The sequence below is a fragment of the Cupriavidus sp. HPC(L) genome (assembly GCF_000307735.3).
Taxonomy (GTDB): domain Bacteria; phylum Pseudomonadota; class Gammaproteobacteria; order Burkholderiales; family Burkholderiaceae; genus Cupriavidus.
Genome location: NZ_AMPR02000422.1, coordinates 1 through 88830, shown reverse-complemented (window position 1 = coordinate 88830; position 88830 = coordinate 1). Strand labels below are relative to the sequence as shown.

Genomic DNA, 88830 nt, shown 5'->3' with positions numbered 1-88830 from the left:
GGCACCGCATGCGCCGGCCAGCGCAGCGTCGCGGCCTGGTCGCGGTGCACGCCAGTGGCAACCCGGCTGGCGGCGCCCGCATCGAGCAACAGCAGCTTGCCGTCGAGGCCCAGCACTACGTGGTCCGCGATCGCCCCGTATGGCGTCACGGGGCAGACCACGCCGCCATCGGCTTCGCGCATGCCGGCCTGGGCCAGCGTGATCATTCCGTTCGGGACCCCCAGCCCGGCCCGGCGCAGCAGCGCCCGTGCGGCCACCGACTGCGCCAGCGGCACGGGCAGCGGATGGCGTCCCATGGCGATCAGCACCGGTGCGAGTTCGGACAGCGTCAAGCCCGCACCGCTGCTCTGCTCGGGCACGAGCAGTTCCAGAAAGCCGGCATCCTCGATCGTGGCCCACAGCCCCCTCGGGTCGGCGCCGCCCTCGACGGCGCGGACCGCCGCAGGCGTGCAGGCATCCTGCAGGATCGATTCGATCGCTTCGACGAACATGGTGCTCTCCCCTTGCACTTCCCTCCTCCTGCCTAGCGCAGTCCCAGGCTGCGGGCGATCATGCCACGCAGGATTTCACGCGTGCCGCCGCGCAACGAGAAAGTCGGCGAGATCTGGCTCAGATAGCTGACGGTGCGATACAGGTCGGCATCGGCAACGGTGCGCGGATTGCCTGCGATGACGGCCTCCAGCGCGGCCGGGATCTGCTGCTCCAGCGTCGTGCCCAGGTCCTTGACCAACGCCGCCTCGGCTACCGGGCTCTCCCCCGCCGCCAGGCTCGCGGTCACCGCGATCGACATCTGCCGCAGCGTGGCCAGTTGCGAGCAGAATCGGCCCAACAGCGCCTGCTGTTCCGGCGTGGCGCCATCGCGGCGCAGGCGCGCAGCCCACAGATCCAGCAGCACCACGCTCGAATAGATCCGTTCCGGTCCGCTGCGCTCGAAGGCCAGTTCGGCATTGACCTGTTCCCAGCCGCTGCCTTCGTTGCCGATCAGCGCATCGCCGTCCAGCCGCACGTCGTCGAACACAACCTCGGCAAAATGCGCGTCGCCGGTCAGATCCTCGATCGGCCGCACGGTGACTCCCGGCAACGACAGGTCGACGATGAACTGCGACAGCCCCTTCTGCTTGTCCTCCGGCACGCCCGAGGTTCGCACCAGCGCGATCATGTACCGGCAGTGCGGGGCATTGGTGGTCCAGATCTTCCGGCCGTTCAACACCCATCCATCGCCCGTGCGGCTCGAGCGGCTTCGCACGCTCGCCAGGTCCGAGCCCGAGTTGGGCTCGCTCATGCCGATGCAGAAGAAGCTCTCGCCCCGGCAGATGGCTGGCAGGTAGCGGCGTTTCTGCGCCTCGGTGCCGTAGCGCAGGATCAATGGCCCGCTCTGGCGATCAGCGATCCAATGCGCGGCGACCGGCGCGCCGGCGGCCAATAGTTCCTCCACCAGCACGAAGCGGCGAAACGGATCGAGCCCGGCGCCACCGTATTCCGGCGGCAGCGTGATGCCGACCCAGCCGCGCGCCGCCAGCCGGCGGCTGAAGTCCGCGTCGAAGCCCATCCAGGAGCGCGCGCGGCGATCGGCGGGCGCGTTGGGCGCGTCGGGCAGTTGCGCGGCAAGAAAGCGCTTGACTTCGGCACGGAAGGCCTCGGCCTCGGGCGGCAGTTCCGCAAGGACGAAGTTATCGAGAAGACTGGACACTGCGATCGGCTCCGATGCGGTCGATGGTCGGTCTGTTCATGGTCGTTTCCGCGGCTCGCACGTGGAATAGCGTCAATACCGCATCTGCATCAGCCAGGTCGCCACCATCGCCGGCCGGTCGGCGCCCTCGACCTGCAGCTCGACCTGCCAGAAGCAGCGCACCTCGCCCGGCCGCACGTCTTCGACCCGCTGCAGCGCGAAGCTGCCGCGTAGCCGCGAGCCCGCCGGCACCGCTCCGGTGAAACGGACGCGGTCGAAGCCGTAGTTCAGCGACAACTTGCGATTGGGAAAGCGATAGCACTGCCCGAAGGCCGCGGTGACCATCGACAGCGTCAACAGCCCATGGGCGATCGTGCAACCGTACGGCGATTCGGCGGCCGCACGCACCGGATCGACATGGATCCACTGCCGGTCGTGCGTCAGGTCGGCGAACGTATCGATGATGCGCTGATCCAGCGTGAAATAGCCGCTGACTGCAGCTGGCGCGCCAACCGCCGCGCGCAACTCCTCCAGCGAGGCGATGGTCTGCATGGGCGGCTCCATTCCGTGCGTGGTGCGCAGGCCAGCGATCCGGCGTCAAATCACGCCCTTGGCGCGCAATGCATCGAGCCGTGCCTTGTCGAAGCCGAGCTTGTCGCGCAGCACCGTCTCGGTATGCTCGCCCAGCGTCGGTGCGGCGCGCTCGTACTGGATCGGCGTGGCCGACAGCCGGATCGGATTGGCAAGTCCCGGCGCCTGCACGCCCGCCCCATGCGGCAGCGACAGCTGCATGCCGCGATGGCGCACCTGCTCGTCCTCGAAGACCTGCTCCATGTCGTAGATGGGCCCGCACGGCACGTTGGCCGCTTCCATGCGCTCGACCCACTCGGTCATCGTGCGCGCCAGCATCGCTTCGGCGATCTGCGGGATCAGCGCTTCGCGGTTGCGGTTGCGTTGGCCGGCGGAGGTGAAGCGCGGGTCGGCCGCCAGCTCCGGGCGGCCGATCACCTCGCACAGCGCGGCGTATTGCGCGTCGTTGCCCACCGCGACGATGACGTCCCCTTCGCGGCAGCGGAACACCTGGTAGGGCACCATGTTCGAGTGCGCATTGCCCATCCGCTGCGGGACCTTGCCGGACAGGAAGTAGTTGATCGCCTGGTAGGAGTTGATGGTCACCACGCAGTCGAGCAGCGCCATGTCGATGTACTGCCCTTCGCCGCTGACATTGCGATGCTCGAGCGCTGCCAGGATCGCGGTGCTCGCGTACATGCCCGTCAGCAGGTCCGTGATCGCGATGCCCGACTTGATCGGCCCGCCGCCGGGCTCGTCATCAGGTAGTCCGGTGATGCTCATCAATCCGCCCATGCCCTGGAACACGAAGTCGTAGCCCGGCAGCGCGGCATAGGGACCGGATTGGCCGAAGCCCGTGATCGAGCAGTAGACCAGCCGCGGATTGAGCGCGCGCAGATCGTCGTAGCCGAGGCCGTAGCGCGCCAGCGTGCCGACCTTGTAGTTCTCGACCACCACATCGGCCTCGCGCGCCAGCTCGCGGATGATCTGCTGGCCCTCCGGCGCGGCCAGATCGACGGTGATGGACTTCTTGCCGCGATTGGCGCTGAGGAAGTAGGAGGAATCGGCGGTTTCGCGGCCCTGCGCGTCCTTCAGGAACGGCGGGCCCCAGGCTCGGGTATCGTCGCCGACGCGCGGACGTTCGACCTTGATGACTTCGGCGCCCATGTCGGCCAGATTCTGCGTTGCCCACGGGCCGGCCAGAATGCGGGTCAAGTCGAGAACCTTGATATGTGCCAGTGCGCCTTTCACCGGTGGTCTCCTGGGGCTGCGAATGGGGCAAGCGTAGTGAAGGCGTACGCAGGGCGTCCAATATCCAATCGGCATCGATCGATACACGGCGCTTATCGCTCTCGCCTGCATCCCCTTCCGTCGTCCCCGCGAATGCGGGGACCCAGTGGCTTTCCGCTTCTTTCGAACATCAAAGTCGCTGGGTCCGCCTGCGCGGGGACGACCACCGGCATTCGGCGATAAGTTTTGTATATCGCCACACGCCGAATTCATATTGGACAGGCTGCCAACGCCGCTCTTAGCCTTGCGCACAAGCCTCGCGCGATGACGGGGCGCCGACTGGAGAGAGACATGCTGATGACCCGCCCGGGCCGGCTGCTGGCCGCCACCTTCTGCGTCGCCGCGCTTTCCCTGAGCCTTGCCGCGCCGGCGCGAGCCGACTATCCGAACAAGCCGATCCGCCTCGTCGTGTCGTTTCCGCCCGGCAGCGGCACCGATTCCACCGCTCGCTACGTGGCGCGCAAGCTCGAGGAAAAGACGGGCCAGTCGGTGGTGGTCGAGAACCGGCCCGGCGGCAACAGCTTCATCGCCGTGCAGACCGTCACCCGCGCCGAGCCCGACGGTTACACGCTGCTGCTGGCGAGCAATTCCCCGGTGGCGACCAATGTCGCGATGTTTCGCCAGCTGCCCTACGATCCGGTCGGCGAATTGGCGCCGATCGCGCGGCTCGGCGTGGGCGCGATGGCGTTGGTCGTCAACCCGGCCTCGCCATTCCATACGGTGGCGGAACTGGTCGCGCATGCCCGCCAGCAGCCGGGCAAGCTGAATTACGGCGCCGGCAGCGCGTCCTATCAGATCGCGACAGAACTGTTCCTGACGCAGGGGCAAATCAAGGCGAACCACGTCCCTTACAAGGGCGCCGCGCCGGCGCTGACCGATGTTGCCGCGGGCCAGATCGATTTCGCCTTCGCCGACTATGGCGCGGTGCTGCCACTGCTGCAGGGCGGCAAGCTGCGGCTGCTGGCGGTGACCAGCGAGAAACGGCTGGCGACGCAGCCGAATACGCCTACGCTGCAGGAGAGCGGGTTTCCCGGCTACTTCATGGTCAACTGGACCGCGGCCTTCGCGCCCGCGAAGACGCCGCGCCCGGTGGTTGAAAAACTGGAGAAGCTGCTGCTGGAAATCAATGCCGCGCCGGAGACCGCCGAGTTCTTCGCCCGCACCAACTGGGATGTCTTTACCGGCAATGCCGCCGAGCTGCGGCGCTTCCAGCTGGCGGAGATCCGCAAATGGTCGGATGCGGCGACGCGCGCCGGCATTCCGAAGCAATAGCCACGCGAACAACCACCGCGGCAGACAAGCAACCGAACGAGGACCACCATGAGCCAGTTCCTGGATTACGCGCAGCAAGGTCATATCGTGACCCTTACCTTGAACGAGCCGGCACGCCGCAATCCGCTGACCGGCAACTCCGCGGTGGCCGAGCTGGTGCAAGCGGCCGAACGGATCGACGGCGACGACTCGGTGCGTGCGGTGATCCTGACCGGCGCGGGTCCGGTGTTCTCGACCGGCGGCGACATCCGCGACATGGAGCGGCAAGCCTCTGGAACGGTGCCCGGCATGGAGATCCGGCGCGACTACCGCCGCGGCATCCAGCGGCTGCCGCTGGCGCTGTTCAATCTGGAGGTGCCGGTGATCGCCGCGGTCAACGGGCCGGCGATGGGCGCGGGCCTGGACCTCGCCTGCATGTGCGATCTGCGCATTGCGTCCGAGAGCGCGCAGTTCGCCGAGAGCTTCGTGCGGCTGGGCATCATTCCGGGCGACGGCGGCGCCTGGCTGCTGCCGCGCGTCATCGGCCTGTCGCGTGCCGCCGAGATGATCTTCACCGGCCTGCCGATCGATGCCGCGCGGGCGCTGGAATGGAACCTGGTGTCCCAGGTGGTGCCCGCCGATCAGCTGCTGCCGACGGCGATGCGGTTGGCCGAGGCGATCGCCGCCAATCCGCCGCAAGCCGTGCGGCTCGCCAAACGGCTGTTGCGCGAGGGCATGCATACGCGGCTCGACACGCTGCTCGAGATGTCGGCGACCTTCCAGGCGATGTGCCACCAGACCGAAGACCATCGGCGCGCGGTAACGGCCTTTCTCGAGAAACGGAAACCGGCCTCGCGAAGCTGACCGGCGGGGCACGGCGTCGGCCATCGGTAAGATGTGGGCTTCGCCACTGCCCGCGCGCCGCCCTGCCCCATGGATTTCCGACGTATCCGGCATTTTGTCGTTCTCGCGGAAACGCTGAACTTTCGCCGCGCCGCCGAACGGCTGCATATCGCACAGCCCGCGCTGACCGTTTCGATCCAGAAACTGGAACAGGAACTGGAAACGCAGTTGTTCGTGCGCGAGACGCGCGGTGTCACGCTGACGCCGAGCGGCCACGCGGCGCTGGCCGAGGCGCGGCGCATCCTGTTTCATGCCGGCCATTTCCGCGAGGCCGCGCACGCCGCGGCCAGCGGCACGGGTGGAACGCTGCGGATCGGTTTCGTGGGTTCCACGACCTATCACCTGCTGCCGCAACTGGTGTCGCGCTTTCGCGCCGAGTATCCCGCGGTGGAGCTGACGCTGAAGGAGGCCACCTCGGCCTCGATCGTCAAGCAGCTCGAAGACGAGGCGCTGGACGTGGGCCTCGTGCGCATCCCGCTGCTGCAGGCGGGCAGGATCACGCTCGCTGCGCTGGAGCACGACCGCTTCGTCGCGGCGCTGCCGCGCCATCATCCGCTCGCCGGGCACCGGTCGCTGTCGCTGTCCGAGCTCGCCGGCGAGCGCTTCGTGATGTACGCCCGCGAGGAGGCCTCGGGACTGCACGCGGCGGCGATGGCGGCCTGCCAACTGGGCGGCTTCCAGCCCCGCATCACGCAGATCGCCACGCAGATCCAGACGGTGATGGCGCTGGTGGAAAGCGGGCTCGGCATCGCGCTGGTGCCGTCGATCATGCACCGCTTCGCCAACGAGCGGCTGGCGTGCATTCCGGTCGACGACATGCCGGGTGCCGCGTCGATCGGCTTGGCGCTGGCCTATTGCGCCGAGACCGAGCGTCCCGCCGGGCGGCATTTCCGGCAGGTCGCGCAGTCGGCCTTTCCCGTCGAGCCATCGGCCAACGCCCAGCCGCTACGCTGACGCCAGTCCGGTGCGGTACGCCGCGGCACGGCGCTTACCGCGTGCTACATTGCCCTCGTAATCCGACCCGCCCACACGCACCGATGAAAACGCTGCTGATCGTCTACCACACGATGACCGGAGGCACGCAGCAGATGGCCGAGGCCGCCGCCGACTCGGCGAGGAGCCAGCCGGACATCGAGGTCCGCCTGCTGCGGGCCACCGAGACCCGGCCCGACGATGTGCTGAACGCCGACGGCTATCTGTTCGCCACGCCGGAGAACCTCGCCGCGATGTCCGGGCTGATGAAGGACTTCTTCGACCGCTGCTATTACCCGGTGCTCGACCGCATCAATGGCCGCCCCTATGCCGCGATGATCTGCGCCGGCAGCGACGGCCAGAACGCGCTGCGCCAGATCGACCGGATCGCCACCGGCTGGCGCCTGCGCTCCGTGGCGCCCGGGCTGATCGTGTGCACGCATGCGCAAACGCCGGAGCGCATCCTGGCACCGAAGCAGATCGGCCCCGAAGATCTGGCGCGCTGCGCGGAACTTGGGGAAGGCTTGGCAAGCGGGCTGGCGCTGGGCGTGTTCTAGGACTTACGCTTCTTTCCAGCTTTCGGTGAGGCGGTCCTCCAAAAACAGGGCGTCCCCTTTAGGGACAACAAGCAACTTCAGCCCCAGACCATCGAGTACCTTCATCAGGCCGTCGAGCCCGACCGATCTGCCGTTCTCCAGACGAGAAAGCAAGTCCTTGGAGACATTGAGCAAATCGGCCGCATCGTCGATCCGCAATTGACAACGTCCTCGTTGGCTGCGAATCAAAGCCCCTAACGACTGCAGATCGTGAGCGACCGGGCTCAGGGAGATATCCGGCAACGGCAGTTTTCTGACCATGTTTTGACCTCGTCATCCACCTTGGTCGGCCCATTAGTTCCCAATATTCCGGAACTATCGGCCTATTGGCCGCCACGGAGGCAATAATTCCTCAATCTCCGGAACAATAACGACTTGGATGGCGCGCCGCGCGCCGGCTGGCGAGTGCAATCACGTCGTGTCGAACGCTTGCTCCAGGACTTGCCGCACCGTCGCCGCCACCCGATGCGGATTGCCACGCCGCCAGACCAGATGTAGCTCGACATCCAGCCCGACCTGATCGTCGATCGGCCGGAAGCGCACCCCGGCGTAGCCGAGGCGCCAGGCCGACTGCGGCACCAGCGCGACGCCCATGCCTGCATCGACCAGCGACAGGATCGAGTGGGTATGGCTCAGCGTCTGCACGGTGTCGGGCGCCACGCCTTCGGCGCGCAGGCGCCCGGCGACGATCTCGTACAGATAGCGCGATTCGGAGCGGCAGAACTCGATGAAGGGCTGGCCTTCGAGCGCGGACAGCGGCAGGCGTTCGGCCTGCAGCAGCGGATGACCGGCCGGCGCGGCCAGCACGAAAGGCTCGCGCAGCAGCGGCGCCGATTCGACGAAGCTGCGCGGCGCGAACGGGCGCACCAGGCCCAGTTCGATGCGGTCGGCGGCGATCGCCTCGAGTTGCGCGTCGGTCTGCATCTCGCGCAGCGACACATGGACCTCGGGCAGGCTGCTACGGATCGCGCCCAGCAGTTGCGGCAGCAGCGCAAAGCTCGCCGCCGGAATGAATCCCATCGACACGCTGCCGGCGTCGGCGCGCATGGCGCGGCGCGCGGCAAGCTTGGCGGCCTGGCTGCGGCGCAGGATGTCCTCTGCCTCGCGCAGGAAGATCGCGCCCGCCGGTGTCAGGCGGACCGCGCCACCCGAGCGGTCCAGCAACTGCACGCCCACCTCATGTTCGAGCAGCTGGATATGCCGAGTCAGCGGGGGCTGCGTCATGTTCAGCAAGGCAGCGGCCCGGCCGAAATGCAATTCGGTCGCGACGGCCACGAAGCTGCGCAGATGGGATAGCTGGAACACGATTCAAATCTTGAATTGGGTAATCGCCAGTTTGGATTGGACGGCGGCACCGGCGCCTTTCTACAGTAGCGCCTCTCATGTCCATTCCATCAGGAGTTCAAGTGGCGACTTTCGAAGGTTCCGCGCTGCGCGAGGCGCTCAATGGCATTTCCGGAATCCTGGTCACGCCGTTCGACGCGAATGATACCGTCTCGCCCGGTCCGCTCTCGACCGTGGTCGATCGAGCCGTGAACGCCGGCGTGCATGTACTGGTCGCCAACGGCAATACCAGCGAGTTCTACGGCCTGCGCGAGCAGGAGGCGGTGCGCATGGTCCATGCCGCCGCGGAATGCGTGGCCGGCCGGGTGCCGCTGCTGGCCGGCGTCGGCCGCAGCGTCCATGAAGCCTGCGCCCTCGCCCGTGCCTCTCGCGAAGCCGGCGCCGATGCGCTGATGGTCCATCAGCCGCCCGATCCCTTCGTCGCGCCGCGCGGCGTGGTCGCCTATGTGCAGAAGATTGCCGAGGCCGGCCAGGGCCTGCCGCTGGTGCTCTATCTGCGCAACGACAACATCGGCCTGGGCGCGATCGAAGCGCTGTGCCGGATTCCCGAGGTAGTCGGCGTCAAGTGGGCCTCGCCTACGCCGATGATGCTGGCCGAAGCAATCCGCCGCACCGCGGACCGCGGGCTGGCCTGGGTCGGCGGGCTGGCCGAAGTCTGGGCGCCGCCCTTCTATGCCGTCGGCGCGCGCGGCTTCACCTCCGGCCTGATCAACGTGATGCCCGAGCGTTCGGTCGCGATCCATCGCGCGCTGGAAGACGGCGACCATGCGCTGGCGATGCGCCTGATCGGCGAGATGCTGCCCTTCGAGGATCTGCGCGCCCAGGAAAACAACGGCACCAACGTCACGGTCGTCAAGGCCGCGCTGCAGCTGATGGGCAACGACTGCGGCGCCGCACGGCCGCCGTCGGCGTGGCCGCTGACCGAAGCCCAGCAGCAGCGCCTGCACGAGCTGATGTCCGGCTGGGGGCTCGCACGCTGATTTCATCGCGGGCGGGAGCCCGCTCCGCACGCCCGGGACGTGCCACGTCCCACTACAACAACGTTCATTGGAGACTATCGATGCCATTTCGTCGCACCCTGCTTGCCTTCTGCGCCTTTGCCTCGTTGACCGGCAGCGCGCTCGCGGAAACCTATCCTGCCCGTCCCATCACCATCGTGATCGGCTCCAGCCCCGGCAGCGCCACCGACGGCCTGGCCCGCGCGCTCGGCAATGAAGTGACCCGGCTGACCGGGCAGGCCGTCGTGATCGAGAACCGCGCCGGCGCGATGGGCGGCATCGCGGCCCAGACCGTGGCTCGGGCCAAGCCGGACGGCTACACGCTGTTCATCACGACCAACACCACGCAGGCGGCCAATCCGCATCTGCTGAAGAAGCTGCCCTACGACCCGATCAAGGACTTCACGCCGGTCTCGATGCTGACCAAGGGCTACCAGCTGCTGGTCGTCAATCAGAACGTCAAGGCCAACAGCGTCGCCGAACTGATCGCCCTGGCGAAGAAGGAGCCGGGCAAGCTGACGTACGGCTCGGGCAGCTCGTCGGCGCGCGTCGCCGCCGAACTGTTCCAGCAGATGAGCGGCACCGAGATGACCCATGTCCCCTACAAGGCGAACCCGCCGGCGGTGGTGGACCTGGTTGCCGGCCAGACGGACCTGATGATCGTCGACCTGCCCGCGAGCCTGCCGCAGGTACGTTCCGGCAAGCTGCGCGTGCTCGGTTTCAGCGGTCCCAAGCGCTCGGCCCTGGTGCCCAACGTGCCGACCATCGCCGACACGCTTCCCGGTTACGAGGCTGGCTACTGGAACGCGCTGTACGCGCCCGCCAATACGCCGCAGCCGGTGGTGCAGCGCCTGAGCGAGCTGGTCCATCGCGCTCTGGCCACGCCGAGCGTGCGGCAGGTCGTCGAGCAGAGCGGCCAGGAAATCGCGCTGTCGAGCGCCGAGGAGCTCGGCCGCTTCCAGCTGGCCGAGCTGGACCGCTGGGGCCGCATCATCCGCACCGCCGGTATCGAGAAGGAGTAATCCCCGTCGTCGTTCCCGCGCAGGCGGGGGCGACATGGACGCCGCAGCGTCGGCCTGTTGAACAAGGAAGCCACCGTGAAATCGCACTACGTCGCCGGTGAATGGGTCGCCGGCACCGACAGCAGCGCCAACGTCAATCCGTCCGACTTGTCGGACATCATCGACCACTACGCGCAGGGGGATGCCGCGCTCGTCGACCACGCGGTCGACGCCGCGCGGCAAGCCTTCGGCAAGTGGTCGCTGTCGACGCCGCAGCAGCGCTTCGATGTGCTCGATTTCGTCGGCAACGAGCTGCTGCAGCGCCGCGCCGAGCTGGGCGACCTGCTGGCGCGCGAGGAAGGCAAGACGCTGCCGGAGGCGACCGGCGAGGTCGTGCGCGCCGCGCAGATCTTCAAGTTCTTCGCCGGCGAGGCGCTGCGTACCGCCGGCGAGCTGCTGCCCTCGGTGCGCCCCGGCATCGGCGTCGAGATCACGCGCGAACCGATCGGCGTGGTCGCGCTGATCGCGCCTTGGAATTTTCCGATCGCGATTCCCGCCTGGAAGATCGCTCCAGCGCTGGCCTATGGCAATTGCGTGGTGTTCAAGCCGGCGGAGCTGGTGCCGGGCTCGAGCTGGGCGCTGGCGGAAATCCTGAGCCGTTCGGGCCTGCCGGCCGGCGCCTTCAATCTGGTGCTCGGCCGCGGACGCGATGTCGGCCAGCGGATGGTCGAACATCCGCAGGTCGACGCGATCAGCTTCACCGGCTCGGTGGCCACCGGCCGCAGCATCGCCGCGCAGGCCTGTCAGCGCATGGCGAAGTTGCAGCTGGAGATGGGCGGCAAGAATCCGCTGGTCGTCACCGACGATGCCGATCTGGAGCTTGCGGTCCAGGTCGCGCTGCAGGGCTCGTTCTATTCGACCGGCCAGCGCTGCACCGCGTCGAGCCGCATCATCGTCACGCAGGGTATCCACGACCGCTTCGTCGCCCGGCTCGCCGAGCGCACCGCGGCACTGGTGGTCGGCGATGCCCGCGATGCGCGCACGCAGATCGGCCCGGTGGTCGACGCGCGCCAGTTGGAGCAGGACGAGCGCTATATCGCCATCGGCAAGGCGGAAGGCGCGCGGCTGGTGTGCGGCGGCGAACGGCTTTCGCTCGGCAAGGAAGGCTTCTATCTGCGCCCCGCGCTGTTCGTCGACTGCAGCAACGACATGCGGATCGCTCGGGAGGAAATCTTCGGGCCGGTGGCCGCGGTGATTGCGGCACGGGACTACGAGGAAGCGCTGGCGCTCGCCAACGATACCGAGTTCGGCCTGTCCGCCGGCATCTGCACCACCTCGCTGAAGCTGGCGACGCATTTCAAGCGCCACGCGCAGGCCGGCATGGTGATGGTCAACGCGCCGACCGCCGGCGTCGATTTCCACGTGCCGTTCGGCGGACGCAAGGGGTCGAGCTACGGTCCGCGCGAACAGGGCCGCTATGCGCAGGAGTTCTATACGACGGTGAAGACGGCCTATACCGCGGCTTGATCCCGGCTTGATCGCGGCTTGACGCTCCGGTCGCCCCGCTTAGAATGCTGCCATTCCACCATCAAGCGGGGCATGGCGAATGGAATCTGTCATCGGGGTCGTGGCGCGCTTCGCGATGTATGTGCTGTTCCAGTTCGTCCTCTATTGGCCCGGCTGGCTGGTACTGAAGATCGTGACGCTGGGCCGGTATCCGGCTTCGCCGATGCGGCGCGACGCGTGGTACGAGTTCGAACTGGTCGCGGTCGTCGGCATGCTGGCGATCGTCGGCATCGGGATCACCGTCGCGGCGCTCACGTAGCGGGGTACGCCCGCAGTCCGCCCTCGTCACTGCGCTACAGCCCCTTCGGCAATAACGTCCCCACTGCCTCCCGCATCAGCCTTGCGATCAACTGCTGACGATCGCGGGGCATCCGCGCCAGCGTGGTGGCGACGCTGATACCGGCCACCGGTTCGCCGTCGCGGTTGTGCACCGCCATGCCGACCGCGAGCGCGCCGCGGGTCGCGTGATTGCCGATCACCGACCATCCGCGCTCCCGCGTCGCCCGAATCAGGATGCGCATCCGCTCCGGCGTCATGCCGCCGTATTGAGCCAGGGTGTCGGCATTGCCATCGATGATTTCCCCCACCGCCTCATCCGGCAACGCGGACAGCAGCGCCAGCCCGGCCGCGCCAACGCCGAGCGGCTGGCGCGTACCGACCTGGATCACCAGCACCTGCACCGGATGCGTGCCCACATGGCGCGCGATGCAGCGCGACAGCGAGCCATCGCGGACGATCGCGAAGGCCGCATCCCCGCACGCCCCGCTGACCCGCGCCAGCACCGGCCGCAGCTTCTCCGCCAACTCGGTCGAGCCGTCGCGCTGCGGCATCGCGGCGAGCCGCGGCCCGCTGACATAGCGAAAGCGGCCGCGCTGCGCGACATAGCCGCATTCGATCAACGTGGCCAGCAGCCGATAGACGGTCGGGCGCTCCAGCCCCGCCGCCCTGCATAGATCGACCACGCGCAAGCCGTCCCTGCCGCCCGCGAGAATCGCGTCGAGCAGCGTCAGGCCGCGCCGCAGCGCTCGCGCGCCCTCCTCCGGAGCGGTGGTTGATACGTCCGCCTGCCGGACGTTCCGATTCGCAAGGCGAGAGGTCATCGGGAAGAATTTCCTTGCCGGGATACCAGTGCGCAGTATGCCCCAACACCACAAGAGGGCCGCCCCGGCGAGGCTATCGACCCAGGAGACGACCATCATGAACGTACGCAACGCGCCGCGCCGGCGCCTGTTCGGCTGTGCCCTTGCCCTTTCGCTTGCCGCGCTGGCAGGCGGAACTTCCCTTTCTGTCCATGCCCAGCAGCCTTGGCCCAGCAAGCCACTGCGGCTCGTCGTCGGCTATGCCGCGGGCGGCGCGACCGACGTGCTGGCGCGCCTGGTCGCGCTCAAGGTCGGCGAAGAACTCGGCAAGCCCTTGGTCGTCGAGAACCGTGCCGGGGCCAACAGCAACGTTGGCGCCGAGGTGGTCGCCAAGGCCGAGCCCGATGGCTACACGCTGTACGTCTATACGATCGCCAACACGATCAATGCCTCGCTCTACGACAAGCTCGGCTACGACCCAGCCAGGGACTTCGAGCCGGTCGGCATGATCGCGAAGATTCCAAACGTGCTGGTCGTCAATCCGAGCCTGCCGGTCAAGAACGTGGCCGACTACCTGCGCTTTGCGAAGGAATCTTCGTCGGGCATCACGTTCGCCTCCTCGGGCAGCGGCTCGTCGATCCATCTGTCCGGCGAGATCTTCCGGATGCGCAGCGGCATCAATATGCTGCACGTCCCCTATCGCGGCAGCGCGCCGGCGGTCACCGACCTGCTCGGCGGGCAGGTGCAATCGATGTTCGACAACACGCCGTCCGCGATGCCGCACGTCAAGGCCGGCCGCCTGCGCGCCATCGCGGTGACCAGCCCGCAGCGTCTTCCGTTGCTGCCCGATGTGCCGACCGTCGCCGAGTCGGGCTACCCCGGCTTCGACGTGCAGTCGTGGTTCGCGATCGCGGCGCCGGCCGGTACGCCCAGGCCCGTGGTGGACCGGCTCAACGCTGCGCTGAACAAGGCGCTGGCGGCGCCCGACGTGCGGCAGCGGATGCAGGACCTCGCCGCCAATCCGCAACCCGGCACGCCGGAGCAGATGCGCGCCTTCATGATGTCCGAAATCAAACGCTGGCACGACGTCGTCAAGCAATCCGGCGCCCGTGTGAATTGAGGAGTCCCATGTTTCCGATCGATCTGTTCTGGCGGGCCGCGGACCGCTGGCCCGACCACCTCGCCATCGACGCGCCGGACGGCTGCGTCACCTATCGCGAGCTGGCGGCGCGCGTCGCCGCGGTGGCGGCCGGCCTGATGGCGCTCGATGCCGCGCCGCAGAGCCGCGTCGGCATCTGCGCCGGCAATTCCGCCACGCATCTGGTCGCGCTGCTGGCGGTGCTGGCCAGCGGCAAGGTCTGGGTACCGCTGAATCCGAAGAGCACACGGCCCGAGCTGCGCCGCATCGTCGATGCGACCGAGCCAAGCATTCTGGTGCTGGATAGCGGCTGCACGGCACTGCTCGACGGCGCGCCGGGCGCCCGCATCTTCACGGATGTGGCGGACGACGGCTGCGACGCGTTGCCGGCGATCATCGCGCGCCATGCCGGCGCGGCACGGCCCCGTCTCGATCTATATCCCGATCTCGATCGCGATGCGACGCAGGCCATCAAGTTCACCGGCGGCACCACCGGCGCGCCCAAGGGCGTGATGCAGCCCTACCGCGCGTGGATGGCCAATATCGTCAACCAGATCCATGCGTGGGGCTTCGATGCCGACGACCGCTACGTGATGGCGGCCCCGATCACGCACGGCACCTCGACCTATGTGCTGCCGATCCTCGCGCAAGGCGGCTGCCACGTGATCCTGGACGGCAGCGGTGCCGAGGCGGTCCGCGCCGCGTTTCGCGACCGGCGCGGCACGGTGTCCTTCATGCCCCCGACGCTGATCTACATGCTGATGGCGCTGCCGGACGCCTCGCGCGACGACTATCCGGCGCTGCGCCGGCTGATCTACGGCGGCGCGCCGATGCCGGTGGAGAAGATCCGCCAGGCGCGCGCGTTCTTCGGCCCGGTGGTCGGCACGACCTACGGGCAGACCGAGGCGCCGCAACTGCTGACCGTGCTGCGCTCCGAGGATTTCGAGGACGAGCGCAATCTGGCCTCGGTCGGACGAACCACCTGGTTCAGCGACGTCGCCATCATGGCGCCGGACGGCACGCTGTTGCCAGCGGGACAGATCGGCGAGGTCGTCGCGCGCGGCGATCTGGTGATGACCGGCTACTGGCGGCGCCCGGACCTGACCGCCGCGACGATCGCCGACGGCTGGCTGCATACCGGCGATCGGGGTCTGATCGACGAGCGCGGCTATCTGTATCTGAAGGATCGGCTGCGCGAGGTCGTGATCACCGGCGGCTTCAACGTCTATCCGATCGATGTCGAGAACGCGCTGGGACAGCATCCCGCGGTCCACGAGTGCGCGGTGTTCGGTGTGCCCGACGAAAAATGGGGCGAGGCGGTGCACGCCGCCGTTCAGCTGCGCGACGGGGCAGTCATCCCATCCGAGGCCGAACTGATCGCCTTCGTGCGCGAGCGGCTGGGCCCGGTGGCCACGCCCAAGCGAATCCATTTCCACGACGACCTGCCGCGCTCCAGCGTCGGCAAGGTGCTGAAAAACGCCGTACGCGACCGGGCGCTCGCCCACGCTACGAACACCGCTTCCGCAAACCGGGGAGACCAGCGATGACCGCCACCACCAAGCCCGTGACCCGCCTCTGCACGCATACGCTGACGAGCCTGCACTACCGCGAAGCCGATCTCGTCAACGACCTGATGGGCAAGAAGACCTTCACCGAAGTCATGCTGATGCAGATTCTCGGCCGCACGCCGCGGCCGGTCGATATGCGAATCACCGATGTCGTGCTGATCGTGCTGATGGAACACGGGCTGACGCCGAGCGCGATCGCGACGCGGCTCATCTATATGAGCGCGCCGGAGAATTTGCAGGGCGCCGTTTCCGCCGGACTGCTGGCGGTCGGCAGCTCCTTCGTCGGCACCATGGAGAATTGCTCGCAGCTGCTCGATCGGCTGCTTGCTGCCGGCGACCCGCAGGCGGAAGCGCGCGCCATCGCGCGCCACTACAAGCAAACGAAAAGCCCGGTTCCCGGCTTCGGGCACCATCTGCACAAGCCGGTCGATCCGCGTGCGTACAAGCTGCTTGAGCTGGCCGAAGCGGAGCCGGAACTGAGCGGCGATCGGATTCGCGCGTTGAAGCAATTGTCCGCCGCCGTCGACGAAGCGGCCGGCCGGCCGATCACGATCAATGCCACCGGCGCGGTGGCGGCGCTGCTCGGCGAGATCGGCGTGCCGACCGCGGTGATGCGCGGCTTTGCCGTGATCTCGCGCGCGGCCGGACTGGTCGCGCATATCGTCGAGGAACAACAAAGTCCTTCCGGCCGCTATATCTGGGACACCGTCGAGCACGCGATTCCCTATGCCGGCAACGCACCGACGGGAGACGCATCGTGACGGGCGTGCATGCCCTTCCCCTGAGCCTCGCCGACCGGACCGTGTTCGTCGCCGGCGCCGGTTCGGCCGGTCCCGGCTGGAGCATCGGCCGCGCCGCCAGCCTGACCTATGCGCGGCTCGGCGCCCGCGTCTGCGTCGTCGATCGCGATGCAGCGTCCGCCGAGGAGACCACCGCGCTGATCCGGGCGGAAGGCGGCACAGCGGAGACGTTCATCGGGGACGTCGCCATCGAGCCGGAGGTCGAGCGTCTGTTCGCCCAGGCACGCGATCGCCTTGGTCCGATCGATGTGCTGCACCACAACGTCGGCATCGGCAAGCCCGGCGGCCCGCTCGACACCGCACTGGCAGACTTCGACCAGGCGCACAACGTCAACGTCCGCAGCCTGCTGCTCGCGTCGCAACAGGTATTGCCCGAGATGGTCGCCCGCGGCCGCGGCGCCATCGTGACCATTTCATCGGTCGCGGGGCTGCGCTATCTCGGCTATCCGCACCTGTCGTACTGCGTCACCAAGGCGGCGGTAATCCAGTTCACGCGCATGCTGGCACAGCAATACGCCTCGCACGGCATCCGCGCCAACACGGTGGTCCCCGGCTTGATCGATACGCCCCGGATCGCGCATACCGTGGCGAAGATGTTCTCCGACAACGACCTCGACGAAGCGCGCGCGGCGCGGGCAAGGCAGGTACCAGTGCAGCGGATGGGAACGGCCTGGGACGTGGCTTACGCCTGCGCGTTTTTGGCTTCGGACGCGGCGGCGTATGTCACGGGGACGGAGATGGTGGTGGATGGCGGGCTGACGGGGAAGTACGCATAGGCTCGCATTGTCCGTCAGTTCGCCTACCTCATGTCCTGGCCGCGACCGAACTTGAAATCCGCGGGTAGTCGTCCGCGGAATGTTCGCAGGCGCTCCAACAACGCATCAGCGTCCCGACTCCTGCGCCTTGGCGAACTGCCCGAATTGTCGACAACAATTTCGACGTGGTCCCCCTCGCGCAATTTCAGCAGCTCCACGATGCTGTTCGGAAGGCGGATGGCCAAACTGGTTCCCCACTTCTCTATGCGCATTGGCGTTCTCCGTGGCTAAGGACCGTAGATGTTCGCTGAAACAAAACGCGACGGCCAGGTTTCTACCCGCCACCAGGCCGGCAACAACTCCCGCACCGACGGCTGCGCGAAGCGGTCGTCGATCAGATACACCACGCCGCGGTCCTCGCTGGTTCGGATCACCCTGCCCGCTGCCTGAACGACCTTGCGCAGGCCCGGATACAGGTACGCGTACGCATAGCCGTCGCCAAACGCGTCCTCCAGCCGGCTGCGCAGCTGCTCGTTGACCGGATTGAACTGGGGCAGTCCGAGCGTGGCGACGAAGGCGCCGATCAGCCGATCGCCGGGAAGGTCGACGCCCTCGGCGAAGGGTCCGCCCAATACCGCAAAGCCCACGCCGCGGCCGCCGGGGCGGAAGGCGGCCAGGAAATCGGCCTGCTCGCCCTCGCCCATGCCGCGTGCCTGCGACCAGCTCGGGATATCGGCGTGCCGCTGCGTGAACAGCGCCAGCGCATCGCCGAGGTAGTCGTGGCTGCTGAAGAAGGCGAGATAGTTGCCCGGGCTGTCGCGATACTGCGCGGCGATCAGCTCGACGATATCGGGCAGGGAGCGCTGGCGATGTGCGAAGCGGGTCGAGATATGCGAGGCCACGCGAACGCGCAGCTGTTCCGGCTCGAATGGCGACGGCACCTCGTGCCACACCCATCGCTCGGGCAGGCCCAGCATATCGGCGTAGTACGAGGCCGGCGCCAGCGTGGCCGAGAACAGCGAGACGGAATGCGCCGCCGCCAGCCGCGGCCGCAGGAAATGCGCTGGCACGAGGTTGCGTACGCCGAGACGGACATTGGCGTGCGCGCCGCGCGCCGGCATCCGCGTCATGTCGAACACGGAATGCGGACCGATCTGTTCGGCCAGCCGGCAGAATTGCAGCACATCGAAATAGAAGCGCTGCAGCGCCGGGTCCTGTTCGGTGGGCCGCTCTGTAAACCGTTCCAGCAACGCTGCGCACAGCCCTTCGAAGGCATCGAGCAACGGCGCGGGGACCTTCGCCTCGGCCCGATAGTCGCTGGCCAGCGTCTTCCCGGCGGCATTCCATTGGCGGCCGACGCGATCGAACGCGCGGCGCAGATCCGCTGGCGCCTGCCGCCGCAGCGCGCGGAAGTCGGCCTGATCGAGCGTGGCGCTGTACATGTCCCGAGCCCGTTCCGGCAACTGATGGGCCTCGTCGACCAGCACGCTGACGCGCCAACCGTCGTGCAGCGCGAAGGCATGCAGCAACGCCGTGCGGTCGAAGTAGTAGTTGTAGTCCGCCACCACTACATCGCTCCAGCGCGCCATTTCCTGGCTCAGGTAGTACGGGCAGACGTCGTTTGCCCGGGCGATCTCGCGAATCTGAGCGCGGTCCAGCATCGTCCGTCCGGCCGCCTGCGCGCGCGCCGCCGGCAGGCGGTCATGGAAGCCGCGTGCCAGCGGACAGGCTTCGCCGTGACAGGCGCGGCCCGGATATTCACAGGCCTTGTCGCGCGCCACCATCTCGAGCACGCGCAGCGGCATCGCATCCCGCTGCGCGGCCAGTCCGCGCGTGGCCTCCAACGCCAGCGCCCGGCCGGTCGAACGGGCCGATAACACGAACAGCTTGTCGATCTTCTGCTTCGGCATTGCCTTCAGCGCGGGAAAGATCGTGCCGACGGTCTTGCCGATGCCGGTGGGCGCCTGCGCGAGCAGGCAGCGACCGGACAGATTGGCGCGATAGACCGATTCGGCGAGCTCGCGCTGGCCGGCGCGAAACAAGCCATGGGGAAAGGCCAGCGAGTCCAGCGACAGGTCGCGCCCGGCGCGATGCGCCAGCTCCTGCTCGGCCCAGCCGACAAAGGCACGGCATTGCGCCTCGAAGCATTCGCGCAGCGTCTGCGCCGTAAATCGCTGCGTCTCGGCACGCTCGCGGCCGCTGACAATATCGAAATAGACCACCGCGATCTCGATGTCGTCCAGCGCCTCGCGCAGACACATCAGCCAGCCATAGACCTTGGCCTGCGCCCAATGCAGATGCCGATGATGGTCGGGCACCTCGGCGGCGTCGCCGCGCACCGTCTTGATTTCCTCGAGCCGCCGCAGGGCGGGATCGTAACCGTCGGCACGGCCGCGCACGCGCAGCGGCCCGAAGTCCGCGCTCAGGGAGATCTCGGTCCGATAGCCGGCGGGCCGGCGGGAGGTCACGGTGGCATGACCGGCCATGCCTTCCAGCGCGGTCGGCGAAGGCGTGAAGCGCAGGTCCAGATCGCCGGCGCGGGCGGTGAAATCGCACAGCGTGCGGACCGCGACGATGTAGCGCGGTTCGCTGTCGGCCACCGACGCAGGCTCGCCTTGCCCGCGTGGCGAGGCGAATGGCGGGTGCTGGGTGGCGGCAGAATCGGACGGTGTAGCGGCGGCGGACATCGATGACGGCTTGAAATCGCGCCATTTCGCGGGGGACGAAATGGACTGTATAAATATACAGGTACGCGATCGGCGTGTCGATGTTCCATTACTGTCGTCCCCGCGAATGCGGGGACCCAGTGGCTTCGGCTCGATGCCCGATGCAAAGCCGCTGGGTCCCCGCCTGCGCGGGGACGACGGGGCACAACGGACAGGTGCGATTCAATCCACCGTGATATTCGCGCTGCGCGCCACCTTGCCGAACTTCTCGTACTCGGCCTGCGTCAGCGATTGCAGTTCCGCGGCGCTCGACGACTTCGGATTGAAGCCGGCCTGCACCAGCTTGTCGCGCACCGCGGCACTGCCCAGCGCTTCGACGAAGGCAGCATTGAGCTTCTGCACGATATCGGCCGGCATGCCGGCGGGCCCGTACACGCCGAACCATGGCTCGACCGAATAGCCGGCCAATCCCGCCTCGGCCAGCGTCGGCACATTGGGCAATGCCGGGGAGCGCGTGCTGCCCGCCACCGCCAGCGCGCGCAGCTTGCCCGCCTGGATATGCGGCAACGAGGCCGGCAGGTTGTCGAACATCACGGGGATATGCCCGCCCAGCATGTCGTTGATCGCAGGGCTGCTGCCCTTGTACGGGACGTGGGTCAGGCTGGTGCCCGTCATCTGCGCAAACATTGCGGCGGCCAGATGCATCGACGTGCCGGTGCCCGCTGTCGCATAGGTCAGGCCGGGATTGCGCTTGGCATACGCCACCAGTTCGGCCACGGTCTTGACCGGCAGCTGATTGCCGACCTCCAGCACGATGGTCGACGTGCCCAGCAGACTGACCGCGGTGAAGTCGCGGCGCGGATCGAACGGCATCGCCTTGTAGATATGCGGGTTCAGCGCATTGGTCGAGATCGCGCCGAAGCCGATCGTATAGCCGTCCGGCGCCGCCTTGGCCACGGCCTCCATGCCGATATTGCCGCCGGCGCCCGGCCGGTTCTCGATCACCACCGGCTGGCCCAGCTTCTCGGCGACGCGTTGGCCGACGGTGCGCGCCACCAGATCGGTGGTGCCACCCGCGGCGTAGGGCACGATGAAGCGGATCGGCTTGGCCGGGTAGTCAGCGGCGCTGGCCGGCGTCGGCAGCGCAACGATTGCGGTTGCCAGGCCGGCGAGCGCGATGCCGAGAATGGTGCGGCGGGGAAGATGGCGGACGCGAGGCGTGATGGGCGCCATGGGCGTGATGGGCGTCATGGGGCGGTCTCCTTTTGTGTGGTGACTTGCGATCGTTGTTGTCGTTGTTGCGGCTCGCAGCTCGATGTCGATGCAAGCCGGCCGGCGCCATCATATCCAATCCCGACCATGCGCGCGGGGCCGTCCAAGGCCGCAGACCGCCTCTACACGCTGGCGCCCCCGCCCGCTTCGCGCAAGGCATCGAGCGCGGCCACCACCGCGCCGCGGCGGAAACTGTCCTCGCGCCAATACATCGACACCGAGCCGAATCCCGACAGCCGCAGCGGCACGATGCGCAGCGCGCCCAGGTCCTCGAGCCGGCGCGCGGTGCGGTGCGAGGCAACGCCGATCATGTTGGTGTGGTTCAGCAGCGTCAGGTTCAGGACGGTCGAATTGGACTCGACACAGCGCGCCGGCAGCGGCCGCCCCGCCGCCGCCAACGCGGATTCGAGCGCATTGCGGATCGGCGTGCCGCGCGGCCAGATCACCCATTGGAACGATTCGAGCGCGGACCAGTCGAGCGCCGCCATCGACAGCAGCGGATGCTTGGGCCGCGCGACGAAGTGGATCGGCTCCATGTACAGCGCCTCGGTACGCAGCCGCGCATCCTGCAGCTCCGGCGCGGAGCGGCCGACCACGATATCGAGCTCGCCGCGCGCGAGCCGGCTCATCAGCTCGTCCATCGTGCTTTCGACGAGGCGGATCTGCGCACCGGGCATCGCCTTCAGCAGCCGCACCACTGCCAGCGGCACGGTATCGGCCGCCGAAGCGCCGGAGGTGCCGATCACCACGAGGCCGCTGCCGCCATCGCGCAGCGCCTGCAGATCGTCGCGCGCGCTATCGAGCTGCGCCTCGATGCGGCGCGCATGCTCGATCAGCGATTCGCCATAGGGCGTCGGCCGCAGGCCGCGCGCGTGCCGCTCGAACAGCGGCAGGCCGATGTCCTCCTCCAGTTCGCGCAGCCATTTCGACAGGCCGGGCTGCGTGGTATTCAGCGCCGCCGCGGTCTGGCTCATATTTCCGGTCTCCGCCAGGCTCAACAACATCTGCAGGTTGCGAAGCCGCAGCCGGTGCGTCCAATCCATCGGGGAAAACCCTCCCAGTCATATCCATATTCGTATGGATCAGATCAACAATTCATTTTCCGAAATATACCTGCGCGGCTACAGTCCCAACAAACGATGACGCGGACAAGCTTCCCTCTCCCCCCGCCGCTCTCCCGCAAGCGGGAGAGGCGAGCCGATCCGCCAGTGTTTTCCCGATTGGAGACCTCGATGTCGAACAGCAAGCGCGATATCGCCCGCGCAGCCTATTACGAACAGATCGGACGCAGCCATATGGCGCCGCTATGGGAATCGCTGCACGCGCTGGTGCCGCCGCAACCGCAGCCGAAGGCGCAACCGGCGATCTGGAAATACGAGCAAGTGCGCCCGCTGGTGATGCAGGCCGGCTCGGTAATCAGCGCCGAGGAAGCAGTCCGCCGCGTGCTGGTGCTGGAAAACCCCGGCCTGCCCGGTAGATCGAGCATTACGTCGACGCTGTATGCCGGCCTGCAGCTGATCCTGCCCGGCGAAATCGCGCCGAGCCATCGCCATACGCAGTCCGCGCTGCGCTTCATCGTCGAGGGCCAGGGTGCCTGGACCGCCGTCGACGGCGAACGCACGACGATGCATCCCGGCGATTTCATCATCACGCCGTCCTGGACCTGGCACGACCACGGCAATCCGCTCGAGGCGGACGGCGGCGAGCCGGTGGTCTGGCTCGACGGGCTCGATATCCCGCTGCTGCAGCATCTCGATGCGGGGTTCGCCGAGAGCTACCCCGAAGCGGTGCAGCCGGTCACGCGCCCCGAAGGCAACAGCTTCGCGCGCTACGGCAACAACATGGTGCCGGTGCGCTATCAGCCCACGGGCGGCAGCTCGCCGATCTTCAGCTATCCGTATGCGCGGACCCGAGAGGCGCTCGACCAGCTCTATCGCCATGGCGAGCTCGACCCGTGGGACGGCGTCAAGCTGCGCTACGTCAATCCCGCCACCGGCGGCTGGCCGATGCCGACGATGGCCACCTACATGCAACTGCTGCCGGCCGGCTTCCAGGGCCGCACCTATCGCAGCACCGATGCAACTGTCTATAGCGTCGTCGAAGGCCGCGGCACCGCGCGCATCGGCGAGATGCAATTCCAGTTCGAGCCGCGCGACATCTTCGTCGCGCCGTCGTGGCAGCCGGTGCAGCTCGCCTGCGTCGAGGACGCGGTGCTGTTCAGCTATTCCGACCGCCCGGTGCTCAGCGCATTGAATCTGCTGCGCGAAGAACGGCTCTGACGGCCGGCATCGGGACACTGGCGCGCGCCTGAATCACGGCCGCGCCCCCGATGCCTGCACCCATTCCTGAACGCTACGATCCTGCAAGGACTTCCCATGCCTTTTGTTTTCGATCCCGCGCCCACCGTCGGCATTCCTGTCGCCGGCAGCGGCGATGACCGCTTCCCGGTTCGCCGCGTCTACTGCGTCGGCCGCAACTACGCCGCGCATGCCCGCGAAATGGGCTTCGACCCGGACCGCGAGCCGCCGTTCTTCTTCTGCAAGCCGGCCGACGCGGTGATTCCGGTGGCCCACGGCGACACGCTGTCGCTGCCCTACCCCGCGCAGACGCAGAACTATCACTACGAGGCCGAACTGGTGGCCGCAATCGGCCGCGCCGGCAGCGATATTCCGGTCGAACAGGCGCACGATCACGTCTGGGGCTATGCCGTTGGCCTCGACATGACGCGGCGCGACCTGCAGATGAAGATGCGCGAGATGGGCCGCCCCTGGGAAATCGGCAAGGCGTTCGACGCGTCGGCACCGATCGGTCCGCTGCATCGCGCAGGCGACGTCGGCCATCCCGAGCAGGCCGAACTATGGCTGACCGTCGACGGCGACACGCGCCAGCGCAGCAATGTCTCGCATCTGATCTGGTCGGTCGCGGAAACGGTGGCCTATCTGTCGCAGTACTTCCGCCTGGAGCCGGGCGACCTGATCTTTACCGGCACCCCCGAGGGTGTCGGCGCGGTGAAACCGGGCCAGCGGATGGTGGCCGGCGTACAGGGACTTGGCGAACTGTCGGTGCGCATCGCCTGAGCGGAACGAGTGAAAGCGATCATGCAGCTGCACAGCTTCTTCAACAGCTCGACGTCGTACCGCGTGCGCATCGCGCTCGCGCTGAAGGGTCTGCCCTACGACTACGTGCCGGTCAATATCCGCAACGGCGCCCATCGCGCCCCCGGCTATGTCGAGCAGATCAATCCGTCGGCCAGCGTGCCGGCGCTGGTCGATGGCGATCTGCACCTGGGCCAATCGCTGGCAATCATCGACTACCTCGACGCGCGGCATCCGGAGCCGCGGCTGATTCCCGCCGACATCGAAGCGCGCTCGCGCGTGCTGGAGCTGTCGTACGCGATCGCCTGCGACATCCATCCGGTCAACAACCTGCGGGTGCTGCGCTATCTGCAGGACACGCTGGGCGTGTCGCCGGAACAGAAGGACGCCTGGTACCGGCACTGGGTCGACGAGGGCCTGGCCATGGTCGAACGGCTGCTGGCAAAACACGCGTCCGGCCCGTGGTGCTCCGGCGATCGGCCCACGCTGGCGGACTGCTGCCTGGTGCCGCAGATCGCCAACGCGCAGCGAATGGGTTGCGACACCGAACGTTTTCCGCTGGCGATGGCGGTCTATCGCCATGCGGTCGAGCATCCGGCCTTCCGCGCCGCCGATCCGCGCCAGCAGCCCGACTATCCGGGCTGAGCGCCATGCATCCCGGGGAGCGGGACAGGAGACATCGATGAACACATCACAACAGGGCCGCAAGGTCATCGTCGTCGGCGGCGGCATCGGCGGCCTGGCGGCAGCGCTGGCGCTGGCACGACAGGGCATTCGCATCGAACTGCTGGAACAGGCCGAGCAGATCGGCGAAATCGGCGCCGGCATCCAGCTCGCGGCCAACGCCTTCGCCGCGCTGGACGCGCTGGGCGTCGGCGAGGCGGCGCGCAACCGCTCGGTATTCACGGACCATCTGATGCTGATGGACGCGATCGATGCCAGCGAGGTGGCGGTGGTCGACGTAGGCGAGCGCTATCGCCAGCGATTCGGCAATCCCTATGCCGTGATCCATCGCGCGGACATCCATCTGTCGATCCTTGAAGCGGTTCAGGACCATCCGCTGATCCGCTTCCACACCGCCACGCGGGTCGAGGGGCTCGATCAGGACGACAACGGCGTCACCGTGGTCGACCAGCGCGGCGAGCGGCACCGCGCCGATGCGGTGATCGGCTGCGACGGCGTCAAATCGGCCGTGCGCCAGGTGCTGCTGGGCGACGAGCCGCGCGTCACGGGCCATGTGGTCTACCGCGCGGTCGTCGAGCTCGACGACATGCCGCGGGACCTGCGCATCAATGCGCCGGTGGTCTGGGCCGGCCCTCACTGCCACCTGGTCCATTACCCGTTGCGCGGCGGCCAGCAGTACAACCTGGTGGTGACGTTCCACAGCCGCGAGCAGGAGGTCTGGGGCGTCAGGGAAGGCAGCAAGGAAGAAGTGCTGTCCTACTTCGAAGGCATCCATCCGCGGCCGCATCAGATGCTGCATCGCCCGACCTCGTGGAAGCGCTGGGCCACCGCCGACCGCGATCCGGTCGAGCGGTGGAGCTTTGGCCGCGCCACGCTGCTGGGCGACGCCGCGCATCCGATGACGCAATACCTCGCGCAGGGCGCCTGCCAGGCGCTGGAGGACGCGGTGACGCTGGGCGCCGCCGTCGAGCACTGCGACGGCGACTTCGAGGCGGCGTTCGCGCTGTACGACCGGGTCCGGATTCCGCGCACCGCACGCGTGCTGTACTCCGCCCGCGAGATGGGCCGGATCTACCACGCCAGGGGCGTCGAACGTCTGGTGCGCAATTCGCTGTGGGTCGGCCGCACGCAACAGCAGTTCTACGATGCGCTGGCCTGGCTGCATGGATGGCGCGCGCAGGACTGCCTGAAGGTGCCGGGCCAACGCTGATACCGGTCCGCAGATCAAGTCACTGGGTTCCCGCCTGCGCGGGAACGACGGAAAAGTCTGTCGTCCCCGCGAAAGCGGGGACCCAGCGGCTCTGCGCACGCCCAAACATAACGCGCCCAGCGCGAATCCCAAGGAGACAACCATGCCGCGCCCCGCCATCGACGTGACGCGCTTCATCGACGAAGCGCCGTTATCGCCGTTCCAGATCCTGATCGTCGTGCTGTGCTTCCTCGTCGTCGCGATCGACGGCTTCGATACCGCCGCGATCGGCTTTATCGCACCGGCCATCCGCAGCGAATGGCAGCTGAGCCCTGCACAACTGGGGCCGCTGTTCGGCGCGGGGCTGGCCGGACTGATGGGCGGTGCCTTCCTGTTCGGTCCGCTGTCGGACCGCTACGGCCGCAAGACGGTGCTGGTCTTCAGCGTGCTGTTCTTCGGCGTCGCGAGCCTGGTGTCGGCCTGGTCGGACTCGTTGTGGGAGCTGATCGCGCTGCGCTTCATCACCGGCCTCGGGCTCGGCGGTGCGATGCCCAATGCGATCACGCTGACCTCGGAATACTGCCCGGACAAACGCCGCTCGTTCCTGGTGACGACGATGTTCTGCGGCTTCACGATCGGCTCGGCGCTCGGCGGCCTGGCCTCGGCGGGCCTGATCGAAACGTATGGCTGGCGCTCGGTGCTGGTGGTCGGGGGCGTACTGCCGCTGCTGCTGGTGCCGGTACTGCTGGTGCTGCTGCCGGAGTCGGTCCGCTATCTGGTGACCATGGGCAAGAAGCTCGATCGCGTCGCCGCGGCGCTGCGGCGTATCGACCGAAACGCGGACCTGCGCGACGCGACGTTCATGGTGCCGCCGCGCACGCAGGCCGGCTCGCCGGTCTGGCATCTGTTCCGTCCGGAGCTGCTGCGCGGCACCTTGCTGCTGTGGTTCGCCTTCTTCATGAGCCTGCTGGTGATCTACCTGTTGTCGAGCTGGCTGCCGACCGTGCTGCGCGGCACCGGCATCTCGCTGAAGCACGCAGCGCTGGTCACCGCGATGTTCCAGGTCGGCGGCACCGTCGGCGCCATCGTGCTCGGCTGGCTGATGGACCGGCTCAATCCGCATCATGTGCTTGCCGCCAGCTACACGCTGGCCGGCCTGTTCACCGCCGTGATCGGCAACGTGACGGCAAGCCCGGTGCTGGCCGCCGTCGCCGTGTTCTGGGCCGGCTTCTGCGTGTCCGGCTCGCAGGTCGGCGCAAACGCGCTGTCGGCGGCCTACTACCCGACCGACTGCCGCGCGACCGGCGTCAGCTGGGCCAACGGTGTCGGCCGCATCGGCTCGGTGGTCGGCTCCGTCGGCGGCGGCGCGATGCTGTCGCTGGGCCTGGGCATGCCGGCGCTGTTCGTGCTGGTCGGCATTCCCGCCGTACTGGCCGGATTGACGATGCTGGTGCTGGGCCGCGGGCATACGGCCGCCCGCCCGGCGCTGCCGGCGGTGCAGGGCTAAGCGCGCGCCTGCTTGCCGTCGCCCAGAAAGGCGCCCTGCCTGACCAGCACGGCCTGCAACTCCGGTACGTCGATGTCGTGGGGCGAGCAGCGGTCCCGTACCGCCAGTGCGGCCGCGGTACCGGCCGCCTGGCCCATCACGAAGCAGGCGCCCGACACACGCGCCGCCGATTGCCCGTCATGCGTCATCGACGCGCAGCGGCCCGCCACCAGCAGATTGTCGACGCCGCCCGCACTGGCGCGCCGCGGCAGCAGCATCCGGTATGGCAGCTGGTTGTAGCCGCGCGAATCCGGAATCGGCGGCCATACCCATTGCACGTCGCCGGCCACATGCTTCTCCAGCGGCCAGCCGTTGACGCCAATTGCATCGGGGAAATCGGCGCAGTTCAACACGTCGTCGGCGGTCAGCATGGTCTCGCCGATCAGCCGGCGCGTTTCCCGAATGCCCAGCTGCGGCGCAATGTCGAGCGCATAGGCCCGTTCGAAGCCGGGCACCCTGGCGCGCAGGAAGCGCAGATATTCGACGATCTGGCGGCGGCCCTCGATCTCGCCTTCGCTCAGCGAATATGCGTCGGTACCGTCGGTCGCGGAGCCGTCGAGCTTGCGGAGCTGGGTCACGTTGACGCGCCACTCGTACGGATGCTTCTGCGGGCGTACCACCGCGCCACGCCGCGGGAAGCGGAATTCCCCGGCGGCCTCGGCCTCGTCCATCAGCGCCGGGATGGTCTTCCAGGCCTCGCCGGCGCGCTGCGCGTCGACATTGCCGACGCGGAACATCAGCGTGGGATACAGCATATGTCCGTGCCCGTCGCCCTTCTCGGTGGGCACACCGGCCCAGTGGGCGATATCGGCATCGCCGGAGCAATCGATGAAACAGCGCGCGCGCACCGCGACGCGGCCGGACTTGGTCTCGAGCAGCAGCGCGTCGAGGCCGCCGTCCGCATGACGAACGACGCCTGCCGCAAGCGCATGGAACAGCAACTGGACTCCGTGATCGGCCAGCAGCGCATCGGCGGCGCACTTGAACGCCGACATGTCGTAGGCCTGCGCGTGGATCTTGCCGAGCACCAGATGCGGTTCGTTCAGGCCATCGAGCCTGCGCATCCGCATCAGCAGGTCATCCGCGACGCCATGCACGACCTGGCGGATGTCGCCAAACACGTTGGCATGCAAGCCGCAGAAGTTCGTCACGCCGGCGGCGGTGCCCATGCCGCCGAGGAAGCCGTAGCGTTCGGCCAGCAACACCCGCGCGCCATTGCAGGCGGCTGCCGCGGCTGCGCTGATGCCGGCGGGGCCGCCGCCCAGTACCACCACGTCAAAGGGGCCGAGCACCGGGACGTCGCGCCGCGCCTCCGTCAACGTGTCCCCGCGATCCAGTTCTTCCATCGTCGTTGCCATGCTAGTCCAGCCGAATCCCATGTTTTTCAATGACCGGCTTCCAGCGCGCGACGTCCTCCGCCATCACGCGGCGGAACGCGTCGGGCGTGTTGCCGACCGGGTCCATATATTGAAGGCGCATCTTTTCGCGCAGCGCCGGCTCGGCCAGCGCGGCGACGATCTCGTCGTGCAGCCGCCTGACGATCGGCGCCGGCGTACCGGCCGGCACCACATAACCGATCCACGCATCGGCCTGTACGTCCGCGATGCCGGCCTCCGCCAGCGTCGGCAGGTCCGGCAGCGATGGCGAACGCTTCGCACTCGCGACCGCGAGCGCCTTGATGCGGCCGCTCTTGACATGCGGCATCACGGTGGCCGCCGGCAGGATCGCCATGTCGACGTCGCCGGCGATCACCGCGGTGACCGCGGCACCGGAGCCGGGATACGGCACGTGAACCGGATCGGCCCCACTGCGCGCGGCCAGCGCCGCTACCGCCAGATGCGAGATCGTGCCCGCGCCCATCGACGAATAGCTCAATGCCTTCGGTTGCTTCTTCAGCAGCGCCAGCAGTTCGGCGGCGTTGCCCGCCGGCACGCGGTTGGCCACCACCAGCACCGCGGGCTGGCTGGTCGCGATGGTCACCGGCTGCAGGTCGCGCGCCGGGTCATACGGCATCTTGCGGTACAGCAGCGAATTGACGGCCAGCGGACCGGCGATGCTGAGTCCGATCACCTGGCCATCGGGCCTGGCCTTGGCGATGGCGTCGGTGCCGATATTGCCGGCGGCGCCAGTCTTGTTCTCCACCACCATCGGCTGCCCCAGGCGCGCCGTCAGCCGTTCGCCGATCAGCCGCGCGGTGATGTCCGGCGTCGAGCCCGCCGCGAACGGCACAATCACCCGCACCGGACCGCTCGGCCAGTCCTGCCCATGGGAAAGCGTCGATACCGCGGGCAGTGCAGCCAGCGCGGTACAAGCGAGCCATCTCCCCAGCTTGCCTGTCTGCATGCAATGTCTCCAACAATGTCCTGTCTGTATGCGGCGCGCTGTCCGGTGGCGCCTTGCGGCAAGATTAGGGCAATGGCACTATGGCGTCCATGCAATGGCCGACATAGGCTCAAGCGGGATTTTCAATAATGGATACGAAGCTGCTGGCCGTTTTCGACGAGGTCTACAAGACCCGCAGCGTGTCCCGCGCGGGCGAACATCTGGGCCTGCCGCAGACCTCGGTCAGCCTGGCGCTGGGCCGGCTGCGCCGTCAGTTCGGCGATCCGCTGTTCGTCCGGACCGCCGAAGGCATGTTGCCGACCCCGCATGCGGAGACGCTGATCCAGCCATTCCGGCAGGCGCTGGCGATCCTGCGCACCGCCACGCAGCAGCAGGTGGTGTTCGACCCGCCGCGTTCGGAACGCACCTTCCGCATCAGCATGACGGATATCTCGCACCTGCAGTTTCTGCCGGGACTGATGAACCGGCTCAATACACTGGCGCCTGCGATTCGCGTGGAAGTGATGCGAATCTCGACGGAGACACCCAAGGAGCTCGAAACCGGGGCGTCGGACCTCGCCGTGGGATTCATGCCCGAGCTGGAGGCAGGCTTCTATCAGCAACGCCTGTTCAATCAGGGCTTTGCCTGCGTCGTGCGGCAGGACCATCCCCGAGTCGAGCGGCGCATGACGGCCACGCTGTTCAAGCGCGAAAAACATGTGGCGATCACCGCCGCGGGCACCGGCCATGAACTGCTCGAACGCGAGCTGGCGCGGCGGCGGGTCACGCGCAACGTCGCGTTGTCGCTGCCGACGTTGCCGGGGCTGGGCAATCTGCTGGCCAATACCGACCTGGTCGCCACGGTGCCGGAGCGCGTGGCGCAGATGCTGATGGGTATCGCCAACGTCAAGGCGTTGGCCCCGCCCTTCCCGCTGCCGACCTTCTCGATCAAGCAGCACTGGCACGAGCGCTATCACCAGGACCCGGCCAATCGCTGGCTGCGTTCGGTCATTGCAGACCTGTTTCTCGACTAGGCCCTCGCCTCTTCCTCGCCTCTCCCTCGCTTCGCACGTATCATGCCGGCGATGTATCCGAACCGAACAAACACCGGCAACGCCGGACGCTGAACCCGATGGACAAACTGCTTGCGCTGAAGATGTTCGTCGAGACCGTCGACGCCAAAGGCTTTTCCGCCGCGGCGCGGCGGCTGGACCTGGCCACCTCGTCGGTGACGCGCGCGCTGGACGGCCTCGAGCAATCGCTCGGCGCAGTGCTGCTGAACCGCTCGACGCGCCAGGTCACCGTCACCGAGGCGGGCGCCGCCTACTATCAGCAGGCCCGACGGATTCTCGAGGCAGTCGAGGAAGCCGATGCGCTGATCGCCGACCGCGGCGACATACCGGTGGGCCAGTTGCGCGTGTCGCTTCCCGTCGCCTTTGGCCGCCGCTGCATCGCCCCGCATCTGGGCGCGCTGCTCGAACGGTATCCGCAGCTGGAGCTGGAGGTGACGCTGACCGACGACATCGTCGATCTGCTCGGCGACCGCTTCGACCTGTCGGTGCGCATCGGCAATGCCTCGTCGTACGACAATGTCATCGCGCGACAGATCGGCACGTTCCGCCGGCATGTGGTCGCGAGTCCCGCCTACCTGCAGCGGCATGGCACGCCGTCGCTTCCCGAGGATCTGGTCGGCCATGCCTGCCTGCGCTTCCGCTTCGGCTACGGTGCGCGTGATCAGGTCTGGACGTTCGAGCGGGATGGGGAACGGCAAATCGTGCCGGTCCGGGGCCATTTCCGCAGCAACAACATCGACGTGCTGCACGAGCTTGTGTTGGCCGGTGCCGGGATCGGCCTGCTGCCGGACTGGGTCACCGATGCCGATATCGAGGCGGGACGACTGCGGCGCCTGTTCGACGATTGGACCGTCAACCCGGATCAGGTCAGCAGCGGCGTGTCGGCGCTGTATCTGCCGAACCAGCGTGGCTCCCGCCGTATCGCCGCCTTTCTCGCCTTCCTGGAGGGGCTGCCGGCCTTGGCGCAGGGCCGCTGCTGACGCCCGCACGCGACGCATTGTCTTGGGCGCAACGCTGATTTGCGCCGGCATGGCATTCACCGCAACGACCCGTCCCCCTAAGCTTCGGACATTCCAACCGACAAGTCCGAGGCCATCAACATGCCCGCTCCTTCCGCTCTCGCCCCATCGGCTTCCCACGCGCCTGCAATGCCCGCCACGCTGGTCGCATTGTTCTCGCTTTGCGCCGGGGTGCTGGTGGCCAATCTGTATTACGCGCAGCCGCTGATCGAACTGATCGGCCCGCAGATCGGCCTGTCCGCAAGCAACGCCAGCCTGATCGTGTCGCTGACACAGATCGGCTATGCGGTCGGGCTGTTCTTCCTGGTGCCGCTCGCCGACCTCTACGAAAACCGCCGGCTGCTGCTGCTCAGCGGCACGGCGGCCACGGCGAGCCTGGTCGCCGCGGCGCTGTCGACGCAGCCCGGTCCTTTCCTGCTGGTGTCGCTGCTGCTGGGGCTGAGTTCGGTCAGCGTGCAGATCCTGATTCCGCTGGCCGCGCATCTGGCACCGGAGGCCACGCGCGGCCGCACGGTCGGCACCATCATGGGCGGACTGTTGTCCGGCATCCTGCTGGCGCGGCCGCTGTCCAGCCTGCTGGCCGAGGCGCTGGGATGGCGCGCGGTCTTTGTCGCCGCGGCGGCGATGACGCTGGCCACCGTGGCGATCATCGCGCTGACGCTGCCGCGCCGCGCGCCGGAACACCGTGCGCGCTATGGCCAACTGCTGGTTTCGCTGTGGCATCTGTTGGCGCGCTTTCCGCTGCTGCGCCAGCGTGCGCTGTACCAGGGCCTGCTGTTCGCCGCCTTCAGCCTGTTCTGGACCGCGGTGCCGCTCGAACTGGCCAGCCGCCACGGCCTGTCGCAAGCGCAGATCGGAATCTTCGCACTGGTTGGCGCGCTGGGCGCCGTCGCGGCGCCGATCGCCGGACGCCTTGCCGATGCCGGACACACCCGTATCGCGTCCCTCGCCGCGATGGCGCTCGCCGCGCTGAGTTTTGTGCCGGGATTGGCCACCGGCCCCTACGGCGTCTACGCCCTCGCCGCCACCGGCATCGTGCTCGACTTCGCCGTGCAGATGAACATGGTGCTGGGCCAGCGCGCGATCTATGCGCTCGATGCCGCCAGCCGTGCGCGCCTGAACGCGCTGTACATGACCGCGATCTTCATCGGCGGCGCGGCCGGTTCGGCGGTAGCCAGCTTCGTGTACGCACAGGCCGGATGGCAAGGCGTCGTGATGACGGGCAGCGGCCTGGCCGCCATCGCGCTGGTCGCATTCGTGGCGGCATCGCAGATGCGGCGCTGAGTGGGCCGCCGCCCCGCTGCCCTCATCGGAATCGGCGGCGACGGTCCTTCAGGCCGACGCCGCGGGCAGATCGCCGCGATGGACCACCTGGACCTTGTTGCCGTCCGGATCGCGCAGATAGGCGCCGAAATACCCCTCGCCGTAATGCGGCCGTGGCCCGGGTGGGCCTTCGTCCGTGCCGCCGGCCGCCATCGCGGCCGCATAGGCCTGCTCGACGGCCTGCGGCGAAGGCGCAAGGAACGACACCATGGTGCCGTTGCCCGCGGTGGCCGGCTGCCCGTTGAACGGGATGTAGGCGTAGAAGCGCGGCAGCGCCTCACCCGGCTGGATCCAGCACAGCGCCGGCGGACCGCCATCCGGCATGACCCGACGCTGGCGCAGGCCCAGCGGCGTCAACAGGGCATCGTAGAACCTTCCAGCACGCGATAGATCGGCGACGCCGACGGTGACATGGCTGAACATCGTGGGACTCTCCTTCGGTAGCAATCGGCACGACAGCGAGGCTATTGGAATTGCCGCAGATACGCCAGCAGATCGTTCGATCTGCCTGGCGCTGCCGATTCCCCAGAAGCGCATCTTGTTGCCGGGGACCACCTGCTCCGGTGCACGGAGGAATGCGGCCAGCGTGTTGTCGGACCACACGATGCCCGAACCGCGCATCGCATTCGAATACGGGTAATCGCTGGCCGCCCCAGCCTTGCGGCCCACGATGCCATTGAGCTGCGGACCGAAGCCGCTGCGCGCGCCCGGTCCGACCTTGTGGCAGGACGCGCATTTGCGGTCGAATGCCGCCTTGCCCGCGCGCGGATCGCCTGCAGCTTCCGCCGACGGCGAAAGCAGGGCCAGCGCCAGCACCGCCAGCGTGGCTTGAATCATGGCGTGATACGAATGGGAACGCGGCACCAGGACGTCCAAGGCGAGGATCGAAGCCGCGGATTTTAGCGCTGCCAACGACAGCGGTCCAAGCCGCTCGCCTTGCATGCCGGGATCGATGGTTTGGGTAAAATCCTGGCGGTTAATTGCACTTCAACACAAAAAACGCGCGTATCGGGAAAGACGCGCGTACGGGCATTCTCATTCGGTCCGATGCAAGGCCTTGGTCCGGTACAGCATGGCGAGCGCCACCGGCGCGCCGACCAGGCCGATCACCGCATTCAGGTGGAACACATGCCGGCTCCAGGGCAGATGCACCACCAGATCCGCCGCGAGGCCGAGCACCGCGCCGACCAGCGCCGCGCCCGGAAGCAGCACGCGATGGTCCGCGCAACGCCACAGCGTGCGGGCCACCTGGGCCGAGACCAGGCCGAGGAAGGCAACCGGGCCGCAGAACGCCGTCACCAGCCCGGTCAGCCATGCCGTCGCCAGCAACGCGGCGCGCTTGACCCGCGCCACCGGAATCCCCATCGACTCGGCATAGCGCTCGCCGAGCAGCAGGCCGTTCAGCGGCTTGACCAGCAGCAGGCTGCCGAGCAGGCCGAGCGCCACGCCGGGCACCAGCAGTTCCAGCTGCCGGCGCGTGGCGCCGGCGAAACTGGCATCGTCCCAGGCCTTGAACGCGCGCGCCTGCGTTTCGTCGATAAAGTGCATCGAGGCGCTGATCAGGCCGACCGCCAGATAGCCGAGCATCAGGCCCGTGATCAGCAGCGTCACCGTGCCGACCCGGCGCGACAGCACCGCAAGCAGAGCCAGCACGGCGGTGGACCCGGCGATCGATGCCAGTGCCATGCCGAGGTCACCGACCACTCCGTAGCGCAGCAGGAACGCATTGCCCGCGACGCCGGCGATGGTGACCAGCAACGCCGTGCCCAGCCGCGCGCCGTGCACGATGCCGAGCACGAACGGATCGGCGAGCGGATTGCGGAACAGCGTCTGCAACAGCAGCCCCGACACACCGAGGGCCGCCCCGCTGACCATCGCATTGATTGCCCGGGGCAGCCGAAAGCCCAGCACGATATCGCGCCAGACCTCGGCCTCCATCGGCTGTGCGGTCAACGCCTGCAGCACGGCCGGCAGCGGCACGGCCACGGCGCCCAGGGTGAGCTCGGACACCAGCAGCACCAGCATGGCGAGCCCCAGGCCGGCAAAGATCAGCGGGCCGCGCCGCGAAGAAGTCCGGGGCATCGAAGCCGCGGCAGAAGTCAGGGTCGTCACGGTAGTTTCCGCAGGAATCGAGAGGTGAGACCGGAAGCCGGCGTGTCCTGTTGCGAGACGGCAAGGACGTCGGCGGCTTCCGACGCCAGTTCGGGATGCAGCGCCGCGATGGCCTCGGCAAGCTGGACATGCGGCTGCGTCATGCTCTGGTCCTGGTACGGGTACGCCCAGGCGCCGGTATAGCCGCGGTCCCATGCGTGGACGTTGCGGCTGGCAGCCGCGGCAAAGCGCCCGTGCAGCGGACTGGCGGCGACCCACGCCTCGATATCGGCGCGCCCTCCCACCGTGCCAAGCCAGGCCGGCGCATCGGCGCCGCGCGCATAGACGCGCTCGAACGGCAGGTAAACCAGGCTGCCTGTACCGCCACCGTCGAGCACATAGCGTCCGCCGGCATCGGCGATCAAGCGCGCGCGCTGATTGTCCGCGCCGAACGTCTCGAAGCGCTGGCGTCCTGCGGCAAAGCCGGACATCACCGCAGGGCGAGCCGGTGCGCGCGCCGCCAACTCGGCCAGCCGTCGGTATGCCGTCTCGATCGACGCGAATTGCGTGTTGGCACGCTGCTCGCGATTGGACAGCAGCGCCAGCAGCTTGAGCCATTCCGCACGTCCCAGCGGATGGGGCTCGTGATGGTCTGCCTGCGCGATCGCACGCACGCCGAGCTCCCACAGGCGCGGATGCATATTGCCCTGCGGATAGGCCGAATAGAAGCTCAGGTAGACATCGGCCTGCACCGACATCGCCTGTTCGATCGAGGCATGGCCATAGCCCCACATGTCGTGGACCTGGCCCTGCGCGATCCGGGCCCGCACCGACGGCACCGTGACGCTGCGCACGTTCTCCGTGCCGTACAGACGGTCCACCAGGCCCAGTTCGTCCAGCGCGCCAAGCATGGCCGCGTTGCCGGTGACCAGGCGCTGGATCGGCACCATGATCACGGGAACCTCGTCGCGATGCGGCGGGACCGGCGTACCGCACTGGACCAGCAGATACTCGAGCCGTTCACCGGTACCCACGCTCGGCGTGAAACGCACGCGCTTGTAGTGGGGGCCGTACTCGACCTCGAGTTGCGACGCATGCGAAAACGTCGTCTTGTGCGGGAAGTAATCGACCCCGGGACGATAGTCGGCGACGCAGGCGGCATCGAGATTGGCGGTGGGACCGGCTGCGCCGACGGCCTGCTTCGGCCACGTGGCGCGCGGCGGCGCTTCGATCCGCGTGCAGCCGCATAACAGCATGGTCAGCCCGATTGCCGCGGCGGTGGCGGCGGCAAACCCGCGCCGGTTCACGGCCGCTCCTGCGCGATGGCCGTCCCGTTCGACGCCGAACGCAGCGCCTCGACCAGCTCGCCGAGCGTCGAATAGCGGGTCGCCTCGCTGTCGTCGCCGGCGAGCGCATATCCACTCGCATCGGCGCGCAGTGTCAGCGCGGCGGCGGGATCGCGGACATACCCTGCCCGCTCCAGCGCGCGTGCCGCCCAGCTGGCGCGCAGCCCGCCACCTTCGAGCCGGATCGCACGCGTTCCCGCCGGTCCCACGCGCAGCTCCGCGCGCTCGAGATCGAAGGTCAGACCGTCGGCGGCGAAGCTCGTCCCCAGCACGCCGTCGATGGCCAAGTCCTCCGGCGCGCCGACATGCAACCGCCGCTGGCCGTCGATCAACCACAGCTCGTCGGCATAGCGCAGCGCCAGCTCGAGGTCGTGCGTGGACAACAGCACCGCCAGGCCATTCCGATGGGAGAGATCCAGCAGCAGCTGCATCGTGCCGACGCGGCGCGGCAGGTCGAGGAAGGCCGTCGCTTCGTCGAGCACCAGCAGGCGAGGCTGCTGTGCGAGGGCGCGCGCAATCATGATCTTCTGCCGCTCGCCATCGGACATCTCGGCGACGAGCCGATCCGCCAGCGACAGCGCGCCGGCGCAGGCCAGCGCCTCGTGCACGATCCGATGGTCGTCCGGGCTCAGCCGGCCTCCCCACCCGAGATAGGGATAGCGTCCCATGCTGGCCAGCTCGTAGCCGCGCATCAGCGTGCCGTCGACGCGCTCGGTCAGCACCACCGCAAGACGCCGCGCGCGCTGCACGGAGGACATCGCGTGGATCGGCTCGCCATCGAGATGCACCTGCCCCGCCACCGGCGCCTGCATCGCGCACAGCGTGCGGATCAGCGTCGATTTGCCGGCGCCGTTCGCACCGAGCAGGCAGACGAAACGCCCGCTCGGGATCGCAAGATCGAGCGGCCCGAGCAACGCCCGGCCGCCGTGGCCGGCGAACAGGGCCGTGGTCGCCAGCACCGTCACAGCGTCGCTCCGAAGCTGGCGAACACGGTGCGCGGCGCCCCCGGATAGGTCGGCACGAAGGCGCCGCCGGAGTCGTAGTAGCGGCGATCGCCGAGGTTCTGCACCGTCAGCTGCAGCTTGTAGCGGCGGGCCTTGCCGAAGCGGTACGCGATATTGGCATCCCAGCGCGTGTAGGAAGGCAGCGCGAAGGTGTTCTCGGTATTGGCCTGCCTTTCGCCGACATAGGTCGCGCCGATGCCGACACTGAGCCCAGAGGCAGCACCGGCGAAATCGTAGGTGGTCCAGATGCTGGCGGTGCGGCGCGGCGCATTGGCCAGCAGCTTGCCGACCAGCGCCGGATTGCTGTCGGCGGCGATCTCCGCCTTGTACTGCGTGTAGCTGGCCAGCACGCGCCAGCGCGGCGTGATGCTGAAGGGCACGTCGATCTCCCAGCCCCGGCTGCGCTGCTCGCCGACCTGGATCACATAGTTGAATTCCTCCGGATCGGAGACCACGCCGTTGCTGCGGCGAATGTCGAACAGCGCGACGGTCGGCTCGAGCCGGCCGTCCAGCAGGCTCAACTTGGCACCGACCTCGGTCTGCTTGCCGCGCGACGGTGCGGGCAGCGTGCCGGCGCGCAGCATGCCGCCGGACGGTTCGGTCAGGAAGGAGCGCGCCCAGCTCGCGTAGAACGACACCGGCTCGACCGGCGTCCACGTCAGGCCCACCCGCGGCGACAACGCATCGTCATGCCGGACCAGCGTGTCGGCCGCCTGCAGGTACTGCGCCCGCGCGCTCGAGCGCGAGCGGTCGTAGCGCAGCCCGAGCAGCAGGCGCCAATGCGGTCCGAACTGCAGCTCGTCCTGCGCATACAGGCCGAGATTGCGGCCGGTGTAGCGCGAACCATCGTACGGCAGCAGCGGTCCCGCAGTGGCGCCGTGCACCGGGTGGTAGAGGTCGATCGGCAGATTGACCGGAAAGCCGCCGGGCCCGACGTTGGCCTGCGCGCTGAAGTCCCATTCGTCCCAGTTGTAATCGGCGCCGATCAATACGCGATGGCCGATGCCGCCGGTCTCGAAGCGGCGCGAGGCCTCGGCCATCAGCGTGGTATCGGTCTGCCGGTCGATATTGCGCTGCTTGCGGCGATTGACCTGCGGGTCGGAACTGTCGGCGCCGCTGATCGCGGGGAATCCATACGGATACCAGACCGCATCGGTGCGCGCGTACGACCGTTGAGCGCCAGCCCGCAGTTCCCAGCCGTTGTCGAAACGGTGATCGAGCACCAGCGAGCCAAGTGCGCTGTCGTTGTCCAGCCGCGCGTCCCGCTCGCCATAGTTGTAGTGAATCGGTACGTTCAGGAACAGCGGGCTGTTGCCGAAGCCGCGATCGAAGGCGCCGCGCCGGCGGCCGAACTCGAACTCCGCGGTCAGCCGCGTCTGCGGCGCGATCTTCCATTGCAGTACCGGCGATACGAACGCCGTTTCGGCATCGACGAAATCGCGGAAGCTGCGGTTGTCCTGCCAGGAACCGGTGATCCGGTAGCTCAGCGAATCGCTGATCGGGCCCGTGCTGTCCACCGTGACACGGCGGAAATCATGGCTGCCGCCGGTCAGCTCGACGCTGTGCTGCGGCTTGTCCAACGGCTTCCTGGTGACCAGGTTGACCACGCCGCCCGGCTCGAAACGGCCATAGAGCGCGGACGCAGGCCCCTTCAGCACTTCGATCTGCTCGATATTGGCCATCTCGTCGACCGGCGCGAACACGCTGCGTCGAAAGCCGTTCTTCAGGTTCGCCGAGGTCGCGAAGCCGCGCAGCCGAAAGCGGTCGTTGCTGCCGCCCCAGCCGACCTGCGCCGTCACACCGGGAACGGTGCGAATCGCCTCGCCCAGCGTGAATACGCCGCGGTCCTCGATCAGTTCGCGCGTCACCGTCTGGATCGAAAACGGCGTTTCCTTCAGCGCGGTATCGCTCTTGTTCGCGGTAGGTGCGACCACCGCGCGGTACGCCCGCTCGCGCGTGCCGGTGACGGTGACCTCCTCCAGCTCGGCGGCCGGCGCGGCCTCCCCCGGCTGCGCCGCGCAGATGCCTGGCGCCGTCGCCAGCAATGCCATGGCGGCGCGCCGGTGCCATCGGATCGTGTGGGGTCGTGGATGTGGGGCGGCGGGCAAGATATCGTCCTCATTCGAGTGGACGATAATGATATTTCATTCTCATTAAAAAGCAAACCGGCCTGGATGCAGCGCCGCTCTCCCCGTCAACGCCAGCCCGGGCGTGACGGTCCGCGGCACCCCGCACCGGCAGACCGTCTTGCGCGACGTCTCCCCTTGGTGCTGCCTGTCGGGCCCGAATGCCCGGTCAGACCAGTTTCTTCAGCTGGCTCTTGTAGTCGGCGCCGCGCTTGACGTAGTCGGCGGCGTTCGCGCGCAGGTTGCGCACTTCTTCTTCGCTGAGTTCGCGCACGGCCTTGGCCGGCGAGCCGAGGATCAGCGATCGCGGCGGGAAGGACTTGCCTTCGGTGACCAGCGCGCCCGCCGCGACCAGCGATTCGCTGCCGATCGTCGCGTTGTTCAGGATCACCGCCTGGATGCCGATCAGCGCGCCATCGCCGATGGTGCAGCCATGCAGCATTGCCTGATGACCGATGGTGACGTCGGTACCGATCCGCAGCGGGAAGCCCGGGTCGGTATGCAGCACGGCGCCCTCCTGCACGTTGGAGCCATCGCCGATCGCGATCGCTTCGTTATCGGCGCGGATCACCGCGCCGGGCCAGACGGTGACCTGCTCGCCAAGCTGCGCGTTGCCGATGACGGTGGCCTGATCCGCAACGAAGGCGGTGTCGGAGATGGACGGCGTCAGGTCGCCGAGCTGGTAGAGAGCCATGTTCGATGATGCGTTGGTAGGGAGAAGAAAGGCCCGCGTGACGCGCGACGCGTCACGCTATTCGATCGACACGTTGGCCTTCTTGACCAGCGTGGCATAACGCGCGACCTCGCTAGCGAAGAACTTTGCCGCCTGCGCCGGCGTGGTCGGGCGCGTGGCGGTCGCCTGCTTCTTCAGCGCCTCGACCACCTCGGGGCTGGTGAAGGCCTTGGCGAAGGCGTCGTGCAGGCGCTGGACTTCGGCGGGCGGCATGTTGGCCGGACCGACGAGCGCGAACCAGCCCTCGATGTCGTAAGCGGGCAAGCCCTGTTCGGCGATGGTCGGGATATCGGGGGCAGCCTGCGAACGGGTCGCGCCGCACAGCCCAATCGCACGCAGCGTGCCCGCCTTCAGATGCGGCAGCGCGGCGTTCAACGCGACCACGCCCATCTGCACCTGGCCCGACAGCAGATCGGTGACCATCGGGCCGGTGCCCTTGTACGGAATATGGCGCGCCTTGATGCCCGCCTCCTCCAGGAACATCTGGCCGGCCAGATGAATCACGGTGCCGTTGCCGGAGGACGCGTAGTTGTATTCGTCCGGCCTGGTCTTCAGCAGCGCGACCAGTTCCTTGACGTTGCGCGCCGGCACCTTGGGGTTGACTACCAGCACCAGCGAGGTCGCGCCCAGCACGCTGATCGGCGTGATGTCCTTGATCGCGTCGAACGGCATCGACTTGAACACGCTGGGATTGATCGCATGGTTGTTCGACACCATGCCTAGCGTGGTGCCGTCCGGGGCCGCCTTGACCACAGCGGCCGTACCGGTGATGCCGCCCGCGCCGGGCATGTTCTCGATGACGACCGGCTGGCCGAGCGCCTTGCCAAGCGCCGGCGCAGCGGCCCGGACGATCGCATCGACGCCCGAACCCGCGCTGATTGGCAGGATCAGCCGGATCGGCTTGCCGGACCCCGGCTGCGCCTGGGCGGCGCGGAACGGATACAGCGCCGGCGCGCCGAGCATGCCGAACGTGACGGCCGCGGCCGCCAGTTTGATCATGTTGCGACGGCGCGGCAGCGAGGGCGCGACAGAACGAGGGCGGGAGGAATGCATGATGTTGTCTCCGGATGGGTCTTGTTCGGCCGCTGTGCCGCGGCCTGTCCAGGCTGTTCGGGCTTCCCGGCGTGCCTTGCACCCCGGCCGCCCCGGTGATATCAGCGCGCGCCCTTGCCGAGCCGCGCCAGGATTTCGTCGTTGTGCTCGCCGGGCTTCGGCAAGGGACTGCGGACGCCGGGACGGCGGCCCCCCATCAGCAGCGGCAGCAATACGGTCGGCGCCGTCGAGCCGTCCTCGACCTGCATCGGCACCACTCCCCCGCTCTCCTTCAGATGCACGTCGTCGAGCAGCTGATCCGGGCGGACGATCGGCGCGTAGGGAATGCCTGCCGCCTCGAGCTTCGGCGCCAGTTCGGCGACGCGGTGATGCCGCAGGATGCCGCCGAGCTGCTCGAGCAGCCGCGGCCGCACGGCGACGCGCGAGGCATTGCTGCCGTACTCGGGCACGTCGAGCAGGTCGGGCCGCTCCAGAACCGTGCATAGCGTGGCGAACTGCTTGTCGCTGACCGCGCCGATGAACAGCTGCTCGTCGTCGGCCAGCGTGAAGACGTCGTAGACGCTCCAGGCCGATACGCGCGATGGCATCGGCGGCGGCGCCTCGCCGGTCATCGCGTACTGCTGCATATGCTGCGAGGCGAGGAACACGCAGTTCTCGAACAGCGCGCTCTGGATCTCCTGGCCGCGCCCCGTGCGATCGCGTTCGCGCAGCGCGGCGAGCACGCCGATCGCGCCGAACATGCCGCCCATGATGTCGTTGACCGAGGTGCCGGCGCGCAAGGGCCGCCCCTTCGGGCCGGTCATGTACGACAGCCCGCCCATCATCTGCACCACCTCGTCCAGCGCCAGCCGGTTCTCGTACGGCCCCGGCAGGAAGCCCTTGTGCGAGACATAGATCAGCTGCGGGCAGGACTTCGACAGCGTGCCGTAGTCCAGGCCGAGCTTCTGCATCAGCCCGGGACGGAAGTTCTCCAGCAGCACGTCGCACTGCGCGGCCAGTTCCGCCGCGGTGGCCCGGCCCTCGTCGGTCGTGATGTCGAGCACCACGCTTTTCTTGTTGCGGTTGAAGGCGCGGAAAAACCCGATGCCCAGGCCCGGCAGATTGCGCGTCTTGTCGCCGCCCGGCGGTTCGACCTTGATCACCTCGGCGCCGAGGTCGGCGAGGATCATGCCGCAGGTCGGCCCCATCACCATATGGGTGAACTCGACCACGCGGATGCCAGCAAGCGGCAGGGATTCATTGCTTTGCGTCATGATATGAGCCAATTGGCGGCGATCAGGCGTCGAAAGTCGAGGAAGTTGCCGCGCCACAGTGGCTCGGCACATCAAGGCCGGCATCGTGGCCGGCGTCGACGCCGGGGAATGTCTTCGGCAAGCCGGCGCGCCACAACGTGCCGTGCAAGGTCTCGCCAGCAAGCCAGCCCGCAACCCGCCCGCGCAGGCGCAGCAGCGCGCCGATATCGAGACCGGTGTCGATGCCCATGCTGCCCAGCATATAGGCCAGGTCTTCGGATGCGACATTGCCGCTGGCGCCCGGCGCATGCGGGCAGCCACCGATACCGCCAAGGCAGGCGTCGAAGCGGTTCACGCCGGCCTGCATCGCAGCGTAGACATTGGCCAACCCGAGTCCCCGGGTATCGTGGAAGTGGCCGCACCATAGCCGGTCGCCGGCGATCGCGACAGCGCGTTCGAACAGCGATGCGACGTGCGCTGGATCGGCATAGCCCACCGTATCGGCGAGGCTGACGCGGTCCGCGCCGGCATCGAGCAGCGCCTGCATCAGACGCAATACCTCCTCCGCGTCGACGTGCCCCTGGATCGTGCAGCCGAAGGCCGTGCCGATCCCGCCTTCGATCAACGTGCGGGCACCGGCGGCATCGCGGGCCGCGCGCATGCGGGCCACTTCGGCCACCACTTCGTCGGGGGTCTTGCGCAGGTTCGCCAGGCTGTGCGCGTGGCTTGCCGACAGCGGCACCAGCATCAGGTCGGCGCCGTGGTCCAGCGCCAGCTCGGCACCGCGCAGGTTCGGCACCAGCACCGAGCAGAACAATCCCGGCAGAGTGCCGGCGAAGTCCAGCAGCTCGGCCGTATCGGCCAGTTGCGGAAGCAGCCGCGCCGGTACGAACGATCCGATCTCGATTTCACGCAGGCCGGCCTCGTAGGCGGCACGAATCCATTCGCGCTTGTGCTCGGTCGGCACGATGGTCTGCACGCTCTGCAGCCCATCGCGCAGGCCGACCTCGCGGATCACGGCACGGCTTGGAAGGTAGGAAAGATGGCGGGCGTTCATGGCTCTCACAACGATGCGGGCCGGCAGATCGGCGATCTGGCGCGGCCCGGTGGGAGCAATGTATGCCATTCCGGAAATGATCTACAGCGATCATTAGAGTAGATGACAGTTCCAGATCGGAAAGTCTAAACACCGCGAAAGCTTCCGGGCCCGCGCGCGAGCCGGCGGCGCTCGAAGCAATGAACACCTTGGACACTGACCGGCGCACGTCTCCATCGCAGGCGAAACGCCCCGGTTTACCATACGCACCAACATCAGAATGACCCGCAGCCCAGGCTGCGCGGCATGGGAGACAGTCGATGGATGCAGGCATGGTGAAGTCAGCGAACCGGGTCTTCGATCTGCTCGAGCTGTTCGAGCGCGAGCGCCGGCCGTTGCGGGTCAGCGAAATCGTCGAGAAGCTCGGCATACCGCAATCGAGCGTTTCGATGCTGGTGCGCACGCTGGTGGCCCGCGGCTATATGGAGTTCGACGCGCAGGCACGGACCTTCTGTCCCTCTGTTCGCGTGTCGTTCCTGTGCGACTGGACCACGCGCAAGCATGGCGCCAGTGCCACCGTGCATGACGCCATGCGGCGGCTGTCCGAAGAAACCGGCGAGACCGTGCTGCTTGGCCGCCAGAGCGGCATCATGCTGCAGTACCTGTCGGTCATCGAGTCCCCGCATGCGCTTCGGCTTACCGCCGTATCCGGCGGCATGCGCCCGATGCACCTGACCGCGATCGGCATCATGCTGATGAGCCGGATGAACGACGACGAGGTGGGCCGCCTGCTGCGACGCTATAACGCGGAGCACAAACCGGCATGGCCGCCGGCGCGGCTGGCCGATACCATGCGCGCCGTGCGGCAGGCGCGCGAACAAGGCTATTACGAATCCGCGAACCTGGCCACGCCGGGCGCCGGCGTGTTGGCGACGCTGCTGGCGACGCCGATCCGCGGCCAATGGCTGGGCATCGGTACCGGCGGGCCGGTGGCGCGGCTGCACGCGCGCCGCAAGCAGTTGCTGCCCGCGGTGCTGGCGGTCGCGCGAAACTGCTAGGCGTTCTGCGTTGCCCCGCTTCGCCGCAGTTCTGCCTGCACGATCGCCTCGTGGCGAGCCAGCAGCCGCGACGCCTGCTCCAGATGCAGCCGCTCGACCATCTTGCCGTCCAGATTGATCACACCCGCATTGGCGTGCGCGTCTGCCGCAAACGCGGCAACGATCCGTCCGGCCTCCGCTACCTGCTGTGCCGACGGGGCGAATGCCGCGTTGGCGGCATCGATCTGCGACGGGTGGATCAGCGTCTTGCCGTCGAAGGCCATCCGCACCGATTGCGTCAACTCCGCGGCATAGCCGGCCTGGTCCCCGAAGTCGTTCCAGACGCCGTCGAGGATGTCGACCCCGTGGCGCTTCGCCGTCAGCACGGCCTGCATCAGCCAGGGCAACAGATAGCGGCGTTCCTCGCCGGCAAATACACCGGTGTCCTTGGCCAGATCGTTGGTGCCGATCACCAGGCATTCGAGGCGGGGCGTCGCCGCCCGCCCTGCCGCGACGATCGCGTCGAGCCGATGGATCGCCTGCAGCGTCTCCACCATCGCCCATAGCGCCGCCGGCTTGTCCCACGCCAGCGCCGCGCAGGCGCGGGCGAACGCCACGACATCGGCGTCGTCCCCGACCTTCGGCAGCAGTACCGCGTCGACGCGCGCGCTGGCGGCGAGCAACAGATCCTGCTCGAACTCGGCCGTGCCCAGCGCATTGACGCGCAGCACGATCTCGTGCCCGTCAAAGTCCCGTGCGGACAGGGCCTGTGCAAGTTGTCCACGGGCGGCGCCCTTCATCGCCGGCGACACCGCATCCTCGAGATCGAACACGATCGCATCGCATGGCAGCGTGGCTGCCTTGTCGATGGCGCGGGCGTTGGCAGCGGGAACGTAGAGAACGGAGCGGCGCAGGCGAATGGAATCGTCGGTCATGGTCTGGATATCGAAGTTGGCTGGAGGACAGGCGGTACGCGACCGCGCGACCTGCAGTCTGCCCTTCCGTCCGTCATCCCGCCATCACATACGTGATGAATGGCGGCCATCGTCAACCATCACATATGTGATGCCCGCCGAAGCCCGGCCGGCCGATACTGCCCCCACCCGCAACAACCGCCGCTCGCAAATCGCGGCGCATCGAACAGGTGGACATGGAACGATCGGATCAGGCAGCACCCGGCTTTACCGCCGCGATGGCGCAGTGGATCAGTACGGTCGACGACACCGCAATCCGCCCGGCGGCCTTGCTCTGGGCCCGCCACGCGCTGCTGGACTGGCTGGCGGTAGCGATCGCCGCCAACGACGAGCCGCTGGTCAGGATGCTGGCCGCCGAACACGGCGGCGGCACGAACGCGCCGTGTACCGTGCTGGCCGGCAGCCGCGCGCATGTCGCCGATGCCGCGCTGATCAATGGGGCCGCGGGCCACGCGCTCGACTTCGATGACGTCGCTTCCGCGATGCGTGGCCACCCCACCGTACCGGTCGCTCCCGCCGCGCTCGCCGTCGCAGAACTGGAACGCGCCGACGGCATGGACCTGCTGCGCGCGCTGGTGATCGGGCACGAGGTGGAATCGCGCATCGGCGAGCGGATTGGCGATGCGCAGTACCGCTTCGGTCTGCATCCCACTGGAACGACCGGCGCCATCGGCGCGGCGGCGGCCTGCGCGCGGCTGATGCGGCTGGACCCCGATCGCAGCGCCCACGCGCTCGGTCTGGCGGCCACGCAGGCGGCCGGCCTCAAATGCATGTTTGGCACGATGGCAAAGCCGCTGCATGCCGGCAAGGCGGCGATGCATGGCGTGATGGCGGCCCGGCTGGCGGCGCGCGGCTTCACCGCCAACACCGCCGCGCTGGAATGCGCCCAGGGATTTGCCGCCACGCAGGCGCCGGATAGTCATCCCTTGCCCACGCAGTTCGAGCCGCGCGGCACCATGGCGATCGAGAAGACGCTGTTCAAGTACCACGCGTCCTGCTATCTGACCCACTCCACGCTGGAAGCCGTGGCGCAGGCGCGCCGCAAGCATGGCATCGGCCTTGACGACATGCAGACGATGGCCATTCTCGTGTCCGGGCCGCATCGCGGCGTCTGCGACATCGCGCAACCGCGCACGGGCCTGGAGATCAAGTTCGCGATCCAGCATCTTGCGGCGATGGCGCTCGACGGCGTATCGACCGCGTCCCTGGGCAACTACACCGACCAGCAGGCCACCGACCCTCGCCTTGCGCGCGCTCGCGAACGGGTCACGCTGCGCACCGATCAGGGCGGAGACCGCAACACTGCCGTGGTCGAGATTCGCACGCGCGACGGCCGCACCGTGCGCGAGAGCGCCAACGTCGCGGTGCCCGCCACCGATCTCGACCGGCAGTGGCAGCAGTTGCTGGCCAAGGCCGAGGCCATCGTCACGCCGGTGCTCGGCGGCGCGCGCTTTCGCCGCCTGGCCGATGCGGTGCAAATGCTGGACCGGCTCCCTTCCCTTGACCCCCTGTTCGAGGCAATCCGATGACATCCCAGGACACCGCTTCCATGGACCCGATCGTGGCGCGGCTCAAATCCGAGGCCAGGCTGCGCGTCCGCGGCAATCGCTACGAGGACTTCGAGCCCGGGCGCGCCTTTACCCATCACTGGGGCCGCACCGTCAGCGAAGCCGACAACACGCTGTTCTCGGTGCTGACGCTGCACTACAACCCGCAATACACCAATGCCGCGGTGGCCGAAGCCACCGGACACCCGCGCATTCCCGTCAATCCGCTGCTGGTGTTCAACACCGTCTTCGGCCTGTCGGTCGAGGACCTGTCGGAAGGCGGGGGGCCCTTCCTCGGCGTCGACGAGCTCAGTTACGGGCAGCCCGTCTACCCGGGCGACACGCTGTACGCCAGCTCCGAGGTGGTCGCGCGGCGGCTCGCCAGCAACCGTCCCGGCTACGGCATCGTGACCTGGCACACGCGGGGCACCAACCAGCGCGGCGAAGCGGTGATCGAGTTCAAACGTTCGAATCTTGTGAGGACCAGGGCATGACCATATCGGCAGACGGCAAGGGCTACATGACGGAAGAGCGCCAGATGATCCGGGAGGCGGCGCGCGAGTTCACCATGAAGGAGGTGCTGCCCGTCGCCAACGCCCTCGACGGCCCGGATGCCGAGATCCCCATGGATCTGCGCGACAAGATGGCGGAGATGGGGTATTTCGGCATCACGATTCCGGAGCAGTACGGCGGCCTCGGCCTTGGCATCTTCGAGTACTGCCTGATCTGCGAGCAGCTGTCGCGCGGCTGGATGTCGGTCGCGTCCATCGTCGCGCGCGCCCAGGGGGGCTGGATCATGAAGGCCATGCCCGAGGACATGCGGCAAGCCTATCTGCCGCGCGTGGTCCGCGGCGAATTCCTGAACGCGAGTGCGCTGTCGGAGCCCGACACCGGCTCGGATCTGGCCTCGATCTCGTGCCGGGCCGAGCGCGACGGCGACGAATGGGTGCTGACCGGCAACAAGTACTGGTGCACCTTTGCCGACGGCGCCGACTACCTGATCCTGTTCGCCCGCACCTCGCCGCCGCCAAGCCCGGACAAGCGCTGGGAAGGCATTTCCTGCTTCATGATCGAGAAGGAACGCGGCAGCTTTCCGCCGGGCATGACTGGCTCGCCGATTCCCAAGATCGGCTACTTCGGCTGGAAGACCTTCGAACTGGCGCTCGATGGCGTGCGCGTCCCCGCCCGCAACCTGATGGGCGGCGAAGGCAAGGCGTTCCTGCTGATGGCCAAGGGTCTCGAGGGCGCCCGCGCGCATACCGCGGCGCGTGCGATCGGACTGGCCCAGGGCGCGCTCGAGGATGCCATCGCCTACTCGCTGGAGCGCCGGCAGTTCGGCATGCCGATCGCCGAGTACCAGGCGATCCGCTTCAAGATCGCCACCATGGCGACGGAAATCGAGGCGGCGCGCCAGCTGCTGTACTACGTCTGCAACGAGATCGACAGCGGCCGCCGTTGCGACAAGGAAGCGTCGATGGTCAAGTACTTCGCCTCGGAGATGGCCGAGCGCGTGACCTCGACCGCGCTGCAGGTCTTCGGCGGCGCCGGCTATACCAGGCTGTTCCCGGTCGAGCGCTACTGGCGCGACGCGCGGCTGACCAAGATCTTCGAGGGCACCTCGGAAATCCAGCAGCGCATCATCGCCAACAGCCTGCTGGGACGATCGGAGGTCGAGGCCATGATCGCCAGCCGCGCCTTCGACCAGCGCCAGGGCGCCGGGAGGGCCACGGCATGAAGACGCATGCGCTGACCAGCCACGACGGCTACTTCGAGGACTTCTCGCCCGGCATGCTGATCCGCCACGCGCGCGGCAAGACCGTGACCGAGATGGACAACGTGCTGCTGACCAATATGGTGATGAACACCGCCGAGGGCCATTTCAACGAGGACGCGATGCGGCGCGCGGCCAATGGCATCTTCTCGCAGCGGGTGGTGTTCGGCGGCATCAATCTGTCGATGGTGCTTGGCCTCGCCGCGCAGGACACCGCGGAACAATGCCTGCGCGAAGTCGGCCTGGACAAGATCCGGCTGTCGCATCCCGTCTTCCATGGCGACACGCTGTACGCCTACTCCGAGGTGCTGGCGGTGGAAGACGCGCCCGGCCGCGCGGACGCGGGCCTCGTCCGTTTTCGCCACTACGGCATCAACCAGCACGACAAGCTGTGCGTGCAGGCCGATCGCACGGTGCTGCTCAAGCGCAAGAGCCATTGGGGCGAGCGATGAGCCGAAACGAGCGTCCCGCCGGCGCGCTCGACGGCCTGGTCGTGCTCGACCTGACCCAGATGCTGGCCGGACCGTATGCGTCGATGATGCTGGCCGACCAGGGCGCGCGCGTGATCAAGATCGAACCGCCAGGCGGCGACCTGACGCGCCGCAACGGCCCGCATCTCGATGGCGCGCTGCGCCTGGAGCAGCGGGGATACGGTGCCTACTTCGGGTCGATCAACCGCAACAAGGAATCGGTGGAGCTGGACCTGAAGCAGCCCGCCGGCCGCGATGCGCTGCTGCGGCTGGTACGGCAGGCCGACGTGCTGGTCGAGAACTATCGCGTGGGCGTGATGGACCGCCTCGGCCTGGGCTACGAGACGCTGGCCGCCGAAAACCCGCGGCTGGTCTACGCAACGCTGCGGGGCTTCGGCGATCCGCGCAGCGGCGCGAGCCCCTACGCCGAGTGGCCGGCCTATGATCCGGTCGCCCAGGCCATGGGCGGCATCATGGGGATCACCGGAGCGCGCCGCGGCGGCCCGCCGACCAAGATCGGCCCCGGCATCGGCGATATCGTGCCTGCCATGTTCCTTGCCTATGGCATCGCGGCCGCATGCTGGCGCGCGCAACGTACAGGCCAGGGCCAGTTCGTCGACGTCGCGATGGTCGATGCGGTGCTGGCCATCTGTGAGCGGCTGGTGTTCCAGTATGGCGTGACCGGCAACGCGCCGGGGCCTGAGGGCAACGGCCACCCGCTGCTGTGCCCGTTCGGACTGTTTCCCGCCGCCGACGGCCACGTCAGCCTGGGCGTGCCGAACGACCGCTTCTGGGCGCTATTGGTCGCGCGGATGCAGCGGCCCGAACTGCAGCACGATCCGCGCTTCGCCACCAACGACGCCCGCGTCGCGCATCGCGAAACGGTCGACGAGATCGTCTCCGCGTGGACCCGGCGCTTTACCAAGCAGCAACTGGCGCACGAACTCGGCGGCGAGATTCCGTTCGGCCCGGTGTTCGATGCGCGGGACATCTTCGCCGACCCGCACTTTCGCGCGCGCGGCATGCTGGTCGAAGTCGAGCAGCCCGGCGCGGCACGGCCACTGACGGTCGCCGGAACGCCGGTGCGCATGAGCGCGACGCCCGGCGCGGTGCGGCGCCGAGCCCCGATGGTCGGCGAACACACCGAACGGACGCTGACGGACTTTGGCTTCACCGCAACCGAGATTGCCGCGCTGCGGCCCTGACACGCTGGATCGCCATGGTCCGCCGGGCGACAGCGCATACCACCAAGGAGCAAATACCGCGATGCAAAGGGATGCACAACAACGACCGCGGCGCCTGCGCCGCTGCCAGCTTTCGGTGCCGGGCTCGAGCGAGAAGATGATGAGCAAGGCCGCCGCGATGGACGTCGACTTCGTGTTCCTCGATCTCGAGGACGCCGTCGCGCCGGCCGAGAAGCGGCCAGCGCGGGCAAAGATCGTCGACGCGCTGAACGGGCTCGACTGGGGCAGGACCACGCGCTGCGTGCGCGTCAACGACCTGACCACCGAATACGCCTACGAGGACATCATCGACGTGGTCGAAGGCGCCGGCGCCAACCTGGACGTCATCATGCTGCCCAAGGCGATGAGCGCGGCCGACGTGCAGTTCGTCGACAAGCTGCTGACGATGATGGAGATCAAGCTCAAGCTGCCGCATCGGATCGGCATCGACGTGCTGATCGAAGAGGTCGAGGCCATGATGAACGTGGAAGCCATTGCGGCGTCCACGCCCCGGCTCGAATGCCTGATCTTCGGCATGGGCGACTACTCGGCCAGCCAGGGCGTGTCGGTGCGCGATATCGGCGGCAGCGGCGGCTATCCGGGCGATATCTGGCACTACCAGCGCCACCGGCTGACGATCGCCGCGCGTGCTCACCGGCTCGATGCGGTCGATGGTCCTTTCGCGGACTTCCGCGACCCGGACGTCTATCTGCAGGAAGCGCGGCGCGCGATGATCCTCGGCATGGCCGGCAAGTGGGCAATCCACCCGTCGCAGGTCGAACTGGCGCAGCAGGTGTTCTCGCCCTCGCCGGACGATGTCGCTCGCGCCCGCGACATGATGCGCGCCTACGACGCCGCGCTCGCACAGGGCCTGGGCGCCGTCCAGTACGACGGCAAGATGATCGACATCGCGTCGATCCGCATCGTCCGGAATCTGGTCGAGCGGGCCGCATTGATCGGCATGTAGCGCCCGCTTCGGCGCGGCTGGCGGCCGCGACAGACGGCCGCGCAGTGATAACAACGATACGGAGACGATATGAAGGCTGACAACCCACCCCAATGGCTGGTCGACGGCCAACGCCGTCGCCTGCTGCGCGCTGGTGCCGCCCTTGCCGTGCTGCCGTGGCCGGTCGCGTCGGCACGCGCCGCGAACTGGCCGGCCCGGCCGATCCGGATCATCGCCGCGCAAGCGCCCGGCTCGTCCAACGACAGCACGGCGCGCGCGTTCGCCGAGTATTTCACCGGCGTGCTGAAGGTGCCCGTGGTGGTCGAAAACAAGCCCGGCGGCGTCGGCATGATCGCCGCCGAGACCGTGGCGCGCAGCGAGCCCGACGGCTACACGCTGCTGTTTACGCTGCACAGCCAGCTCGCGCAGGCGCCGGTGCTGCTGCGCAAGCCGCCGATCGATCCGTCGCGAGATCTGTTGCCGATCGCGGCGGTCAGCACGGGCGTCGGCGTGATGGTGGCCAACAAGAACCTGCCCGCCAACAACTTCAAGGAGGTGCTGGCGCTGGCCCGCAAGCGGCCGGTCTCGGTCGGCAACTATGGGGTGGGCTCCGGCTGGCAGCTGATGGTGGCCCAGTTGAAGAAGGAAACCGGCGCCCAGCTCGACATCATCAACTACAAGGGCACGGGCGCGATGATGGGCGACCTGCTGGCCGGCCATATCGATGTCGGCGCCGGCTCGCTGCTCGGCATGACGGGCGGCCTGCAGTCGGGCGGCCTGAAGCCGATCCTGATCATCTCCGGTCCGCGCAGCGATCGCCTGCCCGGCATCCCCACATGGGCCGACGAGGGCTTCACCAGTCCGGTGTTCCGCAACCTGACCGAATGCAACATGCTGCTGGGCCCGGCAGGCATGCCGCCGGAGATCGCCGCGCGGCTGGCCGAGCTGGTGACCAGATCGATCAGCGAGTCGGAGCAGGTCAAGATGGTCAGGCAACAACTCGGCAGCCAGGACACGCCATTGACCGGCGATGCCCTGCGCCAGTTCATCGGCCGCGTCTGGCCGACCTACCAGGCGGCGACCAAGGCGATCGGGCTGACACTGCAATGAAGTCCGCCCTGCGCCATCGCCATTGAGGCCACCATCGGCGCCGCACAGTACAGTCGATCCGGGGAAATTCCGATCCATCATAGAATTTCGTCTCCTCAAACCTACGACGAGATCGCGATGAACGACTGGAACTTGCCCTGGACCGGCGGATGCCGATGTGGACGGTTGCGCTTTGAAGTCACCGCGCCGCCGCTGCTGACGATGGCCTGTCATTGCACCGGCTGCCAGAAAATGAGCGCCAGCGCCTTCTCGCTGTCGATGGCGATTCCCGAGGCCGGCTTTCGCGTGACCGATGGCGAGCCGGTCGTAGGTGGCATGCATGGGGAGCAGGTGCACCACCGGCATTGCGATTGGTGCAAGAGCTGGGTATTTACCGAGATGGAACCCAGCATGGGCTTTGTCAACGTTCGCCCCACCATGCTCGACGATGCCGCCTGGTTCGCGCCCTACGTCGAAACCTATACGAGCGAGGCGCTGCCTTGGGCAAAGACCGGAGCGGCGCACAGCTTCGCGAAGTTTCCGCAGATGGAGGAGTATGGCCCGCTCGTCGCGGAGTTCGCGGCCAAGGGTCCGCGGCCGGGCCGCTAGCGCGGATTCGCGACCCGGCATGCGCGAACCCTTCGTGCGCCCGGTCCCTGCCCGGCCGGATCAGGTCGGCCAGGCCGACCCCAGGATGATGCTGCAGAAGTTCAGGCGCTGATAGTTCGGGTCCTTCAGCGCCAGCACATCGGCCTTGACGTTGCCGAACGTCGTCAGCGGCTTGCGGCGTGTGCCCTCGGCGAAATGGTCGATGATGCTTTCCTTGAAGTTGTGCTCGCGCGGGTGATGCCGGCAGACGTGGTCGCGCTGCTCGCCGGTGAAGTCGTGATAGCACAGCCCCAGCACATCCATCTCGACGCCCGCCGTGACCAGCGCCACCGTCGGGCGCATATGCTCGGGGATGCCGGGGGTCGTATGCAGCGCGATGGCCGCCCAGACATCGTCGATATCCCGTTCAGCAATGCCATACCCCTTCAGGAAATCGCGCGCCGCGTTGGCGCCGTCCACTTCGAAGCGCAGATTGTCGCTGGCATAGCGCTGCGTCAGCCCCATGTCATGAAACATCGCGCCGATATAGAGCAGCTCCGGGTCATAGGCCAGCGCCTTGCGCTCGCCGGTCAGCGCGCCCCAGAAAAACACGCGGCGGCTATGGTGGTACAGCAGGTCGTCTTCGGTATCGCGCACCAGTTGCGTCGCGGCGCGTGCCATCGCGCTGTCGGGCACGCGGATGCCGGCAATGATTTCAGCCATCGTTATTGCTCCTGAAGGATTGGCATGGCGGGGCATCGGCACGGCGCACGATGCGGTCGCCATCGCAAGAGTGGAAAGTGGGATGCCAGCCGGCCCGCCTCATCGTCGACCTCGGCGGCCCGGGCTTGCGCTTTCATTCTGGCTGGCGCGGTCGTTGGCTACAATGGTGCGATTCCGTCAGATCAGGACATCATGAGCGCACTTCAGGACAGCCTCGGGAGATCGACGATATGAGCGTAACCACCGTAGCCATCTTGATGCTTGACGGCGTGCAGGCGCTGGATGTCGCCGGTCCGGTCGACGTCTTCGCCGAGGCCAATGCCTTTATCGGGCCCAAGGACCGCTATGAGACGGTGCTGGTCGGCAAGACACGCAAGCCGCTGCGCGCGTCCAACGGCATGCAGCTGATGCCGGACCTGTCGCTGAACGACGAAGCGCCACGCCTCGATATCGTGCTGGTGGCGGGCGGCCCTGGCCTGCCGAGTGCGCCGCCCGATGCCGCGGTGTCGAAGTGGCTGCGTAACGCGGCATCGCGCGCGCGGCTGCATGGTTCGGTCTGTACCGGCGCCTTCGTGCTGGGCCACGCGGGCCTGCTGGACGGCCGGACGGTAACGACCCACTGGCAGAACGCCGCCCACCTGGCCGAGCGGTTTCCCGCCGCCACGGTCGAGTACGACCGCATCTATCTGCGCGACGGCAAGCTGGTCACCTCGGCCGGGGTCACCGCTGGCATCGACCTGGCGTTGGCATTGGTGCGGGAGGGTCACGGCGCCGCGGCGGCGCTGGCGGTGGCCAAGCGGCTGGTGGTAGTGGCGCAGCGCCAGGGCGGCCAGTCGCAGTTCAGCCCTTATCTGGCCGCGGCGCCCACGCAGGCCGATTCGCCGGTGGCCCGCGTGCAGGCCTATGTGATGGCGAACATCGGCGCCAGGCTGACGCTCGATGCGCTGGCTGCCGAAGTCGGCATGAGCGGACGCAATCTGGTCCGCCTGTTCGTCGCGGATACCGGCATGACGCCGCATGCGTTCATCGAGCGCGCGCGCATCGATATCGCGCGCAATCTGCTGGAGGGCAGCGCCCTGCCGTTGAAGTCGATCGCCTACAAGTGCGGCTTCGTGACGGTGGACCGGATGCGCGTGCTGTTCCAGCAGCGGCTTGGCATTTCCCCGGCGCAGTATCGCGCCAGCTTCCGCTAGCGCCGGCGCGATACTCCGGCATCAAATGACGCCGCCGTTCGCGCGCAGCGTCTGCCCATTGACCCAGGCGCCATCGGGACCGGCGAGGAAGGACACCACGTTGGCAATGTCCTCCGGCTGACCGAGCCGCTCCAGCGGTGCCAGCTTCGCCAGGCGCTCGACCACCTCGTCCGGCTTGCCATCGAGGAACAGCGCGGTCGCCGTGGGACCGGGCGCCACCGTGTTGATCGTGATATTGCGGCCGCGCAATTCCCTGGTCAGCACGCGCGTCATCGCCTCGACGCCGGCCTTGGTCGCCGCATAGACGCCGTAGGTCGGCTGAGACAAGCCGACCATGCTCGACGACAGATTGATGATCCTCCCACCGCCGCGCAGCCGTCGCGACGCCTCGCGCAGCGTGTTGAAGGTGCCCTTCAGATTGATGGCGACCTGGCTGTCGAACAACGCGTCGTCGCTGTCGGCCAGCGTGGCGAGCCGCATGATGCCTGCGTTGTTGACGAGCACGTCGACGCCGCCGAACGCGGTCTCGGCCGCGTCGAACATGCGCCGGACGGCCGCGCCGTCGCTGACGTCGGCCTGCGCGGTAATGGCGCGCCCGCCGGCCTGCTCGATCTGCCCGGCCAGCGCCTCGGCGTCGCGGGCACTGCCGGCATAGTTGATGACGACGGTGAAGCCGTCGCGGGCCAGGCGCCGCGCGATCGCGGCGCCGATGCCGCGGGAGGCGCCGGTCACGATGGCGACCTGGTTTTTGGTGCGCTTGTCGGCGGGCTTGCCGGTGCGCTTGTCCGTGAGATTGTCGGTGAGATTGTCGGTGCTCATGTCAGTTCTCCGTTGGAAGGGTCGCGGATAGAGAGGAAGGGTTGCGACATGGGAGAACTATGCGCGGCGGCGACCAAAAGATCATCGCCCCGGCATTGGCAGCACTGTTGGCGCGGCTTGAACAATGGCGCGCCGCGGTGGTCGGGTCATCGCGTCATCGGGCGATCGCGAAGAGGCGCTATTGCGGCCCGAGCAGCACGGCGATCAGATTGTCGGCCGTGGCGCGCAGCCGTTTCTCGTCCTGATAGACCCGTTCGACCACGACCAGTCCCCGCGTGAACGTGACGATCAGCCGGGCGGCCTGCCGCGGCGGCAGTGCCAGCGGCGCCTGCTCGCCCTCACGCGACAATCGCTCGAACAGCACCTGCTCGATATCGTCGAGCAAGGCCTTCAGGGCCGCGCGCAGCGGCCCCTCCAGATCTTCGGTGCCCACGGCAGTCTTGGTGCTGAGGCAGCCGCGGGTCGACATCCCGCTGGCCATCGACGTGGTCATCGAGGCGATCACGCAGCCGAAGAAGCCGCGCAGCGCGTCGCGCAACCTCGGCTTGTCCAGCGCCTCGCGCATCTGCCCGACGAAGCGCTCGCGATAGAGATCGAACACGCGCAGGAACAACGTTTCCTTGTCGCCATAGGCGTTGTACAGGGAGCCGCGCTGCACCCCCGTGGCCGCGGCCAGCTCCTGCATCGAGGTCGCGGCATAGCCCTTCTGCCAGAACAGCGCCAGCGCCTTGTCCAGCGCAAGACCTTCATCGAATTGGCGAACCCCAGCCATCTGTTTCTCCAAATGCTCGGGGGGCAAAGCCCCTTGAAAACATGCTGCCATTTAAGCCGATGATTGACACCTTCGTCAATCTTGACTAAGTTGTCAAACATGACAACAGTGTCAAACATCAACCATCCATCGAACCGGCGCCGGACGATGCGCGCCCTGCCTCCCTATCACGCCCACCCATGACCAAACACCCTCCTTCCTACACGCCAGCACAACTGGACCGCGCGCTGGTCTGGCGCTACATCTTCGCCGGCCTGTGCGCCAGCCTCGACAGCATCGGGCTGGCGCGCTTCGCGTTCACGCCGCTGATCCCCGAACTGATCCAGGCGCACTGGTTTCCCGCTTCCAGCGTGATCTATCTGGGCGCCGCCAATCTGGCCGGCTATGTCTGCGGTGCATGGATCGGCCGGACCGTCGGTGCGCGGCTGGGCAACGAGCGCACGCTGCGCCTGATGATGGTATGGATCACCGCCGCCTTTCTCGCCTGTGCCGTGCCGCTGTCGTTCGGCTGGTATTTCGCGTGGCGCTTCATGTCGGGAATCGCCGGCGGGATCGTCATGGTGCTGGTGGCCGGCACCATCCTGCCGCACGTGCCGCCGGCGCGCAAAGGCGCCGCTGGCGGCGCCATCTTCCTCGGTCTCGGGCTCGGCATTGCGGGATCGGGCACCATCATTCCGCTGTTGCTGCAATGGGGGCTGGCGCAAACCTGGATCGGCCTGGCAATCGTGTCGGCGCTGCTGACCGCGGCCAGCTGGTTCGCGTGGCCGCCACGGCAGCTGGATCGGCCTCACCCGGCGCCGGCAAGACCGGCACCGTCCGCGACGCCGCACTTCGGCCGCGCCGTCTGGATGCTGTTCCTGCAGTACGCGCTGATGGCGACCGCCGCGGTGGTGCCGATGGTATTCCTGGTGGACTTCATCGCCCGCGGCCTGGGCGCGGGCACGCATCTGGGCGCGGTGTTCTGGGCGGTCTATGGGCTTGGCGCCATCGCCGGACCGCCGCTGTACGGCTTTCTCGCCGATCGGCTGGGTGCCGGTCCGGGTATCAGGCTGGTGTCGCTGGTGCTGGCGATCGTGCTGGCCGCGGTGTATGTCACCGACAACCTGCTGGTGCTCGGTGCCCTGACCGTCGTGATCGGCACCTTCGCGCCCGGCATGGTGCCGTTGGCGCTGGCCCGTGTGCATGAACTCGTCCCGGACCATGCGCCGCGGCAAAACATCGCCTGGAGCCGCGCCAGCATCGTGTCGGCGGCGGCGATGGCCGTCGCGGGTTACGCCTATTCCGCGCTGTTCAATGCGAGCGGGCAATCGCACCGGCTGCTGTTCCTGACCGCGGCGGCGCTGCTCCTCGTGGCATTGCTGGCGGACCTCTGCTTCCCGGCCAAGGCGAGGAATGCACAGATGGCCCGCTCCTGAGGCGTTGGCGTCTTTACGCCGCTGCCGCGATCATCCTCAGCACGGCCTCGGTCAGCACGCCGCGCGCCTCGCCGAGAGCATCGACTGCGTCGAAATGATGGCCGCTGGGCTGGTCGACGATCTCCACCGGTACGCCGTGCTGACGCAGCAGCGCGGCATAGTCGGCCTGCAGGCGATGATATTCGTCCGACTCATCGCCGCCGACGGTAAGGATCATCGGCAGCCTGGTCGAGGGCGGATGGCCCATCGGACTGTAGGCGCCGACGTCCGCCTCCGTCAATCCCACCACCTTGTTGAGATAGCAGAGTCGGATCGGCTCCAGATCATAGAGGCCGCTGATTGCGCAGCCGCCCTTCAGCACGTCCGCCGGCACCCCGAAGTCCTGCCAACTCGTACCAGCCAGCGTCGCAGTCAGATGGCCGCCGGCCGAGTGCCCGGACAGGAAGATGCGATCGGCATCGAAGCCGAGCGTCTGCGCCTGCCGGTACAGCCATACCACGGCATCCTGGTTATCACGCACGATATCGCCCATCGCGACCGTGGGTGCGAGCCGATAGTTGACCACGGCGACATTGATATCGCGCTCCAGGTACGGGATCACCAGATAGCTGAAATCGGATTTGTCCAGCGATTGCCAATATCCGCCGTGAATGAAGATCAGCAATGGCCGGCCAGCACTGCGAGCAGGGAAGAAATCGAGCTTCTGTTTCGCGTCATCGCCGTAGGCGAGATCCTGGCTGACGGCATGCGCCTGACGAACCTCAGCGCTCTGCTTTGCCCACCGCTCGAAGATCGCCTGATAGTGCGGAATGCCGCCCCGGACGTTGTATTGCCGGTCGAGCGATTCCTGATTGAAGTTTCGATACACTGACATTAAATTTGGCTCCGAACATTCGGGTTCGATGCGAACACCGATCGCTAAAAAAATACGACGCGCTCACGTCGACCCCCAAGATAAATGGCCAAGGCGCAAACGGCGCCCCGCCAGATGACACCCGCTATCTCGGAGACGCCATGTTCGGAAAGAGCGAGAATCGCGACGACTACCAGCACATCGACCGCCCGCTCGGCGGCATGGCTCGCGAGCTGCCCGACCGGTTCTATATCGACTATCACTCGCATCCGCGCGGCCAGTTGATCTATGCCTATACCGGGGCGATTCTGGTGACGACGGAATGGGGATCCTGGGTGGTACCCCCACAGCGGGCCGTGTGGGTGCCTTGCAATGTCCGGCACGCAATGAAGGCGTGCGGCGACGTGGAGATGCGCACCGTCTATGTCCGGGAGGACGCAGTCCCCACCGAGCTGACGACGTGTTGCGTGGTGGCAGTGCCGCCGCTGCTGCGCGAGTTGATCTCGGCGGCGGTGACCATGCCGCTTGACTATCACGAGGAGGGTCGCGACGGGCTCGTCGCCAGCCTGCTGTTGCATGAAATGCGGCCGCTCTCCGTCGTGCCACTGCATCTTCCGATGCCCCGCGATCCACGCCTGGCCCGCATTTGCGCCCGCATTGTCGCCGAGCCGTCCGACGAGACGTCGGTCGAGGAATGGAGCCGCTCCGTCGGTGCCAGCGAACGCACCATCATCCGCCTGTTTCCCGAGGAGACTGGCCTGACCTTCAGCCGCTGGAAGCAGCAGGCCAGGTTAATGGCCGCCGTGCGGTTGCTGGCAGAAGGCAAGCCCGTCACCGACATTGCCCTCGAGCTGGGATACGAGAGTCCCAGCGCGTTCAGCGCCATGTTCCGTCGCGCCCTCGGCATGACGCCGACCGAGTACTTTCAGGATATGGCGCAGCATTAGCAGCGCATCGCGCGGAAGCTGGCGTCCGCGCGACATCGCATGGCCTCGCCGCACGGGACGACGGCGGGCTCCCAAGGCACAGTGAGATGGCGACACTGCCGTGCAAGGCGCCGGCAGCGCGTCGCCATTGCTCACGAGGAAGCTCATGCCAGTCATCGAACGCATCCGGGAGGCCGGAATCGTCCTGCCTCCGGCCGACATGCCATCCGCGCTGTTTGTCCCCTATACCCTGCACCGCGGGATCCTGACGATCTCGGGCCAACTGCCAACGGTTGGCGGCAAGGCGTTCGCGACGGGCCGAGTCCCTGACGGCGTGTCGCTCGACACGGCGCGCGAAGCCGCGCGGCTCTGCGTGGCCAACGTACTCGGCTGGGTCGCCGCCGCCACGGACGGCGACCTCGAACGGGTCCAGCGCGTGCTGCGCATTGGCGGTTTCGTGGCCACCTCGGCGAGCTTCCACGATGCTCCTGCCGTGGTCAACGCCGCTTCCGAGCTGATCAACTTCGTCTTCGGCGACAAGGGCAGACACGCGCGCATTGCGATCGGCGTCGCAAGCCTGCCATTCGGCGCACCGGTCGAAATCGAAGCCACGTTCGCGCTGGCCATCGACGCATGACGACACCATCCCGCACCGGATATGCCGACGTGCTGGTCGGCCTGCAATATGGGGACGAAGGCAAAGCCAGAATCGTCGACCATCTCGCCGGCGACTATGACGTCATCGCGCGCTTCAACGGCGGCGCCAATGCCGGGCATACGATCGATGCCCCCGGTGGCGCGCTTCGCCTGCGGCAGATTCCCTCCGGCGTCCTGCACCCTTCGCTGTCGCTCTACATCGGCTCGGGATGCGCGATCGGCCTGGCCGAACTGGCCGACGAGATGGCGATGCTGGCGTCGCGCGGCATCTCGTTGCACGGGCGTCTGAACATCAGCGATCGCTGCCCTCTGATCCAACCCGCCCATGTAGCGCTCGACCGGGACGATGGTGGCAGCATCGGAACCACCGGAAACGGCATCGGGCCCTGCTACTCCGACCACGCAAGGCGCATGCGCGGGGGCATGCGTGTCGCGTTCCAGCTGCGCGATCTGGTCGCCGACAGCGAAGCGGTGTTCCGCCTTCTTGGCGAGTGCAAGAAGCAGGGCGGCACGGGCGCCGGCGCGGATGCTCGTAGCTCGGCGGTCGTCCGCATGCGCGCCGCCTGGCGGACCGTACGCGACTTCGTCACCTCTGAGCCGGACCATCTGGGCACGCTGGTCGAGGGCGGCGCGCGCGTGCTGTTCGAGGGAGCACAGTCCGTTATGCTCGACGTGACGCACGGCGACCAGCCATGGGTGACCTCCAGCCATACCGTGCCGGCCTATGCTTATGTCGGCGGCGACCTGCCAGCCAAATACCACCGCAAGACCATCGGCGTCGCCAAGGCCATCGTCTCGCGCGTCGGCGCGGGACCTTTCCCGTCGGAGCTGGGCGGCACGCGCTCGGCGCAATACTGCGCGGCAGCGGCAGCACACCGTGGCGACCGGTATCGCGAGGCCGCGCGCCATGATCCGGCTCGCCTGCTCGCCAGCGACGACGCCTTCGATATCGGCACCGCCCTTCGCGTGCTGGCCGACGAGTACGGCACCGTGACCGGGCGGCCGCGTCGCATTGGACTGCTCGACGTCGCGCAACTACGGACGACGATACGTCAGCATGGCATCGACGAGTGGTTCCTGAACAAATGCGATTGCCTGGCGTGGTTCGTCGACACGCGGCGCCAGGTTATTCCATTGTTCGATGGCGCCTCTCATCGCACAACCGAACCTCGCATCCGCGAATTTCCCGCATTCAGTCGAAATGCGCTGCCACAGCGCCGTGAAGACCCGCTGCCACCGCAGCTCGATGCCTTGCTGCATTGGCTGGAAGGCGCCGTCGCTCGCCGACTTCGTGGCGTCGGCCTGGGCCCCGCGCGCGACCAGCTGCGCTTTCTGTACTGATTCCCTCAAACCATAAATCCGAGTGCGAACATGACGCCCGCCTACTTGACCAATGAAATGCGGAGAACCGACCTGGCATGGTCAGACTGGCCCGCCATCGAGGCCTTTCTAAAGGACGAACTGATTTGCCGGGTCGCCGTCCACGACAACCCCTTCCCTTACGTGACGGCCCAAAGCTTCACCTTCACCGGAGATGCCTTCCTGATCCATAGCTCCCGCTACGGAAAGCTGGCTTCGGCGATACGGGCCAATCCTCACGTGACCATCGAGATCGATCGCCCAGTGGCATTGCTCAAGGCACCCAAAGGCCAGAACACCAGCCTCGAGTACTACAGTGTCATCGCGAGATGCGTCGCCACCTTGCGCGACCAGACCGACGAAATTCGGGCGCATCAGTACCTGGCACTCGACAAGTTCCGCCCCGAAAAGGACTACACCCCGATCGAAGATGGGGCCGCCAACCAGATCGTGGCGTACCGCTGCGAAATCCTTTCACTGTCGGCCAAGAAGCGGATTCTCGCGGACGGACAATACTCGCCGCCCGGCCAGCCGCGGGCACCTTACTTGCGCTATCCGTTTCCGGCCGGCGCGACGCTGTCGGCGCTGCCTGAGGAAGCGTTCGATCCGCAGCGCTTCTCCGCCCGCTGATCCCTACCGCCTCCGCGCTCCGATCGCTCCCTCTTGGCCCTCTCCAATGGGCCGCAAGGCGTGGCCACCCTGCTCCACGAGCGGGCGGCCACGCATCCGCAGTGTCTTCCGTTCCGCGCATGAATCCATCGCGCGATGATCAGCCGCATTCGCCACGCCGGTCGAACCTGTTGGCGCCATGGCGATAGCCGTTGGCATCTCGACGCGTGCCCCGCCTGCCATCCCGCGCGACAGTAGCGAACGACATGCCGCACGGCCATGTTGCACACCACCGCTCCGCACGGAGCCGGCCACGACAAGACAGGAGACAACATGAGAGTGACACCGATCGAGCTGATGCGCGTGCGCGTCGGCGACCGCCTTGAACGCCTGCCCATCTGCGGCTACCACCGCTGTCTTTTCGCCGTCATTGCAATGGCGTTCTTCTTCGACAATCTCGACCTCGCGATGATGACGTATCTGCTCGGGTCGATCCGCACCGAATTCGGGCTGACCAGCGCGCAGGCGGGAATGCTTGGCAGCGCCAGCTTTGTCGGCATGGCAGTCGGCGCCCTCGGCTCGGGCATGCTGGCGGATCGCTTTGGACGCAAGCCGGTCTTCCAGGTCAGCATGATCGTCTGGGGCGTCGGCAGCTTCCTTTGCTCGACCGCGAACGATCCCGTCACCCTCGGCCTGTACCGGCTGCTGCTGGGTGTCGGCATGGGCATGGAGCTGCCGCTGGCGCAAACGCTGTTGTCGGAATTCATTCCGGCGCGCCAGCGCGGCAAGTATCTGGCGCTGATGGATGGCAACTGGCCGATCGCCTTCATCTGCGCCGGACTGATGTCCTACTATGTCCTGTCGGCATACGACTGGCGCACCATGTTCATGCTCGGCGCCGTTCCGGCGCTGTTTCTCTTCGTGGTCCGTCGTTACGTACCGGAATCGCCGCGCTGGCTCGAATCCAAGGGCAGGCACGAGGAGGCGGCACGCGTCGTCGACGGCATCGAATCGACGGTGATGCGCCGCCTGAAGCTGACATCGTTGCCCGAAGCCAGTGCCACGGTGACGACGGCCGATGCGCAAACCTTCGGCGTGAAGGTGCTGTGGTCTCCCGAGTACCGCAATCGGACGATGACGGTCTGGGGCCTATGGTTCTTCGCCTTGCTGGGCTTCTATGGATTGAATACCTGGATCGGTGCCCTGCTGCAGCAGGGAGGCATGGGCGTGACCAAGTCGGTGCTCTATACCGTCTACATTTCGATCGGCGGCATTCCCGGCTTCCTGTGCGCCGCGTGGGCGGTCGAGCGATGGGGCAGGAAACCGGCATGCGTGGCGACCCTGGTGGGCGGCGCCGTAGCGGCGTTTCTCTACGGCCGCGTCGCCGGCATGCACGCCGAGCCGGCCGCGCTGTTCCTGTCCGGCGGCACGATGCAGTTCTTCATGTTCGGCATGTGGGCGGTGCTTTATACCTATACCCCGGAGCTCTACCCTACAAGGGCGCGCGCTACCGGGTGCGGCATGGCGTCGACCGTCGGCCGTGTCGGCTCGCTGATCGGCCCGGCGTTGGTTGGACTGGTACTGCCGCTTGCAGGCCAGGCCGGCGTCTTCGCGCTGGGCGCCGCCTGTTTTTTGGCGGCGGCATGGATCGTCTACCGGTTCGGCATTGAGACGCGGGGGGAAGCGCTGGAGTCCATTTCAGCTACCTGATCACTCCATTGCCATGACGATCCGTCGCACCGATCGGACGCCCAGTGCGAGAGTTACGCGGTCGCCTCGATCATCCCCCGCACGGCCGCCGCCAGCTCGCTTTGCGCATCGCCGAGATGCTCCAGCGCATCGAAATGGTGGCCGTGCACCTGCACGACGATGCTGACGGGCACGCCGCGTTGCCGGAGCAGCGCGGCATATTCCGCCTGCTGGCGGTGATATTCATCGGACTCATCGCCGCCCACGGTGAGGATCATCGGCAGCGTTGTGGTTGGCGGATGGTGAATCGGGCTGTAGGCGGCGACATCCGTTTCGGTCAGGCCGATCACGCGATTGAGATAGCAGAGCCGGATCGGCTCCAGGTCGTAGAGCCCGCTGATCGAGCAGCCGCCCTTCAACACGTCGGCCGGCAAGCCGACATCCTCCCACCGCGTGCCGGCCAGCATGCCGACCAGCTGGCCTCCCGCCGAATGGCCGGAGACGAAGATGCGATTGGCGTCGAAGCCCAGCACGCGCGCATTCCGGTGCAACCACACCACGGCACTGCGGTTGTCGCGCACGATCTCGGCCATCGTCACGTCCGGTGCAAGCCGGTAGTTCAGCATCGCCACATCGATGCCGCGTGCGAGATACGGGGCGGCAAGATGGCTGGAATCGGATTTGTCCAGCGCCTGCCAATAGCCGCCGTGAATGAAGATCAGCAGCGGCCGGCCCGCCCCCCCGGCGGGGAAATAGTCCAGCGTCTGCTTCGGATCGCTGCCATAGGCGAGGTTTTCCTCGACCGCATGTGCCTGCCGGAAGGCCGCGGCATCCGCAGCCCACCGCGCCAGGATAGCCGGGTGCCCGGGCACCGCGGCCCGGTTGTTGTACTGCTTGTCCAGCGATTGCTGCTCCAGGTTGCGAAACACGGGCATGGGGCGAACCTCCGTATTGTTGTTCCAGTCACGGTTTCGCTTTCCGAACCGCGGACAAGGCATCAGCGACAAGCGCGACGACGCCGGACCAGTCGGTGTCGCCCACCTCCTGCCGAAACAGCCTGACGGCGCCCGGATACCAGATCGATGTCGGTCCTTCGCACGTCCAGCGCCAGTCGGTTGCAACGTTGGAAAGCAATATCCAGGTGGGCTTGCCAAGCGCTGCGGCCAGATGCACCACGGCCGTATCGACTCCCACGACCAGATCCAGCCGGGAAATGATACCGGCCGTGTCGGCAAAGTCGGCCGCCCGATTTCCCAGGTTCAGGATGAAGCGGTCACCGATCTCCGACCGTATCCGGTCTCCGTCAGCCTCCTTCTGCAGACTGACAAACGTGACACCCTCGGTTTGCCATAGGGGCTCCAGCGTCTTCAGGCTCGGCAGCGACCTGACATGGTCGTTCTCGTTGCCGGGGTTCCCTCTCCATACCAGTCCCACTCGAAGGCGTCTCTTTGGAAAGAAGCGCTCCCATTTCGATGCCGCGGTCGCAGGCGCGAAGAGATATGGCAACTCCGATGGAATCGACCCGGGCCCGCTTTTCAGATTGAGCGGGATGCTCCAGATATAGGTCCAGAAATCATGCCGCGGGCAGGCGGACGGATTGAATCGTTCGCGGGGAACCAGTGCGTCGACTTCGGGCATCGAAGAGAACAATGCCAGGGTCGCGGCATCACACACCAGCGTAACGTGCCTGGCACCGGATTCCTTGATCTTCCTGACATAGCGCACCAGCTGAATCTGATCGCCGTAGCCTTGCTCGGGCCAGATCAGCAGCGATGCCCCCGCCAGCGACTCGCCTCGCCACTGCGGAAACGGTAGCCCGGGCGAGCTGGAGAATGCTCCTTGCAAACCTGCCTCGCAGCGAGCCTCGAATAGCGGAAGCCCTTCTGGCCAATTGTTCCGGTAAAGCAGCAGGTTGCCAAGGTTGAGCCGGTACGAGGCATTGTGCGGATCCAGTGCCAGTGCACGCCGATGCGCAATGTCTGCTTCGTCGAAGCGGCGTAAATCCTTCAGCACCAGTCCAAGGACATTCCAGGCCTGATGGTTGTCGGGCGCCATCTCGATCGCTTGCGATATCGCGTGCCGGGCCTCGTCGAGGCGCCTGGCCGATCGCAACTGCAAGCCAAGATTGAGCAGTGCCTGCCCATGACCCGGTGCCGTGGCAACAGCGCGCCGGAACCACCGCTCTGCCTCGTCTTGCCGCCCCATCTTGCGATACAGCGCGCCGAGATTGTTGCTGATGTCAGCGGACTCGGGCGCCGCCTGGCTACCACGGCGCAGCGCCGCCTCGGCGGCCTTGTCATCGCCAAGCGCCATGTAGCAAACGCCCGCCAGGTTCAGCAATTCGGCGTGATCGGGGTGCCGATCCAGAAGCGTTTGCGCGGCGTGAAGCGCGTCGGCAATTCGTCCCGACAGATAACAGTCCCTGACAGCCGCAATGTCGCCACTTCCGCCGCTATTCACGGTATCCCTGTTCGAGTCGATTCCTTCCATGGCCGATGGGGGCGTCAAACAGGGCATCAAACAGGCTCCCCGACGATCCGGCGCACCAGATCGCAGACCGTCGGCACCAGCGCCTCCAGCCGCGCCGGCCCGGCTCGCTCGATCCGCTCCAGCACCAGTTCGTGGACCGCGCCGACCAGGGCCAGTGCGCTCTCGTAGGGCAGGCGCTGCCGGCGCCGCTGGTCGGTGCCGACGGTGCGCTGGATGAATTCGGCCAGCTCGCGGTGGACCTGCCGGCGTACCGCCAGGCCGGGGCCGCCGAGGCTCAGGATTTCGATGAACAGCGTGCGCAGCAGCGCGGGGTTGCCCGCCATATAGCCGAGATAGGCGCGCATCGCGCCTTCGACCTGCGCGGTCCACGGCTGGCGCGGGTCGATCGCGGCGCGCAGCACCTGCAGCGCATGCCGGCTCGCGCTGACGTACAGCGCCATCAGGCAATCGGCCTTGGAATCGAAATGCTCGTAGAAGGTCCGGCGCGAGACGTTGGCCTCGGCCACGATATCGGCAATGGTGACTTCGCCATAGCCCTTGCGCGCGACCGCGCCGGCCATGCCTTCGAGCAGGCGGCGTCGATGCTCGCTGCGGTCCGGCGCGGTGCCGGCGGTCAGGATGGCGGGTGCGTGCATGGGCGGCTCGTCATGGTCGGGTCGTGGTCCGCCGCCATGGTACTTGACAGTACCGACCCGCGCCATCATGATCGGTACTCCGCAGTACCAGCCGGGCAACGCTCCCGGCAAATACCCCAGGGAGACTACCGTGACGCATCTCGTCGTTCGCCGCCTGCTCGTCGATATGGAAGCGCCGATCCCGCGGCATTGGTGCGCGGGCGATCCCTTTCGCACGGCCTTCCTCAATGCGCTGTCGATGAGCTTCCCGGTCGGGGAGCAGTTCTTTATCGATGCGGTGCGCAACGGCCTGAAGGCGCTGCCGCCAGAGCAGCACGACCGCTTCCGCGCCGAGGTGCAGGGTTTCGTCGGCCAGGAGGCCACGCACCGCCGCCTGCACGGCCTCTACAACGAGCATCTGCGCAGGCAGGGGCTGGTCAATGCGTGGGAGGTCCGATCGAAGGAACGGCTCAAGCAGCTCGAGGGCGTGGACCCGCGCCACCCGCTGGCCATCACCGCGGCGTTCGAACACTTCACCGCGATCTTCGCCGACTGGATCCTGCGCAACGCGGACATGCTCGGCGAGCAGGACCCGCGTCTGGCGACGCTATGGCTGTGGCACAGCGCCGAAGAGACCGAGCACCGCAATACCGCCTTCGACCTGTACCAGGCGCTGGGCGGCTCGCACGAATGGCGCATTACCTGGTTCCGCCGCATCAGCATCACCTTCCTTGGCGACGCACTGCGTCAGACGATCGACAACCTGCGCCGCGACGGCACGCTATGGCAATGGCGCACCTGGACCGGCGCGATGCGGTTCCTGCTCGGCAAGCGTGGCCTGATCCGGCAGACGTTCGGCGCCTGGCGCGACTACTTCCGCCGCGACTTCCACCCGACCGACCACGACGCCAGCGCGTCGGCGCAATGGCTGGAAGCCCACCGGGACAAGTACGTGCCGGTAGGCGCCTGAGCGCACCAAGGGCGGACCGCGCTTCGACGGTCGCCCGACTGCCTTACCAATACGACAGCATCAGCAGGCCGATCAGCACGATCGCGATAAACACCCATAGCATCGGGCGCGCGATCAGGTGACGGCCGCGCGTCGACGCGCGCGCGGCCTCGGCATTGGTGCCGTACTCATCTTTCCTTGCCATGGCGATGACTCGAAGGGCTTGAAGTCTTGCTGACCACGCACGGATCGTGCCGGGTGCAACAGCGCCGTTCGCTGCGGCGCGCCATACCGCGCCGCGTGCAATTTTGACAACGGCATGGCCGTACGCGCCCCACCTCGCCCGTCTTGCCCGCATCGCCCGCGATCCGTGCGATCACCGTGCATCCCTTCCCCATGCCGCCGCCCGCTCGGCTATGCTTCGGTGGCCGGATTCCGCTGAGCCATTCATCCGGCACGCGCTCCATCAAGACCAACAAAGCAAGGAGACCCGATGCGCATCGTCCGCCGGCGGCCCGCCGCCACCCTGCTCCGCCAACTCGCCGTCGCAGCCGCTGCCCTGCCCATGCTGGCCGGCACGGCGTCCGCGGCCCCGCCCACCGACCGCTATGCCGCCCCAGGCCTGGAGAAGCCGGCCAGCATCCTGATCGATCGCTGGGGCGTGCCGCACATCTACGCCGGCACGCTGTACGACGCCTTCTATGCGCAAGGCTTCATCGCCGCCCGCGACCGGCTGTGGCAGATCGACCTGTGGCGCAAGCGCGGGCTCGGCGAGATGGCCAAGGACTTCGGCCCCGCCTATGTCGATGGCGACCGCATGGCGCGGGCGGTGCTGTACCGCGGCGACATGTACCGCGAATGGCTGGCCTACGGCTCGGACGCGAAGCGCGTGGCCGAGGCCTTCGTCTCCGGCGTCAACGCCTACGTGGCGCTGACCGAGGCGCAGCCCGAACTGCTGCCGCGCGAGTTCAAGCAGCTGGGCTACAAGCCTTCGCGCTGGCGTGCCGAAGACATCGTCCGGATCCGCCACCATGGCCTGACGCTGAACTTCACCGGCGAGGTCGACCGCGCCACGCTGTACTGCCAGGCCAGGGAGCAGGCAGCGCGCGCCGACTGGCTGCGGCGCGAGCTCGATCCGCCGATCACGCCGACGCTGCCGGAGGGCCTGGACCCCTGCGCGGTGCCCGCCGCCGCGCTGAAGAAGGCCTATACGCTGGCCACGGCCGCGGCGAACTTCCCGAAGGAGGCCTGGCAGAAGGCGGCCGCCGGTAGCGTGCCGGTCGACCAGCTCTACGCCGCAGTCGACGCGAACAGCGACACCGGCCGCAGCCTCGGCTCGAACAACTGGGTGATCGCCGGCAGCCGGACCTCGACGGGCCGGCCCATCCTCGCCAACGACCCGCACCGGTCGCACGGCGCGCCGAGCCTGCGCTATGTGTCGCATCTGAATGCGCCGGGCCTGTCGGTGATCGGCGCGGGCGAGCCGTTCCTGCCCGGCATCTCGATCGGCCACAACGGCACGATCGCCTTCGGCCTGACGCGCTTCTACATGGATCAGGAAGACCTGTACGTCTACGAGACCGATCCCGCGCAGCCCAAGTCCTACCGCTATCGCGGACGCTGGGAGCCGATGGAAACCATCACCGAGAAGATCGCGGTCCGCGGCGAGGCCGAACCGCGCACGGTCACGATCGACTTCACGCGCCATGGCCCCGTGCTGCATGCCGACGATGCCAGCCACCGCGCCTGGGCGCTGCGCGCGGCCTGGCTCGATGCCGGCATGGCGCCCTACTTCGGCTCGATGGATTACATGCGCGCGACCAACTGGGACCAGTTCCGCGCGGCGATGAATCGCTGGGGCGCGCCCGGCGAAAACCAGGTCTACGCCGACCGCAACGGCAATATCGGCTGGATTCCGGGCGGCCTGACGGTGATCCGCCCCAACTGGGACGGCCTGTTCCCGGTACCGGGCGACGGGCGCTACGAGTGGGCCGGCTACCGCAACATGGACGAGCTGCCGTGGGCCTATAACCCGTCCGCCGGCCATATCGTCACCGCGAACGAGAACAATATTCCGCCGGATCATCCGGCCGCGAAGCTCGGCGTCGGCTACGAATGGAGCGACAGCTCGCGGGCGCGCCGGCTCAAGAGTCTGGTCGCGGCCGCACCGGTCAGCTCGCTGCGCGATTCGATCGCGTGGCAGAACGACACGGTGTCGCTGCCGGCGCAACGCACGTTGGCCGTGATGCGCACCGTCGGCAATGCCGGCGCCGCGGCATCGCTGCTGCAGGACCCGCAGGTGCAGCGCGCCGTCGCGCTGCTGCGCGGGTGGGACGGCAATGTGCGGGCCGACAGCGTGCCGGCCGCGCTGTTCGAGATCTGGTTCAGCAACCATCTGCGGCCCGCGGTCGTGCGCGCGGCGCTGCCGGAGGACGCCGCCAGGCTGGTCGGCGCCGGCGATGCGGCGCGCGTGCTGGCGGTGCTGGAGCAGCCGGACACGTGGATGCCGGTGGCGCGGCGCGACGAGGTCATGCTGACCTCGCTGAAGGCGGCGATGGCCGAACTGGAGCGGCGTTCGCCCTCGCCGGAAAAACTGGCCAACTGGGGCGCGCTGCATCGCGCGATCTTCCGCCATCCGCTCGCCAACATCGTCGACGACGCCACGCGCGCCCAGTACAACGTCGATGCGGGCGGCATCGGCGGGTCCGCCTTCACGCCGATGAACACCAGCTATCGCAACAGCGACTACCACCTGACCGCGGGCGCGTCGTTCCGCATGGTGCTCGACGTCGGCAACTGGGACCAGGGGCGCGTGATCAATACCCCGGGACAATCGGGCGACCCGGCCAACCCGCACTACCGCGATCTGGCACCGGTGTGGGCCAAGGGGCAGACGTTCCCGCTGGTGTATTCGCGCAAGGCGGTCGAGCGGGCGGCGGAGAAGCGGATCGAGCTGACGCCTCGCTAAGGCGTCATCACCGCATCGGATCCGATTGCCGATGCGGCCGGCGGGCGTGCCTCGTGCACGCCCGCAACATGCACCCCGAAGCCCGTCTCCCCCGGCGCGAGGTCGTCCCGCAAGGTCAACTGCGGAATCGCATAATCCCCACCGTTTTGCCGCCGGAATGGAATCGGCGCTGTCGTGTCGAGCCGATCCAGCCGCTGTCCCAATTCGTGCTGGATGATCGCAAAGCGTGCCGCATCGACGCGGCCAGTCCGGTAGACCACGTAGGGCGGCAACACGTCGAAGCCCGGGTAATGCAGGATCCCGTGATGAATCGGGAACAGGATGTCCTCGATCGGGCCGTTGATGCCGCGCGCGCTGTAATGCGGCTCCCATCCGCCCGCGGTGACGATCAGCATCGCGCGCTTGCCCGCCAGCGTGCCCTCGCCATAGCGGTCGCCCCAGCGCGCATCCGAGTGCTCGCCCACGCCATAGGCAAACCCATAGGCATAGACGCGTTCCACCCAGCCCTTCAGGATCGCGGGCATCGAGAACCACCACAGCGGAAACTGCAGGATCACCGCATCGGCCCACAGCAGCTTGCGCTGCTCGGCGGCGATGTCTTCGCTCTGCGTGCCGTTTTCGAACGCCTGTCTGGAGTCGAGCGAAGGATCGAAACGCTCGCCGGCCCGATGGGCGAGATTGTCCGCGGCATCGAGCGCGGCCTTCCACCGCATCGCATAGAGATCGGATACCTGCACCGTATGCCCGGCCTGGCTTAGCCGCTCGACGGCAAAGTCGCGAATGGCCCCGTTCAGCGAACGGGGCTCGGGATGTGCATAGACCAGAAGAATGTTCATGGTGAGCCTCCATTGCCCATTGCAAGAGAAGGCCAGCTTAGGGTCGCGTCCGGTATATTGGAAATGAATTTCTGAAATTCCAGGTATTGCCATGAACAATTTCGGACGGCTGGATCTGAACCTGCTGATCACGCTCGACGTGCTGCTGGCCGAGCGCAACGTCACGCGCGCGGCCGAGCGGCTGAACCTGTCGCAACCGTCGGTCAGCGTACAGTTGGCCAAGCTGCGCGACACGCTGGGCGACCCGCTGCTGTTGCCCGGCCCGCGCGGCATGCGGCCGACGGCCCGTGCCGAGGCGCTGCGCGAGCCGTTGCGCGAAGCGCTGAAGGCGCTGCAGCAAGCGGTGTCCCCGCAGGGCCCGTTCGATCCGGCGCAGGCCACGGACACCTGGCGCATCGCGGCCTTCGACTACGCGGAAGCGACCATCGTGCTGCCGCTGCTGCGCGACTTGCGCACCGAAGCGCCGGGCACCCGGCTGGCGATCGTGCAGGCGGTGCCGTCGCTGCTGGCGCGGCAGGCCGAACACGGCGAGATCGACCTGGCCTTCCACACGACCGACGGCGCGCCGCAGGGCCTGCATCGCCGGCCGCTGTTCACCGAACGCTATGTACTGGCCGGCCGCGCCGGGCACCCCGGCTTGAAGCGCAAGCCGACGCTGGCGCAGTTCTGCAGGCTCGAGCACGTGATCGTGTCGCCCGATGGCGGCGGCTTTTACGGGCCGACCGACGAGGCGCTGGCCGCTCGCGGGCTGTCACGCCGGGTCGCCCTGTCGGTGCCGCATTTCCTGTTCGTGCTGTCCGTGCTGGGGAGCACCGATCTGGTCGCGATGCTGCCGTCGCGCCTGGTGCGCGATGCCGCCGGGATCAAGGTGGTCGAGACTCCGATCGAGATACCGGGCTACGAAATGTCGATGCTGTGGCATGAGCGCGTCCATCGCGACCCGGCGCATCGCTGGCTGCGCGACACCATCGTGGCGTCCGTGTAGTCCCGTCCCGGGCGCGTTACACGGGCTGCATTCCCGGCAGCAATGGAATGCGCTCGGCAAGGAAATCCATCAGCACGCGCACGCGGGCGGGCTGATAGCGGCGGCTCGGATAGACCAGGAAGGCTTCCTGCGCGGTGCCATGCCAGCGTGGCAGCACGCGCACCAGCGTGCCGTCGTCCAGCAGATCCTGCACCAGCCAGGCCGGCGTCAGTCCAAAGCCGGCGGCGGCGACAAAGCCCTCGCGCATCGCCAGCGAGTTGTTGACGCGATAGCGGCATGGCGCCTCGATGGTGGCCGTGCCGTCCGGACCTTCCATCACGATCGCGTCGCCGCCGGCCAGCCACGTGAAGCGCAGCATCGGCAGCGATGCCAGGTCCGCGGGGCGGCGCACGCGCTTATGCCGCCCCATCAGCACGGGGCTGGCGACCAGCATGCGCGGCGACACGGCGATGCGCCGCGCGACCACATTGGGCGGCAGCTGCGCGCCCAGCCGCAGCGCCAGATCGACGCCCTCGGCCACCAGGTCGACATAGCGGTCGTCGAACAGCAGCTCGACCTCCACGTCGGGATATTGCTGCTGGAACGCGAGCACCAGCGCGTTCAGGCGCAGCACGCCGAAGCTGACCGGAGCGCTGAGCCGGACCAGTCCGGAAGGACGTTCGGCCTGGCCCTGCGCATCGCCGACGGCCTCGCCGAACTCCTCCAGCACGCGCCGCGCCCGCTCGTAGAAGCGGCGCCCCGCCTCGGTCGGCGACAAGCTGGTGGTGCTGCGCTCGAGCAGCCGTACGCCGAGCTGCCTCTCGAGCGCGGCCACGACCTTGCTGACGGTCGGCTGCGAGGCCTGCTGTTCGCGCGCGACGGCCGACAGGCTGCCCAGCTCGACGGCGCGGACGAACGTCTGCATGGCGCGGATGGTGTCCATCATGGATTCCCGACAACGTTGGGCTGCACCGCGAATTTCGGGCAGCCTATTCCAATATCGAATGAGCGACATGCCATTTTGCCAGCTTCTGCAACGGATCGGCATACCGTAGCTTGACGCCTGTACCGGCTTGCCGCCGGGCTTTCACAGGACCACCTGAACCATGCCGATTTCGTTTCCCCAAGCCTTGCGCCAGCGCTGGCTGCGCACCTGCGCCGCCGTCGTAGTGGGCACCGCGGCGATTTCCGCGTTCGCCACCGAGGCGCCCATGACTCACTGGCTGCCGACCTGGACCGCCAGCGAGCAGCCGATCTGGGAAGCCGGCGAACTGCCGCTGCCGACCGGCGTGCCGGCACGGCTGGACCGACAGACGCTGCGCCAGCTCGCCAGAGTCAGCGTGGGCGGTACACGCGCGCGGCTGGTGCTGTCCAACCGTTATGGACGCGAGCCGGTGACAATCGGTGCAGCCCGGCTCGCCCTTGCCGCAGGGCGCGATGGCATCGATGCAAGCACTGATCGCGCGGCGACCTTCGGCGGCAGTCCGTCGATCACGATTCCGGCCGGCGCGGCCGTGACCAGCGATGCGATCGAGCTGGCCGTGCCGCCGCTGAGCGAGATTGCGGTCAGCCTGCATCTGCCGAAGCCGTTCCGGCCAGGCGGCTTCCATTGGGATGGACGGCAGACCGCGTGGCTGTCGCCAGGCGACGCGACGCGCAATGCCACGCTCCCCCATGCGACATCCTTCAGCGGCAGGCTGCTCGTCGCCGCCATCGAGGTAGAGGCGAGCAACGACGCAGGGGCCGTGGTCGCGATCGGCGATTCGATCACAGAAGGCAATGGCTCGACCGTCGACGCCAACCGCCGCTGGCCCGACGGCCTCGCCGAGCGGCTCGCGCCGCGCGGCATGGCCGTGCTCAATGCCGGCATCTCCGGCGGCCAGTTGTTGCGCGACGGCATGGGCGAATCCGCGCTGGCGCGCTACGAGCGCGACGTGCTTGCGCAGCGTGGCATCCGTGCGGTGATCGTCGCCATCGGCATCAACGACATCGGCTGGCCGGGCTCGACCTTCGCCCCGCACACCCCGTTGCCGCAGGCGGCCGCGATGATCCAGGGCTACCGCGAGCTGATCCGGCGCGCGCATCAACGCGGCATCCGGGCGATCGGCGCCACCATCACGCCGTTCGCCGGCGCGCTGGCCGGCACGCCGATCCGCGGCTACGATGCGCCGCCGCAAAAGGAAGCGCTGCGGCAGGCGGTCAATGCCTGGATACGCGACAGCGGAGAATTCGATGCCGTCGCGGACTTCGACGCAGCAATCCGCGACCCGGCGCGTCCGCAGGCGATGCTGCCGCGCTACGACAGCGGCGACCATCTGCATCCGGGCGATGTGGGCTATCGGCGGATGGCCGAGGTCGCGGCCGCTGCGGTTGCCGAGGTCGGCATGGCGGACTAGGCGGCGGTGCTGAGGCAGCGCATTTCATGGCCGAATGCGCCGCGCTTCCGGAACTTCATGCCGGCGCGCCGACTCCCACCGGGATAACCCTGTCCCGCAGCATCGGCCGCCCCCTAGGCGGCCTCACCGTCAAGAGGTGCGCAGATGAGACTGCAAGGCAAGACTGTGCTGGTGACCGGCGCCGCCTCCGGCATCGGCCGCGGCATCGCGCTGCGGCTGGCAAGCGAAGGCGCCAACGTGGTAGTGGCCGTGCATCGGCTCGACGAGCGGTCCGAGCAGGTATGCAAGGAGATCCGCGAGGCCGGCGTGCAGGCATGGCTGGTGCAAGGCGATGTCGGCGGCGTCGGCGAGGTCCAGCGGCTGTTCCGCGAGGCCACCGAGGCCGCCGGCTCGATCGATGCGCTGATCAACAACGCCGGCATCGAAATCCGCGCCCCGTTCGGCGAGGTCACCGAGCAAGACTACGACCGCGTGCTGAACGTCAACCTGAAAGGACCGTTCTTCCTGTCGCAGCAGTTCGTGCACCACTGCAAACAGCAGCGCCGCGGCGGCAAGATCGTCAATATCAGCTCGGTGCACGAAGACCTGCCCTTCCCCAACTTCACCAGCTACTGCGTCAGCAAGGGCGGACTGCGCATGCTGATGCGCAACCTGGCGATCGAGCTGGCGCCGCTCGGCATCACCGTCAACAACATCGCGCCCGGCGCGATCCAGACCCCGATCAACCAGGCCCTGCAGCAACGCCCCGATCAGCTGCGCGCGCTGCTGGCCAATATCCCGCTGAACCGGCTGGGCGAGCCGGGGGATGTGGCGGGACTGGCCGCTTTCCTGTGCAGCGCCGACGCGGACTACATCACCGGCGCCACGCTGGTGATCGACGGTGGGCTGCTGTGGAACTACAGCGAGCAGTAAGCCAGTCGCATCACCATGCTGACTGCGGGTCAGCCGCGCTCGGCGGCGCGGTCGGCGACGACAGGCCAGGCGTTCCCCCTCGCGCGCATCGCGATGGCGGCAAGCGGACGCGCCAATACGGTGGTCGCAAGTGCCATCCACAACAGGCCGGAAAACGCCGGGCCGGCGATCAGGCCGGCGTCGAGCAGGATGCCGAGCACGACGACCTCGACGAGGCCCTTGGTCTGCAGCAGTGCGCCCAAGGTCCATGCTTGCCGCCAGTCGAGCCCTGCCAGCCGCGCGGGCACGGCTACGCCAACCGTCTTGCCGACCACCGCAACAACCACAGCGATCGCGAAGACCCGCAGCACTTCGCCATCGGCCATGCCGACCGTGGTCCGCAGGCCAGCCGCCAGGAAGAAGAAAGGCAGCAGGACCACCACCGTCGCCGGTTCGAGCAGTTTCCTGATTTGCGAGGCATGCTGTCGCGGCCACACCAGCCCGGCGACAAACCCGCCCATCACGTGGTGCAGCCCGACCAGTTCCGACAGAAAGACCGATACCAGCACCATGACCAGCGCCACCGCCAGCAGCGGTTCGGCGTGCCAGCCATCGCGCGACAGCCAGCGTGCAAGCAGCGGCCGCGCCACCAGCAGGCAGGCCGCCAGGTAGGTCAGTGCGAGCGCGGCCACACCGAGTGGCCCGGCACCTTCGCCGTGGCCGACCAGCACTACCGCGAGCGCAAGCCACACCACGCCATCGGTCAGCGCGGCGCAGCGCAGCGCAAGATGGCCCATGCCGGTGCTCGCCATCCCCATTTCGCGCAGGATAGCCGCGAGCACTGGCAGCGCGGTCACCGCGCTGCACAGGCCGAGCACCAGCGCAAAGCCGATCGGGCCGGCGTTCGGCCCGGCCAGCTGCGGCAGATCCGCCACCAGCCAGGCACCGGCGGCGGTGCCCAGACAGAAGGGCAGCACGATGCCGCCTACGCCAGCCGCCACCGCGGCTCGCGGCTGGCCGCCCAGCTCGGTCTCACGCAGGTGCAGGCCGGTCAGGAAACAGAACAGCGTCACCGCGAGCCATTGCAGGCCGCCGAGCATTGACAGCGCCTGCGGACCGAACAGCGTCGCCCAGGCTTCGGGAAACCAGCGTCCAAACCCCGTCGGCCCCAGACCGATGCCCACCAGGATCTGCACCACCACCAGCGGCAGCACGCGACCCTTGCCGAACAGCCGCCACAGCGCATAAGGCAGGCCGACGACGATGGCGGCCTGCAGGAAGAATACCGCCGCACCGTTCACCAGCGGCCCTCCCGGATCTGGCCGACCAACGCGACCAGCTCGCGGTCCAGCGCGCGGTCCTGTTCGAGGAAGGGAATCGCGGCGTTCAGCCGCTGTTCGAACGGCGCCAGCGCGGCGGGCGGGGTGCCGCCGGCGCGGCGCCGCAGCGCCACCCCCTGCCGCACCGCGACCAGCATCGCGGCGGCGACCTGCTCGCTCAGCTCGATCACCCGCAGGCAGTCCCGCGCGGCAATGGTGCCCATGCTGACCTTGTCCTGGTTGTGGCATTCGGTCGAGCGCGAAAACGACGCGGCCGGCATGGTGGCCTTCAGCGCCTCGGCAGTCCACGCCGACACGCCGATCTGAAGGGCCTTCAGGCCATGGTTCAGGCAGGCGTCGTCGCCGGTCGCACCGGACAGGTTGGCGGGCAGGCCGTGATTGTGGCGTGGGTCTGCCATCAGCGCGAACTGTCTGTCGAGCAGGTCAGCCACGCTGGCCACCGCCGCCTTCAGGCCGTCCATCGCGAAGGCGATATGGCCGCCGTAGAAATGACCGCCGTGCAGCACGCGCTCTTCGTCCGGATCGACCAGCGGATTGTCGTTGGCGCTGTTCAGCTCGGTTTCGATCCACTGCCGCGACCAATCCAGCGCGTCTTCCAGAACGCCGATCACATGCGGCGCGCAGCGCAGCGAATAGCGGTCCTGCAGCCGGTGCGCGTGGCGCGGCGCGTGCACGTCGCCAAGCCAGCCGCGGATCGCCGCAGCCGCACGCAGCTGGCCCGGATGCGGTTTCGCCGCAAAAAGCGTCGGGTCGAAGTGATAGGGATTGCCATCGGTCGCCGCGACCGCGCCGGCGGTGATCGCGCAGCCCAACCGCGCCAGCTGGCGCGCGCGCTGCCAGGCCAGGCAGGCCAGGCCTGTCATCACCGCGGTGCCGTTCATGATGGCCAGCGCCTCCTTCGGGCGCAGACGCAGCGGCGCGCGCCCCAGCTGAGCCAACGCATCGGCCGCGGCCATCCGCCGGCCTTCCACCATGACGTCGCGCTCGCCGCACAGCACCGCGGCGACATAGGACAGCGGCGTCAGGTCGCCGCTGGCACCGACCGAACCTTCGGCCGGGATGCACGGCAGCACATCGTTCGCCAGCAGGGCAGTCAGCTGTTCCAGCAAGGCCGGGCTGACGGCGGAATACCCCTGGCATAGCGACGCCAGACGCGCCGCCAGCACCGCGCGAGTTTCGTCGGCATCGAGCATGCGACCCAGGCCGCAGCCATGGAAGGTGTACAGGCGCGGCGGCAGCCGATCCGCCATCGCCACCGGCACCTCGACACCGCAGGAGTCGCCGTAGCCGGTCGTGACCCCGTAAATGCGGCCCTCCTCCGCCAACAGCCGGTCGAGAAACGCCATGCCGCGTTCGATGCGGCCGCGGAACGCCGGGGATGCCGACAGGGCCGCCACCGCTTCGCGACGGGCCAGCGCGGCCACGTCCTCCACCGTCAGGGGCGTGCCGTCGAAGATCACGGTCGCGTGACGGACGCTGCCGCCCGAACCTGGGCCGGCGTCGGAAGAGGACTGCGAAGAGATACGCATGGTCTGGGTAGTCGTTTGAAAAATCGTTTGGAAGATCGTTTGGGAAATCGGACCGAACCATCGGAACGATCAGCGCGGCGAGGACGCCGCCGATCGTTGCGGGAAATCGGCGCCCGAGCCAGCCATCGCCACCTGCCACTGGCGCATGGCGTCGGGCGTGGCGCCGTCGTGGTCCAGCTCCGGCAGCAACGGGTCGCTGACCACGGCAACGACGGTGTCGCCATGCCACCAGCTGCATCCGTTGGCGGGGATGCCGGGGTGCGCGGACCCGGCCGGCCGGATGCAGGATCGATGGCCGAGCATCGTCGAGAACAGCTCGCCGCCACGGCACTTGAGCGCGGCTTCCTTCAAGGTCCACGCCTCCAGGGCCAGCGTTTCGGCATCGTGCCTCCGTCCGGCAAGCAGCATGCTCCGTTCCGCGGCATCGGTGATCGCCTCCAGCAGCGCCGCGCGCGATCGTCCCGGCCGGAGCATCTCCAGATCGAGGCCGATCGGGCGATTGCTCACCGCACACGCGACACTGTCGCCGACATGCGCGATCGAAACATGCTTGTCGGCATGCCTCGCGACGAGCGGCGCGCCATTCGGCGATGCCTCAATCCTCCAATCGCCGGACACGCCGCCGAACCGTTCCGCCAGCAACGCGCGGGCCAGCCATCGGCCGGCGACGAACTGAGCCGCGCGCCGCGGCGCACGGATGTCGGCCAGACGAGCGCGCTCGGCCGGTGACAGCCACGCGTGGGCATTCGCGCCCACGCCAGCCATCAAGGCGCTGACCGATCGCAGCCGGATGGAGATCGTCACGCGCGGCCGCCGGACGGTCAGTTGCCCACGCGGGCGTAGTCGCCCTTCAGCGCGACGCCAACCACCACCGCACCGGCGTGGCATTCGTACTGGTCGGCACTGGCCATCTCGTTCTTCTTGTAATAGCTGACCAGGTTGACGACGGCGTTGGCGTCCATTGTCTTCGCCTTGTCCTGGAACGACAGCAACGCGGACAGTGCGGCCCAGCGGCAGGCCTCCTCATCGCTCTTGCCGACGCCGTTGGTCTTGCGGTTCGACACGTCGCTGCCCTTGGTCTCCAGCACCTTGGGCGTGCGCTGGCCGGCGAAGAAGAAGCGCACGGAGCCGTCGAGCTTCTCCTTGGCTTCCGGCATGTTCAATACATCCTGGATGGGCAGCAAGTACTTGGTGTCGCGGGCGCTGGCGGGAGCGCTGACGATGGCACCGGCAGCAATGGCGGCGAAGATTGCACGGCTTGCGTATTGACCGAACTTCATGATTTTCCTTGTCGTTGTCGAGGTTCAACAAATCCGGCGCGAGACGGGCCGTTCAGTCGGCCCAGCGCCGGAACACCAGCGAGGTGTTGATGCCGCCAAAGGCGAAGTTGTTGCTCATCACGTGGTCGGCTTCGAGCACGCGTCCTTCTCCGGCGATGTAGTCCAGCGGTGCGCAGCGTGGGTCGGGCGTGGTCAGGTTCAGCGTCGGCGCGAACCACCCCGCGCGCATCATCTCGATGGTCAGCCACGCCTCCAGCGCGCCGCATGCGCCCAGCGTATGGCCCAGGTAGCTCTTCAAGGAGCTGATCGGCACGCCGGCACCCAGCACGGCATGAGTCGCGTGCGACTCGGCCACGTCGCCGTGGTCGGTCGCGGTGCCGTGCGCATTCACATAGCCGATCGACGAAGGATCGATGCCGCCGTCGCGCAGCGCCAGCCGCATCGCCTGCGCCATCGTGTCCGCATTGGGCTGTGTCACGTGCGCGCCATCGCTGTTGGTGCCGAAGCCCACCACCTCGGCCAGGATGCGCGCGCCACGGGCGCGCGCGTGTTCGAGTTCTTCCAGCAGCAGCGTCCCGGCGCCCTCGCCCAGCACCAGGCCGTCGCGCGCGGCGTCGAACGGGCGCGGCGTGGTCTGCGGGGCGTCGTTGCGCGTGCTCGTGGCGAACAGCGTGTCGAACACGGCCGCCTCGGTCGGGTCGAGCTCCTCGGCACCGCCGGCCAGCATCGCCACCTGGCGCCCCGCACGGATGGTCTCGTAGGCGTAGCCGATGCCCTGGCTGCCCGAGGTGCAGGCGCTGGAGGTCGTCAGGATGCGGCCGGTGATGCCGAAGAACACGCCGATATTGACCGCGGTGGTATGCGGCATCATGCGAATGTAGGTGGTCGCGCTGACGCCTTCGGTCGAGCAGTCCAGCAGCATCCGGCCGAAGTCGGCCACGGCTTCCGGCGTGCCGGTGGACGAGCCGTAGGCGATGCCGAGCTCGCCGCTGGTGACCAGCGGGTCGCCATACAGCCCGGCGTCGCGCAGCGCCGCCTCGCTGGCCAGCACCGCCATCAGCGCGACCCGCCCCATGCCGCGAGTGCGCTTGCGGGTGTAGTGCGCCGGCGTCTCGAACTCCGGAACGGGAGCGGCGAGCTGCGTGTTCAGGCCCTTGTACTTGCTCCAGTCCTCCATCCTGACGACGGCGCTCTGGCCGGCGCGCAGCCGTGGAGCCACCGTGGCCCAGTCGTTGCCGAGCGCGCTGATGGCGCCGGCACCGGTGACGACGACGCGCTTCATCCGAACATCCCTCCGTTGACGGAGATCACCTGGCGCGTGATGTAGCTCGCGTCGGCCGACAGCAGGAAGGCGACGGTGGCGGCCACCTCGTCCGGCGTCCCCATGCGGCGCGCGGGAATCAGGCGTAGCGCCTCGTCGCGAACGGCCGCGTCGATCATCTCGGTGTCGATCAACCCCGGGGCCACGCAGTTGACGGTGATCTGGCGCTTGGCCAGTTCGATCGCCAGGGCCTTGGTGGCGCCGATGATGCCGGCCTTCGCCGCGCTGTAATTGGCCTGTCCGCGGTTGCCGACCAGGCCCGATACCGACGACAGCGTGACGATGCGTCCTGGCGCGCGCCGCTGGACCATCGGCATCACCACGGGATTGAGCACGTTATAAAAGGCATCGAGGTTGGTATGGATGACCTCGTCCCACTCCGCACCGGTCATCGCCGGAAAGGCGGCATCGCGCGCGATGCCGGCATTGCACACCACGCCGTAGTAGGCGCCGTGCGCGTCGATGTCCTGCTGCAGCGTCCGCGCCGACTGCTCCCGATCGGCCACATCGAAGGCCAGCACGCGCGCGGCGCGTCCGAGGCTGCGCACCGTGTCGGCGACCGACTCGGCCTCGTCGCGCCGGGATCGGCAGTGCACTACGATGTCATGGCCCTCGCGCGCGAGCCGCAACGCAATGGCGCGGCCGATGCCGCGCGAGGAGCCGGTCACGAGGACGGTGTGGTCGCTCATGGCTTGTGTCCTTGCAAGAAAGCCTGCGCATCCGCAGGCTGGAAAACGGAAACGTTGGCGCGGGCTACCTCGCGCCCGTCCATATCGATGGCGCACGAGAACATGCCCAGCCCGTTCTCGCCGATCAGCTCGACCCGGGCCGTAATGGTCAGCTCGCTGCCGCGGGGAAATGCCGGCACGTCGCAGGTATAGCGGCGCGAACCGAGCAGAAAGCCGATCGCCGGTGCGCTGCCGCCGCGCCGGGCGCGCGCGCCGGACCACGCGGCGATGGTCTGCGCCATGTACTCCACGCCGACCCAGGCCGGCATGCCGTTTGCGTCGACAAACAGCTGCGTGGGCCGCACGGTGGCGCGTGCAATCGCATGATCCTCGTCCGCATGCAGCAGCGCATCGAGCAGCAGCATCGCGCCGCCATGGGGCACCATGGCGGCGATATCGCCGGCAACGCTCTCGGCCGCCGGCATCGGCACGGCAATGGTGTTCGGGGTCGTGTTCGTGGTCATCGTCGTCACGCCGCACTGAGAATCAACGCGCAATTGCTGCCGCCGAAGGCGAACGAGCTGCTCATCGCATGGCGGGCCGCCCGGCCGAGCCGATCGCGCGGTCCCACCAGCTGCAATGCCGGCAGCGCGGGATCGGGCACGCCGTCCCACCAATGCGGCGGCAGCCGGCCGTGCGCGTTGTCGACCAGGGTCAGCCACAACAGCGCGGCTTCGATCGCGCCGGCCGCACCGAGCGCATGGCCGGTCATCGGCTTGGTGGAACTGGACAGCACGTCGGCCCCGAGCACGGCATGGACGGCACGCGACTCCATCGCGTCGTTGTGTCCGGTACCGGTCCCATGCAGGTTCAGATAGTCGATCTGCGCTGGCGCAAGGCCGGCGCGCGCCAGGGCCTGCCGCATCGCCTGCTGGGCACCCTTGCCTTCCGGCTCGGGCGCGGAGATATGGTAGGCATCCGAGCTCTCGCCCCAGCCCGACAGCCGGACCGGTCCGGGTTCGAGCGACAACACGAACAGCGCGGCGCCCTCACCCAGATTGATGCCGGCGCGGTGAGCGGAGAATGGGTTGGTGCGCGCGGCGGACACCGCTTCCAGCGCACTGAATCCGCCGATGGTGAACGGGCACAACGAATCGGCAGCGCCTGCGATCACGGCATCGGCGATGCCGGCGTTCAGCAGCCGTGCCGCGGCCGCCAGCGCCTTCGCACCGGACGAGCAGGCGGTCGACAGCGTATAGGCGGGGCCGCGCGCGCCAAGTTGCGCGGCGACAAAGGCCGCCGTCGAACCGAGCTCCTGCTGGGCGTAGTCGAATGCGTCCGGCCAGCGGCCCTGTGCCAGGCGCGCGCGCACGGCGTCCCCGCCCTCGCGGATGCCGGAGGTGCTGGTGCCAAGGACCACGGCGACGCGCCGCGGGCCGAAGCGGCTCGACACGGCCTCGGCCTGCGGCCGGATCTGCGCCAATGCCTGCAGCAGCATCGCGTTGCCATGGGTCCGCTGCGACGGGGGCATATCTGCAGGAAGCGCCGGCGGCGATGGCAGGCTGCCGACATGCATTGGCCTGCCGGGCGTGAAGCGATCGGTCACCTCGCCTCCGTGTGGTCCGTCGTCACGCCACAGCGCGGCGCGGACATCGCCGCCGCCGTTGCCGAGTGCGCACAGCACGCCCATCGCGTTCAGATAAACCGGTGGCGTTGTATGCCCGGACATCATTGCGACGTCTCCCCACCGGCCAGCGTGCGGATCGTCAGCGCATAGCCGTCGCGATGTTGGATGAAGCGCAGCGTGCCGGCGTCGGCGTGCTGCACCTCGGCGACGACCTCGTCGCCATGGTGTAGCACTCGCCGCCCTTCTCCCTCGCGCACGGTCCAGCCCGTTGGCAAGGCGTCCGCGACAGCGCGCAGCGGCCACAGCGACAGTTGCAGGTCGCTGAGGATCCGCTCGGGATCGAGCTGCGCGGGCGCCCAGGACGCGCGCGAGACATCGAGCCGTGTGCCGTCCCAGTCCAGCCGAGCCAGGACCTGCCCGCCTGCGAGCGCAGCCAGCCGCGTATGCTTGGCGTCGGCCTGCAGCAGCGCAATCAGCTCGCGCGTTTCAACCCGGCCACCGGCCGTCCGGTAGCGCGCCTCGATGTGCTGCTGTACGGCGATGGTTCGCTGCAGCGCCGCCGGCTGCAGACGCAGCACGGGCGCGGCAGCTGCGGCGGATGGCGATGGCGATGGCGGCAGGCCGGCGCACGCCGCCAGCCAGGCGACGAGTCCTGCGGCCACCACGGTCTGGATCAGGCGCGGCAAAATTCCTCCAGCACGGTCAGCCGGCGCTTCGACTCCACCACGAAGGGGTTGCTGCGGTCCCATGCGTATCCGGCCAGGATCGACGAGATCATGCGGCGGATTTCCGGCGTGGCATCGGGGTGGAAGATCAGCGTCTGGAAGGAGCCGGCATACCAGGCTTCGACGAACGTGCGAAAACAGTCGACCCCCGCCTTCAGCGTGCGCGCATAGTCCTGTTCCCAGTCGACCGCCTCGCCGGCGAACTCGCGGGCGATGCAGTCCACCGCCAGGCTCGCGGACTTGAAGGCGATCGTCACGCCGGACGAGAACACCGGGTCGAGGAATTCGCCGGCATTGCCCAGCAGCGCGTAGCCCTTGCCCCACAGCGACCGCACATTGGCCGAATAGCCGGTCAGCTGGCGCGCCGGGGTGTCCCAGCGCGCGTCGGCAAGCAGCGCCGCCAATGCCGGCTCTTCGCCGACCAGCGTTTGCAGCCGTTCCATGTCGGTGCCGGCATAGCGGTCGAGAAAGGCCTTCTCGGCGACCACGCCGAGCGAGCAGCGGCCGTTGGAGAACGGGATCGTCCAGTACCAGACGTCGACATGTTCCGGATGCACGCTGATGCGGATCTTGTTGCGATCGAATGCGCCGGGCGCGACGCGGTCCTCGATATGCGTGAAGATCGCGCTGCGTACCGGGAAGTTCGATGGCGATTCCAGATCGAGCAGGCGCGGCAGCACGCGGCCGAAGCCCGAGGCATCCAGCAACTGGCGGCATTCGACCTGATACGGCCCGCCATTCTCCCCCTGCACGGTCACGCGCGGACGAGCGCCGTCGAGCTCGACCGCCGTGACCTGGTGGCGGAAGCGGACCTCGGCACCCTGGCGCTGCGCATCGCGGATCAGCACATCGTCGAAGTGTGCGCGCTGGACCTGGTAGGTCGTACCCCAGCCCGGCGTGAACTTGTCACGGAAGTCGAACTCGGTGTAGCGGTCGCCGCGCACGAAGGCGGCGCCGTTCTTGTACTGAAAGCCCGCCTCGACGACGGCGCGAAGCATGCCGGCCTGCTCGATGTATTCCATGCTCTGCGGCAACAGGCTCTCGCCGATGGAGAAGCGCGGAAACGTCTCCTTCTCCAGCACCAGCACGGCGATGCCGCGCTGGCGCAGCAGCCCGGCGGCCACCGCGCCGGCCGGTCCCGCACCGATGATCAGCACATCGACGTATTGAAGTTCCATCTGTTGCATCTGCGTATCCTCGAAGTCTGGCGCGCCTTCAGCGCGCCACGTTTTGATCGGTTGGCGCGGGCCGGAAGCACGGCGACAGTATCCACACGGCCCCCACGCCGCCGAGCATGGTCATGCCAAACGCATGCAGCGCCGGCGTCGCCGACAGGGCGAGCAGGCCGAACGCCAGCAGCGTGCTGGCCGCACCTAGCACGATCGCGGTCCATGACACGCCGTCGCCGGGATGCTCCAGCAGAAAAATTCCGTAGTCGACACCGACGCCCAGCAGCAATGCCAGCGCCAGCACCGAGAACAACTGCAGTGGCACGTCGAGCCAGCCCAGCATCGCGACGCTCAGTGCCGCGGCCAGCAAGGTCGGCACCAGCGCTCGCCATGCGGCGCGCCCATGGCGCCAGGCCAGCAGCACCGCGACCACCGCCGCACCTGCCACGAGCAGCCAGGTCATCATCGCGCGATAGCGGGCCAGCAATGCGGAATAGTCGGCCACGCGGTCGACCCATAGCGCGCCTGCGACAGGTGCCACCGCCGCGGCCACCGCCCCGATCGCATCGCGACCGTCCAGTCCCTGCAGCATCATGACGCTGGCATGGTCCAGGCCGATCTGTCCCAGCCATAGCTGCCGCAGTGGCAGCGACACCGGATCGGCGAGCCATGCCGGCAGCGTCAGCACGGCGCCGGACGCTGCAACGGCCGGACCGGCAGACGCCGACTCGCCCAGTGCGCGGCGCACGCGCGCGCGCACGTCGTGTTCGACCCTGCCGGCCAACGCCGCATCGGCCTGCTGCCGCGCGGCCGAGGGCACCCAGTCGGACAAGGCCAGCACGCCGCCCAGCTGCCCTGCGGACACGACCGGCGCAAGCGCGCGCTTGACGGCTTCCTCGCGTTGCAGCACCTGTTCCGGCGTGGCGCCGCGCACCACGATGAACTGGGCGGGACTTGGCGTGCCGAGCAACCGTGCGGCGACCCGCTGCGCCTCGACCAGTTCCGGCGGCGAACTCTGCAGCTGACGCACGTCATCGCTGACTCGCACACGGGACACGCCGAGCGCGATGAAGACACCAAGCAGCCCCAGCGCAAGCGCGGTGCGGCGGTCCGCTCGCACACGCGGCCAGCGCGCCAGGCTGCCGGCCAACCAGCGGGACAGCGGCGTGGGCCGGACCGGCGCCCGGTCCAGCCACGGGAACCACAGCACCACTGTCAGGAACGCGCACACCAGGCCGGTCGCCGAAAACAGCGCCATCTGGCGCAGACCGGGGAACGGCGCGACGCCCAGCGCCAGATAGGCCGCCACGCTGGTGGCCAGCGCCAGCGCCATGCCGCCGAACAGCATCCGCACGGTGCGCGCGGGCGTCCATGCCGGCCGGGCCTGGCGCATCACGAAGTAGTGAATGCCGTAGTCCTCGGCGACACCGACCAGGCTCGCGCCGAACACCAGCGTGATCAGGTGGACGCGGCCGAAGACCAGCGCGGTCACGGATAGCGCCGCGGCGGTGCCGATCACCAGCGACAGCGCGACCAGCCCGATCGGCCGCAGCGAGCGGAAGGCAAGCCAGACCAGCAGCAGCACCGCCGCCAGCGAGCCCAGCCCGATCACATTCATTTCCCGGTTGGCCTGAACAGCGGCCGCCTCCGCATGCAGCGGAATGCCCGCCGCCACCACCTTCACGTCGCCGTCGCCCTGCTGGGCGGCGCGCTCGCCCGCGGCCAGCAAGGCACGGTAGTCGGACGCGCCATCGGCGGCAAAGGCCGCGCGCGCCGCGTGGTAGCCGAGCACCACCCATTCGGCGCCGTCGCCACTGACCGTGGCGAGGCCGTCGCGCTGACGGACCGCGGTCGCCCCGCCCCGCGCGAGCCACCAATCCGGCCACAGATTCAGCGGATCGGCCTGCCAGTCCGCCAGCCGGGGCCCGGCCGCGAACTGGTACAGCCGCGCCAGCGATTGGCCAGCCAACGCCTCGGTGTCCGCCCGCGTCAGCATGGCACGCTGGGCGTCGGTCAGCATGCCGGCACGGTACGGGCGATAGAAGTCCAGCGCCGCGTCGAGATCAAATGCTCCCATCCGCGCGGACGGCTGC

Annotated in this window: 86 protein-coding genes and 1 pseudogene; 41 read left to right on the top strand and 46 right to left on the bottom strand. The window is 67.8% G+C overall.

Translation table 11 applies throughout. From position 1 onward, the window contains the following. The 4 genes from B551_RS19335 to B551_RS19320 all read right to left on the bottom strand — a co-directional run. Window positions 1-491 (bottom strand): acyl-CoA dehydrogenase family protein (locus B551_RS19335; protein WP_023264825.1); only part of this gene is annotated, 491 nt, incomplete at its 3' end. A 32-nt stretch (window positions 492-523) separates the two neighbouring features. Continuing rightward, window positions 524-1690 (bottom strand): acyl-CoA dehydrogenase family protein, encoded by a 1167-nt coding sequence (locus B551_RS19330; RefSeq protein ID WP_006576358.1) that lies wholly within the window; start codon window positions 1688-1690, stop codon window positions 524-526. Window positions 1691-1762: 72 nt separating this feature from the next. Continuing rightward, window positions 1763-2221 carry a MaoC family dehydratase gene (locus B551_RS19325; RefSeq protein WP_006576359.1) on the bottom strand — a complete coding sequence of 153 codons (459 nt, stop codon included), beginning with the start codon at window positions 2219-2221 and terminating at the stop codon, window positions 1763-1765. 45 nt (window positions 2222-2266) lie between these two features. Then, window positions 2267-3490, bottom strand: a complete 1224-nt coding sequence (locus B551_RS19320) for a CaiB/BaiF CoA-transferase family protein (protein WP_006576360.1) — start codon at window positions 3488-3490, stop codon at window positions 2267-2269. Window positions 3491-3826: 336 nt separating this feature from the next. Here B551_RS19320 and B551_RS19315 point away from each other — a divergent pair, with 336 nt between their 5' ends. From B551_RS19315 to B551_RS19300, 4 genes are all read left to right on the top strand, one after another. Continuing rightward, the gene (locus tag B551_RS19315) at window positions 3827-4801 is read left to right on the top strand and encodes a tripartite tricarboxylate transporter substrate binding protein (protein ID WP_157072042.1); all 975 of its coding nucleotides are present in this window, start codon (window positions 3827-3829) and stop codon (window positions 4799-4801) included. Window positions 4802-4849: 48 nt separating this feature from the next. Further along, a complete protein-coding gene (locus B551_RS19310; RefSeq protein WP_006576363.1) occupies window positions 4850-5644 on the top strand; it encodes a crotonase/enoyl-CoA hydratase family protein in 795 nt (264 codons plus the stop codon). A 69-nt stretch (window positions 5645-5713) separates the two neighbouring features. Then, window positions 5714-6637 carry a LysR family transcriptional regulator gene (locus B551_RS19305; RefSeq protein ID WP_006576364.1) on the top strand — a complete coding sequence of 308 codons (924 nt, stop codon included), beginning with the start codon at window positions 5714-5716 and terminating at the stop codon, window positions 6635-6637. Window positions 6638-6720: 83 nt separating this feature from the next. Continuing rightward, window positions 6721-7212 carry a flavodoxin family protein gene (locus B551_RS19300; RefSeq protein ID WP_006576365.1) on the top strand — a complete coding sequence of 164 codons (492 nt, stop codon included), beginning with the start codon at window positions 6721-6723 and terminating at the stop codon, window positions 7210-7212. 3 nt (window positions 7213-7215) lie between these two features. Here B551_RS19300 and B551_RS25235 read toward each other — a convergent pair whose 3' ends face one another. Continuing rightward, window positions 7216-7512 carry a helix-turn-helix domain-containing protein gene (locus B551_RS25235; protein ID WP_023264823.1) on the bottom strand — a complete coding sequence of 99 codons (297 nt, stop codon included), beginning with the start codon at window positions 7510-7512 and terminating at the stop codon, window positions 7216-7218. A 150-nt stretch (window positions 7513-7662) separates the two neighbouring features. Further along, entirely contained in the window at window positions 7663-8556 is an 894-nt protein-coding gene (locus B551_RS19290; protein ID WP_006576367.1) for a LysR family transcriptional regulator, read from the bottom strand. Between the two features lie 101 nt (window positions 8557-8657). On the opposite strand from B551_RS19290, the gene B551_RS19285 reads away from it, so the two are divergent. From B551_RS19285 to B551_RS19270, 4 genes are all read left to right on the top strand, one after another. Beyond that, on the top strand, window positions 8658-9575 hold the full coding sequence (locus B551_RS19285; RefSeq protein ID WP_006576368.1) for a dihydrodipicolinate synthase family protein: 918 nt from the start codon (window positions 8658-8660) through the stop codon (window positions 9573-9575). Window positions 9576-9655: 80 nt separating this feature from the next. Then, window positions 9656-10615 carry a tripartite tricarboxylate transporter substrate binding protein gene (locus tag B551_RS19280; RefSeq protein WP_006576369.1) on the top strand — a complete coding sequence of 320 codons (960 nt, stop codon included), beginning with the start codon at window positions 9656-9658 and terminating at the stop codon, window positions 10613-10615. A 75-nt stretch (window positions 10616-10690) separates the two neighbouring features. Continuing rightward, entirely contained in the window at window positions 10691-12121 is a 1431-nt protein-coding gene (locus B551_RS19275; protein WP_043441511.1) for an aldehyde dehydrogenase family protein, read from the top strand. Window positions 12122-12200: 79 nt separating this feature from the next. Continuing rightward, window positions 12201-12419 (top strand): hypothetical protein, encoded by a 219-nt coding sequence (locus B551_RS19270; protein ID WP_006576372.1) that lies wholly within the window; start codon window positions 12201-12203, stop codon window positions 12417-12419. A 34-nt stretch (window positions 12420-12453) separates the two neighbouring features. Here the strand turns inward: B551_RS19270 and B551_RS19265 are convergent, their stop codons facing one another. Further along, complete coding sequence (locus B551_RS19265) at window positions 12454-13260, bottom strand: IclR family transcriptional regulator (protein ID WP_006576373.1); 807 nt, start codon at window positions 13258-13260, stop codon at window positions 12454-12456. 97 nt (window positions 13261-13357) lie between these two features. On the opposite strand from B551_RS19265, the gene B551_RS19260 reads away from it, so the two are divergent. Genes B551_RS19260 through B551_RS19245 form a run of 4 tightly spaced genes read left to right on the top strand, consistent with a single transcriptional unit; the run spans window position 13358 to window position 17521 of the window. Further along, the gene (locus B551_RS19260; protein WP_006576374.1) at window positions 13358-14359 is read left to right on the top strand and encodes a tripartite tricarboxylate transporter substrate binding protein; all 1002 of its coding nucleotides are present in this window, start codon (window positions 13358-13360) and stop codon (window positions 14357-14359) included. 8 nt (window positions 14360-14367) lie between these two features. Beyond that, window positions 14368-15924, top strand: coding sequence for a class I adenylate-forming enzyme family protein (locus tag B551_RS19255; protein WP_023264821.1), 1557 nt, complete (start codon window positions 14368-14370; stop codon window positions 15922-15924). Beyond that, window positions 15921-16706 carry a citryl-CoA lyase gene (locus tag B551_RS19250; RefSeq protein ID WP_006576376.1) on the top strand — a complete coding sequence of 262 codons (786 nt, stop codon included), beginning with the start codon at window positions 15921-15923 and terminating at the stop codon, window positions 16704-16706. Before B551_RS19255 ends, B551_RS19250 begins: the two co-directional genes overlap by 4 nt. Before the next feature lie 5 nt (window positions 16707-16711). Next, window positions 16712-17521 carry an SDR family NAD(P)-dependent oxidoreductase gene (locus B551_RS19245; RefSeq protein WP_043441508.1) on the top strand — a complete coding sequence of 270 codons (810 nt, stop codon included), beginning with the start codon at window positions 16712-16714 and terminating at the stop codon, window positions 17519-17521. A 23-nt stretch (window positions 17522-17544) separates the two neighbouring features. Here B551_RS19245 and B551_RS19240 read toward each other — a convergent pair whose 3' ends face one another. The 4 genes from B551_RS19240 to B551_RS19225 all read right to left on the bottom strand — a co-directional run bounded on the left by B551_RS19240 (window position 17545) and on the right by B551_RS19225 (window position 22481). After that, window positions 17545-17772 carry an AbrB/MazE/SpoVT family DNA-binding domain-containing protein gene (locus B551_RS19240; RefSeq protein ID WP_006576378.1) on the bottom strand — a complete coding sequence of 76 codons (228 nt, stop codon included), beginning with the start codon at window positions 17770-17772 and terminating at the stop codon, window positions 17545-17547. A 15-nt stretch (window positions 17773-17787) separates the two neighbouring features. Beyond that, a complete protein-coding gene (locus B551_RS19235; RefSeq protein WP_006576379.1) occupies window positions 17788-20100 on the bottom strand; it encodes an ATP-dependent DNA helicase in 2313 nt (770 codons plus the stop codon). 288 nt (window positions 20101-20388) lie between these two features. Beyond that, complete coding sequence (locus B551_RS19230; protein ID WP_006576380.1) at window positions 20389-21417, bottom strand: tripartite tricarboxylate transporter substrate binding protein; 1029 nt, start codon at window positions 21415-21417, stop codon at window positions 20389-20391. A gap of 143 nt (window positions 21418-21560) precedes the next feature. Continuing rightward, window positions 21561-22481, bottom strand: a complete 921-nt coding sequence (locus tag B551_RS19225) for a LysR substrate-binding domain-containing protein (protein WP_006576381.1) — start codon at window positions 22479-22481, stop codon at window positions 21561-21563. Between the two features lie 189 nt (window positions 22482-22670). On the opposite strand from B551_RS19225, the gene gtdA reads away from it, so the two are divergent. From gtdA to B551_RS19200, 5 genes are all read left to right on the top strand, one after another. Further along, on the top strand, window positions 22671-23717 hold the full coding sequence (gene gtdA, locus B551_RS19220; protein ID WP_043441457.1) for a gentisate 1,2-dioxygenase: 1047 nt from the start codon (window positions 22671-22673) through the stop codon (window positions 23715-23717). A 96-nt stretch (window positions 23718-23813) separates the two neighbouring features. Continuing rightward, window positions 23814-24515, top strand: a complete 702-nt coding sequence (locus B551_RS19215) for a fumarylacetoacetate hydrolase family protein (protein ID WP_006576382.1) — start codon at window positions 23814-23816, stop codon at window positions 24513-24515. 21 nt (window positions 24516-24536) lie between these two features. After that, window positions 24537-25178: a maleylacetoacetate isomerase gene (gene maiA, locus B551_RS19210; protein ID WP_023264819.1), complete on the top strand. Its 642-nt coding sequence runs from the start codon at window positions 24537-24539 to the stop codon at window positions 25176-25178. A 37-nt stretch (window positions 25179-25215) separates the two neighbouring features. Then, entirely contained in the window at window positions 25216-26427 is a 1212-nt protein-coding gene (locus B551_RS19205) for a 3-hydroxybenzoate 6-monooxygenase (protein ID WP_023264818.1), read from the top strand. A gap of 142 nt (window positions 26428-26569) precedes the next feature. Beyond that, the gene (locus B551_RS19200; RefSeq protein WP_006576384.1) at window positions 26570-27913 is read left to right on the top strand and encodes an aromatic acid/H+ symport family MFS transporter; all 1344 of its coding nucleotides are present in this window, start codon (window positions 26570-26572) and stop codon (window positions 27911-27913) included. On the opposite strand, the gene B551_RS19195 is transcribed toward B551_RS19200, so the two are convergent. Then, window positions 27910-29298: an FAD-dependent oxidoreductase gene (locus B551_RS19195; RefSeq protein WP_006576385.1), complete on the bottom strand. Its 1389-nt coding sequence runs from the start codon at window positions 29296-29298 to the stop codon at window positions 27910-27912. The genes B551_RS19200 and B551_RS19195 overlap by 4 nt on opposite strands. Before the next feature lie 13 nt (window positions 29299-29311). Next, the gene (locus B551_RS19190) at window positions 29312-30295 is read right to left on the bottom strand and encodes a tripartite tricarboxylate transporter substrate binding protein (protein WP_023264816.1); all 984 of its coding nucleotides are present in this window, start codon (window positions 30293-30295) and stop codon (window positions 29312-29314) included. A gap of 128 nt (window positions 30296-30423) precedes the next feature. On the opposite strand from B551_RS19190, the gene B551_RS19185 reads away from it, so the two are divergent. From B551_RS19185 to B551_RS19175, 3 genes are all read left to right on the top strand, one after another. Further along, window positions 30424-31308: a LysR family transcriptional regulator gene (locus B551_RS19185; protein WP_006576387.1), complete on the top strand. Its 885-nt coding sequence runs from the start codon at window positions 30424-30426 to the stop codon at window positions 31306-31308. Between the two features lie 98 nt (window positions 31309-31406). Next, window positions 31407-32327 carry a LysR family transcriptional regulator gene (locus tag B551_RS19180; protein ID WP_006576388.1) on the top strand — a complete coding sequence of 307 codons (921 nt, stop codon included), beginning with the start codon at window positions 31407-31409 and terminating at the stop codon, window positions 32325-32327. 168 nt (window positions 32328-32495) lie between these two features. Next, window positions 32496-33650, top strand: a complete 1155-nt coding sequence (locus tag B551_RS19175; RefSeq protein WP_006576389.1) for an MFS transporter — start codon at window positions 32496-32498, stop codon at window positions 33648-33650. 48 nt (window positions 33651-33698) lie between these two features. Here the strand turns inward: B551_RS19175 and B551_RS19170 are convergent, their stop codons facing one another. From B551_RS19170 to B551_RS19130, 10 genes and pseudogenes are all read right to left on the bottom strand, one after another. Then, window positions 33699-34112, bottom strand: a complete 414-nt coding sequence (locus B551_RS19170; RefSeq protein WP_043441499.1) for a VOC family protein — start codon at window positions 34110-34112, stop codon at window positions 33699-33701. A gap of 201 nt (window positions 34113-34313) precedes the next feature. Next, window positions 34314-34526: pseudogene (locus tag B551_RS27365) on the bottom strand (cytochrome c family protein); the annotation flags it as partial. Between the two features lie 198 nt (window positions 34527-34724). Continuing rightward, a complete protein-coding gene (locus B551_RS19165; protein WP_006576391.1) occupies window positions 34725-35801 on the bottom strand; it encodes an iron ABC transporter permease in 1077 nt (358 codons plus the stop codon). Further along, window positions 35798-37087, bottom strand: coding sequence for an ABC transporter substrate-binding protein (locus B551_RS19160; protein ID WP_006576392.1), 1290 nt, complete (start codon window positions 37085-37087; stop codon window positions 35798-35800). Before B551_RS19160 ends, B551_RS19165 begins: the two co-directional genes overlap by 4 nt. Next, window positions 37084-38091: an ABC transporter ATP-binding protein gene (locus B551_RS19155; protein ID WP_006576393.1), complete on the bottom strand. Its 1008-nt coding sequence runs from the start codon at window positions 38089-38091 to the stop codon at window positions 37084-37086. Before B551_RS19155 ends, B551_RS19160 begins: the two co-directional genes overlap by 4 nt. Then, window positions 38088-40181, bottom strand: coding sequence for a TonB-dependent siderophore receptor (locus tag B551_RS19150; protein WP_023264812.1), 2094 nt, complete (start codon window positions 40179-40181; stop codon window positions 38088-38090). The genes B551_RS19155 and B551_RS19150 overlap by 4 nt, the downstream gene beginning before the upstream one ends. 244 nt (window positions 40182-40425) lie before the next feature. Further along, complete coding sequence (locus B551_RS19145) at window positions 40426-40950, bottom strand: gamma carbonic anhydrase family protein (RefSeq protein WP_006576395.1); 525 nt, start codon at window positions 40948-40950, stop codon at window positions 40426-40428. Between the two features lie 57 nt (window positions 40951-41007). Continuing rightward, on the bottom strand, window positions 41008-41988 hold the full coding sequence (locus B551_RS19140; RefSeq protein ID WP_023264811.1) for a tripartite tricarboxylate transporter substrate binding protein: 981 nt from the start codon (window positions 41986-41988) through the stop codon (window positions 41008-41010). A 155-nt stretch (window positions 41989-42143) separates the two neighbouring features. Continuing rightward, window positions 42144-43295: a CaiB/BaiF CoA-transferase family protein gene (locus B551_RS19135; protein ID WP_006576396.1), complete on the bottom strand. Its 1152-nt coding sequence runs from the start codon at window positions 43293-43295 to the stop codon at window positions 42144-42146. Between the two features lie 22 nt (window positions 43296-43317). Continuing rightward, complete coding sequence (locus tag B551_RS19130) at window positions 43318-44331, bottom strand: hydroxymethylglutaryl-CoA lyase (RefSeq protein ID WP_083492675.1); 1014 nt, start codon at window positions 44329-44331, stop codon at window positions 43318-43320. 311 nt (window positions 44332-44642) lie between these two features. Here B551_RS19130 and B551_RS19125 point away from each other — a divergent pair, with 311 nt between their 5' ends. Continuing rightward, complete coding sequence (locus tag B551_RS19125; RefSeq protein ID WP_006576398.1) at window positions 44643-45368, top strand: IclR family transcriptional regulator; 726 nt, start codon at window positions 44643-44645, stop codon at window positions 45366-45368. On the opposite strand, the gene B551_RS19120 is transcribed toward B551_RS19125, so the two are convergent. Beyond that, window positions 45365-46282 (bottom strand): CoA ester lyase, encoded by a 918-nt coding sequence (locus B551_RS19120; protein WP_006576399.1) that lies wholly within the window; start codon window positions 46280-46282, stop codon window positions 45365-45367. The genes B551_RS19125 and B551_RS19120 overlap by 4 nt on opposite strands. Before the next feature lie 215 nt (window positions 46283-46497). On the opposite strand from B551_RS19120, the gene B551_RS19115 reads away from it, so the two are divergent. The 8 genes from B551_RS19115 (at window position 46498) to B551_RS19080 (ending at window position 53976) form a co-directional block, all read left to right on the top strand. Then, window positions 46498-47850 carry an MmgE/PrpD family protein gene (locus tag B551_RS19115; protein ID WP_006576400.1) on the top strand — a complete coding sequence of 451 codons (1353 nt, stop codon included), beginning with the start codon at window positions 46498-46500 and terminating at the stop codon, window positions 47848-47850. 20 nt (window positions 47851-47870) lie between these two features. After that, window positions 47871-48362 (top strand): MaoC family dehydratase, encoded by a 492-nt coding sequence (locus tag B551_RS19110; RefSeq protein ID WP_006576401.1) that lies wholly within the window; start codon window positions 47871-47873, stop codon window positions 48360-48362. After that, complete coding sequence (locus B551_RS19105; RefSeq protein WP_006576402.1) at window positions 48359-49603, top strand: acyl-CoA dehydrogenase family protein; 1245 nt, start codon at window positions 48359-48361, stop codon at window positions 49601-49603. Before B551_RS19110 ends, B551_RS19105 begins: the two co-directional genes overlap by 4 nt. Beyond that, entirely contained in the window at window positions 49600-50091 is a 492-nt protein-coding gene (locus tag B551_RS19100) for a MaoC family dehydratase (RefSeq protein ID WP_006576403.1), read from the top strand. The genes B551_RS19105 and B551_RS19100 overlap by 4 nt, the downstream gene beginning before the upstream one ends. Further along, window positions 50088-51314, top strand: a complete 1227-nt coding sequence (locus B551_RS19095) for a CaiB/BaiF CoA-transferase family protein (RefSeq protein ID WP_006576404.1) — start codon at window positions 50088-50090, stop codon at window positions 51312-51314. Before B551_RS19100 ends, B551_RS19095 begins: the two co-directional genes overlap by 4 nt. A gap of 61 nt (window positions 51315-51375) precedes the next feature. Further along, window positions 51376-52299, top strand: coding sequence for a CoA ester lyase (locus B551_RS19090; protein ID WP_006576405.1), 924 nt, complete (start codon window positions 51376-51378; stop codon window positions 52297-52299). A gap of 69 nt (window positions 52300-52368) precedes the next feature. Next, window positions 52369-53388 (top strand): tripartite tricarboxylate transporter substrate binding protein, encoded by a 1020-nt coding sequence (locus tag B551_RS19085; RefSeq protein ID WP_023264808.1) that lies wholly within the window; start codon window positions 52369-52371, stop codon window positions 53386-53388. Between the two features lie 165 nt (window positions 53389-53553). After that, window positions 53554-53976 carry a GFA family protein gene (locus B551_RS19080; protein WP_006576407.1) on the top strand — a complete coding sequence of 141 codons (423 nt, stop codon included), beginning with the start codon at window positions 53554-53556 and terminating at the stop codon, window positions 53974-53976. Window positions 53977-54036: 60 nt separating this feature from the next. On the opposite strand, the gene B551_RS19075 is transcribed toward B551_RS19080, so the two are convergent. Further along, complete coding sequence (locus B551_RS19075) at window positions 54037-54678, bottom strand: HD domain-containing protein (RefSeq protein ID WP_006576408.1); 642 nt, start codon at window positions 54676-54678, stop codon at window positions 54037-54039. A gap of 230 nt (window positions 54679-54908) precedes the next feature. On the opposite strand from B551_RS19075, the gene B551_RS19070 reads away from it, so the two are divergent. Then, window positions 54909-55871: a GlxA family transcriptional regulator gene (locus tag B551_RS19070; protein WP_043441445.1), complete on the top strand. Its 963-nt coding sequence runs from the start codon at window positions 54909-54911 to the stop codon at window positions 55869-55871. 21 nt (window positions 55872-55892) lie between these two features. On the opposite strand, the gene B551_RS19065 is transcribed toward B551_RS19070, so the two are convergent. Both B551_RS19065 and B551_RS19060 read right to left on the bottom strand, forming a co-directional pair. After that, window positions 55893-56690, bottom strand: a complete 798-nt coding sequence (locus B551_RS19065; RefSeq protein ID WP_023264806.1) for an SDR family oxidoreductase — start codon at window positions 56688-56690, stop codon at window positions 55893-55895. 178 nt (window positions 56691-56868) lie between these two features. Beyond that, complete coding sequence (locus B551_RS19060) at window positions 56869-57462, bottom strand: TetR/AcrR family transcriptional regulator (protein ID WP_006576202.1); 594 nt, start codon at window positions 57460-57462, stop codon at window positions 56869-56871. 179 nt (window positions 57463-57641) lie between these two features. On the opposite strand from B551_RS19060, the gene B551_RS19055 reads away from it, so the two are divergent. After that, a complete protein-coding gene (locus B551_RS19055) occupies window positions 57642-58877 on the top strand; it encodes a YbfB/YjiJ family MFS transporter (RefSeq protein WP_006576203.1) in 1236 nt (411 codons plus the stop codon). Window positions 58878-58890: 13 nt separating this feature from the next. Here B551_RS19055 and B551_RS19050 read toward each other — a convergent pair whose 3' ends face one another. Next, window positions 58891-59751: an alpha/beta hydrolase gene (locus B551_RS19050; protein WP_006576204.1), complete on the bottom strand. Its 861-nt coding sequence runs from the start codon at window positions 59749-59751 to the stop codon at window positions 58891-58893. A gap of 140 nt (window positions 59752-59891) precedes the next feature. Here B551_RS19050 and B551_RS19045 point away from each other — a divergent pair, with 140 nt between their 5' ends. The 5 genes from B551_RS19045 (at window position 59892) to B551_RS19025 (ending at window position 64991) form a co-directional block, all read left to right on the top strand. Further along, entirely contained in the window at window positions 59892-60677 is a 786-nt protein-coding gene (locus B551_RS19045) for a helix-turn-helix domain-containing protein (RefSeq protein ID WP_006576205.1), read from the top strand. A gap of 145 nt (window positions 60678-60822) precedes the next feature. Next, window positions 60823-61293: a RidA family protein gene (locus tag B551_RS19040; RefSeq protein WP_006576206.1), complete on the top strand. Its 471-nt coding sequence runs from the start codon at window positions 60823-60825 to the stop codon at window positions 61291-61293. Beyond that, window positions 61290-62654 carry an adenylosuccinate synthetase gene (locus B551_RS19035; RefSeq protein ID WP_023264804.1) on the top strand — a complete coding sequence of 455 codons (1365 nt, stop codon included), beginning with the start codon at window positions 61290-61292 and terminating at the stop codon, window positions 62652-62654. Before B551_RS19040 ends, B551_RS19035 begins: the two co-directional genes overlap by 4 nt. Before the next feature lie 30 nt (window positions 62655-62684). Beyond that, entirely contained in the window at window positions 62685-63302 is a 618-nt protein-coding gene (locus B551_RS19030; protein ID WP_006576208.1) for a pyridoxamine 5'-phosphate oxidase family protein, read from the top strand. 312 nt (window positions 63303-63614) lie between these two features. Continuing rightward, window positions 63615-64991: an MFS transporter gene (locus tag B551_RS19025; RefSeq protein ID WP_043441440.1), complete on the top strand. Its 1377-nt coding sequence runs from the start codon at window positions 63615-63617 to the stop codon at window positions 64989-64991. Window positions 64992-65044: 53 nt separating this feature from the next. On the opposite strand, the gene B551_RS19020 is transcribed toward B551_RS19025, so the two are convergent. From B551_RS19020 to B551_RS19010, 3 genes are read right to left on the bottom strand one after another with little or no spacing between them, the layout of a single operon-like run. After that, window positions 65045-65905 carry an alpha/beta hydrolase gene (locus tag B551_RS19020; RefSeq protein WP_006576209.1) on the bottom strand — a complete coding sequence of 287 codons (861 nt, stop codon included), beginning with the start codon at window positions 65903-65905 and terminating at the stop codon, window positions 65045-65047. Window positions 65906-65933: 28 nt separating this feature from the next. Next, complete coding sequence (locus B551_RS19015; RefSeq protein WP_023264802.1) at window positions 65934-67460, bottom strand: tetratricopeptide repeat protein; 1527 nt, start codon at window positions 67458-67460, stop codon at window positions 65934-65936. A gap of 26 nt (window positions 67461-67486) precedes the next feature. Continuing rightward, on the bottom strand, window positions 67487-68095 hold the full coding sequence (locus B551_RS19010) for a TetR/AcrR family transcriptional regulator (protein ID WP_006576211.1): 609 nt from the start codon (window positions 68093-68095) through the stop codon (window positions 67487-67489). Between the two features lie 130 nt (window positions 68096-68225). Between B551_RS19010 and B551_RS19005 the strand changes: the two genes are divergently transcribed. Further along, window positions 68226-69044 (top strand): metal-dependent hydrolase, encoded by an 819-nt coding sequence (locus tag B551_RS19005; protein WP_006576212.1) that lies wholly within the window; start codon window positions 68226-68228, stop codon window positions 69042-69044. A gap of 43 nt (window positions 69045-69087) precedes the next feature. On the opposite strand, the gene B551_RS26220 is transcribed toward B551_RS19005, so the two are convergent. Next, window positions 69088-69228, bottom strand: coding sequence for a hypothetical protein (locus B551_RS26220; RefSeq protein ID WP_023264801.1), 141 nt, complete (start codon window positions 69226-69228; stop codon window positions 69088-69090). 288 nt (window positions 69229-69516) lie between these two features. On the opposite strand from B551_RS26220, the gene B551_RS19000 reads away from it, so the two are divergent. Next, on the top strand, window positions 69517-71991 hold the full coding sequence (locus B551_RS19000) for a penicillin acylase family protein (protein WP_023264800.1): 2475 nt from the start codon (window positions 69517-69519) through the stop codon (window positions 71989-71991). Here the strand turns inward: B551_RS19000 and B551_RS18995 are convergent. Then, entirely contained in the window at window positions 71988-72827 is an 840-nt protein-coding gene (locus tag B551_RS18995) for an NAD(P)H-dependent oxidoreductase (RefSeq protein ID WP_006577689.1), read from the bottom strand. The genes B551_RS19000 and B551_RS18995 overlap by 4 nt on opposite strands. Window positions 72828-72918: 91 nt before the next feature. Here B551_RS18995 and B551_RS18990 point away from each other — a divergent pair, with 91 nt between their 5' ends. After that, entirely contained in the window at window positions 72919-73812 is an 894-nt protein-coding gene (locus B551_RS18990; protein WP_023264799.1) for a LysR family transcriptional regulator, read from the top strand. A gap of 16 nt (window positions 73813-73828) precedes the next feature. On the opposite strand, the gene B551_RS18985 is transcribed toward B551_RS18990, so the two are convergent. Both B551_RS18985 and B551_RS27270 read right to left on the bottom strand, forming a co-directional pair. Continuing rightward, complete coding sequence (locus B551_RS18985; protein ID WP_006577070.1) at window positions 73829-74734, bottom strand: LysR family transcriptional regulator; 906 nt, start codon at window positions 74732-74734, stop codon at window positions 73829-73831. 144 nt (window positions 74735-74878) lie between these two features. Beyond that, window positions 74879-75004 carry a hypothetical protein gene (locus tag B551_RS27270; protein WP_256364482.1) on the bottom strand — a complete coding sequence of 42 codons (126 nt, stop codon included), beginning with the start codon at window positions 75002-75004 and terminating at the stop codon, window positions 74879-74881. On the opposite strand from B551_RS27270, the gene B551_RS18980 reads away from it, so the two are divergent. Together B551_RS18980 and B551_RS18975 are read left to right on the top strand one after the other, a co-directional pair. Next, the gene (locus tag B551_RS18980) at window positions 75003-76187 is read left to right on the top strand and encodes an SGNH/GDSL hydrolase family protein (protein WP_253281380.1); all 1185 of its coding nucleotides are present in this window, start codon (window positions 75003-75005) and stop codon (window positions 76185-76187) included. The two genes, B551_RS27270 and B551_RS18980, sit on opposite strands and share 2 nt — an antisense overlap. A gap of 144 nt (window positions 76188-76331) precedes the next feature. Continuing rightward, window positions 76332-77099, top strand: a complete 768-nt coding sequence (locus B551_RS18975) for an SDR family NAD(P)-dependent oxidoreductase (RefSeq protein ID WP_006577068.1) — start codon at window positions 76332-76334, stop codon at window positions 77097-77099. Window positions 77100-77128: 29 nt separating this feature from the next. Here B551_RS18975 and B551_RS18970 read toward each other — a convergent pair whose 3' ends face one another. The 11 genes from B551_RS18970 to B551_RS18920 form a co-directional block, all read right to left on the bottom strand. Beyond that, window positions 77129-78379, bottom strand: coding sequence for a cation:proton antiporter (locus B551_RS18970; RefSeq protein ID WP_023264798.1), 1251 nt, complete (start codon window positions 78377-78379; stop codon window positions 77129-77131). Then, window positions 78376-79947 (bottom strand): histidine ammonia-lyase, encoded by a 1572-nt coding sequence (hutH, locus tag B551_RS18965; RefSeq protein ID WP_023264797.1) that lies wholly within the window; start codon window positions 79945-79947, stop codon window positions 78376-78378. Before hutH ends, B551_RS18970 begins: the two co-directional genes overlap by 4 nt. A gap of 69 nt (window positions 79948-80016) precedes the next feature. Next, window positions 80017-80751 (bottom strand): 4'-phosphopantetheinyl transferase superfamily protein, encoded by a 735-nt coding sequence (locus B551_RS25230; protein ID WP_006579411.1) that lies wholly within the window; start codon window positions 80749-80751, stop codon window positions 80017-80019. 17 nt (window positions 80752-80768) lie between these two features. After that, window positions 80769-81227 carry a hypothetical protein gene (locus B551_RS18955; RefSeq protein WP_006579412.1) on the bottom strand — a complete coding sequence of 153 codons (459 nt, stop codon included), beginning with the start codon at window positions 81225-81227 and terminating at the stop codon, window positions 80769-80771. 52 nt (window positions 81228-81279) lie between these two features. Continuing rightward, entirely contained in the window at window positions 81280-82509 is a 1230-nt protein-coding gene (locus tag B551_RS18950; RefSeq protein WP_006579413.1) for a beta-ketoacyl-ACP synthase, read from the bottom strand. Continuing rightward, window positions 82506-83237: a 3-oxoacyl-ACP reductase FabG gene (fabG, locus tag B551_RS18945; protein WP_006579414.1), complete on the bottom strand. Its 732-nt coding sequence runs from the start codon at window positions 83235-83237 to the stop codon at window positions 82506-82508. The genes B551_RS18950 and fabG overlap by 4 nt, the downstream gene beginning before the upstream one ends. Then, complete coding sequence (locus B551_RS18940; RefSeq protein WP_006579415.1) at window positions 83234-83740, bottom strand: beta-hydroxyacyl-ACP dehydratase; 507 nt, start codon at window positions 83738-83740, stop codon at window positions 83234-83236. Before B551_RS18940 ends, fabG begins: the two co-directional genes overlap by 4 nt. A 5-nt stretch (window positions 83741-83745) precedes the next feature. Next, entirely contained in the window at window positions 83746-84948 is a 1203-nt protein-coding gene (locus B551_RS18935) for a beta-ketoacyl-ACP synthase (protein WP_006579416.1), read from the bottom strand. After that, complete coding sequence (locus B551_RS18930; RefSeq protein WP_023264795.1) at window positions 84945-85529, bottom strand: DUF3261 domain-containing protein; 585 nt, start codon at window positions 85527-85529, stop codon at window positions 84945-84947. Before B551_RS18930 ends, B551_RS18935 begins: the two co-directional genes overlap by 4 nt. Next, window positions 85517-86746, bottom strand: coding sequence for an NAD(P)/FAD-dependent oxidoreductase (locus B551_RS18925; protein ID WP_043441466.1), 1230 nt, complete (start codon window positions 86744-86746; stop codon window positions 85517-85519). The genes B551_RS18930 and B551_RS18925 overlap by 13 nt, the downstream gene beginning before the upstream one ends. A 37-nt stretch (window positions 86747-86783) precedes the next feature. Beyond that, window positions 86784-88830 (bottom strand): MMPL family transporter (locus B551_RS18920; RefSeq protein WP_043441463.1); only part of this gene is annotated, 2047 nt, incomplete at its 5' end.

What these genes read in the sequence shown, in the direction of transcription:
- B551_RS19325 (WP_006576359.1), bottom strand. Translation starts at nt 2,221, where the DNA reads ATGCAGACCATCGCCTCGCTGGAGGAGTTGCGCGCGGCGGTTGGCGCG.
- B551_RS19315 (WP_157072042.1), top strand. Translation starts at nt 3,827, where the DNA reads ATGACCCGCCCGGGCCGGCTGCTGGCCGCCACCTTCTGCGTCGCCGCG.
- B551_RS19310 (WP_006576363.1), top strand. Translation starts at nt 4,850, where the DNA reads ATGAGCCAGTTCCTGGATTACGCGCAGCAAGGTCATATCGTGACCCTT.
- B551_RS19305 (WP_006576364.1), top strand. Translation starts at nt 5,714, where the DNA reads ATGGATTTCCGACGTATCCGGCATTTTGTCGTTCTCGCGGAAACGCTG.
- B551_RS19300 (WP_006576365.1), top strand. Translation starts at nt 6,721, where the DNA reads ATGAAAACGCTGCTGATCGTCTACCACACGATGACCGGAGGCACGCAG.
- B551_RS25235 (WP_023264823.1), bottom strand. Translation starts at nt 7,512, where the DNA reads ATGGTCAGAAAACTGCCGTTGCCGGATATCTCCCTGAGCCCGGTCGCT.
- B551_RS19280 (WP_006576369.1), top strand. Translation starts at nt 9,656, where the DNA reads ATGCCATTTCGTCGCACCCTGCTTGCCTTCTGCGCCTTTGCCTCGTTG.
- B551_RS19270 (WP_006576372.1), top strand. Translation starts at nt 12,201, where the DNA reads ATGGAATCTGTCATCGGGGTCGTGGCGCGCTTCGCGATGTATGTGCTG.
- B551_RS19265 (WP_006576373.1), bottom strand. Translation starts at nt 13,260, where the DNA reads ATGACCTCTCGCCTTGCGAATCGGAACGTCCGGCAGGCGGACGTATCA.
- B551_RS19260 (WP_006576374.1), top strand. Translation starts at nt 13,358, where the DNA reads ATGAACGTACGCAACGCGCCGCGCCGGCGCCTGTTCGGCTGTGCCCTT.
- B551_RS19255 (WP_023264821.1), top strand. Translation starts at nt 14,368, where the DNA reads ATGTTTCCGATCGATCTGTTCTGGCGGGCCGCGGACCGCTGGCCCGAC.
- B551_RS19250 (WP_006576376.1), top strand. Translation starts at nt 15,921, where the DNA reads ATGACCGCCACCACCAAGCCCGTGACCCGCCTCTGCACGCATACGCTG.
- B551_RS19240 (WP_006576378.1), bottom strand. Translation starts at nt 17,772, where the DNA reads ATGCGCATAGAGAAGTGGGGAACCAGTTTGGCCATCCGCCTTCCGAAC.
- B551_RS19230 (WP_006576380.1), bottom strand. Translation starts at nt 21,417, where the DNA reads ATGACGCCCATCACGCCCATGGCGCCCATCACGCCTCGCGTCCGCCAT.
- B551_RS19225 (WP_006576381.1), bottom strand. Translation starts at nt 22,481, where the DNA reads ATGGATTGGACGCACCGGCTGCGGCTTCGCAACCTGCAGATGTTGTTG.
- gtdA (WP_043441457.1), top strand. Translation starts at nt 22,671, where the DNA reads ATGTCGAACAGCAAGCGCGATATCGCCCGCGCAGCCTATTACGAACAG.
- B551_RS19215 (WP_006576382.1), top strand. Translation starts at nt 23,814, where the DNA reads ATGCCTTTTGTTTTCGATCCCGCGCCCACCGTCGGCATTCCTGTCGCC.
- maiA (WP_023264819.1), top strand. Translation starts at nt 24,537, where the DNA reads ATGCAGCTGCACAGCTTCTTCAACAGCTCGACGTCGTACCGCGTGCGC.
- B551_RS19205 (WP_023264818.1), top strand. Translation starts at nt 25,216, where the DNA reads ATGAACACATCACAACAGGGCCGCAAGGTCATCGTCGTCGGCGGCGGC.
- B551_RS19200 (WP_006576384.1), top strand. Translation starts at nt 26,570, where the DNA reads ATGCCGCGCCCCGCCATCGACGTGACGCGCTTCATCGACGAAGCGCCG.
- B551_RS19195 (WP_006576385.1), bottom strand. Translation starts at nt 29,298, where the DNA reads ATGGAAGAACTGGATCGCGGGGACACGTTGACGGAGGCGCGGCGCGAC.
- B551_RS19190 (WP_023264816.1), bottom strand. Translation starts at nt 30,295, where the DNA reads ATGCAGACAGGCAAGCTGGGGAGATGGCTCGCTTGTACCGCGCTGGCT.
- B551_RS19185 (WP_006576387.1), top strand. Translation starts at nt 30,424, where the DNA reads ATGGATACGAAGCTGCTGGCCGTTTTCGACGAGGTCTACAAGACCCGC.
- B551_RS19180 (WP_006576388.1), top strand. Translation starts at nt 31,407, where the DNA reads ATGGACAAACTGCTTGCGCTGAAGATGTTCGTCGAGACCGTCGACGCC.
- B551_RS19175 (WP_006576389.1), top strand. Translation starts at nt 32,496, where the DNA reads ATGCCCGCCACGCTGGTCGCATTGTTCTCGCTTTGCGCCGGGGTGCTG.
- B551_RS19170 (WP_043441499.1), bottom strand. Translation starts at nt 34,112, where the DNA reads ATGTTCAGCCATGTCACCGTCGGCGTCGCCGATCTATCGCGTGCTGGA.
- B551_RS19150 (WP_023264812.1), bottom strand. Translation starts at nt 40,181, where the DNA reads ATGGCATTGCTGGCGACGGCGCCAGGCATCTGCGCGGCGCAGCCGGGG.
- B551_RS19145 (WP_006576395.1), bottom strand. Translation starts at nt 40,950, where the DNA reads ATGGCTCTCTACCAGCTCGGCGACCTGACGCCGTCCATCTCCGACACC.
- B551_RS19140 (WP_023264811.1), bottom strand. Translation starts at nt 41,988, where the DNA reads ATGATCAAACTGGCGGCCGCGGCCGTCACGTTCGGCATGCTCGGCGCG.
- B551_RS19135 (WP_006576396.1), bottom strand. Translation starts at nt 43,295, where the DNA reads ATGACGCAAAGCAATGAATCCCTGCCGCTTGCTGGCATCCGCGTGGTC.
- B551_RS19130 (WP_083492675.1), bottom strand. Translation starts at nt 44,331, where the DNA reads ATGAACGCCCGCCATCTTTCCTACCTTCCAAGCCGTGCCGTGATCCGC.
- B551_RS19125 (WP_006576398.1), top strand. Translation starts at nt 44,643, where the DNA reads ATGGTGAAGTCAGCGAACCGGGTCTTCGATCTGCTCGAGCTGTTCGAG.
- B551_RS19120 (WP_006576399.1), bottom strand. Translation starts at nt 46,282, where the DNA reads ATGACCGACGATTCCATTCGCCTGCGCCGCTCCGTTCTCTACGTTCCC.
- B551_RS19115 (WP_006576400.1), top strand. Translation starts at nt 46,498, where the DNA reads ATGGAACGATCGGATCAGGCAGCACCCGGCTTTACCGCCGCGATGGCG.
- B551_RS19110 (WP_006576401.1), top strand. Translation starts at nt 47,871, where the DNA reads ATGGACCCGATCGTGGCGCGGCTCAAATCCGAGGCCAGGCTGCGCGTC.
- B551_RS19105 (WP_006576402.1), top strand. Translation starts at nt 48,359, where the DNA reads ATGACCATATCGGCAGACGGCAAGGGCTACATGACGGAAGAGCGCCAG.
- B551_RS19100 (WP_006576403.1), top strand. Translation starts at nt 49,600, where the DNA reads ATGAAGACGCATGCGCTGACCAGCCACGACGGCTACTTCGAGGACTTC.
- B551_RS19095 (WP_006576404.1), top strand. Translation starts at nt 50,088, where the DNA reads ATGAGCCGAAACGAGCGTCCCGCCGGCGCGCTCGACGGCCTGGTCGTG.
- B551_RS19090 (WP_006576405.1), top strand. Translation starts at nt 51,376, where the DNA reads ATGCAAAGGGATGCACAACAACGACCGCGGCGCCTGCGCCGCTGCCAG.
- B551_RS19085 (WP_023264808.1), top strand. Translation starts at nt 52,369, where the DNA reads ATGAAGGCTGACAACCCACCCCAATGGCTGGTCGACGGCCAACGCCGT.
- B551_RS19075 (WP_006576408.1), bottom strand. Translation starts at nt 54,678, where the DNA reads ATGGCTGAAATCATTGCCGGCATCCGCGTGCCCGACAGCGCGATGGCA.
- B551_RS19070 (WP_043441445.1), top strand. Translation starts at nt 54,909, where the DNA reads ATGAGCGTAACCACCGTAGCCATCTTGATGCTTGACGGCGTGCAGGCG.
- B551_RS19065 (WP_023264806.1), bottom strand. Translation starts at nt 56,690, where the DNA reads ATGAGCACCGACAATCTCACCGACAATCTCACGGACAAGCGCACCGGC.
- B551_RS19060 (WP_006576202.1), bottom strand. Translation starts at nt 57,462, where the DNA reads ATGGCTGGGGTTCGCCAATTCGATGAAGGTCTTGCGCTGGACAAGGCG.
- B551_RS19055 (WP_006576203.1), top strand. Translation starts at nt 57,642, where the DNA reads ATGACCAAACACCCTCCTTCCTACACGCCAGCACAACTGGACCGCGCG.
- B551_RS19050 (WP_006576204.1), bottom strand. Translation starts at nt 59,751, where the DNA reads ATGTCAGTGTATCGAAACTTCAATCAGGAATCGCTCGACCGGCAATAC.
- B551_RS19045 (WP_006576205.1), top strand. Translation starts at nt 59,892, where the DNA reads ATGTTCGGAAAGAGCGAGAATCGCGACGACTACCAGCACATCGACCGC.
- B551_RS19040 (WP_006576206.1), top strand. Translation starts at nt 60,823, where the DNA reads ATGCCAGTCATCGAACGCATCCGGGAGGCCGGAATCGTCCTGCCTCCG.
- B551_RS19035 (WP_023264804.1), top strand. Translation starts at nt 61,290, where the DNA reads ATGACGACACCATCCCGCACCGGATATGCCGACGTGCTGGTCGGCCTG.
- B551_RS19030 (WP_006576208.1), top strand. Translation starts at nt 62,685, where the DNA reads ATGACGCCCGCCTACTTGACCAATGAAATGCGGAGAACCGACCTGGCA.
- B551_RS19025 (WP_043441440.1), top strand. Translation starts at nt 63,615, where the DNA reads ATGAGAGTGACACCGATCGAGCTGATGCGCGTGCGCGTCGGCGACCGC.
- B551_RS19020 (WP_006576209.1), bottom strand. Translation starts at nt 65,905, where the DNA reads ATGCCCGTGTTTCGCAACCTGGAGCAGCAATCGCTGGACAAGCAGTAC.
- B551_RS19015 (WP_023264802.1), bottom strand. Translation starts at nt 67,460, where the DNA reads ATGGAAGGAATCGACTCGAACAGGGATACCGTGAATAGCGGCGGAAGT.
- B551_RS19010 (WP_006576211.1), bottom strand. Translation starts at nt 68,095, where the DNA reads ATGCACGCACCCGCCATCCTGACCGCCGGCACCGCGCCGGACCGCAGC.
- B551_RS26220 (WP_023264801.1), bottom strand. Translation starts at nt 69,228, where the DNA reads ATGGCAAGGAAAGATGAGTACGGCACCAATGCCGAGGCCGCGCGCGCG.
- B551_RS19000 (WP_023264800.1), top strand. Translation starts at nt 69,517, where the DNA reads ATGCGCATCGTCCGCCGGCGGCCCGCCGCCACCCTGCTCCGCCAACTC.
- B551_RS18995 (WP_006577689.1), bottom strand. Translation starts at nt 72,827, where the DNA reads ATGAACATTCTTCTGGTCTATGCACATCCCGAGCCCCGTTCGCTGAAC.
- B551_RS18990 (WP_023264799.1), top strand. Translation starts at nt 72,919, where the DNA reads ATGAACAATTTCGGACGGCTGGATCTGAACCTGCTGATCACGCTCGAC.
- B551_RS18985 (WP_006577070.1), bottom strand. Translation starts at nt 74,734, where the DNA reads ATGGACACCATCCGCGCCATGCAGACGTTCGTCCGCGCCGTCGAGCTG.
- B551_RS18980 (WP_253281380.1), top strand. Translation starts at nt 75,003, where the DNA reads ATGACTCACTGGCTGCCGACCTGGACCGCCAGCGAGCAGCCGATCTGG.
- B551_RS27270 (WP_256364482.1), bottom strand. Translation starts at nt 75,004, where the DNA reads ATGGGCGCCTCGGTGGCGAACGCGGAAATCGCCGCGGTGCCCACTACG.
- B551_RS18975 (WP_006577068.1), top strand. Translation starts at nt 76,332, where the DNA reads ATGAGACTGCAAGGCAAGACTGTGCTGGTGACCGGCGCCGCCTCCGGC.
- hutH (WP_023264797.1), bottom strand. Translation starts at nt 79,947, where the DNA reads ATGCGTATCTCTTCGCAGTCCTCTTCCGACGCCGGCCCAGGTTCGGGC.
- B551_RS18955 (WP_006579412.1), bottom strand. Translation starts at nt 81,227, where the DNA reads ATGAAGTTCGGTCAATACGCAAGCCGTGCAATCTTCGCCGCCATTGCT.
- B551_RS18950 (WP_006579413.1), bottom strand. Translation starts at nt 82,509, where the DNA reads ATGAAGCGCGTCGTCGTCACCGGTGCCGGCGCCATCAGCGCGCTCGGC.
- fabG (WP_006579414.1), bottom strand. Translation starts at nt 83,237, where the DNA reads ATGAGCGACCACACCGTCCTCGTGACCGGCTCCTCGCGCGGCATCGGC.
- B551_RS18940 (WP_006579415.1), bottom strand. Translation starts at nt 83,740, where the DNA reads ATGACCACGAACACGACCCCGAACACCATTGCCGTGCCGATGCCGGCG.
- B551_RS18935 (WP_006579416.1), bottom strand. Translation starts at nt 84,948, where the DNA reads ATGATGTCCGGGCATACAACGCCACCGGTTTATCTGAACGCGATGGGC.
- B551_RS18925 (WP_043441466.1), bottom strand. Translation starts at nt 86,746, where the DNA reads ATGGAACTTCAATACGTCGATGTGCTGATCATCGGTGCGGGACCGGCC.